The following is a 110,353-nucleotide window of genomic DNA, read 5'->3' as shown; positions in this document are numbered from 1 at the left end:
CCGCGTCAACCGAATCGTTCTGGCCATGAACCCTCCTTGTTGAGGAGAGCATAGCAGATATGGAGAATATGTTAAAGTACATTAGTGGGCATATTTAGCAGAATGCGTAAGGGAGGGTCTTCAGACCCTCCGGACAAGAGGGAGCATCTGAAGATGCCCCCCTACGAATCGGCATTCTGTTGGAAGCTCTTGGGTCCTTTCCTTGGGATCACAAGAAGGGGGACGGCCATCGCCCGAATCGGTATAATCCGACACCATGCTGAATGAATGTTTGAAGGAAACATCGAATGACCGGACGCGGGGTGCGAGCTGGCTCGCCGCGGCCGCTCTGTGCTCGGTCTTCACAGCGTGCGAGGGGTCGAGCGCCTCCAAGCCGTTCGCCTACCCGGGGCCGTTTGATACGTGCCAAACGCTCGCGATGGAGTCGGCCCGAAGTCCCCTGCTCAACGCCATCCCATCCGGGTTCGAGGCCGAGGATTCCGAAGGGAACAGGTGGGACTTCTGGGGCCGGGCCAAGGGCGGGGGAGTGACCACCGATGCGGACTCCGCCAACGACATCCTCGTTCCCTACGACAAGGGCGTCGTTTCATCCTGGTTCGCCTGGAATACGGTGTGGCCAACCGCGGGTGTGTGGTCGCGTGAGGCTCCGGAGCAGCAAGCGCTTCGAAGCGAGGATTATTTCAACGCGGACTACACCGAATCGGAACACGGGACAGGGCTCCAGTTCTTCGTGGGCAAGGACAACCGGCGCGTGAAGAAGGATCTCTTCGATCCGAATTCTCCCGACCAGAACCCGATTACGCGGGCCTGCTTCGACGAGAAGGACTGCATCCCATCCCTCGTCACCGGAGATACCGAAGGCAGCCTGTGGACGCAGTGCACCGAGCGCCCAGGGTTGGATGAGCAGGGGAGGCCGCAGGAGCCGGATCGGTATCCCTGCAATCGAGCTCAGGATGAGGTCGAAGAAAAAGGTGAGAAGAAGAAGAGATATTTCTGCTGTGGGTGGGACGAAACGAGCCCTCCTTACTGTTGCGATGCCGTGGATTTGCCGCGGTACAGCATGGAGATGACCAAGCTCACGCCGGAACAAATCCGGAATCAAGTCCAGGCTGAGGACAACGATCACCTCCGCGTGAAGAAGTGGTACATGAGGGAAACGGACCTCGTCTTCGGACTCCTGGTCGGCGACCAGCCGCGGGCGTATCCCCTGAAAATTATTTGGTGGCATGAGGTGATCAACGATTCCTTCGAGGGAGGCGATCCCTACCGCAAGATCCGATTCAGCTTGGCCTACAGTACGCTTACCGATTCCGTTGAAATATTCGATACGACCGATTGGGGCGATCCGGAACAGGAGAAGGGCAGCAGGGCGCTCTCCCTCGGGATCACCGGGTTTGCCCTGAACATCAATCACATTCTCTATGACCGGCTCACGGAGAGTTGGTGGAGCCCCATCCGCTTCCAGACTCTCCGGGGTCTTCTTCGATCGGAAGAGCCGGGGAATGTGAAGGGGTGTCCTCTCCCATACGTCGAGACCACATGGAAGAAGTGGAAGGAATGGTTTCGCGACACCTACGTCTTGTCCGCCGAAACGGGATTCAGGCGTAACTACACATTGTATCCGTATCGCAAATCGGGCACCGAGATTCTGACGGACTACCGGCGCGACGATGGAAACACTTTTCGTGTGACGAACCCTCGGCCCGAGCACTTCGAGCCGGCGACGCGGGCGGACAATTCCAATAATCCGAATCATGTCAAGAATAAGGAACGGGTTTTCGGCATTGTCACCCCCTCGGCGCGGAACGGGCGGAGGGGCTACCTCTTTCGGGATATTCATTCGATGGCGGATGATCGGAGACGCAAGACGAAGGAACTGGATGCGGAGGGTAAAGAAAGAGACAAGTTTGAAGCAGGCTCGTCCGTGATCGGCGACGGACTCTTCAGCACGGCCAAAGACGCGAACTTCGCCGTCATCAACGATCGCGTGGGAGATCTGGACCTGGTCATTTTCTGGGAGGCCGCATCGGAGTCTCTAGCCCCGGACGATGTTCGTATCTTCGATACTCCGCCCGATCGCGTTCGTGTCTATCGGAGACCCAAAGGTTCGGACGGCAAACCGCTCGATTTCTTCGTTCCCGGCTCCAAGTAGGGGCGAGGTATGCCTCGCCCCTACCGAAACATGCCGAGGCACCGGCTGCGATTCTGGCACGGGGATTGCCCTCTTCACTCCCGATGGCAGACATGTCTCCCCTGGACATCCTGTTGGGAAAGGTCGACGTCGCACCGGCTCAACCGGTCGAGGCGCCGTCACAAAATCCCAGTGGTTCCCAACCGTTCGGCAAAATTTTCGCTCAACTTTTCAACTCCATTCAACTCAATCCTCAAGATCTTTCAAAGCTGACCAACCCGGTTCTAGGCCCGGAAAATCTTGCCGCACCGGGAGCAGAAAATGCCGTGTCCGATTTTCTCCAAGCCCTCTTCCAGGCCCTCGATGGGGGCCAGGGGCTTACGGACGAGGTCGAAAATCTCCTGGCGAAACTGGGCATCCAGATTTCCGATCAGGGCTTGGAGCTGGCGCAGGGCGCGAATCCGGACCAACTTTCGGAACTTCTCAACTACCTCGGTCTCGGGCTCCAGGAGCAGAACGGGACGTGGGTGATTGTTAAGGATGGACAATCTGTCAGTGCCGAGCAGTTCCTCGGGATCCTCGACGAAAAGCGCCAGTCGATGGCCGTTCAGCAGGAGGCCAGCCGCCAGGCGTCCTATGAGAACGCCACGATGGATCTCAAAGCGCCGACGCTTCCCACCGAGACACCCGCCGAGTCTGCGGCCAAGGGCGCAGGAGCGACACAAAACCCGGCCGCCCAGCCCGGTCAGACGCAGCAAACGCTGAAGGACGCTGCGATCCCCCTGCCGGAACAAGACGCGGCCGCCGACCAGAAGAATCCACAGACCCAGGCGGACCCGCAGAGCGCGGCTGTCGTTCTGAGCGGGGAAGACGAAACCTCGGAATCGGCCGACGAGCTCGAAGCCATCAAGAACGAGGCTCTCAAGATTGCCGCGCAGGCCAAAAATGCGAAAGGCGGGCCTGTGGCTGTGCCGGAGGCGCCTAAGTCCCAGCCCGCCAACGCCACTGCGCCTGGGATAGAAGCCAAGCCGCCCCTCATCGACTTGAGTTCGAAAGCCGCGCCGGAGGGTAAAGGCGCGGAGGGCACGAGCGGGGTCAGCATGGCGGAGGGGGACGAACGGGCGTTCGCGGCGGCCGGAACCTCGCCCAAGGCTGCTACCGCAAAAGTTGATCCGGCGATCAAGGGTTTGGATTGGAATCCCGTTCTCGATGCATCGGCAGCCAAAGGTTCCTCCGAGGCCCGCTCCGACGTTGGCGGCAATTTCCTGAACCAGGGGAACGGGTGGAGCGGCATGCATCAGGCCGTGCTGACGCAGCAGGGGGCGACGGCCGAGGCCGGCAGGTCGGGAGACCAGACCTTCACGCCCTCGACGGACCTGGGCCGGGATATCCTCCACCAGATCGTGGACAAGGCCCGCGTACAGATCGGTCGCAAGGAAACGCGAATCGAGATTCAGCTCAAGCCGGAATTTCTGGGAAAGCTCCGTATCGAGGTGGGATCGAAACAAGGCGAGCTGTCCGTGGCGATCTTTACGGAGAACTCGGCCGTGAAGAACGTGCTGGAAAGCAACCTCCAGGCCCTGAAGGACACCTTTGCGCAGCAGGGATTGCGCCTGGAGAATCTTCAGGTGACGGTGGATCAGCAGGATCTTGCACAGACGGCATCCAATCCCAACGGCATGGCCGGAGAGATGACCGGCGGGCACGATTCCGGCGACGAGAGGGAAGGCGGCCGGAGGAATTATCACGAGACCCTGGACATGCCGGGCGCGCCCGATGCGGGGTTCAACCGGGTCCTGCTGGATCTGGGGCGCGTGGATCTTTTCGCGTGAACAACATTGTGAATAACGTTCCACTATCGAGGCTTAGCCTCGATAGGCGAGGATGCGTTGGAGGGAATCAAAGGAGGGCGTCATGGCATTGAGAATTCCTGAGGGCATACCGCAGGTCCAGGAACAGAACATCGTTCCGGTCAGGGACAAAAAGAGCCAGGCAGCGGACCAGAAGGATCAGTTTCTCAAGCTCCTGCTCGCGCAGCTCCAGAATCAGGATCCCCTGAACCCCCTATCGGACGTGGAAATGACCCAACAGCTTTCTCAATTCAGCCAGCTCGAGCAGCTTTTCACTCTGAACAACAATTTCGACCAACTCGGGAAAGTGTTCATTTCGCTCAACACCCTCCAGGCGGCTTCCCTGCTCGGGAGGAACGTCAAGGCTACGGGCGAAACCGTGGACATCAAGCAGGGTCTTCCGGAGACGATCAGTTTCAGTCTCCCGGAACCGGTGCAATCGTTGGACATCACCATCGAGTCGGAAACGGGTGAGACGGTGAAGCAGATCAGCGTCAAGGATTCCGGGCGTCTCACCGAGGGTGAGCATGAGCTGATTTGGGATGGAATCACGGAGACCGGAAAGCCGGCGGTGGATGGAACCTACACGGTGCGCTACGAGGCCAAACGGGTAGATGGCTCTCTGGTGCCTGTTCATCAATACCTCGACGGCAAAGTAACTTCGGTTGCCGTTGAGAACGGCACGGTGGTGCTGAGCGTCGGTGACAAGCGACTGAATCTGGAGGACATTGTGGAGATTCGCGAGTCAACTTAAAGAATTATGTGAATTCATCCGATAACCTAAAACATGACGAATGGAGTAGGGGTGGTATCTGGGGGTTTTAGGAGGTGACATTAAATGACTGGTATTCCTGCGTTTTTCATAGGGACGACGGCCCTATCCACATACAGCCGGGCCCTCTCGGTGGTCTCGAACAACATCGCGAACGTCAACACCGCGGGATTCAAGAGATCCCAGGTTCAATTCGAAGACCTGCTCGCCGATTTCCGGTTCGACAATATTTTCGGCACGGGCCGCGGGGTGAACATTGCCAAAGTGGTCAATGAGTTCAGCCAGGGAAGTTTTGAAAACACCCAGACCGATACCGATCTGGCGATCGCCGGGAACGGATTCTTCATGGTAAAGAAAACGACCGGCGGCGACGGGACCTTCTACACGCGCGCGGGTCAGTTCCGTTTTGACAAGAGCGGATACCTGCTCGATACGAACGGATACCGTCTTCAGGGGTACGGCGTGAACGCCACGACCAACAAGTCGACCGGTGTGGCGAAGGACATCCAGATTGACAAGTGGCAACTCGCGCCCAAGGCGACCACGGAAGTAAAGGCCGGGGTGAACCTCGATTCGACCGCCGAAGTGAAGGGCTTCAACGTGGTCTCCGGTGAAAATGATCGCGTCCAGTTGATGGTGGGTTATCCGTCCGATGTCTACAAGACCTTGACGGCCACGATCAATCCGGGCGTCTACACGGGAGCCACGCTTGCCACCACGCTCGAGGCCGCTCTCGAATCGGCGGGCCAATCTTCAGGGATTGTTCACGATTTCTCCGTCACCTACGACAATGAACTCGGCCGTTTCAGTGTGAAGCTGAACTCCACGGACGCGAACTTGTACTCTTTCTCCGTTACTCCCGGTATCAACAACATGGTGAGCATCGGCATCGGTTCCACGACGACGGGAGCGATCACGAGCAGCGTGACCCTCTCGCTCAATCCGGGCGGATCGACCAGCAGCTACACCGCCAGCTCCCTGGCCACCCACATCGAGCAACGATTAGAAGCGCAGGTTGGAGGCGCGTGGTCGGTGACGTTCAGCGGCAGCACCGGAAAGTTCTCTTTGAAGTTGGATAGCTACGGGGCGGGGACAACCTTCGTCAGGATGGGCTTCACCGCCCCGCGGACGACCGCCGAAAATATCCTGGGCTTCAGCTCCAACGCGAGCTTCAATGTGGGGACGACCAACTCCAGCAGCACGGCCCCTTTCAACGGCATCGATATCCAGACCTACCGGACGAGAATTGAATCGTCTCTAAACAGCGGTCTCGTGCTCCGGCAGGGGACGACGAACACGCGCGTCAACATCGCTGCCGGCACCTACACGCCGAACGAACTGGCCGCGGCGCTCCAGACCGCCATTCGCGGCTCGGGGTTGACGGGCGCGAATCAGTTCCAAGTGACCTACGATGAGGGCGCGCGGGATTTCGTGTTCAGAAACGCGAACGGAAGCGGCGGAAGCATCGTTCTGGATTGGAACTACAACACCACCGCGGGCGCCGGGTCAATCCTCAAGACCGACGAAATGGTGCCTGCGCTCTTCGGTTTCACGAGGACTTCGGCCGATCTGTCGATGGCCGCGGGGTCCGTGGCGCGAAGTTCCACGAACGGCACTCTGGCTGTCGGGCGCGCGTTCGAATTCGCCCGGATGATCGGCTTTGTGACCGACACGGCGGGAGGTCCCCGGCCGATGTCTCTGGCGGCCGGTTCGACGGTGAACCAGATCGCCGACGATCTGGATCCCGGCGAGGTGCGGGTGAGCGATGAAGTGGCCGGGCGGTTTGACCCCCGGGACGCCGCCAATACCGCGAACTTCTCTACGTCGTTCGTGGCCTACGACAGCTTGGGCAACAACCGCGTGGTGGAGCTGCATTTCCGGAAAGACTCCAAAGAAGTAGTGACGGACAGCTACACCGGCCGGACCTTGGAGGTGCGACGGTGGGAATGGTTTGCCGGGGTGGATCAGAGCGACGTGTCGAGATTCACCGTGAATGACACCAACAACACACTCCTCTTTTCGATCGAAGGGGCCGACTCCGGCGAGTCTTTTGCCTCCGGTGATACCTTCCAGAAGGTCGATTTGACCACGGGTGTGTACACGGGGTCCGAGCTGGCGGCCCACCTCCAGTCGAAGCTGACGGAAGCCAACAGCGCGGCCAGCGTGACCGTAACCTACAGCTCGACCACCGGGAAATTCACCCTCACCAACACCAGCACCACCCGGCCGATCGCTTTCGACTTCGACGGGGTGAACGCCGATTCGACTGGGAATCGCACGGACGCCGGCTTTGCCGATCTGTTCGGATTCGACACGACGGATTCGAATGACAACAACGGCCTCGGGAATGCATCGGTGTTGCTCGCGGCGCCCACTTCCGGGGTTACGCCCAACGCCTCCAACTCCCTGATCAGCCGATACGCGGTGGGAACGGGACTCGAAATCGAAGCGGCGGGAATCCTCAAGTTCTCGGACGAAGGGAAGCTGTTTGATGCGACGAATCCCGAGAACCCCGAAACCACCAGCGTCGGAGAGAGCAAGTACGGTTTCCTGGACGGCCTCTTCTCCGACTACACCGATTTCGATTTCGATTCGGGATCCAAGCCGGACCAGAGCATCAAGTTCTCGTTCGGCACGACCACACAGTCGGGTGGTTCGGGCGTCGACCTCTCCAGCCAATACAACGCCGAGGCCATCGTGAATTCGATGGCCCAGGACGGCTACGCCCCCGGCACGCTTCTTCGCGTGGCCGTCGCTCGGGATGGAACGGTGAACGGTCTCTACACTAACGGCCAGACGTTCGGAATCGCGCGGGTGGCCATCGCCAACTTCGTGAACATGACCGGGCTCGGAACGCTGGGAAACAACCTCTGGGCCGAGACCTTCGAGTCCGGGCCCCCGGTGGTGAACGATCCGGGCACCGGCGTCGCGGGCACAATCCAGTCAAGGGCACTGGAACTGGCCAACGTGGATCTGGCCACGGAATTCGTGCAGCTCCTGAGAAACCAAAGAGGCTTCCAAGCCAACACAAGAGTCATTACGACGACGGACGGCCTGCTCCAGGATGTCCTCTCGCTCGTAAGATAGCCGAGATGACAGCGTGACAAGGTAGTCGCGTGACCACGTAAAGGAATACACCCGATGACACCCTCCCCCCCCATTGCGGGGGAGGGTGAGGGTGGGGGGTATGAAGGAGGTAGAAATGCAATCAAGGGGAAAAAGGCAGTGAATGTCCGAATACCGGAAATCCCCGAGTACGTCGGGGAAGTGAAGGGAGACCGCCTCTACAACGCGATTTCCATCGACCACATCAATTTCGTCTGCCGCGATTGGCGGTACTCCGAAGTTTCACATCAAATTCATCCGCCGACGGCCTGGCGATCGGCCTACCTGGATCGGCGCAGGGACAACGTGCGAAAGAACCAGACCATGCGGCAGAGCCTTCGAGATCTGAAGGGAAAATACAAAGGTCGCAGTCTTTACGTCGTTCTCACGGGGCCGTCGGTCTTCAAGAATCTCCGCGAAAATCCACCCAGGCCCGATGACATCATCGTCGGGATCAATCGCGGCGCGGTCTGGTGCCCGTACCCCCTCGATTTCGTCCTGATTGCGGACGGCGTGGTGGATGCTCCACGGCTTGCCGGATGGCGTGAGGAGGCCCGGACCCTCCCTATTCCCGCTCCGGAATGGACGGATCCGAATCGACAGACACGACTGTTGATGGCCCAATGGGCCGACCCGGGACTCAGGGCTCTGTACGGCGAGGAAAACGTCTACTATTTCCGCCCTTCCGGTCTGGGACATGAAGCCTCCTATACCGGGCTGGATTTGGGCCTGCCGGAACTCGAATACGCATTCAATACCGGGAGCATGACCCTTCACCTCGGAGACCTGCTCGGCTGCCATGAAATCGTACTGATTGGAGCGGACATGGCTCTCACCGGAGGCATGTTCTATGTCAACCAGCGGGCCAAGGTCCAACCCAAGACGACCTACATTGTTCTCGCGGATATCAACGGGAACCTGACCGTTGCCTCGAACGAGATGATGGTGGTCTGCAAGAAACTGGAGACCTGGGCGTGGCTCCTGAAGAAGTACGGCGTGACCTGTGTGAACCTAACGAATGAAGGCATCATCAACCGATGGTTTGAGCGCAAGCGCGTGAGCCTGCCATTGGAGCTGCCCGTCGCCGAAACCCCTGTGCTGGAACCCTCCGTGCCCATGGAACGCTCCGTACCGGCCCTCGTCGCCGCCTAACTGACTATCGAGGCTAAGCCTCTATAGTACGGCAGCGGATCTACTATAGAGGCTTAGCCTCGATAGCCGGCGGCACCATGGAATTGGGATTTCCATCTCCGTCGTCTTCCCACGGCCTCGGCTGGGTCGATCTACCCGACACCGATCTGAAGCGCGTCTACCCGCCACTTGCCCGGATTCCCCGGTCGGGATCTCGGAAGCGCCTCCAGATCGCCGATCTGAACGGGTACATCTACAACAGCCAGCTTCCGGGCTACTTCGACCGGAAGCGCATGACGTTCACTCGCGGCGGCCTCGCCGATCTCCTCCATGAATTCGAGCGCAGCCACACGAGGAAATACCGGGTTCAAATCCGAATGGGAAACGTTTTTCAATGGGCGCAAGACTGCGATTCGGAGTTCCGGGCGGGGAGAGTTTCCTGGTTGTATGAGAATATCCCGGCCAATTTCCCGTGCCTCTCCGAACGCTTCGTCGACCTGAGGTCGTCACTGGAACAACGGGGTGCGGGGCACTCGGCGGCCTGGTCCGGATCTTTCAGGCCGGAAGCTCTCCGCTCGATGGGATTCGGCGGTGGAAGGCCCATCCTTCGGATCCCTATCGACTATTCCTGCCCGGCCCTCAATTACAATATCGATCTGCTGGAAGCCTTGGGCGTACCGCTCCCCATCCGTACGTGGGCCGATCTCGAACGTTGCCTCGAACGCTGTGCCGACGCGGACTACGTCTGGCCGATCGCCCTGTTCAACGCCCCCGGGGCGGACGGCATCCGGTATTTCACACGGGCCATCCAGAGCATGGTCATGCGATGTCTGATCTCTCGCCTCGATTTCGACAGGGACGGAATCGTAGACCGCCGGGACTGGAGGCGGGTTCTGGAAAGGCGCCGTTTCCACGAGAAGGTGGAGCCCTACGTCGAATCCCTGCGTCTACTCAAACGCCTCAGCCGATACTTCGTCTGGTATGCCAACCGATACGACAGCCTTCACGTCAAACCCCTGTACTTCAGCCGCCGCCCCCAGTGCCTCTTCCGGGCCGGGGACTTCAGGCGGGTTCGGGCGGATATGGAACTCTACGAAACGATCCAGGGAGGGCGTCGGCTGTTTCCATTCCGGGAGGGAGCGATGCACCTTCCGGAGATCACGCGGGAGACCTCCCCGTTCGCCTCGGGTCCGGCTCCCATGCCTCATTCACCGTCGCTTTGGCTCAGCGTCACCCGGCAGGGGCAATCCCGAAGCGAGATCGATGCGGGCATTCGGTTCCTGCAATTCTTCACTTCGAAGCGGAGCCAGACATTTTTCACACGGTGGTCCTACACCGTTTCGGCAACGCGTGACGTTCCCCTGCCGCCCGTGTATGGAGAGTCGGACGTGGTGTTTCGGAGTCGGGAGCTGAACTACATGGGCCTGACGCCGGCGGGTCAGGCCATCTGGAAGGACGCCATCCGTCGGTTCATCGAGCCGGAAGGGGATCTCAAAACAATGTTGTCGGAAACCCGCCGCGCCTTGGACACGGATTTGAAGAGCTTGCGTGAAGAGGAGCGGGAAACCGGACCGCGCTAGGACTGATACGCCCCGCGTAGAACGTTCGCCACTTCCGGACGCGTGAATTCCCGCGGGAGGGATTGGCCCGCGCGAAGAAGCTCCCTCACCTTCGTGCCGCTCAGGGCGAGCCGGTGGGAAACGTCGTGGGGACACGTCTTCTCGGAGGCGAAGTTCTCGCACTCGTAGCAGTAGAAGGTGTTGTCGAAGTAGAGGGGCTGGATGCCGAGTGCTTCAACGGGGATGGTCTTGAGCAGATTCTGGGCATCGAATGTCCCATAGTAGTTTCCCACCCCGGCGTGATCGCGCCCGACGATGAAATGCGTGCACCCGAAATTCTTCCGGAGCAGGGCATGGAAAACCGCTTCCCGTGGCCCGCCATAGCGCATGTAGGAGGGATTGACGCCGAGCAAGACACGGCCGGCCGGGTAGTATTTTTCGAGCAGCACTTCATAACAACGCATCCTGACATCCGCAGGGATGTCGTCCGATTTGGTCTCGCCGACGAGGGGATGAAGAAACAATCCGTCCACCACTTCCATGGCGCACTTCTGGAGATACTCATGGGCGCGATGCACGGGGTTTCGTGTCTGGAATCCCACCACGGAGTTCCACTTCCGTTCCTGAAAAATCCGGCGCGTTTCCGCTGGAGGGAGGCGGTAGGCACTGAAGTCATCATGCGGCAGCGCCTCGAACAGGGTCACGGGCCCGGCGAGAACGTGCTCGCTGGAATCAAGAACCGCTTTCACCCCGGGATGCGCAGCGTCCCCCGTGCCGAAGGCCGTTTCAGCTTCCTCCGGAAGTTTCCGGACGAACTTCTCCTGAACGGCCATGAGGCCCACCGGGCGCGCTCCCTCCGGCGCCGCCAGCGCGATGGGCGAGTTTAGTTTGGTCTTATCGAAAAACGCCTGCGGCACATCCAGCACAATCGGAAGGCTCCAGACCCTCCCGTTCGCCAGAGTCATGTTCTTGAGGACCGACTGGTAGTCGTCCTCTCCCATGAAGCCGGTCAGCGGACTGAACCCGCCGTTGGCGATGAGTTCCAGATCGGAGGTCTGTCGCCGGTTCAGGAGGAGGAGAGGCAGTTTCTCAGAATGCCGGCGGACGGAATCGGCCTCCTTCCCCTGGACGATTCGAGAGATGAGCGTGCCTCCGTGAGGAAGCCCCAGCGAGAATCCAGGGGATGTTCGAGCTTTCTTTCGGGTGGGTTTCATGGGCGCGGGGAATCCGGGCGGAAGGGCGAATTCTACTCGACGACGCTCTGTTCGATCGGATCGACCTTGACGCCGATCCCTTGGAGGTACTCGATGGCGCGGTCGATCTCGTCGTCCACGCCTTCCAACTCCAACGCCACAACTCCTATTCCACTGGAGACTGTGGCCGACCGAACGTTCGTCACCACGCGGAATTTCTGGCCGAGCCGGTAGAGCACGGGCTCCTGAACGAGCTGCGGGGGGAAGGTCAGGTAATAACGCCTCCGATCGTCGTCGCCTCCCGCGATGGCGGGAAGAATGGAGACCTCGTCGGAGTCCTTAACCGGCGTTTTCAAATTCTGGAGGAACCGGACATCCTCATCATTGAGGAAGATGTTGATAAAACGCCGGACCTCCCCCGTGTCGTCGAACAGGCGCTCTTTCAATCCCGGATGGGCCTTTTCCAAGGCTTCAAGAATCTCAGCCAGGGTTGCACCCTGCACGATGACCTCTTCCTTCCCCGCGGTGAGCTTTCGGAGAGGCGTGGGGATGCGTACGGTGGCCATCAGTGGTCTCGACGATCAGGATGCGGCGGGATGGGCTGCCATGGGTTTCGGGGCGGAGGGTTCGCCCTTGAGCAGCGCCTCAAATTCGCGGAGCGAGGGTTTGATGACGACGGGCTTGGGCACCGCCGGGGCGACGGCCTCCTGAGTCTTGAGACCGTTTCCCGTCACGGAGATAACGACGAGATCGTCCCGCCCGATTTTCCCCGTTTCGATGAGTTTGCGCGTGCCCGCCACGGTCACCCCGGCCGCTGTCTCTCCAAAAATTCCTTCGGTCTGAGCCAGATCCTGGATGGCCCGTACGATCTCAGGGTCGGTCGCGCTCTCGGCCCCCCCCCCGGACTCACGCATGGTCTTCAAGGCATAGAATCCATCCGCCGGGTTCCCGATGGCAAGGGACTTGGCGATGGTATCGGGCTTCTTCACGGGCTTGAAGAAGGTGGCGCCCTCTTTGAACGCCGTGACGATGGGGGAACAGCCCACAGGCTGTGTGCCGTGAATGCGGACGGCCTGTTTTTTGACGAGGCCGAGCTCAACGAGTTCCTTGAAAGACTTCCCGATCTTGGTGATGAGCGATCCTCCCGCCATGGGCACGATCACATGGTCCGGCAGGCGCCATCCGAGTTGCTCCGCAATTTCCAGCCCAAACGTCTTTGATCCTTCCGCATAATAGGGTCGAATGTTGATGTTGACGAAGGCCCAACCGTACCGCCCGGCTATTTCGCTGCACAGCTTGTTGACGTCGTCATACGCGCCGAGGATGCCGATGACGCGGGCGCCGAAGATGCCCGTTCCGAGGACCTTCCCCTGTTCCAGGTCGGCCGGGATGAAGACGTAGCATTCGAGCTTGGCGGCGGCCGCGTTCGCGGCGACGGAATTGGCCAAGTTGCCGGTGGAGGCGCAGGCGACCACTTTGAACCCGAATTCGATCGCTTTCGAGTGCGCCACAGACACCACCCGGTCCTTGAACGAAAGGCTGGGAGCGCACACGGTGTCATTCTTGACGTAAAGGTTGGATAGGCCGAGGAGGTCTCCCAGATTCCGGGCCCGCACCAGCGGGGTAAAGCCCGTGAACGTGCCGACGCGGGGGTCTCCCTGGAGGGGGAGGAGCTCCTGATACCGCCACATCGAATGGGGGCGGTGTTCTATCGTCTTCCGATTGAACGTGCGGGCGATGACGTTATAGTCGTACTTCACTTCGAGCGGGCCGAGGCAGAACTCGCAAACGTGGACGGGCGCCTCGCCGTACGACTTTCCGCACTCACGGCAAATCAATCCCAGGATGCGATTTGCGCTCTTGTTATTCACGAAGAGCCATTACACCCCGATGGCGGTCCAAAGTCAATCGCGGGGTTGACTCTGTCCTGCCATCGGGCCTACAATCGCAGGCGGCCAAATGGAAAAGCTGGTTCTCTTCGCGGGAAACTCGTGCCGGGCACTGGCCGAGCGGATCGCGCGTTACCTGAGTGTGCCGCTCGGGGACAGCGAGGTCACGCGGTTTCCTGACGGCGAGGTCCAGGCCGAAATCCGGGAAAGCGTTCGCGGCGCGGACGTCTATATCATCCAGTCCACCTCCACCCCCGTCAATGAGAACCTGATGGAGCTGATGGTCATGGCCGATGCCCTCAAGCGGGCCAGCGCGGGACGCATCACCGCGGTGCTCCCGTATTTCGGGTATGCCCGACAGGACCGGATCGTCGCCCCACGCGCCCCGATCTCCGCACGTTTGGTGGCGAATCTCATGACGGCCTCCGGCATCGATCACGTGCTTGCCTTGGATCTGCATTCAGGCCAGATCCAGGGGTTTTTCGACATTCCGTGCGACAATCTTTTTGCCACTCCCGTCTTGCTCGACTACATCCGGCGGAGTTTTGAGACGAGGGATCTCGTAATCGTATCGCCCGACGCGGGCGGCGCTCAGAGGGCTCGCGTATATGCGAAACACCTCCAAGTGCCTTTGGCGATCGTGGACAAGCGGCGCGAGAGGCCCGGCGAGGCCCAGGTGATGCACGTGATCGGGGACGTGGCGGAGCGCACGGCCATCATGCTCGATGACATGGTGGACACGGCCGGGACCCTCGCCCAGGGCGCAGAGGCGATGATGACCAACGGAGCCAAGGCCGTGTACGCGTGCGCCACCCATCCGGTCCTCTCCTACCCGGCGGTGGATCGGATCGAGAAGTCTCCCCTGAAGGAATTGATCGTGACGGACTCGGTCCCTCTGCGGGAATCCGGCGCCGTTTCGAAGAAGATCAAGGTGCTCAGCGTGGCGCCGCTCCTCGGAGCGGCCATCAAGCGGATTCACCTCAACGAATCCCTCAGCGACCTGTACAACTAAGCCAATCCGTGCTACATAAGGCGCCCTGACGATGGAATCGAATGTCCCCCTCGCGTTAAAGGCCAAGCCCCGCGCTCAGGCCGGAAAGGGCGCCCTGCGCAAGGTGCGCCGGGAGGGATTCGTCCCGGCCATTCTCTACGGTCCCGAGACGAAACCCTCGACGATCTCGGTGTCCAACCACGAGATGAAAATGTTGCTCCAAAGAGGGGTGTCCACGCACAATCCCATCGAGCTCCGGATCGAGAACGGCGCGGTCTCCTCGCGACGAGTGCTGATTCGGGACATCAACTACGACCCCGTTTGGGGGGACCTCGTCCACATCGATTTCTACGAAATTCCAAAGAATCGGCCCATTGAGGTGCTGATTCCGATCCAGACGAAGGGAGTGCCCGTGGGGGTTGCGGACGGTGGCGTGATGCAATGGCCGATCCGAAAACTTTTGGTGGAATGCCGGCCGGACGCCATACCGGGTGTCATTGAGATCGACGTGACCCCTTTGGCGAAAGGGGACTCGCTCCATGCGTCCGATCTCCCGCTTCCGGCGGGCGTCAGGTTGGCGGAGCGGAAGAACCCCACCATTGTCACCGTGCTGATGCCGAAGGAAGAGGAGGCCCTCAAGAAGCCCGAAGAGGTCGCGGCGGTGGCCGCGGAGGGAGCGCCCGCGGTGGGAGGAGCACCGGCTGCCGCGGCTCCAACGGCGGGTGCGGAAGCGCCGGCCAAGGGTGGGGAGAAGGCGGCGGCGGGGAAAGCCGCACCGGCGAAGGCACCGGCTGCCGGAAAGGCCGCCACGGCGGGCAAGCCCGCGGCGGCAGGGAAGGCCGCAGGCGAGAAGCCGGCCAAGGGGAAATAGGAAAGCCCTCAGCTCTCAGTCCGTCTCAGGCGGATCCGTTTTCAGCGCGAGGTTCTTTCCGGGGAGATCAGGCCCTCAGCAGGCCGACAATCCACAGCGCGTAGCAAAGGACGAATGCTCCGCTCCAGCCGAGGGCGCGCCGACGTCGGAGCTTTCCGGATTCCTCCATGGCGAACCAGATGAACCCGAACACGCATCCGATCCAGCCGAAGAACCCACTCACCGCCACAATCGACCAGAAAACGTCCGGCGCATAGTCTTTCTTCAGGAGTTTGTAGTGCTCTTCTTTCCGCTGTTCGAAACTCTTGCGTTTGTCATCTTCTGAGTAGGGCGGTTCCATGGCCATGAGGGTTGAAATTTTTCCATCGCATCTCTCAATCCATTCCGGATACGGAGTGTAGGTGCTTCGGACGGCGTAGAGAGCGGAGCGGAGTTTCTCGTAGGACTTGCGGGCGTACAACCGCTCGCCCGCCGCCTCCATTCGCTCTCCGATTTCCCAAAGTTTCTCCAGAGAACGCGGCACGTAGCCCACGCGCGGGACGTACCACTTGATGGCCCGCTCGTAGTGATCCATCGCGTCGTCCCACGCGAGCTCCCATTCGGCTCGCTGCTCCTCGGTGGTTCCCATTTCCACCTTTTGGGCCTTGGCGTAGGCCTCGCCGGCTTTCCTGAACTCGATTCGCCCTTCCACGTACACCTTGACGGCAAAGGCGCCGATGGTGAACGCGATGAGGAACAGGATTTGGAGAATTCTACGACGCATGAGTGGGTGATGGAGTGGATGTCGCCGGTGGTGCGGTGGTGGCCGGTGCGGGGGGCGCGACGGGCGCCGGGGGCTTGGGAGCCGGTTTCGCGGCGGCTGCTTTGGCCGCGCGTTCCCGAGTTTCCCGGACCTGTCGGTCGCTCACGAATTTGAAAAGGAGGCCGTTGATCTCCGGGACGGGCAGTTCGAATTCCTTTGTGAAGAATATCGATCCTGTGGGACAGGGCTCCACGCACAAACCGCAGAACATGCACTTGCCGATGTCGATATCGAACCGGACCGGATCGCGCAGCTTGGTGGTGTCCTCCCCATCCATGGCCTTCACGACGCGCTTTTCCGTTTTCACGTCGTCGATGACGATACAACTGATGGGACAGGCCGTTTCACAGATCCGGCAGGAGATACAGCTCGGGATGTCGACGGTCAGGAAGCCGCGGTACCGCGCGGCCATCGGTGAAAGGAACTGAGTGTAGTCTTTCTCCAGGCGGCCGAGAACCTCGGAAAAATAGTCGCGCGCCCACTGGGAGGCGGAAGATCCTTTGATGTCGGCGTCGGGGTATTCGATCGTCACGGGTGTCCGCACAAAGTTTCTCCACGTGATCGCCATGCCCTTGAGGGTGGAGGACACGGCATCGTAGATGTTCTGGACATATTCACGCATCAAAGAAGCCCTCCCAAGAGGCCAAGGACTCCCCGGCCTCCGAAGGCCGCGGTCCACGCCGCGGAGCCGATCACGCAGACGAACGATATCGGCACCAGATATTTCCAGCAGACGCTCATGAGCTGGTCCACGCGCAGGCGGGGCAAGGTCCACCGAAGCCAGATGGTGAGGAAGACGACGGCCCCGGCCTTCACCATTACCCAGAAAGGACCCGGAAGGATGTCCCTACCGAACGCGTGGAGTGCGGTCCAGCCGCCCAGGAAAAGGGTGGCGGAGACGACGCCGGTCAAAACGACGTTGGCCCACTCCGAAAGGAAGAACGTGGCGAACCGGAAACCGCTGTACTCCGTGTTGTAACCGGCCACCAGCTCGGTTTCCGCCTCGGGGATGTCGAAGGGGGTGCGGTTTATTTCCGCCAGTGAGGCGATGTAGAAAACGAAGAAACTGACAAAGAGAAACGGGTCGTGAAAGATGTACCAGTTCGTGACGCCAAGCCATCCTCCCGATTGCTCGGTGACGATGGACTGCATGCTGAGCGAACCGGCCGAGATGACCACGGCCAGCACGGCGAGTCCGCGGGGAACTTCATAGCTCACGAGTTGCGCCGCGGAACGGAAGCACCCGTACACGGACCACTTGTTGTTGGAGGACCAGCCGGCCATGACGATTCCGATGACGACGATGGAAGAAATGGCCAGGAGGTAGAAAATGCCGAGATTCAAGTCATAAATGATGAGGGACCGGCCGAAGGGGAGAACGGCGACCGTGAGAAACATCGCGCAGAAAATAATGTACGGCGCGAGGCGGAAGAGGAGGCCATCCGCTGCCGGCGGAATGAAATCCTCCTTCAGGATGAGCTTGATGCCATCTGCCAGCCATTGGAGGAAGCCGGCGGGGCCGACCCGGTTCGGTCCGATGCGGGCCTGCATTCGTCCGGCGATCCTGCGCTCGGCCCAACTCAGGACCCCACCGGCGACGGCGACAAGCGTGACAGCAATGGCGCCAAGAACGCCGAGGTAGGCAATCACCCAGAGCGTGCGGCTCACGCCGGTCTGTGCCGTCAGGGCATCCAGCCACGGATGGTGCGGTACCCCGCCGGTCAGGCCGACCACGATGGGAGGCAGCACAAGGCGGGGTGCGAGCCAGACCACTAGCGGTCGACCTCCGGGGCCACTACGTCCAGGCTGGCGATGATCGCCACGAGGTCGGCCACCATCCATCCTTTGGCGATGAAAGGGATGGCGTTCATGGCCGAGAAAGAGCCGGTGCGGATCTTGCACCGGTAGGCTTTTTCCGTGCCGTCACTCATGAGGAAGTATCCCATTTCTCCCCTCGGGGCCTCCGTGCGCACGTACACCTCGCCCGGCGGCGGCTTCAGTTTCTTTTTCGTCTTGGCCCGGAACTCGCCCGGCTCGATCCGGTCGAGGCACTGGCGGATGATCCGGATGCTCTCGATCATCTCGCGGATGCGGACGATGTACCGGTCGAAGCAGTCGCCCACGGTTCCGGCCTCGCCCCGTCCCACGGGAACGTCGAACTCCAGCTCGGGGTAGACCGAGTACGGCTCGTCTTTGCGGAGATCAAAATTCACTCCGCAGGCCCGGAGATTGGGTCCGACCAGGCCGAAGTTGATCGCGTCATCAGCCGTAATTGCACCCACGTTGGCCAGGCGCTCCACGTAGATCTTGTTCCCGGTGAGGAGCTGGTTGAACTCCTGGAACTTCGGGGCGATATAGTCGAGGAACTCCCGGGTCCGGTCCAGAAAGGCCTGCGGGGCGTCCAGGGATACGCCGCCGATCCAGATATAACTGTACGTCAATCTCGCGCCGCACAGCATTTCGAAAAGGTCGTTGATTCTTTCCCGATCGCGCACGGCGTGAAGGAACGGCGTGGTGGCGCCCACGTCCATCCCCATGGCGCCGACGGCGATGAGGTGGCTGGAAATTCGGTTGAGTTCGCAGGCGATGACTCTCAAGAGTTCTGCGCGCCGCGGGATTTCCAGTCCGGCGAGGCGTTCGACCGCCAGGCAGTAGGCCCAGTTCGAATTCATTCCGGAGATGTAGTCTACCCGGTCCGTGTACGGCACGAATTCGAGGTAGGGCACTTTCTCGCAGATTTTTTCGATGGAGCGATGGAGGTAACCGACGTCGGGGATGACTTCTTCGATGATTTCACCGTCCGCCTTGAGCACGAAGCGGAGGACCCCGTGCGTGCTCGGATGGTGCGGCCCCATGTTGAGGACGACTTCTTCAGTGCGGAGCGCCATCTTCAGGCCACCTTTTTCGGCTCCTCCGCAGGGGCCGCTGTAGGATACTTCCGGGGCGTGTCCATCCCCAGATATCGCTCGGGTTCCTGGTAGTCCTTTCGCAGAGGATGGCCGACCCAATCCTCCGGCATCATGAGCCGGCGAAGATCGGGGTGGCCGTCGAATACGATTCCGAGAAGGTCAAACGCCTCGCGTTCGAACCAATCCGCTCCCCTCCAGAGGCCGGACACGGTTGGAACGTGAGCATCGGTCTTGGGGACGAACGTCTTGACCACGATGGCATGGCGATGCTTGTAGGAGAAGAGGTGATACACACCGGCGAGTTCGTTCGGGTAGTCCACGCCGCTCAGGCACATCAGCGCATCGAAAGACAACTCCGGATTGTCGTGAAGAGTGCGGGCGACCTCGGCCAGATCCTGGGGACGGATCTTGATCCAGGGCTGCTTCGCGTCCGTCTGCACTTCCAGCACGGCATCGGGAAACTTGGCCTTCAATCGCTCAGCGATGTCCGGTGCCTTCATCCCACCACCTGGAACCGCCTCGGGACGAGGCGCTGACGCGCCTGCTTCAGGTGGTGGGGCCATAACCTTTGTCGTCAAAGAACTTCCGTTCAAAGGCTTTCCTGGCCTTTGCCGGGCCTTCGCCGGGCGCGATCGACTTCAGCCAGTTCAGATCTCCGCACCGCCAGAGATAGATGAGCCCCACGAAGAGAATGCCGAGAAAGACGGCCAACTCGGTGAAGACGAGCCATCCGCGACCGTCGGCCTGCCACTGCCGGAAGATCACACCGACCGGAAATGTCACCGCCATCTCCACGTCGAAGATGAGAAAAATCAGGGCAAAAATATAGAACCGGATATTGAAGCCGATCCACCCCGTGCCCACGGGAATTTCTCCGCATTCGTAGGCCAGGGCCTTACCACGGGAAAGCTTGCGCGGTTGGACGAGTCGCCCCACCAGGATGTTGACGAAGACAAAGGCCACCCCCACAAGGAGGAGGGCCAGGACATGCGCGTAACCAAGTTGAATGTTCATGGACGTCCGTTTCGATTGTAGAAGGTCTCCAGGGCGCATGCAACGAAGCCCCTCGTGGTTTCCGCGGTCAACTGCAGGGCGGCGCGAGTTTCACGATCGAAATCCTCTGCGCCCTTTCTGGTTTTCCCGACGAGGCCAAGAAACTCTGATTCGGTCATACGGCGCTTCTGGCCCGTCTTGAATGCCGGGCCCAGGAAGGGGACGGAGAGTTGCATGAGCCGGCGGCCGCGGGGGGCGTTGTCCGACGCGATGTCTTGGACGAGGCGATCGGCTTTGCACTCTTTCCGGGAGGATGCCCCTCGGAGGGCGGAGGTGTAGCGGAGCACGCCTCCTTGGATTTCGGCGATCAGTTGGTTGGCCACAAACGTCTCATAAGCGAGGTGATAGTTTGTCGTGGCCTCGATCGTGCCGGCGAGGATGTCTCCCTTGACCAGGAAATCGAGTGAGGTTTGGCCGGTGTGATACGGCTGCCCCACATCCTGGATATAGTGGAGTGCCCGCGCCATGTTTCTCCAGAACCAGTACGCGTCGCCGCGCGCCAGCGCCCGGTGGGCTTGCTCGACGAAGTGTTTCGCGCGCTTCGGTGGCTCGCCTTGATTGAGGAATGCGTAGGGGACATGAAACGTCCCGGCTGGATACAAGATGTGCCGGTAGCCCTGGCTTCCGCCTTGGAGCTTTTGAGCGAAGTCCAATTTGAGGCCCTTGTCCATTCCCCAATCGGGTTCGGAGGAAAACTCGATGAGAATGCGTCGAGGGGTGATTGTGCCTCCGAGCGGCTCGCCGATCAGTCCCACCGGGCTTGTATCGGTCACGTCGGCCGGCTGGAATCCCTCGGGCTTGGGGACGGCTTGGTACGGTGGGACGTAGACGGGACTCAGGGACGGGTCCGACTCTGAGAGCGGGGTGACGGTGGCGGTTGGGAGGTCTGTCAGTTCCCGGACGGATTCGAGTGAGAGGCGAGTGATGTGGTCATGGCGGCTCCACGCGAAAACGGAGGATGCGTACGCGGTGAGGAAGAGGCAGAGAAACAGGGGCGCCCGGGTCAACAATCTCACCGCACCCCCTATGCGCGGAAGGGGGCGGCGAGGCTGGGACGGGCCACCGTCAGGTGCGTTTTCGCGCGACGAGATAAGCCGCGAGCAGGACTCCGACCGCTCCGGAGACCAAGTAGAGAAGAAGCGACGGAATCTCGGAAGACGTCAAATGCGACGTGGTGGCCAGTTGAACGATTCGAAAGATACTCATGATCAACTCCTCTTAATGGCCCGACCTAATCACAGGCCCCGGCAAAAGGCAAGCGGGAGAAATACCTGTCGTACGCGCAGAGGTCCATCGTTGACGACGAGAAGGGGTCGGCGCATACTTTCCATATGGGAAGAAGACGGAACGGGCGGAGAAAAGCAGCGACCGCGCAAAACACAAGGCCACTCGATTCACTCACAAGGGCCCTGACCTACGAGAACAAGTGGGTTGTCGCCCATTTCGGCGATCTCGTCAAACAATATCCCCACAAGATCGTTGCCGTGGTGGATCATGCCGTCGCTGGCGTCGGAGCGACGGCTGACGAAGCCATTTCAACTGCCGAGAAAAAACATCCTTCTGCCATTCCCCTCCTGGTCTCGGTTCCGTCTGAAGAGGATATCAAGTGCTTCGTATTGCTTTCCCGTACGCCAAGCTTGGCTCCGATTCGCATCCGGTAGTCCCCATCGGCATCCACCTCGCTGGGAAGTGGCGGACCGCCCATGTCTACGTGGACTCTGGCGCAGCCTACACCGTCCTGTCGGCGAATCTTGCCCCGGCGGAATTCGACTATCGGAGAGGGAGGGTGCGTCACTCGCGCTCCGCGACTGGCCATGAACTCCTGCTCTTTGTCCACGATCTTGAAATCCAACTGGGTCCAGACCGATTTGCCGCGCCCATCGCTATTTCTCCGGATCTTCATGCCGGATTCAACCTCCTTGGCCGGAAGGGGTTTTTCAACCGGTACAAGGTCGAGTTCGACGACCGGAAAGGGATCGTGTCGTTCGGATGAGCGGAATGCGCCCACCCTTCGGCCCTTTGCCGCCCGCCGTTCCTTGCTCTCTTGGTGGAATAGGTATTGCCTTGCAAATGGCTTGGTCAAAAGACCGTAGGTAGCCCATCAGGATGGAAGTGGCAGTTTTCAGGAATCGGCTCATCGGTTTTTTTGACATCTTGGGATTTGGTCAGAGCCTGTGTAATGAGTCGCTTCCGAATCTCCACGCCCGGTTCGGCAAATTCGTTGACTTCGCTAATGCCCACGTGTTCAGTTCACAAACCTCTTCCCGGGATGGCACGGGGAAGGACGTGCGGTCGAATTTCGAGAAGACCCTCATCGCTTTCGACTCGATTCTTCTTGTTTCGCAACACGTAGAAGACGTCAAGAACATTGGGAATTTCATATTTGCCTGTTTACTTCTGTTGGAACGAGCTTTTCAAGATCGATTTCCTCTGCGTGGTTGCATCGGACTTGGCGATTTTCTCGATGACCCTGATCGAAGGGTGTTCCTTTCTTCAGCGCTTCCCGGGCTACTCTCAGGCGAGAAGCGGCAAAAGTGGACGGGCGCATACCTAACGGCTGAAGCGAGCGCTTTGGCGCTACCCGGATTGTTTGGAAAAACTGAGGCGAGAACCCGCAATAGCCCGCTCGTTGCGTACGCCATACCGGTTGAGAACTCGGGTGATGAAGAACGGTGGTGTTTGAATTGGCCCTGTTTCGTTGATGAATCCATTCTCCAGGAAAACCTTCAGTTCTTGGAAGCTGAGAAGCTTGCGAACACCAAAGCTTTTCTTGACCACATAGGAGGCTTGCCCGATGATACTCGCCCCTTGGATGGATCGATGGCGCCGGCGGTACGGGCAAAGGTCATGGCCATCCGAAGCGGATTCCGAATAAAGTTCCTTGATGCGGCCGGCCGTGGAGTAGACCCGCCCGGGGGGTTCTCATTTGTCGCTGTCGGGACTCCCTAACCGACGTTGTTGTATTCGCGGGCGCGGAAGCGGACGCCGAGTTCGTCCTCTACGATCCGCCGGCAGGCTTCGACATTGACACCCGGCACGGTCACGACGGTGGCTTGGACATCGGGAATCCATACCTTGGCTTCTCGAATGAATTCCTTGACGGCAGGGTAGGCGATTCCCTCGTACTTTGAAGGGCAGAGCCGGGCATACTCTTCCGGATTCGAGGCATTCAGGCTGATGGACACACTGTCAATCAATCCTTTCAGTTCGGGGAGAATGTTTCGCCCGTGGACGAGATTGCCGAGGCCGTCGGTGTCCAACCGGACTTTCACGCCTTTCGCCTTGAGTGCTCTCGCCGTGTCTTTGAGCGCATCCATCCGCAGCGTGGATTCGCCAAATCCGCAGAAAACGACTTCCTGAACGCCCGCGAGGTCGCCGATCTCGGAGAGGATGGTGGACGCGTCCGGCTCGCGTGAGAGCTTGAGATAGTGCCCCTTGACCATGAAATCGTCGAACTTGGGGCAGAACACGCACGAGATCGTGCACTTGTTGGTGATATTCAAGTAGACCGAGTCCCGGATCCGGTAGGCGATTTTCGGGTGGAGATCGATTTGCTTTGGCCACGCCTTGGACCGACCATCGGCTGTGCGGACCGCGTCCTCGGCGATCCGGAACACGCGGCGGGTGTTGACGCAGGTGATCCGGGCGACGTCATGAATCGCCAGCGATTTCAGATCGGCTAGAACCTGCGCGGTGTGCGGGAGAAAGGCCGGCTCATTTTCCTTTCCTCTGTGGGGCACCGGTGCAAGATACGGGGCATCGGTTTCGATGAGGATTCGTTCGATCGGGATCTTCCGGGCGGCTTCCCTCAGCGAGTCCGCCTTGGGGAAGGTTAAGATTCCTGAGAATGAAATGCAGAAGCCCAGATCGAGGAAGCTTTTGGCATCGTTGTAGGTTCCCGTGAAACAGTGGATGACGCCGCCGACTTCGTCAGCGTGCCCGACTTGCATCAGTTCCCGTGCTTCGCCGAATGCTTCGCGGATGTGGACGACGATGGGCTTGCGGACCTTCCGGGCGAGCGCAAGTTGCCTTTCGAAGCAGGCCTGTTGAACATCCCTGGGTGAGAGGTTGTAGTGGAAATCGAGCCCGATTTCTCCGATCGCCGCCACTTTGCCGTCCCCGGCCCACTCGGTCAGGCGGTCCTCCAGATCGGCGGGGGCGTCCTTCGCCTCATGCGGGTGAACTCCAACCGTGGCGAAAACATCCGGCTCCCCCCGGGCGAATTCGACGGCCTCGGCGCTGTCGGCAAGTGTGGTCCCAGGCACCACCATGAGATGAACGTTCTGTGCGCGGGCGCGGGCCAGAATGCCGGCCCGATCTTCGGGCTTGAACATCACGAGGTGGGTGTGGGAGTCGGCCAGAGCGGAATCGTGGCTCGTGGCTCGTGGCTCGTGGCTCGTGGCTACTTGACCTTCCACCCCGGCTTCACCTCCCGGTCGAAGCTGACCAGCGTGAGGGCGTCGCCTTCGCTGGCCGCAAGCACCATCCCTTGCGATTCCACGCCCATGATTTTCGCCGGTTTGAGATTGGTGACGACCACGACTTTCTTGCCGACCACGTCCGCCGCCGTGTAAACGTGCTTGATGCCCGCCACCACCTGCCGCTGTTCGTTTCCAAGATCAACCTGGAGCTTGATGAGTCTTTTCGAATTAGGCACTTCTTCGGCGCTCAGGATGACACCGGAGCGGAGTTCGATCTTTTGAAATTCCTCGATGCCGAGGAGGTTGTCGGTTGCTTCCACTTTGTTCTCCTTTGGCTTTTCGGGGAGCAGGTCGATCCGCTCGACGAGGTGCTTCCCCTTTTCAATCTTACATCCGTTTTCGAGAGGATACTTGCTCTCCAGATTCGAGAAGGCCGAATCGGCGGGCCGACTGGCGGCGTCGAAGAAATCCCGGCCCGCGATTTGTTGACCGATGGCCTGCGATGTGTGCGGCATGAACGGCTGGATGAAGATCGCCACGTGGCGCAGGGTCTCCAACAGTTCAATAAGGACGGGCGTGCCGCTCTCCTTGCCTTTCAATTCCCAGGGCCGAGTCCGGTCGACGTAACCGTTGGCCTCCCGGAGCAGCTCCCACGTCGCTTCCAGCGCGCCCTGGAGGTTCAAAGTTTGGAGCGCCTCCTGCCATTTCTTCCGCATTCTCTCCCGCTTGACGAGAAGTTGCGTACCCAATTCTCCCAGGGCGGCCGGATTGTGGTTGAGCGGCCCACGGATGGTTCCCGCCGGGAAATGCTGCACGGCCACACTCACCACCCGACTCAAAAGATTTCCGAGGTCGTTCGCCAGATCGCCATTGAGACGGGCTTCCAGGAGCCGGTTGGAGTAGTTGCCGTCCTGTCCGAAAGGCACTTCCCTGAAGAGGAAATATCGGAAGGGGTCCACGCCGTATTTCGCCGTGACCTCGAAAGGGTCGATCACGTTGCCCAGCGACTTGCTCATCTTCTGACCGTCGATCGTCCACCAGCCGTGAGCGAACACCGACTGCGGCGGCGGGAATCCGGCCGATTTCAGAAACGCGAACCAGTAGACCGTGTGGAAGCGGAGGATGTCCTTTCCGACGAGATGGACACTTGCGGGCCAAGACGATTCACGGCCCGGCGTGTAGTGACTGGCGGTAAGGTAATTGATGAGGGCGTCGAACCAGACATAAATGACGTGCTTCGGATCGCCGGGGACGGGGATGCCCCAGGAAAAATCCGTGCGGCTGATGCTCAAGTCCTTCAGTTCCTCGGATTGGAGGAATCCCAGGACCTCGTTGCGTCGTGACTCAGGAAGGATCGAGCCGGGGTTGTTCTTGAAATAGTCGAGCAGCCAACTTCGGTACTTCCCCAACTTGAAGAAGTAGCTTGGCTGTTTGAGCTTCTCGGTCCGGCGTTTGCAAGTTGGACACAACAGGATCGGTTCCTGAGGCTCAGCGATCATCGCGCCCGTCGTCGGGCTAATCCCCCCGCTCTGAAGAGTTCCAGCGAGGACAAGCTCCTTCTCCGTCCAGAACGTTTCGCACGGCGTGCAATACCACCCCTCGTAGTCGCCGAGGAAGATGTCGCCGTTCTTTCTTGCGCGATCCCAGAATTCCGCCACGGCATGGTAGTGCTCCATGTCCGTGGTCCGGATGAAATGGTCGTTGGAGATGTTGAGCGTCTTCCAAAGTTCCTTGAAACGAACGTGGACGTCATCCGCAAGGTGCCGGGCGTTCTTTCCCTGCTTCGCGGCAGCGTGTTCCACTTTTTTCCCGTGCTCGTCCGTTCCGGTGAGGAAGAAGACATCATCCCCAATCATCCGGTGATAGCGGGCGAGGATATCTGCGGCGACGGTGGTGTAGGCGTGTCCGATGTGTGGCACGTCGTTGACGTAATAGATCGGCGTAGTGACGAAGAACTTGGCCACGGTTTGGAGAAGTGTTTAGGAGACCGTTTTCCGGGGAGGGTTGCGATCGCGTTTGGGTCCATTGCCCCCCCCGCTTCGATCTGGGGGTGACGAGAGGGGGGGTGGAGCGGACTTTGCATTGCTACGGACCCAGGGCCGGGACCGGAGCTCGTTCTCGATCTCGTCGAGCGGAATTTCATAGCGTTTGTCTTCGTCGTCCACCACCATCACCGTTCCCCGAACGGGATTGTGCCCGATCACGGTCGCCCGACCGTTTGAGCACCGCCCGCTGCACACGCCTTGACCGCATCGGGGCGCCCGCGCGTCGAATTCCCGATAGGTGTCGATCTCGTAGAGCAGGCAGCATTTGAGCCGGCCGCAGTGGCCGTGGAGTTTGGAAAGATTGTGAGTGAGGTTCTGTTCTTTCACGGCATCGAGGGTGATGGAATGGAAGTCCTGCCGCCATTGGCTGCAACACGTGGGCCGCCCGCAGGTTCCGAGGGCGGGCCAATGAGCGGAGGCCTGGCGTGCCCCCACCTGCTTGAGCTCCACCCGCGATCGGAGGCGCTCCGCCAGATCGCGGACGAGGCCTCGGAAATCCACGCGATCGTCGGAAATAAAGAAGATGAGGACCTTGTGCCGGTCAATCCGCACATGAGCCCGGATGGGACGCATGGGGAGCCCCCGCTGGAGCATTTCCTCCCGCGAGACTTCGATGGCCTCATCCTCCAGTTCCCGGTTTTCCTGGAGCGTCCGCAGATCGAAGTCGGTCAGCCTCCGCACCACCCGGCCGATCGGCTCGCGGTCGAAGAGGAGAGGGAGGGGACCGCGGACGATCTTGCCCACGTCCATCCCTCCGTCATGCTCGAAGACCACCCTCTGCTGCACCCTGACATCCAATCGGCCGCAGGAGAAGAGGCCGGACCCTTCCATGTGGCGGAGCTCAACGGCGCACGGCCCTGTCCAATTCCCATCGCTCGATTCCGTGTGTTCCGCGGAGCATCCTGTAGGGGAGCAGCCTTGGCTGCTCCCTCCTGTGGGAGGACCTGAAGGTCCTCCCCTACGGAGAATCTCAGGCGTTGGTAGGGGAGCAACTCCCGGATGGGGTGAGGGGTTCATCGGTTCAATTCCACCTGGAGCGCCTGGTCGGCCATGAGCCGGCGGACGACCGAGTAGACTCGTCGGCCCAATTCGCGAGGGGAGGCGTCCGTCCCCTTGTTCAGGTAGGCGGACGGGCGGCACTTGTCCAGTACGGCCTTGAATTTTTCGTCGATTACCTTGGCGGTGAAGAAGAGAATGGGGGTCGGGCGCTGCGCGGCGAACTTTTTCTCGATTTCACGAACGGTGAGCGCGGCCTGGATGCCGCTGAGAACCGGCATCTGGACATCGAGGATGGCCAGGTCAACCCGTTTCTTGTCCCGAAGGAGTTCCGTCATTTTGCTGATGAATTCCATGCCATTCTCGCACGCGACCGTAGCCTCCGCAATTTTCGTCCCGGAGAGAACCGTTTCAATGACACGCCGCACGCCGGGGGAGTCTTCGGCGAAGATGACGCACGTCATCGGGTGGATGCCCTCTTCCGCTCCTTCGACGGTATTGGGGAGGGTCAGGCCGCAATTTCCGCAACGCGGTGTTTCCGAACCGCGCCACAGGATGGTCATGACGGGCACGTTGCCGCCGCAACTCGGGCAGTAGGCCGTCTGGGAGGGGAGCGGCATTGAGGTGATACTAGACCGAAGCCGGGATGCTGTAAACCCAGGATGCGGATCCTTGTCCATCCGGATGCACGGAGCTCCTTGCGCCGGGATGGGGGATAACGTAGCGTAGGCTTTCCCGTGGCCCCGCACCGAATTGCCTCCGCAACGATTCTTCTGGTCTCGTTCTTGGTTTCTCTGATGGCCGGTTTGAACGTATTGGGGTTGGAATCCGGGGGCTCCTTCCGCTGGCGCTTTGTGGTGGCCGGCCACCCGCTGGACACGGGGTCGTACGGGATGAAAGCCTATGAGACGGATACGGCGGCCGACCGTGCATCCGCCCGGCCGACCATGATTCACGAGCCGCTGTATCCGATATTGTTGAGTCTTGTTCTCAATTCGACCGGGTCCGACTACCGGGCAGTTGTAGTCGTCCACGCACTGCTGCACACGTTGACCACTCTCCTGGTGTTCCTGGCTGCCCGACGGCTCGGATCGGTGCGCCTGGCGCATGCTGCAGCCGCGCTCGCGGCCTTGGATCCGACTTTGATAACTTCCGTCGGCCGTCCAGCGGAGGAGAATCTCTCCGCACTCATCTTTTCAGCCGTGGCCTGGTTCATGGTGCGGTTTTACCCCGTGGGCCGGGGGTGGCAAGCGGTTGCGCTGGGAGGAGGGATGGCATTGCTTTCCCTATCCCGCGTTCAAGGAGTCGGACTCACGATTATCGTGGCCGTCTTTGCGGCCCTATTCCTCTGGCGTGAACGAGGGGCGAAAGTGATGATCCGGCAAACGGCCCTGTTCGCCGGCATATGGGTCGTCGTGATTTCTCCATGGGTGTACAGGAACTGGAAGGTGTTCGGCGGAGTTCGGGTGGGCCCCTCGCGAGTGATGTGGACTCTGTGTGAGAAGACCGCCGTCCTGCGCGACCCCTTTGCCTACAAGGATCTTCTTCCGTACGCGGTCAGCCTGTATTCAACGAGGCTTTCGGGAAAGCTTTTCCCGCGCGCGGACTCGTTCCGGGATCAAAAATCGGTCCGATACTGTTCGGAGGCGAGAGGTCGAGCGATGTTGGCGCGAACGGATGAGCTCTATGCGGAGCGTGTGCTGCGAGAGATGACGGTGGAATGGATCACCAATAATCCCCTCAAGTATTTCTTGATAACCCTGGTCACGCCGGTGTCGTTCTTGGATCTTGAGCTTGAGGCACTTTCATTGGACCATGCGGCGCTGGACCGGGCAGTCAGGCCATGGGTCCGGACGATCATGGACGCCTTCCTGAGGTTCTACTCTGCTGTTATTTGGCTGATGGTCGTTGTGGGGGCCGTACGATTGACCCGGCGACCCTCACGCGAGGGAATTGCTCTGGTCGTCCTCGTGGCGGGCTATCTCATCCCTCACGTGTTCACCCGGGTCCATGGCCATTTTTTCGTCACGGTGTTGCCTTCGCTTCTTCTTCTTGGCGTGCATGCCCTTCCGGGATGGGTTCGCCGATGATCTGACATGACCTGAAGCCACGAACAAGCCTGCCATCCGATCGCGTCCGGATCGATCCTTCCGCCGTTTCGGGATCTTCATCGGCGAGTTCGACATCATTCTCGACGATCTGGACAAGGTGGGTGGAAGCTCCCCGCCGGTCGTATGCACGTTCATGGCGAACGCTCTCTTCCTGGTACGGGGAACCGTGGTATGGAACGATGAGGTCGACTATTCGAGCGTGGGCCGAGAACCGGCTTCCGGAGGTGTGTTGCGGACGTTTTATTGGGGGGGATTGCCGGGTGGAGACGCGCATTGCTCTTTCAGCGCCCCGCTCTTCCGATTTTCCTGTCCGGCGTTGATCGTTCTTTTGAATTCGGAATCGTTCAGACTCGGCTTGTGCCGCTCATCTTTGCGGCGCTGTCGGTTGGCCTGCATTACGCGCTGGCGGCCCGATGATTTGAGAGCAGGACCCATGCCTTGTGGGCGGCGCTGTTCCTCATTTGTCATCCGCTCTTCATCTGGTCTGCTCGAAGCGGACGTCCGGATGCCCTCTTGTCCTTCCTCGGCCTGGCGCTTCTGGGCTGCGTTGCGAAGACTCGGGAGAGCGCAAGCGAGCGAAGCCTGAAGAAGTGGGCGTGGCTGGCGGGAATCATGGGTGGGCTGGCTTTCCTGGCGTATCCGACGGGCATTTCCTTCCAGGCCGTCACTACGGCGTACCTTTTCGGGGCTTCTTTCCGGAAGGGAAGTCCGTGAGGACACCGTCCCCGCGCTTCGAGGACTGGCACGTGGGCGGAAGAGGATTTGAACCTCCACGGGTTTCCCCATACGGTCCTGAGCCGTACGCGTCTGCCATTCCGCCATCCGCCCGTGGCCGCTGAGTATAGACGGCATCCTATCCCTTGGAAAGCCGTCGGTCGGCCTCGGAGATTTCCTCACGCCGCCGGACGAGTTTCAGCCATCCAGCCCATTCACCCCATCGGTGACCCGCGCTCTGCACGAGGTTGGCCCAGAAGAACGGAATCAGGTCTCTCCACCCTCGATGGATTTGTTGAGGACGGCCCACGTAGCTGAGGAAGAAACGGGGGAATGTTGCCAGGTCGATGAGGGAACCCAGCACCAGCTTTCCCCCAAAGCGGATGGCCAGGCCCGCCGGCGCACGGCCCTCTACAAAGAAATGCGTGAACGCCGCGCCCCGGCCCCGGCTCACCCTCTGAGCCCAAAAGGCCGATAAGGTTGCAGGGGCGACATGGGGCACAACGATGGATTTGTCGATGACCTTCTTGAATCTTGCACAAAGAGCCCTCCCGAAGACCGCATCCTCGCCGCCGCAACCCGGGATTCGTTCGGGGAAAAGCCCGACCTCGATAGCCGCCGGCTTCCGGCATGAGAAGCCTTCCGACCACACGATGGTCGGGTCGTGATCGTAGTTGTAATGATGTTGGGCCTCGAGAAAACGTGGGTAAACCCTGGATTGGTTGGAGACCTCGGATTCCACGAGGACCAGATCGGCGCCGGCCCCGTAGTGCGTGGAAATCCGGCGGAGGAAATCCGGGGGCGGGGAGACATCGGCGTTGAGGATGACGACCACGTCGCCCGAAGACGCCCTGATCCCCGTGTTCCGGGCCGAGGCCACGCCTCGATTCGAAGAATGCGCCAGCACCACGAGATTTCGGTTCCTGCGGCCGTAATCCTTCAGCATCTGTGCCGTGCCGTCCGTCGAGGCGTCATCGACGACCAGGACTTCCGTCATCGGCCAGTCCTGTCCCAGCGCGGCATCGAGCGAGAGCCGGACATCCTCCCCTTCATTGTAGCAAGGGATCACGATCGAAAACTTCAGCGCAGACATGTTGGAGAAGGATTATCAAAATCGGCGCTCGAAGTCGCCCCCACCCCGAATGAGCGGCGATGGTCAGGGCACCTCCATTCCTGCTATACATCATCCACCATGTCTGTACGGAGGCGAGTCGATGGGGGGCGAGGGTGAAAGCGGACGAATCAGCCCGGCGGCCCCGGATCACCGTTTCCACGCTGGGGAAGTTCATTCTCTTGTACCTCGCCCAGGAATTGGAACGGAAAGGGCACCTTCACCGGCTGGTTACGAATCTCTACTCGGGGAGGCAACGATGGCTGAAGGCGTTTCGCAACGATCCCGAGAAGATCACGGCCGGCAGGTGCCGTGTGGCCCCTTGGGTTGAGGCCGCGCGATTGGGGCGCGCCTTGGGAAACCGGACCCTCTCTGAACGGATGACCCGGCTGTCCTGCGATCTTTTCGACCGGTGGGCGTCAAAGCAACTGGAAGGGACGGATGTCCTGCTGGTGCGCTCCCTCGCGGCGATGCGAAGCATGGTCCGCGCAACGGAAATGGGGGCGCGGACCGTGCTGTTCAGGGGCTCGGCGCACATTGAAACACAATACGCGCTCCTCAAGGAAGAGTACGAAAGGTGGGCTGTTCCCTTCGCCTTCGATCGGTACTGGGTTGAGAAGGAGACGGAAGAATATGATCGGGCCGATGCCGTCTTCGTTCTCTCGACGTTCTCGAAAAAGACCTTTCGAAAGCGCGGATTTCCCGATCGACGGCTGATCATCTCCAATCCCGGCGTGGATACCGATCTGTTTTCTCCCTCGGGAGGACCGGTGGGTGGGCGGGTGCTGTTTGCCGGAGGGATCGGTCTGGAGAAAGGAATTCCCTACCTGGCGGAGGCTGCGCTCAAGCTGGGGTTGAAGAGCGAGGATCTGCTGCTGGTTGGGGCGATGGATCCGGCGTGCGGAGAATTGGTTCGGAAGATGGGTGTCTCGTTCACGCATTTCCCGCCGGTTCCGCAGGAGAAGTTGCGTGACCTTTACCGGAGCAGTGCCGTCCTCGTGCTGCCCTCCGTCCAGGATGGATTCGGCATGGTCATCCTCGAAGCCATGGCTTGCGGATGCCCGGTGATTGCCTCGACACATACGGGCGGCCCGGATGTGATTCGCGACGGAGAGAACGGATATGTCGTTCCACCGAGAGATGCCGAGGCGCTGGCCGATCGGATCGAGAGGGTGCTTGGCTCGAAGGGAAATCGTTCCCGAATGAGCCGTGGGGCCCTCAAGACGGCCTTGATGTTCAGTTGGGCGGGTTCAGCCGAGAGGCTGCTGTCGGGGTGCAAGAAGCTTGCCGGGGATCGAGGATGAGGGGGGGACTATCCGGGCTTGGTCAGGATCAGCGTGTCCGTAAGACCATCGGAAGTCCATTCGGGGCTCCAATTTTCCACTTGGTGAAATACGGTTTTCCACATGGGGGATTCGTAGCCCTCACGCCGGGAGCCCGGACAACGACTTTCATTCGGGACGAACCAATGGATGTCGTCGATGATGAGGGTGCCGCCGCCCTTCAGTTTTCGAAGGGCTGCTGCCGCGCAGTGGTCCCGGAACACACCGTCGACAAGAACGAAATCCAGCGATCCGTCCTCCAGTTCGTCGAGTACTCGGGTGTAGTCTGTTGATGTTCTCAATCGCAAATCGACGTTTTCCATTCCGCTCTTCCTGATCCGATCTCCGACTCTTCCGTACCATAGGGGGTCGTGTTCGACGCTGGTCAGGGAACCCACCCGGCGGCCAAACCAGAGGGTGCTTCCGCCCGCCCCGAATTCCAGCCCCCGATCCCGGGGCGCGAGTCGGCTTTCCAGAATTCGAACCGCGTGTCTCGTCAGCCACGGTGATCCCGGATGAAGGAGCCGGTAGAAGCCTGCCAGCGACCGGTCCCAGATGTACCTCGGCGTCCAATGATTCACGTTCTTTCCGAGGAGTGACTGGAGAAGGCCGGTCCGTTCAGCCCTCATGGGTGCGTGCCCTACCGTTTGAAGAACCTTTTGACCGTCGCCGGCGTTGGAAAAGGCACGGGGAACCGACCGTAATGAATTCTTTTCAGCGGTATGTAGATCATCGCTCCGAGAAATTGACGAAAACGTGAGATGCCCCTTTCTCGGAGGTAGTCCTTGAGAGGGTGGTCCGCGTACTGAAGTCCGATTCGAACGCCGTTTGCGTCCCGTTCCTGAGTCTTGCGGCCTGGATGTTCGGTAAACCAGGCCAGATACTCGTCCAGGTGGCGCGGCTTCTTGATTTTCTCCGTGACTCGATAGAACCAGTCCGTATCCAGACTGTATCGATTCTCCTTGAACCAGCCGATGGACTGCCGAATCTCCCGGCTCCAAAAACAGGCCTCCGGGAAGAGAGAACCGGAAGCATAAAGAACATACCGGCGTGGATGGATGTTCGGCAGCCGGTTCCTGCGGACGACGCGCCCATCCACGTTCTTCTCGACCTGATTGCCATAGATGAAATCGCAGCCCTGAAGCCGGCTCTCCGCCACCCGCCTGAACGCCCCCGGAAGGTAACCGTCATCGGAGTTCTGGTAGCCTTCGATGTCCCCCGTCGAACGCCGCAATCCCTTGTTGATGGCATCGGCCTGACCTTGGTCCGTTTCACTGACCCAACCGCTGAGGAACGGTTCATATTTCCGTATGATCTCGACGGTCGCGTCCGTGGATCCGCCATCCATGATGAAATACTCGGTATTTGGATATCGCTGCAAAAGAACCGAGCGGATGGTGGCCTCGATGAAACGCCCCTGGTTCAGCGATGGAGTGACCACGGTGATTCTGGGCCAGCGGCCACCGAGGGTTGGAGTCTCCGGGACGGCGTCGGACTCCTCCGTCCAAGGCCAGCCGGTCTTGCCTGCCGGAGGCGCAGGGAGATCCGCGAGGGAAAGAGCCCGCATGAGCACCGGACAACCATATCAACCCTTCCCAGGTGCCTCAACCCGGTGCGAGTGGCGCTACCGAAGGACGGTGGGTTGAGTGAGGGCATTGAATGGGCAACCGGTTCCCTTCCATATATGCTCATGCCCATGAAATGGATGCGCTTCGGCCGATTTCATTACCCATTTTCGGGGCGGGTCGCCCGGATACGGCTTTTCCGGAGGTAGTTGAGGCGGAGGATGGCGGTGATGGATTCCCTTCTGCATGTGGCACTGGCCACGAGTCTCATCGTCGCTCTCGCTGCAAGTGTACGGCCCGTTGTTTGCCGCCTTCATCTGGGAGATTCGATCTTGGAAGAAGGCGTGATTTCAGCGGGAGCGGCTCTTGCGATTCTTTCCTGGATCGCGAGCGTGGCATGTCTGCTCGGTCTCTTTCGGCCGGCATTCGCCTGGGGAGTGTGGGGCGTTTCGCTCTTGGCGGCGGCCCGGCGTTGGCGAGAGCTAAAGACCGGGGGGAGCCGCGCGTGGACGGCCATCCGGCTGAAGTGGAGCGAAGCCGATGCGTGGGCGAGAAGTCTGGTGATTCTATGCGCGCTGTTGGCCATGGTCGCGCTCGTGATGGCGCTCGCACCGCCGGACAGCTCGGATGCGGGACAATATCACCTCGGTTTGGCCAAGCTTTACAGCGTGGTGGGGGGTTACGAACACCATCCGACCTGGTTGCGGTCCGGTTTCTCACTCAATGCGACGATGTTGTACGGGTTCGAAATATTGCTTCACCCTCGGGACAGCGTGGCCATGAGTTGGGCCCTATGGGCGCTGGAAGGTCTGGCTCTCATCGCCTACGGCAACCGCTGGTTTGGGAGGGGGGCCGGCTACTGGACCGTTCCGTTCTGGATGGCCGTTGCCGTAACCTATTCTCCGGCGTCCGGATACGCGGAGGGGTTTCTGACATTTCAGTGGATTCTGGCCGTGCACACGTTCGGCCTGTGGTTGGTGTCCGGGAATAAGTGTGGACTGCTTTTGTCAGCCCTCTTCATAGGCACCGCAGCGGGGACGAAACCCGCAGGTTTGGCGGCCCTGGGCTTGTGGCTGGCGCTTCTACCCCTTGCCTCTCGGGTGTGGCCGAAGGTTCGGCCGGCGCCCGCCTCGGCCGGACGTTCACTGGCCGCTGCCGCTGCCGTGGCCCTCATTGTGGCCTCCCCATGGTACGTGCGAAACTGGGTTTTCGAGCACAATCCCGTATTCCCCTCGCTTGCGTCCGTATTCGGCTCGGCTCGATTGAATGAGGTGGGGAACATGCCATGGGAACTCTGGAAAGGTATCGAACGAAGCTTCTTGGGGTTCATCCTTGCGCCCGTGAAGGCGGCCTGCGATCCCCCGGGGTGGCAAGGCAACACAACCGCATGGATGGAGTGGACGTATGGTCCATGGGCCGTCGCCTGCCTCCCGGCGTTCATCATCCTCCAGAGGCATGGGCGTGTGCTTTGGTTCTTGATCCTTTGGAGTCTGGCCCAAGTGTATCTCTGGTACCTTCCGAGTGGCGGGCATGGCAGACACCTGTACCCGTTCATTCAGACGGTCGCCCCCGCGGCCGGCGCTGTGGTGGTGTATCTTCGAGCGCGTTCGCCCCGGCTTCTCGCGGTTGCAAGTGTGCCCGCTCTGATCGCCGCCCTGCCGGTATGGGGTTTCACCTTGGCGAAAGGTGCCGTCTACGCTCCGGTAGTCCTGGGAATGGAGTCCCGCGAGTCATTTCTGATGGAGCGGATGCCCGATGCCTATCCCGTCATTTCCTACATCAATCGCTCGCTCCGCCCGCCGCAACGGGTCCTGCTCGTCGATGCGGGAATAGCCGGCTCCCTGCTCGATGTGCCGTGGATCTATGGGTTTCCCGGTTACATGCAGGTCAATTTCGATCCGAGGGACTGGAACACGTCCGACGATTTCTTCCGAAAGATGCGGGCATCCGGCATTACACACATCTGGATGAGGCCGGATATTTTCGGAGAGGGACCGCATGATACGAAAGCCGCCTATCAGCGGTTTCTGGATTGCTGCGCGGAAAAACTCTTCGAGACCAAGGCCATCGGGTTGTTTCGCGTGAATTTTCCGGCGGGGGGGGGAGGGTGAGCGCCTCTATGGCGAGAATCGCGCTCCGTATCGGCGCCGGCCTCTGGTTCGGAGCGGTCATGATTCTCTACATCCGGTTCGTGTATATGAACATCTTCACGTTCTTGCGGCACGCACCCGGTGTTGAACGCCTCTTGCCGGTCGTCCGTGTCTGGCTGGGGGGTTGAACGGATGCGCACGGGGAACCGAGTTCATACGAGACGGCCGATGCGGCCAACCTTTCAATCGCGGAGGTATTCCCTCCACCACAACTCGAGAAAAAGGAGGGTCCAGAGCACCGGCCAGTGGTCCTTCCGGCGCGAAACGTGCTCCTGAATGAGGCGTTGCACCGGATCCTTTGCCATCCACTCGCGTGAGACCAGCCGCCCGTTTCCCAAAGTATCTTCGAGGAAACCGCGGAGTTCGTTCCGGAACCATTCGCCTAGAGGCACCCCGAATCCCATTTTGCTCCGATGAAGAATTTCATCGGGTAGGATGTTCTTCAGTGCGCGCTTCAGAAGATACTTGGACGTGAGGCCGTGGAGTTTCAGGTTGGGTGGCACGGACGCCATCGTTTCAACAAGGAGGTGATCGAGGAACGGCGATCGCGCCTCGAGGGAGAAGGCCATCGATGCACGATCCATTTTCACGAGGAGCCCCCCGGGGAGTCCGAGAACCATGTTTAGATAAAGCACGGGGTCCACACCGCCCAACGTCCTGGCGATATCCACGGCGCCTTGGGAGATTTCCTGGGAATAAAGAGGACCGTTCCTGGGCCACGCCCGGCCGAAAAGGGGTTCCATCACCTCCGGCTGCGTCAAACCCATGGAGTACCGTTCCAGCGAATAGTGATGCGCATCCCGAGCCAGCGCGAGCAGGTTCTTCAACCGGGAGATGGCACTGCCTCGGCCTCCATCCGGGATGAATGCGGCCAGTTTCCCGAGCGAGCGTGAGCCGGGCCATGCATGGAGGAGTTTGGCCGCGGCGTACGCCTGGTATCCTCTATAGCCCGCAAACACTTCATCGCCTCCGTCGCCGTTCAGCACCACGGTCACGTGCTGTCGGGCCGTCTGTGAAACATAGAGCGTGGGGATCACGGAGGCATCGGCGATCGGATCCTCGTAGTGCTTCACCACTCGAGGGAGGATTTCCATCGGTTTCGGCTCCACCACGAATTCGTGGTGTTCCGTCGAGAACCGATCGGCCACGAGGCGGGCATATTTCCTCTCATCCCATTGGGCTTGGGGAAAACCGATGGTGTAGGTTTTTACGCGCCCCACGTGCTCGGCGGCAAACGCGGTGACGGCGCTTGAATCGATCCCCCCGCTCAGGAAAACGCCCAACGGAACGTCGCTCCGGAGGCGCATTCGCACGGCTTCCCGCAACCGGTCACGAACGATCTCTTCCCACTCCTGCACAGAGCGATTCGTTTTGTTGGCAAAATCGGGTTTCCAGTAGGTCTCGATGGAATGGCTGCCATTCTGCCGTACGGTCATGACGCATCCGGGGGGCAGTTTCTGGACGTTCTTGAATCCGGTTTTCGGCGGCGGCACAAACCCCAACGTTAAGTAGCATTCGAGTCCCTGCATGTCGGGTTCGGGTGTAAGATGACCGGAGGCGAGGATGGCTTTGGGTTCCGAACCAAAAAGGAGGCGGCCGTCCTTGATCGAGTAGTAAAGGGGTTTCTTGCCGGCCCGATCACGAGCGAGCAGAAGCACACCCTGACGGGCATCAAAGAGCGCGAGGGCAAACATGCCGCGCAGTTTGCTCAGGAAGTCCATCCCCCAGCGGCGGTAGCTCCCGAGGATCACCTCGGTGTCGGATTGGGTTCTGAACGCCTCGCCGCCTCGGGCCAACTCCTCCCTCAGCTCAACATAGTTGTAGATTTCACCGTTGAAGACGATCCACGCCTCGCCGAAACTGTCGGACATGGGTTGGTTGGCCTGTTCCGACAGGTCGATGATGGAGAGCCGTCGGTGGGCGAGGCCGATGCCGAAATGTTCATCGAGGTGGAAGCCCTCGGCATCCGGCCCCCGATGGCGGAGCGAGTCCGCCATCCGCCTCAAGACGTCCGTCGACGGAAGAGTTCGGTTGAAATTCCAGACACCGGCAATCCCGCACATGGTGCTGCTTCAGAAAATCCGGTTTCCCGGTGTCAGGAGATTGGAGGTGAAGGCCCGCGCGGCCGGAGGAGTTGTCCCACCCGCCAATGGGTGTTCAAGAATCCTTGGAATTCCCCTTGGACTCGGAATCGGACTTGCTTTCGGGCAGACCCTTGGGCTCTTCGTCTTTCATGCCTTTCTTGAATTCCTTGATGCCACTTCCGATGGATTTGGCGATCTCGGGTATCTTCCGCCCTCCGAAAATGAGGAGAACGATGAAGAAGATGATGATCAGTTCGGTCATACCCAGATTTCCAAGCATTGATTTTCTCCTTACGGCTGAAGCATACGCCCGCGGAGTCTGGATTTCAATGCGAGGTCCAGGGGGGGCGAATGGGTGTCAGGCCGCGGGAGCGATCGAGTCGTCGGGAGCGTGGAGTTCTGTCGACGAAGGTAGGAGGGATTTCAGCATGCGGCGGAAGGCTTTGGCTCGAGGTGCGTCAGATGAAACTTGGCAGGCCAGATCGGCCATCGCGAGGGCCGTGGCGGCATCGCCTTTCTGCTGTGCGGCTGCCGAAAGGGCGAGGTACGGAAGTCCACTCTCGATATCGCTCTCAAGGAGGTCCAGGAACACACGTTCCGCCGCCTCGATTTCGCCGTGCTGCAGCGCCTGAAGGCCTTGGTAGAGGAGCACTTCCGGAGGCATGCGGCCGTTGTCCATGTAGGAACGGAGGAGGGCGAGGCGGCTTTCGTTCGACCATGACGGCTTGAGATAGCGCAGCAGTTGTCGAAGAGCCGTCCCTCCCCGGTGGCTGGCGCCCATGAAGTGATAGGAGTAGCTGGCCAGGGAGCGGTGGAGCGTCAGCCCGGTTTTGAAGGCTCGGGCCACGAACTCCACGTCGGAACTGAGAGGCGGTCTTTCCGGCTCCTCTTTTCGGTAAAAGAGATCCTCTTTGAAAGCTCCAACCTTCGTGAAATCGTCGCGATGAATCAGGAGGGGTATGAAGTGGCCGCCGGAAATCATTTGGTTTGTGGCGACCTGACGGACAAAGCCCAGGAATCCGGCCTCGTCGAAGTCTTCCGCGCACACGCCGAAATCGGCCTCGAGATTGTCGGGACCGACGAGATACGTGCCCGACTCCACCAGCGTGGATGAGAACATTTTCCCGCGTTGCAGGTGGGGGACGAACGGCGAATCCCAGTCCGGGGCGAAATACTGGTCGTCCGTAAGAAAGCAAATCCATTTGCGCGAGGAGGCTGCTGCCCCCCGGTTCCAGCCGGCATAGGGGCCTATGTTCCGTTCGGCAATGAGCGGAGAAATTCCGAATTCGTTGAGGACGGCGAGGACGGCCTCATCCACGATTCCGGGCCGATCCACATCCACCACCACCGCGTATTCATGATCCAGGCGGCTGTTTTTCCGGAGGCTGCCGAGGCAAAGGCGAAGTTCGGGGGCCGCCCGAAGCGTGGGGATGACAAGGGTGTACCCCGACCTCATGAGATCACTATCGGCAGCGGGTGGGCGAAAGATTAGGCTCTGTTTGCATACCCCATCATTGCCGTGGGGCGCATCTCTTGGTAGCCGCACCCTTTACGGGTACGTCTTCGGACGCAGGCTGAAGCCTGCGCCTACCGGTCCAACGCGTTTTCAAACAGACCTTGGTGCAAGGAGGACAAGGACGGTCCGATGCGGATTGAAATCTTCCCGCTTGCCCCTACAATGCGGAAGGAAGCCACATGACGCACGCCGAGACGTATTTCCGGGACCCGGTCCACAATCTGGTGACCTTCTCCCCAGCGGAAGAAGAGGATGTCCTTTTCCTGGAGCTGATCGACACCCCGGAGTTTCAACGGCTCCGGCGCGTGAAGCAACTGGGCGTGGCCGAGCTCGTTTTCCAGGGCGCCGAGCACAGCCGATTTACGCACTCGGTCGGCGTCCTCCACGTGGCGCGCCGAATCCTCGAACAACTCCGAAAGAGTTGGAGTTTCAGCCGACGCGACCGCCTGGTCGTCGCCTGTACGGCATTGCTCCACGATCTGGGCCACGCGCCCTTCTCGCACGTGACGGAGGCGATTTTCGGCTCGCACCATGAGGAATGGACGGGGCGAATCATCCTCGATCCCGGCACGCAGATTCACAAAGTCCTCCAGGCCTACGCGCGCGAATTGCCTCAGCAGGTGGTGAAATGCATGAGCTACCGCGCGGTGGAAAAATTCTACTCACAGATTGTCAGCAGCCAGTTGGATGCCGACCGATTCGACTATCTCCTGCGTGACAGTCTGATGACCGGTGTCAAGTACGGAGTTTTCGACCTGGAGCGTGTCATCCTCGGCCTTGAGGTGGCGCGCGTCTCGGGTCGGAATGAGATTGTGGTGAGTGAAAAAGGATTTTACGCCGTGGAAGAGTACCTTCTCTCCCGCTACCACATGTACCGGCAGGTCTACTACCACAAGACGGTTTCAGCCGCAGGTGCGATGCTAAAGGCACTTTTCCGGCGTGCCAAGTCCTTGCTGGCGAAAAAGAGCGCCATCCACGCGCCGGAAGGTCATCCTTTCACGAAGCTTCTGCGTGGGCAGAAGATGGATGTCAGCGAATACACATCTCTCGACGATGCCGACATGGTGGTGTTTCTGAAGGAATGGAGCCGGAGTGAAGATCCCGTCTTGAGGATGCTGGCACGCGGACTGATTGACCGCCGGCTGTTCAAATCGATCGAATTGCCGGGACCGGTTTCGGCGCCGAAACTCCGGAAGAAACTTCGCGAACGCCTGCGGGCCGCCTATGGCCGGGACGGTGATGGGCTGCTTCTCCATGAACAGACGGGCGACACGCCCTACAAGATCTATCGGCCCGGCGAAGGAGAAAGTTCGATCTACGTGAAGAAGAGGGACGGGCGCATCGCCGAGGTCTCGGAACTCTCGCCCTCCGTGAAAGCCCTGGCCCGGAAGTACGACATCCAATACCTCTGCTTTCCCACGGACATCGACGTTTCAGGCTGATTAGGACAGCACCCGGTCAAGTTCGGCAAATATCTTGCGATTTGCGGATGGGAAGGGGAATCGTCGGAGATCCGTGAGCGGCACCCACCGGGCACGTTGCGGAAGCGGTCTCCGGCTCCTCCCACGGGGCCTGCACAGGAAAGGGTGTAGTGTAACGGAAAAATGGGAGTAGGCGTGTTCGACCTTCGGCAATTTGGAGAGAGGATCAACCCGCAGGTTCAATTCCTCCCATAGCTCGCGGCGGACCGCAGTCTCGGGAGTTTCACCCGCCTCGATTTTGCCGCCGGGAAATTCCCATAGCCCGCCCAACAACCCACTCGAAGGCCGCTTCTGAATGACGACCCGCCCGTGGATGTGGATGATACCGACAGCGACGTTGTAATGCGGCACTGGGGGGCGCTTCTTTGGAGCGGGGAAGAGCGCTTGTTTCCCCTGGATCCGGGCGAGACAGCAGCGGGAGATCGGGCACCGGTCGCAATGCGGTGATTTCGGAGTACAAACGGTCTGACCGAGTTCCATCAGCGCTTGGTTGAGCGATCCGGGGGACGCCGTTCTCGCGATCCATGTTTCCAGCACCTCGCGGATCCGTGATTGTTTTCTCAAGTTTTGCGGCGTCGCAGCCTGCGCCGTCAGTCGCGCCAGGACTCGGCGGACGTTGCCATCGTAGACAGGGAGATGTTGATTGAACGCGATACTCAGAATGGCGCTTGCCGTGTATTCGCCGATTCCGGGGATTCTCAGGAGGTCGGTTCGCTCAGATGGTATTTCCCCTCCGTGTTTCCTACAGATCACCTGCGCTCCCTGCCGAAGATTCCTTGCCCTCGAGTAGTAGCCGAGTCCCTCCCAGACTTTCAGAACCCTCTGCTCCGGGGCCTTGGCCAGATGCCTTACGGTTGGGAACGATCGCATGAACCGTTCGTAGTACGGAATCACGGTTGAAACTTGCGTTTGTTGGAGCATCACTTCGGAAACCCAGATCGGGTATGGGTCGCGGGTTCGTCGCCAGGGCAAATCGCGGTGGTGGCGACGGTACCACCGGAGCAGGAGCAGAGGAAGGGACTTCAGGCGTCCTGAAAGATCTCGATCGGTTTTCCCAGTCCCTTTTGCAGGCATCGGTCGTACAGATGCTTTGCCACAGCCAGGTCCTGAACGGCAAGCCCGGTTGAATCGAATACCGTGATGTCCTCGGGCTTCTCCCGTCCGGGTTTTACACCGCGCAAGACCTCCCCAATAGTGGCCCGAAGATCCGATTGCGAGATTCGCCCCTGGCTGAGCGCCACATTGACCTCTCCGCTGTGTGGGGTCTGACCCCAGTCGTCGATGATGATCTTGGCCGCCTTTAGGATATGGGGATCCAACTCCTGTTTCCCCTTGGCGTCCGCCCCCATCGCGTTGATGTGCGTGCCCGGCTTGATGTCCGGCATCCAGACCACCGGGGCCCTCGATGGGGTTGTCGTGGTGATGACGTCGGCCGTGCGTGTGCAATCGCCCGGGCTCTTGCAGGTGACGATCGGCGGTCCATCCTTGTCGGCCGCCTCTCCGAAAGCCCGCGAACTTGAAGCATTCGGATCGAAGAGACGGACCTCTTTGATGGGGAACACTTCACGGAGGGCCTTGAGGGCATACCGCGCCTGACGTCCGCCACCGATGAATCCAAACACCGTGGATTCCTTCCGTGCCAGCGCCCGGGTTGCCGCTCCGACGGCCGCCCCGGTGCGGAGGTTGGTGAGAAACGTTCCGTCCATGATGGCAAGGGGGCAGCCGTCGCTCGCTCGACTAAGGACGTAAATTCCAATCACGGAAGGGAGCTGAATGTTTTTTGCGTAGGAGGTGACCCATTTCAGGCCGGCGGCGTTGAGGGTCCGGTTGTAGGCGGGCATCGCGCGGAAGTCGCCGGAGTGCTCCGATACCTCCACGTAGATCTTGGGGGGCATTTGCGCATCGCCCCGGGCCAGGGCCCGGAACGCATCGGATACGACATCGATGGCCTCGGACATCCGGGCCACTTGCTCCAGATCACGGCTGGAAAGGACCAAAGGGCTGATCTTCATATCGGCATTTTATCCCCGTGGGGGGACATCTCAACTGATCTTCGTCAGGGATTGATGCGGTTTCCGCCGGGCTTGAAGAGGCTGTGGGCGGGTGTTATAGGACTCTGGAGCACGGAATGAGAAGAGTTACGGGTGCGGCGGCGGCAGTCTCCCGAACCACTCACTCCTCACACTTCACCCTTCACGAATTTGGGGCTGTAGCTCAGTTGGGAGAGCGCGTCGTTCGCAACGACGAGGCCAGGGGTTCAACTCCCCTCAGCTCCACCAGCCATGGATGGTGCGGCCCCTGCCGAATCAAGCCGAGCGTGAGGCGAGGCGTCTATACCGGCAGGGGTTCGGGATGTATCGCCCTTGAAGCTTCCGGGAGGGCCAGGCCATGTTCAATGCCGCGCCGTCCTAGGCGCGGCGACATCTCATGGCCCCGTGCCTTCCTGGCGACGGGGACGGCCCGGAAGTCCGCGGAGAGTGCCATGCTGATTCGCCGGTGGCACAGGCGTTGACAGGGATAGCGATGTTGATTACTATAACTATAGTCATAGCTATGAATGGAGCGGACGGGCGATGAAGACGGTGCAGATGACGCTGGATGACGACTTGGTTTCCCAGGTGGATCGGGTGGCCGGCCGCTTGGGGACGACGCGCTCGGCCTTTGCGCGTAGGGCCCTGCGCGAAGCGTTGGAGAAACTTCGAATCCTTGAGCAGGAGCGGAAGCACCGCGACGGATACGCCCGGAAGGCCGTCCAGCGCGGAGAGTTCTCGGTGTGGGAATCGGAACAGGCCTGGGGCGACGAGTGAGGCGGGGAGAAGTCCGCTGGTACCGATTCCAGCGACCCGACAAAACGCGTCCCGTTGTGATCCTCACGAGGGATTCGATCCTCGAGTACCTGGGTGAGGTTACCGTGGCCCCGATCACGAGCACGATTCGGGGGATCCCGTCGGAAGTGCTGCTGGCGTCTTCCGACGGCATGCCCAGGGAGTGCGCAGTGAACCTGGATCACCTTCAGACGGTCTCTAAAGGAAGACTGGGGGCGCTGGTCACCACGCTAAGCGCCCGCAAGATGCTGGAGATTCGGTCTGCTTTCCTGTTCGCCCTGGGGTACTGATCACGAACGGATCCCGTTTGGTCGATGTGGCCGTGCCCATCGCGGTGCGGCACCTGTTCACCTACCGGTTGGGGGATGGATTATCCGTGTCCCCGCAGCGAGGCCAGCGCGTCCTCGTCCCATTCAAGAAAAGTTTTGTCGTGGGCTACCTCGCGGGCGTTCATGCAACGCCGTTCGAAGGCGAAGTCAAGGACGTCAAGGAAATCGTCGATTCCGAGCCGCTCATCGGCGAGGAGGCATGGCAACTTGCCGAATGGATGGCCTCCTACTACGGGCGATCCCTTGGCGAAACGCTCGATCTGTTCTTTCCCACCCTCCTGCGAGGCGGGTGGAAACGCAACGTTCATCGGGAGCGGAAGCGCAAGTCGAAAGTCCCATCCGAATTTCTTCTCAAACCCACGGAACTCCCTTCGCAGTACACCGTGGAACAGACGGCCGCCTTGAACATCATGCTCCCGGCCGCGCGTGAGCGCCGTTTCGCTCCGTTTCTCGTGCACGGCATCACCGGGAGCGGCAAAACAATCCTCTACGTGGAGATGGCCCGGGCCGCCGTGCAGCAGGGTCGGGGCGTCGTCGTCCTCGTGCCGGAAATCGGGCTGACCTCCCATGTGGCGCGGCATTTCGTGTCCGCATTTCCCGACCGCGTGGCCCTCCTGCACAGCAAGCTGACCTCGCGCCGTCGGTGGGATGAGTGGGATCGGATCCGATCCGGCCAGGCGGACGTGGTCGTGGGCGCGCGATCCGCGCTCTTCGCCCCACTGAAGGATGTCGGCCTGATCGTGGCCGATGAAGAGCATGACCATGCCTACAAGCAGGAAGACGGCGTAACGTACCATGCCCGCGACGTGGCCCTCGTCATGGGGCAGCGCTGGAAGGCCCCCGTGGTGCTGGGATCGGCGACACCTTCGTTGGAGTCCCACGCCAACGCATCGAGGGGAAAATACCGCTTGATACGTCTGGCGCGGCGCGTATCCGATCGCCCGCTCCCGGATGTGGATGTGGTGGACATGCGGTTCAAGCGGAATCCGGACAAGCGACTATCCTGGCTATCGCCGCAACTCCACAAGGCGATGGTGGATACGCTTGAACGCCGCGGACAAGTCGTTTTGTTTCTCAATCGGCGTGGATTCGCTCCCGTCCTTCGCTGCATGGACTGCGGCGAAGGAGTGAAATGCCCCCATTGCGATATCACGCTCACGTACCACAAGGCCGATCGGCATATGCGATGCCACTACTGCGATCATCGGCAGGACCTCCCGGAAGTCTGCTCGGAGTGCAAAAGCACATCCGTGGCGATGGCGGGAGCCGGCACCCAGAAGATCGAAGAGGATATTCGTGCCCTCTTCCCGCAAACCGGGATCGCCCGATTGGACATGGATACCGCGCAGAGCAAGAAGCGACGGTTCGAAATCATGGAAGGCATGGAGAGCGGGGCCATCCAGATCGCCGTCGGCACACAGATGATCACGAAGGGGTACCACTACCCGCAGATTACGCTCGTGGGCGTTGTGGATGCGGATTTGGGACTCTTCCTCCCCGATTTTCGATCGGCGGAACGCACCTACCAGCAAATCCTCCAGGCGGCGGGGCGGGCGGGACGAGGTGAACAAAAGGGTCGCGTCTTCATCCAGACGATGTCGCCCGACCATCATGCCATCGACTCCGCGAAGCACTACGACGAATCCCGATTCTACGAAACGGAACTTCGGCTGCGCCGGCAGTGGGGCTATCCCCCTTACAAGCGATTGGCGATGATTCGAATTCGGGCGCGTCATGAGGTCGTTGGAGGAGAAGGCGCGCTGGCCGTTCTCCAAGCGACCAAACAGATGGCGGGCGGAAAGGGAGTTGAGGTTCTCGGGCCGGCTCCGGCTCCTCTGTATCGACTCCGGGGCCACTACCGATGGCAAATTCTGCTCAAAGCCGACACGTCGAAAGGCCTGCATGAGGTGATGGAAGGGCTTCTCGATGCGAAAGGCCCACGTCGAGCCGGCTACGAAGTTCGTCTGGACGTTGATCCGGTCAACATGTTATAGCCCCGCACCTTTCCCGGATCGCGATGCATTACGTCTACATACTCTGTGGCGCCAGCGAAAGTTGGATGTACATTGGATACACAAACGACCTGCGGCATAGATTGGCCATGCATCGCGGAGGCAAAGTTGAGTCCACAAAAGAACACTTGCCCGTTCGATTGGTGTACTATGAGGCCTATGCTTCCGCGGAGGACGCAAAGAATCGTGAGAAGAGACTCAAGTACTTTGGGAAGGCGTACGGCCAGTTGAAGCGACGCATGGAACAAAGTCTGCGTCCTCCATCCGGAAAAGGTGCGGGGTGACGTTCCGATGCTGATCAGCATGACGGGATTCGGCCGCGCGGCCCAGCGTGAAAAGGGGTGTGAGGCCGAGTGGGTCATCAAGGGAGTCAACCATCGCTTTTTCGAGCTGAACGTCCGGATGCCCGACGGCCTGGATGATCTGGAGCAGGAGATTCAGGACAAGATCCGAAAGGCCTGCAAGCGGGGCCGTGTGGATGTGACGCTTCGCGTTTCCGGAGGGGCTCCCGCGCCCCATCTGGAGGTGGACGAAGCAGCCGTCCGCCGCTACCGCGACACGTTCGTCAAGCTCGGGCGGAAGCTCAAGATCGAAGGATCCGTTCGCTTGGAATATCTCCTCACCCTGCCCGGCGCCGTCCGGACCACCACGGAGAACCATGCCCGCCTCGAAGGGATGAAGCCGGCGCTTCGTAAATCGTTCCAAAAGGCGCTCGATGAATTCCTTTCGCTCCGGAAACGTGAAGGAGAAACGCTCGGCCGTGAGTTCACCCATCACCTCAGCGAGATGCGCGGCGCCCTGGCGCAGCTGGAAGCGGGCCTGGAAGAAGAAAAAGGCTTGAGGGCCGCTCGGCTGAAGTCGCGCTTGGCCGACCTCCTGGGAGAGGAGGCGGACTCCAAGCGGTTCCAGACGGAAATGGCCTATGTGATGGAACGGAGCGATGTGACGGAGGAGTTGGCGCGCATGAAAAGCCACCTCTCCCAGTTCGAGTCGATTCTTGGCAAGGAAACAGAGGCCGGCCGCAAGCTGGATTTTCTCTTGCAAGAGATGCACCGCGAGATCTCGACGATGGCCGCCAAGTGTGAGGCACAGGCGTGGGTCCCCGTGGTCCTCTCGTTGAAGGCAACGACCGAGAAAATGCGCCAACAGGCCCAGAACATCGAGTAGCACCGGTGAGCCGCAACGGCGAAGGTGGGTCGGTCCGCGAGACGGTCGAAGCCTTGAAAAACTATTTCGGCTATCTCCACCGATCCGGCGTTTTGTTTCCGAGACCGGATTCGGCATCCGCAGCCACGTCTTCGGTTCCGGAATCAGTGACTCTTCCGCATTCTTCCACGCCGGAGATGCAGGAAGAAGGCGCCCGCGAAACGCTCGATGAGGTTCGCTCCGATCTCGGCGAATGCACCCGCTGCAAACTTCACAAAGGGCGAAAGAAGATCGTATTCGGCGTGGGGAATCCCCGTTCGAAGATCGTTTTCGTCGGGGAGGGTCCCGGAGCGGACGAAGACGAGCAGGGGTTTCCGTTCGTGGGGCGCGCCGGTCAGTTGCTCACCCGCATGCTGAAGGCCTTGGGCGTGCGGCGGGAAGACGTCTATATCTGCAATGTTGTGAAGTGCCGGCCGCCGAACAACCGTGCGCCGGAACCGGATGAAGTGACCGCTTGCTCTCCCTTTCTACTGCGCCAGATCCATTCCATCAGGCCCGCCGTGGTTTGTGCACTCGGAAGCGCGGCCATGCAGACGCTTCTCAAGTCCACGGGATCGATCACCAAGCTGCGCGGACAGGTTTTCGAGTGGGAAGGCACGAAACTCATCCCGACGTTTCACCCGGCCTACCTCCTGCGCAATCCCCGGAGCGAGTGGGAGGCCCGCGCGGATCTCAAGAAAGCCCTCGACCTTGCCGGCGTCACTCCTCTGGGTCGATAAGCGGTGATTCCCTCGTGGCTTGCGCTCCCGCGTCTCCGAAGCTGACCCCTGAGAGCTGACGGCTGATCGCTTTCCGCGTCAGTCCGAGGCGGCGACGAACTCGTCGACCTGGTGGCCGACCATCTTCATGTGACGCTCTTCAAGCATCTCCTGGCCGGCGAGAACGCGGGTGCGATAAATCAGGCCGCGCTTGATGCGGAGGAGAAGCGTGCGAAGAATAATTTCCAACTCCTGTACATCGTAGAGAGCATGGAAGTGGCCGATTTTCTTGAGGAGAATGTTGTGGGCGTCCTCGTAGGGAAGCCGGGCGTAACTGGGTGGCCACACGAGCGGATCGACGTAATTGTAAATGGAGGTAAACACCACCGAAGGAGGCAACGGCCGGTGATTCATTTCACTCAGCAAACGACTTCCCGGCACCATCTGGAGCCCGCTCTCGCCTTCGATTCGCGGGATGAGGCCCATGCGTTCAAGGAGCATCGTAGCGATGCCGTGTCCCACCCCGCCCGGAAGCGCCGCATACGTGCCGAGATGAGGCGTGGCGAGCGTGATGCAATGGCTTACGAAGGTGTGGCCGTCCAACACTTGAATGATATAGCGGGCGATGAGACCGCCCTGGCTGTGCCCGATCAGGTAAACGCGCCGCGCCTCCACGTGCTTGAGAACCCGATCGATGGTCTTTCTCGCCTTCTCGGCGGACTTTCGCATATCCTGTGAATAGGGCTGATAACTGAGCACCACCGGGAAAACCCCAAACAGCTCCGACTCCATGATGCGTTCCATTCTCTGAAACGCGGCCGTGCCCTGGAGATAGCCGGGAAGCAGGAAAGCCACGCGCCGTTGCCCGCGATACGCTTTCAGCCGCTCATCAATGTACCTCTTGCCGAAGGCGAGGCGCTCGGTGAGTGATATCGAGTGATCCAGAACGTTCTTGGCGATGTTGGAAGCCTCGGTCACCGCGCTGACGCCCATTTTCAAATTGGTGAGGAATGATCGGCCCACGATGGAGGGCCACTCCCTCTCCGGTTTGGATCGTGCGTGTGCTTCATCCGGATCGGCTGGATGGGCTGCCCGATCTGGACCGGGGCCCGCTTCCGCCGTTTCTTCCTCCAGCCCCGAGGGAGCGGCCCCAGGCTCGTAAATCTGGGCCTTGGCTTCCTCTTCAGATGCCCTGGGGCGAGTGGTTCTCCGTTTGCCGGGTACGGGTGGGATCATACGGGCCATGAATGGATGCATATGATATCGAGAATAACGCTTTGCGTCAACTCGATTCGCTTCGCAGAGTGGAAAAAACCGTCAGGAGAAGATAAATTCTTCATCATGGCCATGAAAAGAGAGATGGTGCGCGCCCTTTTGGTCTTGGCCTCGGGAGCAATCATTTCGACGTGCAGTGTTCGCGTGCTTCATCGCGGCGAGGTGGCCGAAGAGGGGCTCTACTTCGGCAAAATGTCCAACGGCCTGTCCGTGTTGATCAAGGAGGACCATTCCGCTGCCGTCGCCGCGATCAACATCTACGTCAAGGCGGGATCGCGGAACGAGCCCCCGGAATGGGGAGGGATCAGCCATCTCATTGAGCATATGATTTTCAAAGGGACGGACCGCAGGCCGGTGGGGCAGGTGGCCCGCGAAATTGAGGAACGGGGCGGGGAGCTGAACGCCTACACCAGCAACGATGAAACCGTCTATTGGGCCATCGTGCCGAGCGCGGAGGTGGCGACGGGACTGGACGTCCTTCTCGATGGAGTCTTTCATCCCAAGTTTGATCCCACCGAGCTGGAGAAAGAGCGGGAGGTGGTTCTGGAAGAGCTTCGCCGTTCGCTCGATTCTCCCGAGAGACGGTTGTACGACGTGCTTTCCCGGTCCGCCTACGAAAAGCATCCCTACGCGAGGCCCGTCCTGGGCACGGAATTAACGCTTCGGGCGATCACGCGCGGCAACGTTGCCGACTATCACCAGCGCTGGTACTCCGCGAGCAACATGATCGCCGTCGTCGTGGGCGATGTCCGCATCCCGGACATCCGGGGCCGAATAGAAACCTTCGTCAAAGGCGTGAAGAAACGTGCGCCCGCCCAGGCGCTCGTGGAATTGGATGCCTCGGATCGGCCCGGGAAGGTCTCGGTGGTTCTGGACAAGACCGAGACGTGCCAAGTGGCCATCGCGTTTCCCATCGTCAACGCGGTCCACGAGGACGCACAGGCGTTGGATGTCCTGGCCTCCGTTCTCGGGGGGGGGGAGAGCGCGCTTCTGACCCGGCGGCTCAAATACCGCGACGCGCTGGTCCCCGGCATCTACGCCTACGCCGATACACCGGCGGACCCCGGCCTGTTCGTCATCGGCGCGGAAGCGGATCCGGACAAACTGGGGGATGCGACGAAGGTGATCCTGGACATCGTCAACCAGGTGAAGAAATCCGTCGACCCCAAGGACGTGGCGCGTGGAAAGTTCACGCTCGAAAGATCGATCATCGAAAGGAGGGAAACCATGCAGGGGAAGGCGCGGGCCATGGCGACCGCCGCCGCCCTGTACAACGATCCTCGCTACGAGGACCGGTACCTCGATTCCTTGAAAGGGATCTCGGAACAGCGCGTGAAGGAAGCGGCGCGAAAGTATCTTCAAATACCCCGGGCCACGGTGGCTGTCGTCTATCCCGAATCGGCGGGAAAGAGCCGCGAAGCGGTGGAAGAAATGCTCCGGCACGTCGTCCAGCTCTCCGGGCTGGAGGCCACGGCCCTGCGCAAGCTGACCCTCAAGAACGGGATCCGTCTCATCCTCTGGGAAACCACCTCCGCGCCGACCGTGGCGATGACGGGTATCTTCCGCGGCGGAGTGCGGGCGGAATCGTCGTCGACGAACGGCGTGAGTTCTCTCCTGTCGGAAACATGGACGCGCGGAACCGGAAAAAGGGACGGGGATGCGATGGCTCAACGGCTGGAGGAGATCGGCTCCTCCATCGAAGGATTCTCGGGAATGAACAGTTTCGGCCTGAAGGCGCAGGCCCTCTCGACGGGGTTCAGGGAAACCGCGGACCTTTACTGGGAAACGCTGTTTGAGGCCGATTTCCCAGATGAAGAAGTGAAGAAGGCCGTGGATCGCCAGATCTCCATGCTCCAATCGAACCAGCGGGATCTTGCCCGCCTGACCTTTCAAAGATTTCGGGAAAATCTTTTTCCGGATCATCCCTACCGCCTGGACTCGATGGGCCGGCCGGAGTCCGTGAAGAAGCTTACGCGATCGGATCTCCTGTCCTACTATGACCGCTGGGCGACGCCCCCAAACCTGGTTCTGTCGGTGGTGGGTGATTTTGATTCCGATCATTTTCTCAAGACGGTCAAACCCCGGCTGGAGGCATGGAAAACCTCGGCGCCAGGACGGCTGGCCGTACCCGGAGCGCCAGGGACGGCTGCGCAGGGTGCGGCCCCCAAGGAAGTTACGTTGCCTGCCGCCGCTCCCCCCACGCCGGCTGCGGTGACCGACAAGACCTACTCCTTGGAGAGCAATCAGACTCACTTGATTGTGGGGTATCCGGGGCCGGCCGTGAATTCGCCCGACCGGGCCGTATTGGACGTCCTGGATGCCGGCTTGTCGAACCAAAGCGGCCGGCTGTTCATCAACCTGCGGGACAAAGAAGCATTGGCCTACACGGTGTATTTTCAGGTTTTCTACGGGATTGACACGGGGTATGTGGCGCTCTATCTCGCGTGCGATCCCGCGAAAAGCGCGCAGGCCAAACAGGGCATGCTGCGTGAAATGCAGGTGCTCTTGGACAAGGGGATCACGGCCGAAGAACTCAACGCAGCCAGGCGGTATCTCGTCGGCTCGTATCAGATCCATCTTCAGAAGAACATGGACAAAAGCTTCACCACAGCCATCGATGAGGCCTTGGGACTGGGCTACGACCGCTTCCGGAATTATGAGACTGAGATCAACAAGGTGACGATGAAAGAGGTCGAGCGCATTATCCGGAAATACATCCAGCCGACGCACCACGTCCTTATTTCGCTCGGCGGAGGGGCATGACCCCCGCACTCACACCCGCGGACGTTCGAACGGGGCTTGAGGAGGTCAAAGACTGGAAATACAGGTCGAACGAGATCACGAAGAGCTACAAACTTTCAACCTTCCGGAAATCCATTGAGTTTGTGAATCGAATCGCCGACCACTCGGAAAGCGTCGACCATCACCCGGATGTCACCATTCGGTACACGACCGTCGTGATTTCCATTACGACGCACAGCGAGAACGGCGTGACGCAAAAAGATCTGGAGTGGGCGAAAGCCGCCGACGCGATCTACCGGGAAGTCCTCAGAATACGGTAGGCGCAGCCTTTAGGCGGCGATGGCCTGAACCCGGTAGCCGCAGCTTTCAAGCTGCGTTTCTTTCGCGGGCATTAAGCCCGCGGCTACCCGGATCCCGCAGGGCTTTGCTCTACTTCTTTACGTACGCCTTCTTGATCTCGACGGTCTCGACCGGCACGTCCCCCATTCCGTTTTTCGAGCCGGTCTTCACCGCTCGGATCTTGTCCACCGCATCCATGCCGGACGTCACTTTCCCAAACACCGCATAGCCAAAGCCGCGCGGCGACTCGTCCGCGTGATCGAGGAAGCCGTTGTCCACCACATTGATAAAGAATTGCGCCGTGGCCGAATCCACCACGCCGGTCCGAGCCATGGCGAGAGTCCCCCGAAGATTCTTGAGCCCATTCCCGGCCTCGTTCTTGATCGACGCCTCGGTGGGCTTTTGAGACATCTCCTTGGTGAATCCACCACCCTGGATCATGAAGTCCTTGATGACCCGATGGAAGATTGTTCCGTTGTAGTGCCCGGAATTCACGTAGCTGAGAAAATTCTTGGTGGAGATCGGGGCCTTCACTTCATCCAGTTCAACTTCGATGTTTCCAAGTGATGTTTCAAGTACGACCACGGGATGCCCTCCTTTGGCTTTCGCCACCTTTTCGGCCTTCTTTCCTTCCTGCGCCTGCGCCGAAGTTACGGCGAGCGCGAAGAACAGAATCAATCCGCGAAGGAAAAATCTCTTTTTCATCGCCGGATGATAATGAGGATTGTCGGCCACCGCAACTCGAATCGATGACCTGTTTGGTCTGGAAATGCGATCCGACATCGGGTATGGGAAAGGAATGCGTGCATGGCAGGTGAGCGAGTGGTGCGAGCCGGAGGACATGAAGCTCGTGGATCTTCCCGAGCCGAAGCCGGATTATGGGTGGACGCGCGTGCGCGTGGAAGCCTCGGCGCTCAATTTCTACGACATCCTGATGATCCAGGGAAAGTACCAGATGAAACCGCCGCTGCCGTTTACGCCCGGAAACGAGATCTCCGGCGTGGTGGAGGAGGCCGGACCGGGATCGAGGTTCAAACCCGGTGACCGAATCATGTCGCTGCTCCTTACCGGCGGCTACGCGGAACAGGCCCTCGCGCCGGACCTGACGACCTACAAACTTCCGGACGAGATGTCCTTCGAGCATGCGGCGGCGTTTCAGGCGGTCTACCAGACCTCGTACTTCGGCCTGGTCCATCGCGCGCAATTGATGAAGGGAGAATGGCTCCTCGTTTCAGCCGCGGCGGGCGGAGTGGGCCTCGCGGCTGTCCAAATCGGGAGAGCGTTGGGCGCCAAGGTCATCGCGGCAGTAGGCAGCGAGGAGAAATTTTCAGTCTGCCTGGAGAACGGCGCGCATCATGCCATTTCCTATCGGGATGGCGACTGGGTGCAAAAGGTGAAGGACATCACCGGCGATCATGGCGCGGATGTCATCTGCGACGCCGTCGGCGGCGATTTCCTCGATCTCAGTCTCAAGTGCATCGCCTGGGAAGGACGCGCGGTGATCGTCGGCTTTACGTCGGGCCGAATTCCCCAAGTCGCCGCCAATCGCATCCTCCTCAAAAACATTGCCGTTATGGGCATCCATTGGGGTGAGTATCGCCGTCATGACAACGCCCTCGTCGATCGAACGCAGGACGAACTCTATCGAATGTATGCCGCGGGCCAGATCCGCCCCGTGATCTACAAGACCTATCCGCTCTCCGACGCCCGCCAAGCCCTCGCCGAACTCGCCGACCGCAGGACCCACGGCAAGATCATCCTCCAGCCCTGATCGACTAGGCTCTGTTTGAAAACGCGTTGGACCGGTAGCCGCAGGCTTTAGCCTGCGTCCGAAGGCGCACCCGTAATGGGTGCGTCTACTCCACGTAGGATCGCTCGATGCAAAGATCCCGTGATTCTTCTACTCATCGTCCCCGGAGCGAAGCGGGGGCGACGGTGTGAATGGAATAGTGGTGCAGACGGAGCACCCGTCGTGCTTCATCGAGGAGTTTGGGCTTTTGAGTTCTGGTTGAGTCGGGCATATAGTCACCTTCGTGCGGGTGCTCTGGGAACGCGGGCCTGATTCATAATGGGCATATGGCAAAACTGCTTGGAAGAAATCACATTATCAGGGCACAATAGCAAGTTAATCAATGGTTAGGCCCATTCTGAAAACATGAGCGACCTAAAGTTCATCCCCACAAGATACCGAGCGAGTGGCCTCCTTCCGCTCCGGAAGCGCGCGATCCAGACTGTCCCGAACCAGGCTGGCGTGTACGTTCTGGTGACAGCAGGTAGTACCAAGTTCCAGTATCCAAGGGGACGTTCAGCGGTTTTCTACATTGGCCAAGCTTCCGGTCTCCGCAAGCGACTCGTCCAACATCTCAAGTACATGCGAGAGGCCCGGGGGTCGCGACCCTTGTCCCGATATTGGCCCCGCTACGAATACGCGGCCGCCTTCGGTGCTCGATTTGCCATTGTGCCGTGCTCACGACGCCGGTCACCACGGTCGCTCGAAAGTTTGATAATCAGAGTCTTTGCCGCCAGATTCCGGGCCCAGCCTGTAGCGAACTCACAGGGGTCCTGGGGAAGGGAACGCTGAAGTTCATGGATGCCAAGTCAGCAGCGGGCTTAACATCCGGCTGAAGCTGACGGCGCGCGGGAGGTCGGTGGCGGAATCGAGGTTGCGCAAGCGCGCCGCAGCTTACCGGATCGTTAGCCGGTAACCGCATGTTCGGAGACTTCGATTTCAGCGCTCTTGACGAGCCTGCTTTCAAGGAAGACGCGGTCCGGGAAGAGCTGGTCGCTCCATTGCTTAAGCGGCTTGGCTACTCACCGACCGGGCGTTTCAAGGTCGTGCGCAGCAAAGCCCTGGTCCACCCGTTTGTGATGATCGGTTCTAAGCGGTATCCCGTTAATATCGTTCCGGACTACACCTTGCTCGTCGACGACGAGCCCTTGCTCGTTCTGGACGCCAAGCGGCCCGGTGAGTCCATCGTAAAGTCTCATCACGTCGAGCAGGCGTTCAGCTACGCGATTCACCCTGAGGTCCGCTGCAACACGTATGGTCTTTGCAATGGCCAGGACCTTGTTCTGTACGATGTGCGGCGCACTGGGCCCATATTCAAGATCGCCCTTGCCGACACGGACAAGAGATGGGGCGAGGTCGTCCGTGCATTCGATCCAAGGGCACTGAGAATCCCAGAGATTCGCCATTTCAAGTTCGACTTCGGTCTGTACGTTCTGAAACTCGTGCAATTAGGGTCAACTCTAGACTCTGTACACAAGGTACTCCTATTCCGTAGGACTATCCCAGCTGTCGGTTCTGTCACGTGTATAGAGTTGACCCGTGCGCCCTCTCGCCCGTGCGCCCTCTCGACCGCGCCCGCGAAGCCCTCCGCGACCTCGCCGGCCGGAAAACCCACGGCAAGATCATTCTGAAGCCGTAGCTGGGCCGGGACCTTCTGGTTTCAGAGTCCCAGGATAGGTTTTGGCGGGGGGGCGACGTACACCGCACTGGCTCGACCCGTATATACTCTCCGCATGCGAAAGCGAAGGAGATACTGGACGGCCAGCCGAATTCTCACAGACGCCAGGCGGTTTCATTCGAGGAGTGAATGGAAAGAGAACTCCGCCTATGCGTACCGAATCGCCATCCAGAGCGGGATACATGAGCGCGCAACTTCCCATATGCCGAAACCAAAGATGGGCCCGCTTATTTGGACGCGTGAGAAAGTTCTGGGAGATGCCGGTAGGTACAAGACGTTGGAGGGTTGGCGAAAGGGTTCAAACGTTGCGTATCAGAGTAGCTTCCGACTTGGCATCCATCAAGATGCCACTCAGCACATGCGTCGTGGGCTCCATTCCCGCTACTCCAAGAGAGAGATCCACGAGGGGGCGCTCAAGTACCGATCGAGAAAAGAATTCCGGGAGAGGGCTCCCAGCCTCTATGATGCGGCACACTATCGAGGAATTCTGGATGATGTTTGCAGGCATATGCGACGGCCACATTGGATACCAAACACGGCAAAACCCCGGTCTGTGTATGCGCTCGAATTCATTGACGGAAGCGCCTACGTCGGAATTTCGTTGAACCCCCGGTTTCGGATTGCAGATCATTTCAGGGCCAATAGGCGGCATCGAACCGTACGTGATCGAATCGACTCGCTTGGAGGCGTGTTGCCGACCATCCGGATTCGAGCACGTGGACTCACGCCAAAGCAATCCCAAGTCGCAGAGGAACGAGCAATCCGCTGGTATGCGCAGGCAGGATGGACGATTCTGAATCGAACGCGCGCCGGTTCGCTGGGCTCAGCTAGACCCTACACAGACCGAGAACTCCGATTGATCGCACGGAAATACGAGTCGAAATATGCATGGCAGATGGATCATGCGGCGTCCTATCAGGCTGCACGCCGCCGGGGCATGCTCGCGAGGTGTTGCAGCCACATGGAACCGCGATACCGCAAGTGGTCGCTGCAGGCAGCCGTGGATCAGCTAAAGACATATCCGAACCGCGATCGTGCTCAGAGGAAATCCAGCCGGGCATTTCAGATTGTTAGACAGGCAGGGTTATTGGACGAGGTCCTGCCAAAGCGGAGGCCCCTGAGTCTTGAGAAAGCGATCTCCATCGGAAGAATTCAGCAGAGCCTTACTGAATGGGCACGCAGTCATCCTGGTTCATATGATCTCGTCCGCCGAGCGGGCCTTCTTCGAACGGTTCTCCGTCCAAGGGACACGCGAAAATGGACGCTTGAGCGTGCGCTTGGAGAGGGGGAGAAATACAAAAACCGCCAGGAGTGGAAAGTGGCGCAGTTCACAAGCTACAACTTGGTTCGGGAGGCAGGTCGACTGGATGAAGTAGTCCCACGGACCCGAAATCGGTGGACGATTGAATCGGCAATGCACGAGGGTAAGCGTTTCGCATCTCGAAAGCATTGGCAGGTTGGGAATGGCACGACCTACAATATTGTCCGGAAAGCAGGTCGACTTGACGAAGTCATGCCCAGTTGGAGGAAAACTGCCCGATTGCAGTCGAGGGCGAATGTTGAGGGGTAGCGACGGGCTAGTGGGGGCTAGTGGGGTCAACTCTATACACTGGACATTTCGCGGCGGTCGGGATCGGGCCTGGGGGGTGGCGCTTTTGGATGGAGCTTGCGCGGAATCTTGAGGTTGAAGGCGGAGCCGGAGGGGGGGGTTCCGACGACGTCAGTTGGCCAGCGGGCGGACGCACAGGAGTTTCGTTCGTGGCCAGCGGCTGAGTCAACCTCTGGTCTGGAGTCGGCCGGAAACAAACTTGTGCAGCACACTCGCAACGAGCGTCTGGTAGGGAATCCCCTCCTCCGCAGCTCTTCGCTTCAGAAGCTTCAGGTCCGGCCCCGATAGGCGGATATTGATCCGCTCATCCTTCCTGAGGTAGGCCCCCGCCGCTTCCCGGGCGACTTGAATCTCTCTTGCGGCGTCCTTGGAACGCGCCAGTTTCCCCCGGTCTAGGGCCTTGAGAGCCTCGATTTCTTCGTCCTGGTTCATTCTCTTCACGGCTGTTCCTCCTTTGCCCGGTATTCTTTCGTCGCCTTTCGGCTCGGATAGACGGTCTTGAGAGTGACTCTGTTGCCTTCCCTCACAAAGGGGACGAGGTAGACATATCCGCCCACGTCAACGACGTACATCTGCTGGTCTGGGTAACGGGCCTTGTTCGGATGCTCGACGACATCGAGCAGATGTCCTTCATCGATGAGCAGGATGATCTCTTCAAAACTGATTCCCCTTCCCCGCATGAGGGCCTTGTTCTTGTTCGGATCGAACTCAAACTCATATCCTCCAGCCATGCCCAATACTATGACAATGTGTGCTTTATGTCAACATCACGGCGGGCAAACCAGGTGTGACCAATCAAGTAGTTGGGCAACTAGCAACTAGGGTCAACTCTATACTCTGTACACAAGGTGTTCCCATTCCGTAGGACTATCCCAGCTTTCGGTTCTGTCAGGTGTATGGAGTTGACCGCTAGAGCCTATGGCGCGGAAGGCGGTCTTATCGCGCTGTTAACCGCGACGGATCTTCGATGTCGGAAGAAGTGCATTCCGGCGGGGCGGAGACGGGATTGCAGCGGGAGGGCGAGCCGCCGGGAATCTCCACGGAATAGTTGGCGATCATGCCGGGGGCGGGGTAGTCCGTGCTGAGGAAATGGGCGCCGCTCCGAAGGGCGGCTTCAAGCCGGCGAGTGTCCCCCACCCGCGGCTCGTCCAGCGCGTCCGCCCGCGTACGGACAAGATAGCCCGCTGCGACCTGCTCCCGAATCCGCGCTTCCTGCGCAATCGGATCATCGATCGCTCGAACTACCGCATACGGAAACCGCTCGTCCGCCATCATGAACGCGGCGCGGCCCTTCAGCGTCCGGTCGCCGTCCGTGTAGTACGTCCTGTGCGGCTCGTCATCCAGGATCATGAAGAAAGCTTTGCCCCGGCTTTCCCCCAGCGTGGGCCATCCACGGGTCAGCACTGCGGTTTCCAAGTCCGGTGAAGATCCCTGCACCAAATCGGGCGTGATCAGCCGATCCTCCGGCCAAACGGATCGAATCTCCGCGTCGAATTCATCGTAGTGCCCGGTGATCCGGGCCGTGTCCACCTCATCCTTGAACTCAATCATCGTGAAGATGGGGTGATGCCCGAGGTGAGCATCCGACCACGTCCTCATCACCTGGAGGCAGTCGGTGAACCAGTAACAGGTGACGCCTTCATCCACCACCGGAATGTGATACACGCGAAACTTCCCCGTGGAGGCGTCTCGATGGACGTCGAGCTCAAACTGCCTCACGCCTTGATCGCCGAGTTGAACGTCCAGCGGACCCTGCGAGTAGTCCAAATCGGCGAGCAGAAAGGGACTCGGCGCGATGTGATAGCTGTTGTGCGTCCCCTTGGCCTGGAGGTGATTGAGCCGGAGGACGCCGTCGAGAGAATAGCCGAATGGACTGGCCGCATCCGACCCCGAACAGGCAGGGAGTAGGACCACGGCCGCGAGAGCGGCGAGACGCTTCACAATTCTTTTCGCGCGCCGTTCGGTCGGCCCAGTTCCCGGCGGACCGTTTCCCAACTCTTGGGTTCGATCAGGTAGCTGTAGTGTGTGAAAGGAGTCATGTCGATTTTCTTCGTGCCTTGGAGAGTGGCCGACTCCGGGGGGAGAACAAACAGATCATTCTTGCTCCACAAAGTTACGCCTCGAACGCGTCGGGGCCACGGCTGGCGCCGAAGTCCGCGCATAAGCGGGCTGTCGGGCCGGAGATCCTTCGTGATCTTCGTATTGGCAAACCGGGCCGGGTAGGTTCCTCCGTGAGGCGCACCCAACGTAATCAACGTATGAACGCGCTTGGCCGTCTTTTCTCTGGAAACGGCCAGTCGGGCGACGACCCCGCCAAGGCTGTGGGCCACCACGTCCACCTGGGACTCGTGATTGGCGTCGGCCACTTTTTCGATGAATTTGCCCAACGCGGTTGCCCGTTGCCGGATGGTCTGCTCGGGATTGAACGCGACGCGATAGATCCGTTTCCGCCCGTAGATCCGGAGGTACCACGACATCAGGAGGAAATTGCCCCGGTTTCCCCCGAGGCCGTAGACGAGGATCAGGGGGGGATGTCCGTCCGGTTCGCCCGGCTCGACCTCTTCCTGTCGCGAGGAGAACAGCGAGTAACTGAGGAGCGGAACTTGAAGGAGATGGCGCGAGACGTCGGGATCGACCTTTCCATACCACTCGGCAATCTTGTGGCCGACGAACTGCCCCCCCGTAGCGATCGTCCGTCCCGACGCGGCGATGATTTTCGCCAAAGGGATCGGACGCCCTTTCTTCTTTCGCTTGCCGGAAGGTTTGGCCATGAGTGGATGGATATCGTGTAAACGTTCCAGGCGGCGTCGTCAAGCGCGGCCGGGCCGGGCTGGAACGAGAAACCCCCGAGGCCCTGCCTTGCGGGGCGATCGGGGGTTCTTGCGAAGGGGGAATTCCTGCGCCGGCGAAGAGTCAACTCTTGTCGGCTACACCTTCAATCTTGAGCCGGATGGTGACTTCTTCGCCCACCACCACGCCACCTGCATCGAGGGCCTTGTTCCATTTCAGACCGAAGTCGGTACGATTGATCTTGGTGCTTGCATCGAAGACGGCCCTCTCGTTTCCCCAAGGATCTTTGATCTTGCCCTTGAGTTTCACATCGAATACGACTTCCTTCGATACGTCGCGGATCGTGAGCGTGCCGAAAATCTGGCCTGACTTTCCATCGGTGGAAGGCACCACCTTGGAGCTCTTGAACGTCATTTCAGGAAACTTCTTCGCGTCGAAGAAATCACCCGAGCGAAGATGCTCGTCGCGCTTCTTCTCATTCGTGTTGATGCTCTCGGTATACGCTTTGGCTTCAAGCGACGATTTCGAGGGGTTCTTTTCGTCGTAGGCAAACGTCGCCTCGAACCGGTCGAAGCGCCCCTCGACTTCGGCGATCACCAGGTGCGCGATGGTGAAACCGACGCTGGAATGGGAGGGATCGACTTTGTAATTCGCGGCGAACGCGAGTTGTGGCGCGAGCAGAAGGGCCGGCACCGCGGCCCGGAGAGTCTTTTTCAGGTCCATGATGGCCTCCTTTTGGAGAGTGGGTGTATCATGGCGACCAAATGTTACAATCTCGCCGCCTGGTACACTAACAATAGTATGGAAATAATGAATCCACTGTTAATTACTAATAGTAAGTATATGGCGCCATGAAAGCTCATCGCTCAGACTGCCCGTATGAATCGACCCTGCGGGTCATTGGAGGTCGCTGGAAGATATTGATTCTGCGGGAACTCTTCCCCGGCGTCCGGCGCTTCGGCCAATTGGCCAAAGGCATCCGCGGAATCTCCCAGCGCATGTTGACTCAGGAGCTCCGCGAGTTGGAGGAGGATGGCATCGTTAGGCGCAAGGTCTTCGCCCAAATCCCCCCGCGGGTGGACTACTCCCTGACTCCGCTCGGTCGCAGCCTGAAGCCGATTCTGGAAGCTATGGAACGGTGGGGACTTCGGCAGATCGCTTCCCGCTGACAGGTATCTGCTGAGCCGGGTCTTGCCGGCTGGGAACAAGATCAAGCGGGCCACCTGCACAATCCGCTCATAATCTAGTATGATGATAGTATGTGCAGTAGTATGAATAAGAAGGGAAGGGGGTTCTGACATGGCGAGAGCGGTCCGCACGGCTATCAGTTTGCCCGCGGAGGATTTTGAAGCCTTGGAGAGGACGCGGAAACGATTGAAGAAGCCCCGCAGCGAGATCATTCGTGAGGCCCTACGGTCGTGGCATAGGAGCCGGGAGATCGCGGAGTTGGAGAGGAGGTATGTGGAAGGTTACCGGAAGGTCCCGGAGGACCTCAAGGAAATCGAGAGCCTCGCGAAAGCGGCCACCAAATCCCTGCCGCGAGAGAAGTGGTGATGCAGCGGGGTGAAATCTGGTGGGCGAACCTGCCTCCCCCATCGGGGAGGCGTCCGGTCGTCCTCGTTTCAAGAGAAAGAGCCATTCAGACTCGTCGTTCGATCGTTGTCGCCGTGGTCACGGGAGCGATCCGGCAACTCCCGGTTGAGGTTCGGCTGGGGCCGGAGGACGGCCTCTCGAAGGAATGTGTGGTAAACGTCGACGTTCTGCACACCGTTCCAAAGGCGTGGCTCATGAACCGGATAACAACGCTCGGCTCGGAGAAGATGGAAGCGGTCAACACCGCCCTCCGCTTCGCCCTGGGACTGGACTGAAGGCCCTATTCCCGGAGGAAATCTAGAATCCGGCGAGTCGTTTCTTCAGGTTTTTCCAGGTGTAGAAAGTGCCCCGCACCGGGGAGGCGATGGATTGTCAGTCCGGCGGGGAAGAATCTGGGATCCATGTAGTCGAACAGTTTCGTCGTCACGCAGCCGTCCGTTGCACCCGTGAGGGCCAACGTCTGGACGGGGACAGGTGAGAAACCGAGCTTCCGCGTACTTCGGCCCTCGGGCGAGGCAACATCCCTCAGCGCGCGGTAGTACTCAATCGCCGCTTCGACGACACCAGGATTCCGGAAGGTGTCTTTCAGCGCCTCCATGTCTTCCTTGGGCCAACTCCAGCCGGGCGACCAGTGTGTCCAGAACCATTCGATCAACCGGAAATTGTTGGCGCGGAGGGCACGTTCCGGAAAGAACGGCAGTTGGAAAAAAATCATGTACCACGAGCGACGGAATTGTCCGGGCTGTTTGCGAAATCCAACGGGAACCGCCCGCAGATGCGGCACCGCCATGGTGGTGATGGAATGAAGCTTCTCGGGAAACAGGACTGCGGAAACATAGGCGATCCCCGCACCCCAATCGTGACCGACCAAATGAACCTTTTTCTCCCCCAAGGTGTCGATGAGCCTTCCGATGTGTTCCGAGATGCAGCTCAGGTGGTAGTCGTTTCCCGTCGAAGGAGAGGTTGGCGCGTAGCCCGGCAGGTTCGGCGCAATGGCCCGGAACCCGGCCTTGGCCAGGGCCGGAATCTGGTGTTTGAACGTCCGGCTGTGGTCGGGAAATCCGTGAAGCAGAAGAACGATCGGCCCTTTGCCGGCTTCGAGGCAGTGGAAGGAAATCGGTCCGGCTTGGATCGCCCGCTCGATCACGGGAGGGGGAGTTCGAGATGGGAATCCGCTCCGAGGCCGCGTTCCGACGCAAACCCGGCGGGACCCTCCAGCGCATATCTGTAGGTTCCACCCGCCGACCACAATCTCTGCGGATCTGGATCCATCCGCTGGAGGCTCACGACCTTCCCGGCGGAGTCGAGAAAGAAGATGTCCAGGGAAGCGAGCACGTTTCGCATGTGAAAGGGCGACGTGTGATCGCCGGCGAAAACGAAAAGGATAAACGTCTTTTGAATGATTGCGGCCGGGACATTCTGGTATCCCGCCGCTTGCTGGACCGCGCTGGCCGCGAACCGTGCGTCCAGGGTAATTTCCTCGCCCCGCTCCGTGATGAAATTGATCGACTTCGTCTCCATGCTCTCAAATACTTCCGGGAGTTCCGGTGGTGGGGGGGGGGGCGTCTTGTCGATGGAGGCGCTGGAGCAACCTGGAAATGCGGCGATGAGAAGAACCCAAAGTATCAACCACTGCCGATCCGATTCCCGACCCCTGACCACTGATCCCTGCCTAAAGCGTCACCAGATTGTCCCGGTGTACGACTTCGTCAGAGATCTTGTACCCGAGGATGGATTCGATGGACGACGACTTCACGCCTCGGATCCGCGACAGTTCCTTGGAGCTGTAGTTAGTCAATCCACGCGCGATCTCCTGGCCGGCGATCGTGGCCAGCGAGACTGCATCGCCCCGATCGAAGTCGCCTTCGACGTGACTGATGCCGGAAGGCAACAGGCTTTTCCGTTGTTCCTGGACGGCCCGGCATGCCCCTTCATCAAGAATCAGTTTTCCCTTCGGTTTCACCGAGAACGCGATCCACTGCTTGCGGCTCTTGAGGGCTTTGGGGCTGGGCAGAAACAGCGTGCCCAAATCTTCCCCTTTCAGCAGGCGGGGAAGGACCCCGGCGTTCCGTCCGTCCGCCACCACTGTGGGAATCCCCGACAACGCAGCCTTCTTCGCCGCCTCGACTTTGGTGAGCATTCCGCCCACGGTATAGGGGCTTGCCGTGCCTCCGGCCTTCCGCGCCGTGGTTTCGTCCACATCCACGATAAGGGGGATGCGCTGGGCGTCCTTCGATCGATTCGGGTCCTGGTCGTGCAGGCCATTCGTGTTGGTGAGAAGGATGAGCACATCCGCCTCGATCATGGAAGCCACGAGCGCGGAGAGATTGTCATTGTCGCCGATCGAAATCTCCTCCGTGGCCACGGTATCGTTCTCATTGACGATCGGCAGAATGCGGCGCTCAAGAAGAATGTTCAGCGTGCTGCGGGCATTCAGGAATCGACGGCGGTTCGCAAAGTCATCGTGCGTGAGGAGCACCTGCGCCACGGTGCCCCGCAGCCGTGAGAAGGCCTTGCGGTACGCCTCCATCAAGAGGCTTTGCCCGACGGCGGCGGCCGCCTGTTTGTCTTCCAGCGAAATGGAATTGCTTGAATACCCCAGCACCGGCCTGCCTGAGGCCACGGCCCCGGAGCTGACGAGCACGACCTGAATCTTCCGTCCGGAAAGGCCGGCAATCTGCCGTGCCAGCGTGGAAAAGACCGCCGCCTTCGGTTTTCCATCCGGAGCGAGCACGCTCGCGCCCACTTTCACCACCACGCGCCGGGCGTGATGCAGAACTTCCTTGCGGTCGAGATTCATGTGGGAAAACCGGTCTATTGGATGTTTTCTGCCGAGGCTGGATCCTGGTCTTGGCGCACCCGGTCGATCTTGTGTCCCAGGTTGTAAATGAGTTCCTTGAGCCCCTGTCCCTTGAGCGCGGAGATGAACATTACCGAGACGCCTTCTCGTTCAAACCTCGCGCGCTGCGTTTCACCGGCCTGTTTGTCCTGAATCATGTCCGTCTTGTTGAGGGCCACAATGGCCTCGCGTTCAAGGAGTTCCGGATTGTGCTTCTCAATTTCCGTCCGCAGGATTTGGTAAGCGGAGTAGGCATCGGGCCAGGACGTGCCGGACGCATCGAGCAGGAACAAAAGCACGCGCGTCCTTTCTATGTGACGGAGGAACTGATGTCCTAGCCCCGCACCCTGGCTGGCGCCTTCGATCAGTCCCGGCAGGTCCGCCATCACAAAGCTTTCATAGTCGCCGTAGGCAACCACGCCCAGGTTAGGGACGAGCGTCGTGAAGGGGTAGGCGGCGACTTTCGGGCGCGCCCGCGAGATTTTGCGGAGGAGGGTGGACTTCCCAGCATTGGGGAGGCCGACCAATCCGACATCGGCCATCAACTTCAGTTCCAAGCGGAGTCGGCGTTTGTCACCTTTTCCTCCGTGTTCGAATTCTCTCGGCGCCTGATGCGTGGCGGTGGCGAAATGCGCATTGCCTCGTCCGCCCTTTCCCCCCTTCGCGGCGACCAGCACCTGCCCGTGTTGGATGATGTCGCCGAGGATTACTCCCGTGTCGTCGTTGTAAATCACCGTGCCAAGGGGCAATCGGATCGTCCGCTCCTCGCCCTTCTTGCCGTAGAGATTTTTCCCCATCCCATGCTGCCCGCGTTCGGCTTTGTACGATTTCTGAACTTTCATTTCGAGGAGGGTCCGCATGTTCTTGTCGCCGACGAAGACCACGCTGCCGCCGTCCCCTCCATCGCCTCCGTTCGGTCCACCGCGCGGAACAAACTTCTCGCGCCGGAAACTGACGCACCCGTTGCCGCCGTCACCGGCAACAACGTCTATGGTGACTTCATCGATGAATTTCACGTCGAAGATCCCCGGACTTGCAGTGTGTTTCCCATGCCCCCTGATCGACATTATTCTAGGGTATTTGGACCCTCTTGACAAGTTCGGTGGGGTGGTGCAGACTCGTCCCATAGCCCGATGTACATGCGGGCCATCGAAGCCTGCGGGGGGACGTATCCTTTGCGCGGGCCGCGGTTCTTTGAAAATCGAATAGCGTAAGAAGGGACCCTAATTGTCCCGTTCGCCAATGGGTGAGCGGGATTTGTTTTTGGTTCAACCGGATTAAGCCCGCCTCCGCCAGGTGGTGGAGGAACGAAGTGATTCGGAAGAATTACCTCGGAGAGCTTGATCCTGGCTCAGGACTAACGCTGGCGGCGTGCATAACACATGCAAGTCGAGGGAGAAATTCGTAGCAATACGGAGAGTAAACCGGCAAACGGGTGAGTAACACGTAGGTGATCTACCCGGAAGACGGGGATAACCCGCCGAAAGGCGGACTAATACCCGGTAACGTCGACGATTCATTTTGTCGTCCAAAGGCAAGCCTCTGATTTCACGCTTGCGCTTCCGGATGAGCCTGCGGCCTATCAGCTAGTTGGTGGGGTAACGGCCTACCAAGGCTATGACGGGTAGGGGGCGTGAGAGCGCAACCCCCCACACTGGCACTGCGATACGGGCCAGACTCCTACGGGAGGCAGCAGTGGGGAATTTTGGGCAATGGGCGAAAGCCTGACCCAGCCACGCCGCGTGGGTGAAGAAGGCCTTCGGGTCGTAAAACCCTGTTGAGGGGGACGAAGGTTCGTGCGTCGAACAGACGCACGGATTGACGGTACTCCTCGAGAAAGGACTGGCCAACTCCGTGCCAGCAGCCGCGGTAAAACGGAGAGTCCAAGCGTTGTCCGGAATCACTGGGCGTAAAGGATGCGTAGGCGGCTTTGCGTGTCGGCGGTGAAATCCCTCTGCTTAACAGGGGAATGGCCACCGAAACTGCAAGGCTAGAGGACGGTAGAGGAAGGCGGAATTCCCGGTGTAGCGGTGAAATGCTAAGAGATCGGGAGGAACACCTAAGGCGAAAGCAGCCTTCTAGCACGTCCCTGACGCTGAGGCATGAAAGCGTGGGGAGCAAACAGGATTAGATACCCTGGTAGTCCACGCCGTAAACGTTGCACACTGGACGACGGAGCTCGATTTTAGAGCATCGTTGTCGTAGCTAACGCGTTAAGTGTGCCGCCTGGGGAGTACGGCCGCAAGGTTGAAACTCAAAGGAATTGACGGGGGCCCGCACAAGCGGTGGAGCATGTGGTTCAATTCGACGGTACGCGAAGAACCTTACCTGGGCTTGACATGTTAGATAGTACTTGGGTCGAAAGATCCGGGGAGCCGCAAGGCAGTCTAGCACAGGTGCTGCATGGCTGTCGTCAGCTCGTGTCGTGAGATGTATGGTTAAGTCCCACAACGAGCGCAACCCTTACCCCTCGTTGCCAACCCGCAAGGGCGCACTCAAGGGGGACTGCCCTCATTAGAGGGAGGAAGGTGGGGATGACGTCAAGTCCTCATGGCCTTTATGCCCAGGGCCACACACGTGCTACAATGGCCGGTATAGTGGGTTGCCAACCCGCGAGGGGGAGCTAATCCTCAAAACCGGTCTCAGTTCGGATCGGAGTCTGCAATTCGACTCCGTGAAGCTGGAATCGCTAGTAATCGCGGATCAGCCACGCCGCGGTGAATACGTTCCCGGGCCTTGTACACACCGCCCGTCACACCACGAAAGCCTGCTGAACCAGAAGACTCGCGTATGCGGGGACAAGGTTTGGCCGGTGATTGGGGTGAAGTCGTAACAAGGTAACCGTAGGGGAACCTGCGGTTGGATCACCTCCTTTCAAGGAGTACGGTCCTTTGGCTTCGGCCAAAGACCATACGGTGTCTTTTCAACCTCTGCAGCGTCTTAGCGCTTTCCGCTTCGGCGGCGAGCGCGGGGTGATGCAAGAGTAACCCGAACCTGAAACGCGGGGGCCCTTCGCCCCATCGCCCGCAAGGGCGGTGGGGACACGCTATTCGATTTTGAAGGAATCCTTTCCTTCCTCGTGAGCCGTGAGCAGCAAGCAATGAGGGAAGCGACGAGCCTGACGAAGCAAGGCGCGGCTATCGTATGTTTCCTGATCAATCTTGCCCTTCTCATTACCTGTTCCGTAGAAGACGCTGAAGATTTGGACGCTCGACGGGAAATCACTATTGAGAACGGCCAAGACGATGACGCGGGATCACCAGGGCAGGGTTTGGATGCTCGGCAGGAAATCACCCTGGAGAATTCGGGCGATAAGGCGGCGGTTCAAGCGGTCGAGGATGTGAGCGGCTGCTATGAGGTTGAGAAGATAATGAGAGGTCCATCCCAAGTCACTGCCTCCGCTGTTTCCGATTCTTTCACGCTGTGTTTCCATGGTGCTGAAAAGTACGCTATTCAGCCACCCTTTACGGTGGGGTGCACCCGCTGGAAAGGGAAGTACATCGCAGATGGGGGCACCTTCACCGCTTCGTGCTCTGGTGGGTATGACACTTTCTTCGAGGGGTGGGTGAATACGAGCGTTTCCGCGGCCGGAAAAATTGGTGGCGGCGCGATGGAGTTTTCGTACTGTACATCCAGTTCAGGCTATCGTCAAAACAGCTCCAACTGTGGCGAGGGGGAGGCGCGGAATACGGTTTTTGGAAAACGGGTCCCAGCGGAGCGTTGCCAAGTTGTTACTGAATACCCGTATTACGTTGAGGACTGCTCGGACCTGACTGGCTCAAAATAGTGAATTGTGGGGCTGTCGGATTTTGGGACTCCCCTGACGTAGCTCTCTCACCTTGCGCTCTCAATCTATGAGCGGAGAGGGAGGCGTCGGCGGGTGCCGAAGAAGAGAGTCGGAAGGAAGAGCAGCGCGGCATAGCCGATTGGAGGCGCGGAAGTCGTCGGCAAGGTGGTACATCCGCCAGAAGCCGGGGCACTTTCAAATCGAAGCTTGGATCATGGCGGCTTGGCTCCTGATCCCTTTCGCAGTCATGATCTGTACCGTCATAGGCGTGGCGATCTTCCGACACTGTGGCACAATACCCCCATGACCCCGCACCTATCCTTTCACGAAAATGCTCAACGGGACTTGCGTAGGTCGACTTGGAAGCGGCTTGGCCTTAAGGCTGCCTATCTTGGGGCCGATCTTCTCGCATTTTCGGAAACGGCGGCGCAGAGCCAACCTTTTGGAGAAAGCACAGTCGTTGACGACGCGCATAGGTTGAACCCTGAAAATGCGACTGAAAGGAGAAGTGCGGGGTGACGCCGGATCAACTCCACCGCGAGAGAAGGAAGCACCTGGCGGCGCTTCGCGCTGAAGTCCGCCGGTTGACCTCGGAGTTGAAGAAGAAAGGAGCCCGGAAAATCTGGCTCATCGGCTCCCTCGCCAACGGCACCGCGAATCTCTTCAGCGATGCGGACATGGTTGCCGTGATGCCGTCGAAACTCCCGTTCGTTGAACGATTAAGGCGGCTGTACATGCGCCTGGGTCCGGCGAATGTTGATCTTCTTGTCTACACCCCCGAAGAGTACGAGGGCATGCGTGCCAGACCCTTTCTCAAGCACGCTTTGAAAACAGCGAAGTTGCTCCATGCAAAACGACCCTGATAAAGAGGCCGTTTCCTGGCTTCGCCAAGCGGCGGATGACCTGAAATATGCCCGGATTCTTCTCCGAGAGGGCGGATTTGCATTGACGTGTTTCGTGAGCCAGCAGGTGGCGGAAAAGTCTCTCAAAGGTTTTCTGTATTCAAGGGGTGAAGAACTCATCAAGACCCATTCGGTCATAGAGTTGGGCCGCTGGTGCGCGAAATACGAGAAGAAATTCGATCCGCTCACTGAAAAAGCGAAGATTCTGGATGGGTACTACATCCCAACACGCTACCCCAACGGACTGCCGGGCGGCGCTCCTTATGAGGCCTTCACAAGAGGGCAGGCCGCCGGGGCCGTCCAACTCGCGGCCCAGGTTCTCCGTGCCTGCCGGAGCGGGAGGTAGCGTGGAACAGGCGCACCCCCGTGCCGAGGACGGTATGGGGGCATGGGAAGTCGCCGTCCTGCGGACGGCACGGCATGGATCATGGCCTTCATGGGTGCGTCTACGGACGCGGGCTGAAGGCTGCGACTACGAGCGAACGGAAGAGCGCCGGCGGAGGAAGTAGGCGGCGGGGAAGAGGAGCAGTCCCAGGCCGCCGAAGGAAACTGGCGAAGCGAAATCCACCATGCTGCAGCCGCCGGCGCCGGCGGGGGGAGTGGAGGGGGTCGTGCCCGTGTTGCCGCCATTCTTTCCGCTGCTCGGCTTCGGGAATGTGAACTGCTCCGGGGCGACGTAGCTGAACGTGGCGGCGATGCGTTGGCCGAGGCTGAACATCAACTCCTGGGTGGCCTTCGTGTCGCTCGTCCACTTTCCGCCCTTGATGCGGTCGAGGTAGGGACGGCTGATTCGCGCCATTTCGATAACGAGGTTGGCGGGATCGGTGATCTTAATCTCAGACGAAAACTGCGTGCCATCCCTCACCCATGAAGCAAGCTGTAGCGCGTCCCACTGACCATCGGCCCAGCTCTCATACGCCGAATGGCCATGAAGGAAATCGAGGTTTTCCCAAAGCACCACGTGGTAGGGCATCCCGATGTCCTCAAGGTAGTGAATGCCGCGGCCGAGAAGCAGAAATCCCTTCTCCTTGTCGCCCGACTCGAAAGCTTTCTTCGCGTTTCCAATGAAGAGGGCGAAGTCCATCTGCGCTACTCCCTGCGGCTGAAGCCCGTGATCGAGGTTGAAAATGTCGAGCCAGTGGTCGGGATCGGCGCCGCCGAGGCGAAGGTCCGGCGGGGGATTGATCTCCTCATCGATTCCCAAGGTGCCCTTGAAATCCTCGGGCTCTTTCCCGTCCGCCCACACGGCGAGGTCGCCGAGAAGCGGGGCGTACAGACCGCGATCGAGTCCCTGCAGGCCGGCCTCGGCGACGGTCTCGGTCATGTGCGAATGAGCAGTTCCCCACGAGAAGGCTTTGGATGGAATTACAGCCAACGCAGCCAGCGCGGCGGCGACGATTTGGAATCGGACTCGGTTGTTCAACATACAGTCTCGTAGCGCAATCTGGACGCCACCTCCCACGAGGGGCGCGTGAAACTGCCCATCGAAGCGGAGCGTTGCGCAGCCGTTTCCACTCCACGATTCCAACGGCAGAGCTTTGGTCGGTTTCAGCCACTTCCGCCGGACCCCTGAACGGATTTGGACAGGGGATACGTCGGGTTTTCTCGAATCAATTCCGTTGGGGAGCCGACTGTGCCTGTGGTAGAGTCACGTTGTGCGAAGGCAAGAAGGATACGGTGGGCTGCCTCCGTCAAGGAGAGGGCAGAGTCGGTGATGACCCTCTCGGGACCTCTTCCTCCCATCGACGATGTTCTCAAAGGGGAGTTCGGCTTCGAATCGTTCCTGCCGGGTCAAAGGGATCTGATCCAGGCTGTGCTCGCCGGCCGCGATGCCTTGGGAGTCCTGCCGACGGGCGGGGGAAAATCCCTTACGTATCAACTTCCGGCCTCCGTCCTGAATGGGCTGACCGTGGTCGCATCCCCTCTCATTGCGCTCATGAAAGATCAGGTGGATGCGTTCAATCGCAGGCATCGCGCGCAGGCCGTGGCCCTCCATTCGAATCTTTCCTCCGTCGAGGTCTCGGCGGCGCTCGCCCAAGTGAGCCGTGGTGTGGCACTCCTGTACGTCGCTCCAGAGCGTCTGGAGTTGTCCGGCTACCGGGAACGGATCTTCGGCCTTGCCCCGAAACTTTTCGTCGTAGACGAAGCGCACTGTGTCAGCCGGTGGGGCTACGACTTCCGGCCGTCCTACCTCTCCCTTCGTGGGACGATTGCCGGCTTGCGGCCATGTCCGGTGCTGGCCCTCACCGCCACCGCCACGCCCGACACGCGCGTCGATATCGCGCACCGCCTCGGACTGGTGGAACCGCTGACGATGGTCGCACCCTTCGACCGCCCGAATCTTCGTTTCGAAGTGCAGACGTGCGGGCCGGGGGACAAGATGCGCCGCTTGTACGGACTACTCGGCGAGCCGACGGACGGGGGATCGCCCCCGCGTTCGCGGGAATCCGGGATCATCTACGTGGGGCGCCGGAGGGATGCGGACGAGATTGCGGAGGACTTGCGCCGGAATGGATTCAAGGCCGTTGCATACCATGCGGGGATGAGGGCCGAAGATCGCAAGGCCGCGCAAGAGGCATGGTTGTCCGGCGAAAAGCCGATCGCGGTGGCCACCGTGGCCTTCGGCATGGGCATCGACAACCCGGACGTTCGGGCGGTGATCCACTATCAGCATCCCGCCTCTCTCGAAGCCTATTATCAGGAGGCCGGTCGCGCGGGACGCGACGGCGCGCCGGCCCGCTGTGTCATGCTCTTCAGCCGGAAAGATGTGTCCCTCGCCCACTATTTTATCCGAAACCGCTACCCGAACCGGGAACAGGTGTTGGCCGTCCTGGAGGCCGTCTCGGCTGCGGGCACCCCCGCGGAGGAGTTGCGGGCCGGCGCCGGCGGGATGACCGACGAGCAGTTCAATGTCGCCTTGCTCGTGCTCCTGGAGCAGGGGCTGATCCGGAGGGAGGAGGGAGATCGCCTCACGAGGGAGAAGGACGGAGCCGCCGGGTCGCGCCTCAACCTCGACACGATGTATGCCCGAAAAGTGGCCGACTACGCGAGGCTCAAGTCCGTGATTTCCTATGCGGAGGACCGCCTCTGCCACCGCGCCGGCCTCCTTCGCTACTTCGGGGAGAAGCTTCCCCCCGGCTACCGCTGCGGGAACTGCTCCGCCTGCGCAGGCGGCAAGGCGCCGATTCATCGAACGGATACCCCGACGGAGACGTCGCGTATTCTCGAACGCCATCGCGAGGTGTTGGAATCGAAGGGGCGACTCGGCGCGACAATGTTCGCGCGGTTCCTCGGCGGCAGTTCCTCGAAGAGGATCCCACCCGCCTGGCGGAATCTCGCCGGTTTCGGCGCCCTCTCGCATTTTCCGATCAAGGTCCTGCGATCGCTGTCGGCGAAAGTCCTCGGTGAGAATGCTCATCGCCGATCGCGGGTGGGAGCGGGAAAGGTCGCACGAATCGTGAGGCCCGCCGAGAAGCGCGGAGGGGCGGGCGCCACGGCACGCGCCACCGTCCATGCCGTCGACTTGGAAAAAAGGACGGTCCCCCGAAAGATCGGTGTCTCCATCCTCCGCCTTGTCGAAACCGTGAGCGGATCGTTGGCGCCGTCGGGAATCGCGGGTGTCCTGCAGGGTTCCCGCACCTGCGACGCGGTGCATGCCCATCCGGATCTCCTCCGTTCCGAACTCTTTGGTGTCCTGAAGGGCACGACGTACGAGGAGGTGATGGCCGATGTCCTTTCCATGCGCGCCAAGGGGTACCTCTGCGATGCGCCCGGAAGTGGCAGGAAGCTGATGCTGACGCCCAAGGGGACGGAAGTCCTGGAGGAGCGCCGGGAGGCGGTCAATATCCCGCGGCGGCGTCATTTGGTGGAAAACGGCGGCTGAATGCCGTCCGATCGTCCTTGGCCGGCGGAGAGTTGGCTGAGGGTGCGCGTCCATGATAGTTCCCCTGCATGATTCTGATTGCAGGTGCAACCACTGAGGTCGGACGGAGGGTGGTCCGCCGACTCATCGAGGAGAGGCGGTGCGTCAGGGTCATGGTGCGTTCCGATTCAGCAGCGCATGAGTTCCATGAACTCGGGGCCGAGGCCGTCAAAGGGGACGTGTGCTCGCCGGAGACGCTTCCCCTGGCTTGCAAAGGGTCGGAGACGGTCATCTCGCTCGTCGGTCGGCATTACGCCCGAACGAAAGAAATACTGTTTGCCACGGACGCGGAGGGCAATAGGAATCTGATCCGTGCCGCGAAAGACGCCGGTGTTCAGCATTTCGTGCTGATGTCGTTGCTCTGGGCCGACCGCGACTACGCCCCCGTGATCCTGCCGGCGAAGCGGGAAGCGGAGAAGGCGCTGCGCGAGATTGGATTGGGCTACTCGATTCTGCGTCCGTCCACCTTCATGACTGGCCCGAACAGTCTGGTCGGCATGTTGGGTCCGCCAATCGAGCGATGGGGCTTGGTCGTCATTCCCGCGCCGGACTCGGGTCCGATCTCATTCATTTCGACGGCGGACCTGGCCGAGGCCATCGTGAAGATCGCCGGTCAGCCTCCCCGCAATCGTTTCTACGAACTGGGCGGGAGTGAGGGGCTCACCCTTCGACAGGGAGCGGCTAAGATAGGCTCAATCTTGAATAGAACCGTGCGGGTGGCGGCCATCCCGCGCGGAATGTTGAGGACGCTCGGCACTCTTCTCAGGCCGGTGTCCTTCAATGCCTACGAGTCATACTTGTTCCTGGAGATGATGGCGGAGCACGGGTATCACTGTGCGCCGGATACGCTCCGGCAAGTCCTGGGCCGCGATCCGCAGACGGTGGATGACAGTCTCCGCGTCTACTATTCGAAGGTCAGGCGGACCGCTTGGAGCGATTCGATCTACGCTTCGATCGTTGCGAGGGCGCGCTAAGACTTTCAGTGAAGCGGATCGCGCGGTCGAGCCATTTCCTCAAGAGAGCTGCCGTATCGCAGCCACCGGGGTTAATGTAAAGGTAGCCCTTCATCGGGCGACCCGTGAAGTCCATCGGTCGTGCGCCGCGCTCCTTGAGCATCGCGTCCTGATTGGTCGGGTCAACGCGGACGACAAGATCATCTTTCAGCACCCCGCAACACATCTTTCCGTTCAGCATGAAGGCGATCCCGCCGAACATCCGTTTTTCGACGATCCCATTGCGGGAATGCAATACTTTTCGGACTCTCTCGGCCAATCCCTCGCTGAACGGCATGAATCAGATCAAGATTGAATGGGGGTCAGGGCGAAGGCGCCCAACTCCTGTTCGACTTTCTGCGATGTATTGCAATGTGTGGTGAGGTCGCCGGTCCGGATCGAATTTGGAAGATCGAGAATGTCTCCGCACACGGCACAACTGGCGGTGGGGATCGGCTGTAGAGAAAAAGAAGACCCGTTTCGGAGAACGCGCAGCCGCGATCCGGCGCATCGGGGGCAGGAGAAAGTATTGCCTTCCGTGGCTCCCGCGGGCAGCGGAAGGAATTGGCCGCAGAAGGGACAGACGATTTCCGCGGCCATCAGAGGTTCAACAAGCGGCGGATGCGGCCGAGATCGAATCCGCGCACAACCTGATCGCCGATCACGATGATTGGAGTACCCGTGGCGTTGTAGACGTCGCGCAGCTCACGGAAGGCCTGCTCGTCGTGACTCACATTCCTAGTCTCGAACGCGACTCCCTTTTGCGAAAGATACACCTTCGCCGCCTCGCAGCTCTGTCACCCGTCCGCCGTGTACAAAATGACTCTCGATTCCATCATCTACGTCTGTGGTCTGAACGTGTGCGCCGTTACGGCGTGAGGTTTGACTTTTATGTCTCCACGCTACAGAAATGATCTGAAGAGGAGGTGATGGGTATGATTGTTCGATTTCTGGCACCAAAGACTGAAGCCGCATACGCGACCCTTCGCATCGTGAGCGGACTCATGTTTGCTTTCCACGGCATGCAGAAGATCTTCGGCGTCCTGTCCGATTTCCAGCCGGAGTTCGGAACGCAGCTCTGGTTTGGTGGCATCATCGAGCTGGTGACGGGTCTCGCCATGGCCCTGGGTTTGTTCACCACTTGGGCGGCCTTCCTTGCGAGCGGAACCATGGCCGTCGCCTACATCCAATTCCACTGGAAATTCCAATTGGACTCCAACTTTTTCCCCGCCGTCAACAAGGGCGAACCGGCCGCGCTCTACTCCTTCGTCTTTCTCTTCATCGCCTGTTACGGCCCGGGCACATGGAGCCTGGATCGGCTCAGGGGATCCGTTTCAGGCCCGCCGAAATAGCAAATCATCCCCTTGTTGGAAGTTGTGCTGAAGAAATGAGATTGCTCGGGGAGACGAACGGCAGGCGAAGGGTTTTGGATACGTCCTCGCTGGCGGCCTCTCAATTTCAGAGCAGAATCCGGCGATTTGAGAAGAAATACCGTTGCGTCGCCAATCTTCCTCATTTGGCGAAAAGAAGACCAGGGATGAGCATGGGAAACGGTGTCGGATGAATCCGCTGAATCGGACGAAGGGACAGTCTTCCGTGAAGTTCCTTCGTTCGACGCCCCCTTTCTCCGTGCAAAGCTCCAAGGAGGTCGGCGAGGCCATACGGAGGGTTCTGCGGGCGATGGACTACGTATCGGAGAAGTGGCTGCGAGGGAAACCATTTCAAGACGGTCGCCGGGCGGATCTTTTCTACAATATCTATCAGGAGCTCGGGACGGCCTGGCATTACTACGGGCTTCAGTGCCGCCATCCGAAGGGATACCGACGCATCGGCGGCGGTCAACATGCCTGCCGCACCTGCGGTCAAATCAAGGGAACGTCTAACCCCGAATATCTCTTGCCCGCAAAGGGCAGGAAGCGGATCGGTCGATTCATCCCGTCGCCCCGTAGCAGTGGAGCCGTGCGGAAGCACCGCACGGAGGCGACGCTGCTTGATGACGAGATCGGGTTTCACGGGACGAAACTGGCCGTCCGCGTGAATCATGCATACGAATCCCGATGGGCCGGGGGAAAGATCAACATTGCATCGGACCGTTCCATTCGATTGCGCGAAGGCGAGATCGAGGCTTTTGTGGACGATCACTTGGCTGGCATTCGGTTCCTTCGACGCTCCCGGGGCGACTCTCGGCGGAAGAGGGCGGGGAGGACGCCCGTCTACGGCGGCTTTGCCTACGAGCTTCCAAGAAGACTCCTTCGAAAGTTCCCGGTCATCTTCTCCTACGACCCGGAGGGCCGGCTGTTGGAGATCGAAGTTTTCCGATCGGAGCCACACGGCAGGGCGGCCAAGAGATGAGCGGGCGGTAATTGAGAGCATGTACAAGGTGCCCTCCTCCTTGCCCACCGTCCCCCCGTCGCAAGGGGTGGTTTTACCTCGCTGAGGATGGTGTGGTCCTGCGCAACAGAGCGGTCCAGGACGGGTCGCGCAGAACGCGGGAGAGCGTCCGCCTGATACAGGGCCAAGGAGGGCGCAGTACTGCGCTTCAGGCCCGGCTACGACGGCCGGGCAACGAATCGCAGTGAGCCGCTCACGCCTTTCTCGCCGTAGTTTGCCGCTCTTTGCAGCTCTTCGATAACCTCGCGTCCCTACGAGCGAAAACCGCCCTACTCGTGCCCCTTCACTTTGCCGTCCTTTGCCCAGTTTTGCCCTGCATCTCACAATCCACTGCGATCACTACTGCAACCATACTTGTGTATGGTTTTCACGGTTGGATCATGATGAAGCCTGGATTTTTAGAATGTGCTCGCCAAGGCTTTTGGCGAGAGCAACTGGGACCGCGTTCCCAATTTGCTTGGCAATATGCTGATCGGTACCGGAAAACACGTATCGATCCGGAAACGATTGGAGGGCAGCAGCCTCCCGAAGGCTGATCGCTCTGTCTTGAGTTGGATGGCCATATCTGCCATTGGAAAGGCTGTTGCATCTCCCCGTAAGGGTTGGGGCAGGAGCGTCCCACCTCATCCTTCCGTACACGTCTGTGTGTCCCTGATGGTTTTCATTGTGACACTCCAGCCGCAGATAAGGGGGCCATGAACGCCGATCTCCTCCGTCTTTAGGGGTGTGCTTTATTCGTTCCAGGTTGGTGGGGCTGAGCGAGGCCGCCGTATGATTCGGCACTGTGAGATGGCTTTCGCCGGCTTCGATCGGGGGAAAGTGCCCGATTGCCTGCCGGACTGTCCTGTAAGGTCGGAGTCCGGCACTAGAGATTGGTTTCGGCAATGTCGGCTTTCTTCCGCGCATGGCAATCAATATCAGACGCCTTCGGGTTTGAGGGACTCCCAGTTTCTTTGCGTCCAGCACGCCGACATCGACGAGATAGCCGTTACTCTCCAGGCAACGAAGGAATCGCTTGAACGTGCTGTTCCCCCGCACTCTCGCAATTCCAGGCACATTCTCCATCAGAACAGTTCTGGGAGTTGCCATCTCAATCAATCGTCCAAACGCGCCCAGGAGTGTCTCGACGGGTGCGGAATTGCCGTTCTTGACCTGCTTGGTGAAGGGCTGACATGGTGCACAGCCAACAAACAACATCTCTGACATGATTGCTCCCTTGGAACTGTTCCGAAGGTCTTTCATCGCCAAAGTCCGAATATCCGCTTCTACGTACCTTGATGGGGAGTTGTTTCGTTCATAGGTCTCAGCGCAGCTTCCATCAGCATCGAAACCGGCGAGAACCGTGATCCCGGCATCCAATAGACCGCGTGTAAGACCACCTGCGCCACAAAAAAAATCAAATGCAGCGAGTTCCATTTTCTGGTAGAGCGAAATTCACTCGCTGGCTATCTGACTGGCCCACCCATCAAAATCTCGTACAGGCAGGCCGGGCCGGCACGCAACGCTTAGATACGCCCAGGCTACGAGCTCCCGGAATGGGCTGTCAATTGAAGCGATCCGCAAATATGTCTTCTCCTCCGTCACATCGTCTCGTTGCAAAAGCTCCAATTGTTTTAGATCCGCCATCATTGAGGGAAAGTGTCCTTTCAGACCCGGAAGCGGCAGGATTCCGTCTCGATGGCCCACTGTAATCAGATTTCCCTTTATTTTCTCCTGTTTTGCACCATCCATTCCAAGAGCCTTGAGCCCGATCTTATTGGAGATGCAGCTGGCTACCAGTATTTGCTCGGTTCTGTTGCTTTGTCCCGCTGCCATGTCGCACGAAGGTGTGAGAACGAGTCGAAATGCCTGCACATCATCGGTTTTACCATCTTTTTTTCTGATAATATCTCCGAGTTTTGGGTCCTTGCTGACAGGAGGGAAGATGTATTGTTCCCAACTTCTCAGGGCTCCCAGACTCATTTGGTCCATCAGTGCTGCAAGTCGTCGTCGGGCATGTCTGGTGACGGCATCGTCGTATTCCTTCTTATTTGAGGAGACTGAAGAGGCATAAGGCGCGACCTCGCGCATGGCCACGGCGAATTGGGTCCTGATATGTCGCTCGACTCCCTCGATGGTTTGCGCGTGTGCAACCATCGCTGTCACCGCCTCCTTGAACTTTCCAAGGTCCTGATCCTTCTTGACGTGTTTCACGAACGGATGTCTCTCGCGATCATCCGTCACTTCATCGGGAAACGCCGAGTAAATCACAACGGGGCAAAAACGCCGGAGCCAAATCATGTCGAAGACCTTGCTGCCCTCATCACTGCCACTTACAGGCGTGCCTTGGAATCGGTCTATGATGATAATATGGGGTTGGCGAACCTCGATCTCGGTCTCAAAAGTATCAAACGGTATGCAGTCGCAGTCGTGAGACTCTTTGACCCACTTCATCGCAGGACCGATACTCACTTCGATATCGTCGACGAAGAGTACTCTCAGCTTCCGCACGACTTCAGTCCTTCCTGGCTGGGAGGTCGAAACCGAAGGACGCACCTCCCAGCTTGCCTGATGAAATCTGCATCTGCCCACCATATTCGCGCACCAGCTCGCTCGCAACAGTTAACCCCATGCCGATACCCCCCGGTTTTCTTGTGAATCCAGGATCGAAAATCTTCGGAGCGTCCTCCTTGGCGACGCCAGGGCCGTTGTCGTGCGCCCAAACACGAACGCGAGATCCACGATCTATTTTCTCAAGCTGGAACAGGAGTTTTCCATGTTTGTCATTGACGCTTCCAAGCCAGTATAGTGAGTTGGTCATGAGATTCAGAACAACGGCGTCGAGTTCACCTGGGTCCATTGCCACCCGTGTTTTTCCCTCTGGAAAAGTACAATCCACCTTCTTCTTCCTAAAATCACCCCGGAGGAGTTCAAAGCAGGCGCGAATGCGTTCCTCCACGACGGAATCTCTAATGCGCCGCCTGAAGCTTCGGCTCGCCAAGGGAGCGAACGTATCGGCAAGATTCTCCAGTGAATGAATTGCCTCCTCAGCCCACGTTGCTGCCTCGGCAACATCAGGATCCTTCAGCGGACCAAGCCTGTCTCTTACCATGCGGACGAAATGACCAAATGATGTCGTTCGATTTCGTATCTCATGCACGAGGATTTGGGCGATGGTGCCGACCGTAGCCATCTGGCTGTAGAAAGTGAAGCGCTGCTGAAGCTCCTTGGCCGTTGTCTTCAGTTCATCGTTGAACTGCTTTAGAAGGGGCAGGACGTCAGAGGCCGGGCCTTCGCTTTGGACAATCTCTTCGGTCTCAGAAACGACACTGTCCGCATGCAGACGCGAGAATAGTTCGACAAGTGGCTGCGAGGGTGGTTTTTGAGATCTGTCGCCATCACGTTCGTTTTCGAGAAGCTGGACCACAGTGATGAGAATTTCTTCGAACTGCGCGACCGCGAGATTATCCACGAGCCTCTCGCGGTCACTGGTGTCCTCGATATCGGGGTTGTTTGCTGCCGTAAGGGCAACGTATCCGACGATCTGATTCGTGCTCAGGCGGCCACCAACCCGGCTTACGCGCCTTAAGTCCAAACCAAGCCAGTCCCGCGATGTCTCCGATTTGGGGAGTATCAGAATCCCATCCCGGTAGACCGAGATACCCTTGTGCGCTCGGATTGCCCTACGAACCTTGCTTTTTTGGTAGTCGAAGCGATCCTGGATCTCCTTGGTCCCTTCGGGGTCAATGTCCCATGCTCGGATTTCGAATGAGAACTGCCCGCACTTTGGCCCTTTTTCATCAAATAGGAATCTCTTCCTCCCAAGAGATTGCCAGCGCTCCTTCATGGAATCGTAGGCCTGTTGCCACGTGAGGGAAACCCGCTTGGTTCTTCCTTTTCCATCCCGAATCGGGTCGAATCTGTATTCCGCGATCACCTTACCGCCTGAGTCTGCCTCACCGAGGATCACGTACTTGGGAGCGTTCAGGAATTCTGGCGGTTGAATGCTTAGCGGTGCAGCACCGGATGAGTCTGGCCCCACTAGGAAGATGTTGAACGTACCGACAGCGGCAAAGGGAGATATGAGCCGCGTAAGGTTGTCCTCCAAGTCGGCAACTTTCGAAGCGTCCCACGGGAGTGTGAGCCCGAATATCCGGAGCCTTGTGCCCGACACGTTGAACGGAGATTCCTTGGGGTACCTTCGAAGCTGGGCAATACAGGATGATAGCGCTGTATGGCCAGCGAGATCGCTCCAGCTGACTTTGACTTCCCAGCATGCTTGTCCCGTGGGTTGAGTTAGCACCTGGAGACTCTCGCCCAGGCGACCGGCCGATAGCCTCCCAAGTCCTTTCTTGCCGGCTACACGCCGCCGCTTGCCACCACTCCGGGCGTAGGGATTTTTCTCCTTGTGCGGCGTTGCCACCACACACCACACGTCCTCGATGATCTCTTTTGACATTCCTTGGCCATCATCCTCAATTTCGATGAAGGGGCCTTCTTCCAGATCTGTTTTGAAGCGAATCCAAACATTTGAGGCAAAGGCATCATATGAGTTCTTAACCAACTCGATGACCGCAACGACGTCATTTGTGACCAGGTCTGCTCCGAGCGCCGCGAAAACGCGTGGATGTATCCGAAAGGGAATGGGATCGAAGTCGCTCGCGAGAGGGTCCGTGACCATCGTTCAGACGAAATCGCTACATTCCCAGGTCACATGGACTGGAGGACCGATGATGAAACACGTTGTCTACCACCACATCGAGGGCACTCTATCAGCGCCCCTATCAAAGTGCAATTGTCGTTGAGTTGACAAGAACAGTCAACCTTGATAGATTGGGCTCATCACATGGAAGCGGCGAAAGAGCTTGGACAACGGATCAGGTCTCTCCGAAAACTGCGGAAGGTCAGTCTCAAGAATCTTGCAAAACTCCTCAAGGTCGATCCGGCACATGTTAGCCGGATTGAATCAGGGAAGGTCCCTCCCTCAGCCAAGCTTCTCGACAGGATCGCCAAGGTTCTCCATACACGGCGAGAGGAATTGCATGTTCTAGCGGGGAGTCTCCCGAAGGATGTGGCGCGGATTTTCGCAGAACACCCGAAAGAGGCGGTGGCAGTGGTCCGGAAGTCGTTCAAGGTCTACCGAATCCCGGAACCACACGGACCGCTCACTCCATCGGACGAAACCGAGCAAGGCTCATACCGCGCCTTCCGCCTGATCGATCTTTTTGCCGGCGCAGGTGGTTTCAGCCTTGGATTCGCTAGGTCCGGGATATTCCGCTCGGTATTCGCCAATGATTTCGATCCGTGGTCGGTAAAGACCTACAACGCGAACTTCGGTGAGCATTGCGTGGCGGGCGACATCAATGAATTGCTGGCGAGGAAGGATTTCGTCATCCCCGCTGGCGATGTGGTGATTGGCGGTCCACCGTGCCAAGGGTTCAGCCTCCTGAACAAGCAGCGGGCTACGGACTCCCGGAAGCAGCTATGGGTAGCGTTCATGGAGGTGGTCAAGCGCGTCCGCCCGTTAGCCTACGTGATGGAAAATGTATCGGAGCTTCTTGCCTCGTTCGAATTCCAACAGATTCGTAAGATGTCCGAGAACCTCGGGTACAAGGTCGTGGCGGACGTCTTGAATGCGGCCGACTACGGTGTTCCGGAGAGACGCAAGCGGGCCATTGTTGTCGCGTCGCGGGTAGGTGTGCCCCAATTGCCCAAGCCGACACATGCCGATCCAGCGAAGAAAGGAAGCCTGTTCGCAAGCGGATTACTCCCCTGGGAGTCCGTGCGCCGCGGCATCGGTGACCTTCCCGTACCGGAAGGCACCGAAATCCGCGTGGGAAAGGCAGACCCGCCGATGGACCTCCATTTCGGACGGACACCGACGAAAGAAAGTCTGATCCGATACAAGTGCATCCCCGAGGGCGGAAATCGGTTCGATCTGCAAAGAAAACGGCCCGACTTGACGCCGGGCTGCTGGATTCGAAAGAAGAGCGGGGGGACGGACCTGTTCGGTCGTCTCTGGTGGGACCGGCCGGCTTTCACGATACGAACGGAGTTCTTCAAGCCGGAAAAGGGCCGATACCTGCATCCGGCACAACACCGGCCAATCACCCATCGGGAAGCCGCCCGTCTACAGAGCTTCCCGGATGATTTCATTTTCCACGGGACGAAGATCGCCGTCGCCATGCAGATCGGCAATGCCGTCCCGCCGATACTGGCTCAACGAATTGCCGAATCTCTTGCCGCCACGCTCGATTCCGGATTGGCTGTTGAATCTCAAGTCTTTGCGGCTGCCTCGTAAATGTGGCGGATGTTTTCACCCGCGAGAAACGCTCTGAGATAATGTCCCGAATCCGGGGACGGGATACGTCCCCGGAAAAATCACTCGCAAGAATCCTCCGACGCCTCGGACTGAAATTCCGACGTCATGTTCGTACTCTCCCCGGTAATCCCGATTTCATCCTTCCCGACCGGAAAGTCGCCATCTTCGTCAACGGCTGTTTCTGGCACGGTCACCGAGGATGCAAGAAGGCGACTATCCCGACTTCCAATCGAACTTTCTGGTGTAGGAAATTGACGGGAAATGCCGCACGAGACAGGAAAAATGGGATTGCGTTGAGGAAACGGGGATGGAGACGTATAGTCGTTTGGCAATGTCAGTTGAAGGACGAAGCAAATGTGAGTGGGAAAGTCCGAAGGGTACTGGAGGCCACCCGTGAAACGTAGTGCGCTGGCCGAACTGAGGATTGATTATCAACGAAAACTCTGTGGGGAGGTCCTGTCGGAAAGGGGCGAGGAGGGAACCTACTCTATCGCCGACAGCGGTAGCAAGACGAGCATTGATCTTGCCAGTCGGCTCGTGCGGATCCTCGGTCATCCGCTTCGTTCTGCCCCCCTGAAGGAGCAGGAGGCCGGATCTTTATTCACCTCCGTGACTGCGCAGTTCCTGCGGGACGCATTCCGTCTTCTGGTCCATTTACGACCTGGAAAGTGGGTCTTCTCGACTTCTCCCAGCGAAACCCGGATAGGCGGATTTGATCAGTACGAGCATCTGCGTACCCTTCAGGAAGTTCTCAAGAAATATCCCCAACTTTCTGCGACGCTGGGGGGCGATTATCTGATAACGCCTGACATTATTGTCGCCCGGGCGTCGGCAACCGACGAGGAAATTAACGTTGAAGGCCTGATCGTCTCGGAACGTGAACCTGTAGCAAAGGCGACGCCGTTACGGAAGTCGAACTTCCCTGAACGCAAGGCGATCCTGCATGCAAGTGTTTCATGCAAGTGGACGATCAGGAGCGACAGAAGTCAGAACATCCGAACGGAAGCATTGAATCTGATTCGGAATCGCAAGGGCCAGACGCCCCATATCGTGGCCGTCACGATGGAACCAATGCCATCAAGGATCGCGTCGATTGCCAGGGGGACTGGGGACATCGACTGCACCTATCACGCTGCGCTGCACGAATTGGTCGTTGCCCTAAGAGAGTCGGGACGTGACGACCAAGAGGAACAGCTCTCCACGCTGATCGAGGGCCATCGGCTCCGCGACATCAGCGACCTACCCTTCGACTTGGCGATCTGAACCGTCATCTGGCGGAAGGAGGAGAGATGGCACTGATTCCATTTGGAAGAAACATGGGATCCCTACTCGTGAGCTACGTGAAACTTGCTGTCTCACGTAGATCCAGTAGAAGGCGTCATTTGGCCGAGATGCCGAATTGGGCGCTGGGCCTCATTGGCGGCTATTCCTTGGTCGCTGCTTGGTACTGGAGTATTGGCGTGGCGGAAGTGGGGCCGGGCTATGTCAAGGCCATCAACGTAGCCGCTCATTTGAGTCCGATGGCCATTGCTACCGGGGTCATGCTTTTCCTTTGCGGGTTCCAGGTCTGGTTTTACGGAACCATCGCGGCTCGTTGTAGCAAACTTTTGACTGATCGTACTTTCAAGTAGGAGGGCCCCTCCGGGCTGGCCTCTGCGTAATTCTCCTGTTGAGAAGTGCGTTCATCAGGGCGGCGGCTTTGGAAGACGCGCCGTTCGGCGCGGACCGGGGGCGCGTGACAATCCGGTTACGCCCCCAATCCGTTCCGGCGGGGATGATGATCGGAGCGGCCATCCGGATCTTGCATCGGAACATTTCGAGGCCTCTCCGCCTTTGGCGGAAACCATGTCATGGCGGGCGGTGCGGATGCCTTGCACCGCGCCCCAGTTGGGGGCGTGATCTTAAATCGCGGAGGTTTAGATACCGTTGACCCGACAGGGGTCTGCGATTATGCTTGATTTCGTGGCTACCGAACTACGTGAGGCAAGGTTGCTGGCCAGAGCTCTGAGAAACCTTGGACCGGAAGCGCTTCGAGAATTCTGGTCGGAGCTCGGGAAGCAACGCAAGGATTTCCTTGAGGACTTGTCGGACGTTCTGGTGTCCATTTCTCGAAATCGTGAGCCGCGTCGCAGCTACAGGGATTTCTGGGAGAAGCTGAAGAAGGCAAGAGCCTGAAGTACCGAGTCGAAATCCCCCGAAGCGTTGAAAAAGAAGTCAGCGCTCTTCCCAACGCTACCCAGATCAGGGTGCACGAGAAGATTCTTGGTCTTGAGGAAGATCCGAGACCGGCAGGATGCAAGCAGCTCATTGGGAGCGGGTATTGGCGTATTCGCGTAGGGGACTACCGTATCGTTTACGCCATCGATGACGCGGCGCGGTTGGTCGTGCTCACGCGAGTGAGGCATCGCAAGGAAGTTTACAGGGGTCTTTCTTGAGCGTAGACTCTGGCCCCGGCACTGCGAACCGCACTGGGACCAGACTCTGAAAGGCCCCGTGAACCAGGCAACGTATTGAAATATCGGGCCCGTAGCTCAGGTGGTTTTAGAGCGTCCGCCTGATAAGCGGGAGGTCGGTGGTTCAAGTCCACCCGGGCCCATTCCAAAGTGCTGAGTGCCGAGCGCTGAGTAATGAGTACGAAAGAAGTGTGGGAGGGGAATTCGTCGTCAGGACCCAGGACTCATTGCTCAGGACTCAGGACTGTATGATTGGGGGCGTAGCTCAGCTGGGAGAGCACCCGGTTTGCAACCGGGAGGCCACCGGTTCGATCCCGGTCGCCTCCACACTAAGAAATGCTGAGGACTAAGCGATGAGGACTGAGTAAGGGAGTCGGATCTTTGCATGGTCGTTCAGAATATTTGGAAATGGGGTCTTGGAATATCGGCCTGGGTCGTCTCGGGCCGCCTCGCCTTCGCGCAGCCGTGCTTCGATCCGGGGACGGCGAAGGAACCGATCAAGATCATCGCGGGGCATCAGGAGAGCACGGCATCAATCGCCTTTTTTCCCGATGGGAAGCGCATGGTGACGTCGGGTCGGGATCGAAAAGTCAAAGTGTGGGATACGGCGACGTGGAAGCTGGTCCAGGAATTCGAAGGACACACGAACGTGGTGGATGCTGCCGCGGTCTTGCCGGATCCCGGCCGGATCGCCTCGGCGAGCCGGGATGGAACCGTTCGAGTGTGGTCGATGAGTGGCGGCCCGCCTCTGATTCTCAAGGGGCACCGCGAGTTTGTGTTCGCGGTGGTCGGCCTTTCGCCGAACGACATTCTCTCGGGTGGATGGGATGGAACGATTCGAGTCTGGACGCTTCCGGATGGGAAGGAATCGCTCAAGATTCAAGCCCATGAAGGCGCCGTCTATTCCATTGCCGTGTCGCCGGACGGAAAGAGCATCGCCACGGCAGGCGCGGACGATACGATCCGGATGTGGCCGGTTCCCGTTCAGCGGCCGGCGCGTGATCTGGAAGGACACAAAGGCTCGGTGTACGTGGCACGATTCAGCGCAGACGGCTCGAAGCTCGTTTCGGGAAGCTCGGATTTCACGGTCAAGCTGTGGGACGTCGTCACGGGCAGCGTGCTCAAGACGATGTATGGACACAAGGCGGCGGTGGCCACGGTTTCGATGTCTCCGAACGGGAAATGGATCGTATCCGGGGGGGGGGACGAGATGGTGATCATCTGGTCGGTACCGGAGGGCAAACGGCTGGCGGAATTGAAGGGCCACACGGGGGGCACTTTTGCCTCTGCGTTCTCCCCCGATGGGTGCCGGTTGGTGACGGGCGGCAAGGGCGGGGCGCTGCACGTCTGGTGATGCGCATGAAAGAGCCCCCTCACCCCCACCCTCTCCCGCCAGGGGAGAGGGGAAAAATATCGGGCGGGCCTCGCAGCCAGGATTGTGTAGGAACTGGTCTGGACGATATACATCGGAGGGATTTCTTGAAGTGGATGGCGGCATCGGGAGCTGTCGTTTCCCTTCGAGGGTGGTCGTGCGCGGCTCCGCAGAGCGCGGGATTCAGATTCACCCCGGAAGAACGGGATACACTTGCGGCGCTTCTTGATTCGTTGATCCCGGCAGGCGGGTCCCCCGGGGTTGTAGACCTGGGAGGAGTGGAGTACATCGAAACGCTCCTGAACGCTCTTGGGTTCGATCCTCCGCGGATCTTTGCGGGCGGGCCGTTCAGCGGACGGAGCGGGGGGGCCGATCTCTTCAGCCATTTTGTCCCGCTCTCCAGAGCCGAAGAACTGATCTGGCGGACGAGGATTGAGGGATCGAAGGGGATTCCCGAGAGGGAATTCAACGGGACGGTGATCGGCTATCAGGAAGCCTACGTCAAGGGGTTGGCCGAGGCGCGCGAGGTGGCCCGCTCAGTCTTTGGGAAAGCGGTGGCGGACCTCAGCCAGAACACGCGACTGGAACTCGTCCAATCCCTTTCGGAAGAATTCGCCAAAGTGCTCTATGAGCATGCGGTCGAAGCGATGTATGGCGACCCGGTCTACGGGGGAAATCGTGATGCGCGGGGCTGGGAGGGTATTGGGTTCGAGGGGGATCGGCAACCAATCGGTTACTCATCCAAGGAAGTGGGAGAGTTCGACTTGTGAAATCGCTGGAGGCTGTGGATGCGGTGATCGTGGGAAGCGGCGCGGCCGGTTCGATGGTCGCGAAAGTTCTGGCCGAGGCCGGGCAGCAGGTCGTGGTGCTGGAAAAAGGGCGCAACCGGATCGTCGGATTGGGAGGGCCCACGCGGAATCTCACCACGCTATGCAGCAACGACGAGCTGAAAAGCCTGCGCGGATTTCATGGGAATGATCCGCTCGGTGAGCCCCGGTCCTTCCGCGATCGGGAAGACGTGGACCGCACCTATGTGGGTCCCGTTCAGGCCATCCCCAACACGGTGGGCGGAGGGACGATCCACTATGATGCGGACAGTCCCCGTTGCCAGCCGGACGATTTCAGAATGCGGAGTTTGTATGGAGCCGTGGAGGGCGCCGACGTGCAGGATTGGCCGCTTTCGTACGACGAACTGGAACCCTTCTACACGGCGGTGGAATACATTATCGGCGTACAAGGGGAACAGGGAGCGAATCCGTTCGAGGGGCGGCGTTCGGCGCCGTTTCCGATGCCGCCGGGACCCCCCAAGCTGGACGGCCTCATCGTGGCGGAAGGAGCAAGGAAACTCGGCCTGCACCCTTTTCCCTTTCCGATGGCCATCAACTCGAGAGTGTACCGCGATCGGCCGATGTGCAACGACTGCGGCTTTTGCAGCACGGGCTGCCCGATCCAGGCGATGGGAAACTCGGCGATCACGGCGCTTCAGGAGGCCATGCTGACGGGGCGATGCGAACTGCGTCCCGATTCGATGGCCTATCGGATCGAGCTGGACGATGCCGGGAGGCGTGTGACCTCGGTGCACTATTTCGACGCCGAGGGTGAGCGACGGGTCCAGCCCGCGGATCGAGTGATTCTCGCAGGCAACCCGATCGGAACGACGCGGCTGCTGCTCATGTCCAGCCACTCAACATTCCCAAACGGCATCGGCAATTCCAGCGGATGGCTCGGACGCCACCTGACGTTTCACGTCATTTCCGTGACCGTGGGTATTTTTGAGAAGGAGACCCATCCCTATCGCGGTCGAACCATTACCCACGCGCTGGCGGACTTTACCGTGAATTCGCGGAATGAGAGCGATTACGTTCGGGGCGGGATCGTGGAATTGGGCGGTTCGATCCTGCCGATTTCCGTTGGGAAGACCCTCCCGCGGGGTCCGCTCCATTCCCTGCTGATGCGGCAGGGAGACTTCTGGAAGAAGATTGCCACGGCTTCGATGATTGCGGAGGATGTGCCGGTGCCCTCGAATCGAATCGACTTGGATCCTTCGGTCCGCGATGTGTACGGACTCCCGGTGCCGCGACTGACCTACCGTTCGCATCCGCGGGATCTCGCCTTGATGGAGCGATACAATTCCCGGTTGGAGCAGATCGTGACGGCCGCGGGGGCCCAATCCGTTTTCACCGCATCGCGCGAATTTCTGAGCGGCGGAATTCCTCAGACGTTTCACATGCACGGAACGGCCCGGATGGGAACGGACCCGGAGAAATCGGTCACGGACCCGTTCGGGAAATTCCACGATCTGGAAAACCTCTGGTGTGCCGATGCGAGCACGTTTGTCACTTCGACGGCGTACAACCCCACACTGACGATCCAGGCGCTCGCGCTCCGATGTGCGGCTTCCATCGTTGCGCCTGCCGATCCGAGTGGTATCCTGCAGAGGCTGCCTCCCCTTGGGGATGGGGGGGCTGAAAGGGGGAATTCATGATTCGAGTCCGGCAATTGTTCCTCATCGCCGGGATCCTCTCGGCGATGTCCTCTTGCCAAGGGGACTCGGCATCCCAGGGGAATTCGCTTGGCGAGGGTCCGAAGAATCTTCTGCCGTCTCTCCAGGTGAATCCGGCTCCCCTTCGGAAGGCCGAATCGTGCGACGAGATTCGGGAATCGCTGAGGCGGTATCTTCAATCCATCGTGGACGAGGCCAATGCGCAGTACGCGAAGTGCGTGAGCGAAGCGCAACAGGGTGACAGTCTTTTCTCGAAGTCCTGGTCCTGCTTGGAAGGCTCATACGGCTATGCTGCCGGGGGAATCCCTGAGGGGGGCATCAGCGTACTGGACACTTCAGTCGTTTCCTCCGACGTGGGTTCCGGGAGCGGCAAGAGCGGTGGGGAGCAGCCCCTCACGGCCGGCGTAGACTACAGCACCACGAACGTTCAGGAGGCGGGGGTGGACGAAGCCGACTTCGTCAAGACCGACGGAAACTTTATCTACCTCCTTTCAAACGGCCATCTGGTGATCCTCGCTTCCCGTCCCGCGGAAAGCACCCGCCTTCTTTCCCGTACGGCGATCGAGGGCAGCGCCCGTGACATGTATTTGAAGGGGAATCGCGTCGTGGTGTTCTCCACGGGTCACCGGATCGTGGCGCGTAGGAAGGAGGAATCCACCCCGAAGTCCATGGCATATTTCAATCCATACGGTGCTTCCTATCTCTATCGGCCGCTGACCAAGCTGACCATGCTGGACGTATCCGATCGTACGCAGCCCAAGGTGGTGCGGGAGACTTACCTTGAAGGCGGTTACTCGACGTCCAGAATGATCGGAAGCCGTGCCGTGCTGGTTCTCTCCCTTGCCAACTTCAATCCCTCGGAAATGATCGGCTACGATCCATCGCGGGACGATCCCTATTTCATCGGCGCGTACGCCCTTGAGCTGGAGCGATACATCCCGAAGGTGAGGGTCAAGATCCTGATCGGCACCGCACCCTCCGCCGCCGTCCCTGGCGCTCCAGGCACGGCAAGCCCTCCTGGCGCCGAAACGGTTGTGAAAGACTACACGGAGACCGATTGCAGCCGGTTCTTCCTCCCTTCGACCGACGACGCCGGCCAGGGCTTCATCAGCGTCTACTCCTATCCCATGGAAGATTCGCAAGGGGACTTGGGGCATACCTCCATCATCGGGTATCCGGGCATCGCGTATGCCTCTACGAACAGCCTCTACATCACGCAATCATATTTTCCCCCTTATTTCTGGTACACCAACGGCGCCGCACGGGAGCCCGGCGAGGAAAGCACGAGTATCCACAAGTTCGATCTGGCTTCGGATCCCGTGAATCCGGCCTACGTGGCCAGCGGATCGGTGCCGGGTCATCTCCTAAATCAGTTCAGCATGGGCGAATTTCGGAACTTGCTCCGCGCGGCGACGACCGAGGGACGCACCTGGGGAACTGGTGAATGGGCGCCGAAGAACAACGTCTTTGTCTTGCAGCAGCAGGGGGGTGCATTGGCCATCGTCGGCGAGGCCAGGGGCTTTGCCGCCAACGAATCGCTCTATGCGGCGCGATTCATCGGGGACGCCGGCTACGTCGTCACGTTCCGGCAGACGGATCCGCTTTTTGTCATCGATTTGAAAGATCCCACCGCTCCCAAACTCGCCGGCAAATTGGAACTGCCGGGGTATTCGACCTACCTGCACCCCATGGATGATACGCATCTGCTATCCATCGGGTACGACGGGGACGCCGACGGTCGAATCCTGGGCTTGGCGCTCTCGATGTTCGACGTGGGAGACCTGAATAATCCCCTGCGGATCCACAAGCTCAGCATTCCGACAGGGTATTCGAAAGCGACCTATGATCACCTGGCCTTCAACTATTTCGCGCCGAAAAACTTGCTGGCTCTTCCCTTGGAATGGAGCGAGTGGAGCTATGAAAAAGGGAAGGGTTCCTACCGGACGTCAGGCTTTTCGGGGCACCAAGTTTACAACGTGACGACTGCATCGGGCTTCCAACTTCTCGGCCAGGTGGACCATTGGGAGTTTTGCACGGAACCGACGCCGAAGCAGTATTCCTACTGCTACGTCAATCCCACTCGAAGCATCGTGATTCAAGACGATGTGGTCACGCTTTCCAATCGGGGCGTAAAGGTAAACCCGATTTCCGATTTCGGCCGGACGACTGCGTCTGTCCCTCTTCCCCCGGAAAATCGGTAGAATTCGGCTACTTCCCCGGGCGGCGGAGTGTTTTCTTTTCCTGCTCCACCCAGGAGAGCTGGTCGGCGGCCTTTTTCTCCTTGAGGATGGGCACCATCGTGTCAAGCGTCTGCAGGGCCGAGTCATTCTGGCCGCTGGCCTTCTGGACGTCGTACGCCCGCGCGAGGTGTTCGAGCGATCGTTCCGGTTGTTTCTGCGATTGATAGGCTTGGGCCAACTTCACCAGGGTTCGGCCGATTTTCACGGACGTTGCGGAGTTCTTGTAACTTTGCAGGGCCGCATCGTATAGAGATACCGATTCGCCTGCCCGCCCCTGTATCACTGCAATGTCGCCCGCCGCTTCGTAGACTCGTCCGCGATCCAGCGGTTTCAAGACCCTGTCCGCCCTTTTCACCGCGAGTTGAATTTCGGAGCCGGCGGAATCGAGTTGGCCCTGGCCGGCGAGGGTGAGCGCGCGCACCCAGCGAAACCGAAGAGCGGCGGGGCTGTCTTTCTGCTTCTCGGCGAAAGGTTCAGCGCGCCGGAGCGCGGTCGATGCCTCGGCGAAGTCGCTCCGGTTCACGTTCCACTCGGCCCATCGGATCGCCGCCTCTGCGGCTTGAGGAGAGAGCGTCATCGAAGCCGATCGCGCATACGCTTCCTTCAATGGCTTCTCCGCTTCATTCTCGCGGTCGATCTGCTGATACACGCTCCCGAGCAGCGTGAGCCCTCGAAGAATGCCCTCCTGGTCATCGATGCTTCTTGCCGTTTCGAGTGCCCGGGCCAATTTGGCCAGCGCCGTATCGAATTTCTCCTCCGAGATTGCGATCTCGGTGTCGGCGAGCAGTCTTTTCACCGTCTGAAGCTTCGGTCCGCCCTTGTCGCCTTCCTCCTTGGAGATGGATTTGACCAGCCACCCTTCGCGGAGGTCCCGGCTCAGGTTGGTCACTTCCCGCAGGGCGCGTTCGGCGGTATCCACCGTTTCCGGAAGGGTGGAGGCGACGCGGCCGACGTCGCCGATCATTTTCTGCGCGTCCTGTGCCGCGAGGGTAATCTTCGAGGCGGTTTCCTTCACCAGCACCATCACTTCATCGAGTCGCTCGGCGATCTGCGTCATTTTCTCGACGGTTTCCTGCGTGGAAGCGATCAGCGCATTGGCCTTTTCGGTGGCATCCGCGACATTCTTGGAAATTTTCGGCACATCCGGCGACGCCTTGTGGATGTCGGCCATCATCAGTTCCACGTCCCCCGCGATGTGCTCGGCATGGACGAGGGTTTTCTTTACGTCGCCGCCGGGGTCGTCGATGTACTCCACCACCTTGTTCAACCTTCCGATGAGTTGGCTGACATTTTCGGCGATATCCTCCAACCCGCCCACCGCGCGGACATCGATCGTTCCCATCACGGGAAGGGCGGGAGCCTCGGGAGTCCCCTTTGTCATTTCCAGGTAGGCCCCGCCGATAAAGCCGGACTTCAGAATTTGAAGTTCGGAGTCCGCTCGAACCCATCGCTCAAACGCGGAATCGACTTCGACCACGCCTGAAATCTTGGCTTCCGGCGTCATGCGGAGCTCTTTGAGCGTGCCGATCTTGACGCCCAGGAGCTTGACGTCCATCCCGACGAACAAATCATTTCCTGTTTTCGCTCGGATTCGATACTCCCGTGTTTGAGTGAAGAGTCCTTTTTCGCGCGCGATGAACACACCCGCTACAATCAGAGTACCCGACACCAACAAGCCCAGGAGGCCCGCGCGGCGTTTCATCCGTTTGTAGGCGGGAGTCTGGAGCGTCGCGTCGGCCATCAATTTGCCCCTTTGAACCGGCCGTGCTCGATGGCCAGGATCCGATTCAGTCCGAGGTGTTCCAATGAAAGGTGGTTGAGAGAGGTGACGAACCAGCACAGGTCCGGGAAAACCCGTCCCGACCATTCGATCAGGGAGGCCAGGATTTTGAGATCCGCCGCCTGGAGGCCGAAAGTGATGTCGTCGCCGAACATGAACTTAGGGCGCCCCACCAGCGCGCGAACCGCGGAGAGGATGCGGCGCTGCCCCTGCGAGATGGCGCCCGGCATCTGGTGGAGAATTCCCCGCATGCCGATGATATCAATAGCGGCCAGCGCCCGTTCCAACGCCTCCGCTTCCGCGCAGAGGGCGTGATACAAGGCGGGAAACACCAGATTTTCAAGGATCGGCAGATTGTTGATCAGGGCGTCGTCTCTGGGTATGTAGCCGACGTTCTTTCGCAACCTGAAAAGTTCAGGCCTCGGAAGTGAAAAGAGTGATAGTCCGTCCAGCTTGATCTCTCCCCGGGTCGGTCTGGCCTCGCCCATGAGAAGTTGGATCAGGAGAGTCTTCCCAGTGCCGTGGTGACCGTGCACGCCGACGCGCACCCCCTTATCCAGACGCAGTTCCGCGTGATCGAAGACGGGATGGCCGTCCTTGTTTGTGACTTGGAGATCCAGGATATCGATCACCCCACGACCTCGTGGTCCGGTGATTTCAGATTTGAGATTTGAGATCGCAGATCCATCAGGCGAAGAAGAGATAGAAAACGGCGGACACAAGGCCGCTGACGGCGAAAGCGGCGGTGAGGCTTTCCACCACGGCCCGCGCCGTCTCCCGCGGAATTTCAGTCGGGCTCTGTTGGACTTGCAGGCCCCGGTAGCAGCAAATCGCGGCCACGAGGAGTCCGGAGAGGAAGGACTTGAGGAAACTGAAGAAAATGCCGGACAGCTTCATCGTGCCGAGGACGTCGCCCACGAGGTTTCCCCACGATGCATCCATGAGGGCCCACGCCATGGTGATACCGCCCAGGATCGCGATGAGCGAAAAGGAGAAATTGAGGCAGACCATGGAAAGCGACGCGGCCAGGAGGCGCGGCACGACAAGATAGTGAACGGGATCAATTCCCATGAATTCCAATTCCTGAATTTCGCCGCCCAGTTTCATCGTGGCCATTTCGGAACTAATCGCCGTTCCGCTCCGCGCAATGACGAGCAGCATGGTGAGGAGCGGCGCGAGTTCCCGGAACACGATCCACACCATGAGATTCCCCAGAAGTCCTTGAGCGGCGGCATCGCGCGCCAGGCTCATGACTTCCACTACGAGGACGATGCCGATGACGAGGCTGACCACGCCCACGATGCCGAACGCCTGGACGCCCGTGAAATAGAATTGACGGGTGAAGACCCGCCAGAGCGTGCGCCGGCCCGTTCCGCCCATTCGAATGGCTTTCCAGAGGGATTCACGGAGAAGGGAGGATACACCGCGGAACTGCTCCATCCGCTCGAGAAGCCCACCGCCCAAGTTCTCGATCCATTGGCCGGAGACGGCGGTGAGGCTGGAGGCTCTCATGTCGCGCCTATTCTATCTCCGATGGGGAGGGATTTGAAGATCGTGCGGAAGCGCGCTACTATTGTTTCTTGTGCGGAGCATCCCATTGGGCTTCGAAATCACTGGGTTGTTCGTAGGGGCTGTGGCGGCCTTCCGGTTCATGGCGCCCGGCCCGGGGGGCTTTCTTGACTATGTCCTTCTATCCATCGGCTCGGCCATCTTCGGCGTGGGCTGGTTCCTCGGTTCCAGGACCTCGGATTGATCCAGCCTCGGCTGCGAGACCGATTTCCGGGGGATCGATCAATCAATACGCACAGGGCGGAAGCCCGTCCTGGCGACCGTCGATGAGGTTTTTGCCGATTCAGGAGAGCGGTGGGATACACCCCGCCGGGCGAGGACACGTTTGACCCCAAGGAGTGCATCGCGATAGGCCCGCTTGTGCTCGTCCATCGGGGGGGTGATGGCATCCAGCTCGGCGTCGAGCACCTCGATCAGTTCCTGAAGGGCGTTTCCCTGGCGGATATCCGGCCCCCCCTTCGCGTAGGTCTCTGTGAGATGCGCGATTTCATTGAGGATCGTCCGGAGCGAATCCGTCCATGAATCCGGGCGCTCCGTGCTTATGTCCATCCGGGCGAGCCAGCCTTCTCCAAAAGTCCGGAGGGCCAGGAGGAATTCCATCCCCGCGCGGTAGAAATGGTCGCGCGATTCCTCGATGAATTCCGAGCCGGCCGGCGGAAGGGGACGACGGGAGCTTCGGCGGGTGCGGGGGGTGGTCGATTTGGAAACGCTCATGGGTGCAGTTTCCGGATGACGTTGGGCTTGAAATCCACGCGGAGGATTCCGCCCTCAAGTCGCGCTCCATCCGCCTGGTACTCCGAGAACGAGTCGGGCAGGGGGACGATCCGTCGGACGTTCCGTGCTTCCAGAACGAGATGCCGATTGTGAGTGTGGAGTTTCAGTTCGCTCTTGCGCAGTCCGGGCATGCGGACAAACAGCTTGATTCCGCCGCCGTCTATCTCATATTCGATGGGATTGGTACGCGACATGACCCTGAGCGGATCCGCCTGTCGGTAGACTTCGCGGGCGAACCCAAGGAGAACTTGTCGATCGGTGGGATCTCGGCGGGCGTGTTCCAGTCGGAGGATCTTGAGATCGGGGAACGTTTCGCGAATCTTTTCAGAAACGGATTCGCCCGGACTCCCGTTCCGGCGGGGCAACGCGCCTCGGTCTTTGTTCACAATCACGCAATCGGTCTGAAATCCGTGGAGGGACAAGTAAGCGTATACGCGCATGCTTTCCTGGAGAACGAGTTGCTCGGGGGTGAGCACGAGCCGGAAGGAGGTTGTTTTTCGGTCTTTCAGGATGTCCTTGATGTCCACGAGATCGCCGTAGAGGCTTTCGAGCGCGTCGTAGACGGGCGCATCGGGGAGTGCGGAGGCCGTGATTCGATCTGCCAGCGGCTTGAGGAGAAGGAGGAGTTTCTTCTCTCCCGGGTAGATCTTGTTCATGTACCAGTGAGCAGCTTCGGGGAGGACGAAGAGCTTGAGCGCGCCTCCGGAGGGAGCGGTATCGACCACGATAGCCTCCCAACGCCCGTCGGCGTGAAGCTCCTTGAGCCGCATGAGGGAAACGATTTCGTCGACTCCCGGAAAGGTGAGGAGTTCCTGGATCATCATGTCGTGGTAGCCCCGGCCGGCCATAAGGTGGCGGAGATATCGGAGGATCTCCTTGGATCGCCGCTCAATCTCACGATATGGATTGATCTCCAACGCCTCCAGGTTCGGGGCTAGGCGGGTGATCTCGCCGAGGACAGGCCGGCCGAGAAGATCTCCAAGCGTATGGGCGGGGTCGGTGCTGACAACGAGTGTCATTACGCCTCGCTTCGCGAGATGCAGTCCCGTCGCCGCCGACATCGTGGTCTTCCCCACGCCGCCCTTTCCAACATAAACAAGGATTCGAGTCCGGGGACGCGACATGTCAGGAGAGTCCGATGAAGGAGAGCTGGCGGCCGGTACGGGGACCGTCGCGACGGTTGGAGAAGAACTGGTCGGGGGTGCAGGAGGTGCAGAAGCTGATGGCCTCGATGGATTTCGGCTCCACCCCAGCCGATACGAGTTGGCTTCGATTCCAGGCCCAGAGGTCGACCGAGACGAAGCCGCGGGCTTCATAGAGAAACGGTTTTCCGGCCGTTCCAATCGTGTCGAGCAAATCCTTTCCCACGTGGTAGCAGCAGGGGCCGATGGCCGGACCCAGGGCGAAGTGGAGATCGGATGGCCGGCATCCGAAATCCCTGCCGAATCGGTTCACGAGTTCTCCGGCGATGCCGGCGTGCGTGCCTCTCCAGCCCGCGTGGGCCGCGCCCACGATGCCCCGTTGCGCATCCCACGCGAGGATGGGGAGACAGTCCGCCGTTCGGATGCCGATGAAGAGTCCGGGTTGATCCGTTATCCATCCATCGGCTTCCGGCTCGGCGGTTCCGTTCTCGCTTTTCGCCATTCCCGCGACCAGGATTCGATTTCCGTGCACCTGGTGGAGCACCTTCAGGTGGCCGGGGCGGATGCCGAAGGCTGTATCCACGAGTTCGAAGTTCCGTTGAACGTTGGACTCCTCGTCGCCCACCCGGTTGCCGAGATTCAGATCGTTGTAGGGGACCGGGCTGGTTCCTCCGCGACGGGTCAGGAATTCCACGGCCAGCCCGTTGGGTTTTCGAGCCGTGGGCCGTAGGCTTGGGATGTTCATGACTCGTGACCCCGTGATCCCGTGAGCGGCGATGCTTGCGGTCAGTCCTGAATCTTGCCGGTATTGACGGGTCGAATTCCCTTCACCCATGCACATTCACGCAGTCGAAACGGCTTGGAAGTGGGGCAGGAGCTGTCGGTAGGTATCGGAAAGAGATTGCGTGATGACTTTCGTCTCACCGAGAATCGGCATGAAGTTGGTGTCCCCCAGCCATCGGGGAACGACGTGGAAATGGAGATGGCCGTCGTAGCCCGCGCCGGCTGCCCGGCCCAGGTTTGCGCCGATATTAAGTCCGTCGGCCTTGTAGGCCGTTTGAAGGATGCGAATGGCGTGCCCGACGAGAGTCATGAGGGATCCGCGCGCCTCTTCGCTCACGCCCAGGAGATCCGAAGTATGCTCATACGGCGCAACCATCACGTGCGCGTTGCTATAGGGGTAGCGGTTCATGATCACGAATCCGTGCCGGGCCCGCGCGAGGATGAGGTTTTCTTCGTCCCGCTTGGCGGCCGGGAGCGTGCAGAAGATGCATCCGCCGGAATTGCCCCGTTGAATGTATTCCATCCGCCAGGGAGCCCACAGCCGCGGGAGCCGGGGCGCTCCGTGATGGGTGATGGGTGATGGGTGACGAGAGGCGGAGGATCTGGATTTCTTCTTCCTGGATTTCACTTCACTCTTCACTCATCACACTTCACTTCAGTTGCGCCAGCGCCGCTTCAATTCGATCCATGCCTTTCTTGATCTCGTCCAGTGAAATAGCGTAGGAGAGCCGCACGCACCGGTCGTCCCCGAATTCCACGCCGGGCACCACGGCCACCTTGGCTTCTTCCAGGAGATAGCGGGTCAGCTCCGTGGAGTTGTTGACGGCGAATCCGTTCTTTTTCTTCCCATAGTAGAAGGAGAAGTTGGGGAAGAGGTAAAAGGCTCCCTTCGATTCGTAGCAACGAACGCTTTCCATGCGGACCAGCCGCTCGTGCATGTACCTACGGCGCTCGTCGAAGGCCCGGACCATTTCGCCCACGGCTTTCTGTTCGCCCTTGAGGGCCTCGGCGGCGGCTTTTTGCGCGATCGAGGTCGGGTTGGATGTCATTTGCCCCTGGAGAGCGGCAACGCTTTTCATCACGTCCGCGCGCCCGGCCGCATAGCCGATCCGCCACCCCGTCATCGCGTACGTCTTGCTCACGCCATTCACAAGAAGGGTTCGTTCGTACGCGTCCGGCGACAAAGTGGGGAAGGACGTGTGCACGGCGCCGCCGTAGATGAGTTTGTCATATATCTCATCCGAGATGACCCACAGGTCGTGTTCGGAGCAGACCCGGGCGATCTCCTCGAGATCCGATTTGGCGTAGGTGGCCCCGGTGGGATTGCACGGGCTGTTGAGGATGAGCATCTTCGTGTGTTTGGAGGCGGCGCGCGCCACGGCATCCGCGGAGACCTTGAAACCGGCCGACTCTTCGGCCATGACCCGAACGGGCTTGGCGCCGGTGAGGGCCACCATTTCCGGGTAGGACACCCAGTATGGGCCGGGGATGATGACTTCATCGCCGGAATTGAGGAGGACCCAGAAGAGGTTCATCAGGGAGTGCTTGGCTCCGCAGGAGACGACGATCTGTTCCGGCTTGTACGTGAGGGTGTAGTCTTTCTGGAAACGGTCGCGGATGGCCGCTTTGAGGTCGTCGATCCCTCCCACGGCCGTGTACTTGGTGAAGCCGGCGCGGAGAGCGGCGGAGGCGGCGTCCTTCACGTTCTGCGGGGTGTCGAAATCCGGTTCTCCGGCGCCGAAACTCACCACGTCGTGGCCTTGTGCGCGCAGCTCACGGGCCTTGGCCGTGATGGCGAGCGTGGGCGAGGGCTTCAGTTCTTTGACGCGGTCGGCGAGCGGACCCCTCATCGGCATTCTCCCCATTTGAGATTTGAGATTTCAGATTTCAGATCAAACAAAAGAAAGCGGGGAATCATCGCTTCCCTCCTTTTTTCAATCTGGCCTTGAGCATCCGATGAACGATGGGCGGCACCATTTTTTCCACGGAGCCGCCCAACCCGGCGATTTCCTTCACGAGCATGGAGCTCAGGTGGGAATAGGATTCGTTGGCCATCATGAAAAACGTTTCGACCTGGGCTTCCATTTTCCGGTTGGTGAGCGCCATCTGGAATTCGTATTCGAAATCGGATACGGCTCGGAGCCCACGGATGATGACCCGCGCTCCCCGCGCCCGGCAGAAATCCACCAGGAGGCCGTCGAAGGATTCGACCCGGATTCTCGATTCGCCCGAGAAGACCTGACGGATCATTTTCATTCGTTCGGGAGCGGTGAAGAGAGGCTCCTTCCGCACGTTGCGCGCCACGGCGATAATCAGGCGGTCGAAGATTTTCAGGCCGCGACGGACGATGTCGACATGGCCCAGCGTCATGGGATCGAAGGATCCCGGGTAGACGGCGAGGCCGCCCCGCCTTCGGCGGCTCCCCTCCGGGGAGTTGGTCCTCCTGCCGCCCGCGGCACCGCGACTGTCCTGTCGCAGACTTCTACGCACGGGTCGTCCCTTCCGGGTTGCTCCACAGACGGCCATCGGTGTCACACTCCGGCCAATCCGCCGCCGCCTTCAGGGCCGTGGTGAGGGCGGATCGAACCTGGGCCGGGACAGGAGCGAGAAAACGCACTCGGGTCTGGCCGAATTTCTTGTCGCGTGCGAGGACCCAGCCCTCGGGTAGGACCACTTCTTCGCGCGAGCCGCTTTCCAAGACGACCCAAGGCTCCTCTCCGAACTGGATCCGCGCCAGGAGGTCCATGCAGATGTCCGTGAGCCCGCGTTCGTAGGGAGGATCCATGAAGACCGCGTCGTAGGGGCGGTCTTTGAGCCAGGCCGGCGTGCGGACGCGGCGTAGGTCGGCTGTGATCACTCGTGCGCGACTTTCCAGCCCGAGCCTGGCGAGATTTCCGGCGAGCAGGCGCGTGAGCGAACGATCCCTCTCGACGAAGGTGCAGTGGGCGGCGCCCCGGCTCAGTGCTTCGATCCCCAGACTTCCGCTGCCGGCGAAAAGGTCCAGAACGGCAGCGCCCTCCACGGATGCGCCGAGGATATTGAAAAGAGTCTCGCGGACACTGTCCAGGGTCACGCGCACGCGCCGCCCTGGGTGACTCAGGGTCAATCCTCCCTTTTCGCCGCCGATGATCCGCATGGGGTCAACTCCTCTCGGAAACTATCACAGGGTTCCTGCGCGAACAAGACGGTCCACGTCGAATCCCTTCCGGGCTTGCGTAGCGGTCACGTCCGTGCCGATTCCGCCGCGAACATTGAAACGACCGGTCACTCGCATCCAGCGGGGCCGGCTCAAAACCGTGAGATGCTTGAGAATCCGGTTGACCGCGTCTTCATAGAAGATCCCCTTGTTGCGGAAGGACCAGAGGTAGAGCTTGAGCGACTTCAACTCGATGCACCGGCGGTCCGGCACGTATTCGATGATCAGCCGTCCGAAATCCGGTTGGCCGGTTTTGGGGCAGAGGCTGGTGAATTCGGGGCAGTCCATCCGGACGACATAGTCCCGATCCGGATGGGCGTTGGGGAAAACTTCGATCGACTCCTGAGGTTTGCCCGGCATCGCGCCCCCTTATCTTTGATTTTTCGAGCGAAGTCAATGCGATACGAACCTAAAGTAAGCTCTTTGTTCGGCCGATGAATGATAGTGGACCCGCGGCGTGTGAGACGACGGAAGCCGCCCTCTTCTCTCCGCTTCGACCCCCTCCGGGGACGGTGATCGGAAGGGCATGGGGATTGGCACCGGGACGACGAGAGGATTTGCCATAGGGGCTTCGCGTCGCGGGCATCGACAGTGGGGACCCGAGAAGTCCGTCTCCCCATGCGTGGAACGGCATGGGACCACGAGAGGATGCGGCCCGGAACGGGCCGGATCTGGCGTGGCCAGGCGGATTAAAGATCTGGAGGAAGGTGTCGATGACTCTATTTGGAGAACCAGACATCCAAGGAGGGATGAAGATGGCACAAAGAATCGAAGCAGCAAAAGCCGCGATCGGACCGGCCATTCAGCCGCGGCCCGCCGTCAACTTGGGGGGCGACACGGTTGCATTGGATCCGGCACAGGCGGTCCAGTCCAATATGGGGGAGAGCGGGTCTCACGGCGAGTTGGCGCAGGATCAGCGACCGAATATTGAGCCGGTCGAGAAGGGGGAAGAGGACGACGCCGCCCTCAACGACGCCCGGCGCACGCTGGGGTTGGTGGGTCGCGACGTGAGATTCTCCGTCGACCGGGATACGGGCGCGTTGGTCGTGCAGATCCGGGATCCGGAAAGCGGAAAGGTTGAACGGCAGATTCCGCAGGATCAGATCCTCAAGATGCACGAGCAGATCCAGAAGATCGCCGGGCTCCTTTTCCACCAGGCCGCGTAGACCAACTGTCTACCCCACCGCTCTTCCCCATACAAAGGGGAGGACGAAGATCCCCCTTCTTTGTGAGGAGGGGGAAGGGGACGTAGAGGGACTGCCCTAGAAGAACTCCCCGATCGCGAAGCCGATCTGAAACGGGCTTTCCATCCCCTCCACCTGCTTGAACGCACCCGCGCCCGCCTCCTGTTCGGCGGCCGACGTCGTTTTCACTTCGACCAACTCCTTGGGCTGCAGATTGAAGGCCACGTAGCCGGAGATCGGTCCGATCGGCGTGATGATCCGGAGGGCGAACCCCGCGTCGGTCCTCACTTCGAAGCCGTTGTTCGCGTCTCCTTGACCTGGGGTGCGCCAGACATTCCCGGCGTCGGCGAACAAAACGCCGCCCATCTTGAAGGGCAGAATCGTGGGAATGGGGAATCGGAATTCCTGGCTGGCGTGCGCGGCGATGCTTCCGCCCAGAGTTCGAGTTTCAACGAGATCGGCATCGTCCGCGGAAGGTTCGACATGAGGGATGCCCACTTTGCTCTGTCCGAATCCACGGAGAGAGTCTCTTCCCCCGAGGCGGAGGAGTTCTTCGTCTGCTTCTCTTGAAACGGTGCCGAGGCCCGTGAGGGGGATGAGGGTGGAGGCGCGTAACCCTGAAGCCAGCACGATTTGCCCCCACGGGTTGAAGTAGCGGGAGGCCCGCGCCGTCGGCCGGATGAATTCGACCTCTGATCCGAGGAACATGGGGGCGAAATCCACGGTGCTCGAAAGGAGATAGCCGGTTCGGGGGTTGAAGAAGTCGTCCCGCCGGTCGTAGATCATTCCCGGAGTGAGGAAGGATTTGAGCGTCTTGTCGTCCACTTCACCCTGACGAACCTTTTCGCCGGTTCTGAAGGTTCGGGCCACGCGCTGCTGCAGGGTGACCGTCAGGTTGTCGAACCGCTTTTCCGTACCTACGGTCAACGCGTATTCCGACCGGTCGAATCCCACGCGACCCCCTCCGGCCGTATCGACGTCTTTTTCGTACGAGGCCGTTGAGCGAAGCGTCAGATCGAAGTCGAAAATCCACGGTTCGCTGTACGTGGCGCGGTAGAAGCGGTCCTTCTGGGTGAATTGCCCCCTCGCGCTCAATGCGCGTCCCGTTCCGAAAAGATTCCGGAGGCCTCCCTCCACGAAACCGCCGAATTCGTTGTCCGTGTCGTAGCCCGGGCCAAAAGCGATCTCCTTGGATTTCCTTTCTTCGATGGCGATCACGATATCCCTCAGGCTGCGGCCTTCGGCGTCCATGTAAGCCATTGAAGAGGGGCGAACCTGCACTTCGCGGAAGAATCCCAGCCGGAACACCCGGAGCTGGCCTTCGGCCACTTTCTGCTGATCGACGAGTTGCCCCGTTGCCAGCTTGATCTCGCGGAGCACGACCCGGTCGTGTGTCTTTGAATGCTCACCGATCCTCTGGAGGACGATGCGGCCGACATAACTGGGCTCTCCGGCCATGACCCTCATTCGGATCCTGGCCCGGGGGGGCTCTCCCTCGATGGCGAAGGAGCTGTTCACGATGGCATCCAGATAGCCGTGGGCCGTCATGAACGTGAGGACCTTCAGTTCATCTTCTTTCAGTTCCACCGGGTTGAAGGGCGCCTCTGTCTTGAGCTGGATTTCCCGGGCGACGCCCGACTGAAGGTGATCCGGTACGCCATCGAACTCCACCCTGCCCACGCGGGCCTGGCGGCCTTCCTGCAGGACGAAGGTGACATCCAGATAGGGTTGGCGCAGATCCTTTTCGACCACGTGGCGAAGGACGCGGGCGTCGAGAAACCCCCGTGCCTTGTAGAAATCGACGATGCGTTGGTGGTCGCGCTTGAGGTCGCTTTCGACCAGCGTGCCCTTGGCGAGGAGCGGGAAGCGGCTTGCCTTTCGTGTCTGGAGGAGCTGCGTGATTCTCCGTGACTTGAAGGAGACATTCCCTTCCAACTGGACGGAGCGGATGGCCACTTTGTCGCCGGTGTCCACCTGGAAAACGAGATATCGCACCTCCGGGCTGTCTTGTTCGCGGAGGGTGACTTTGGCGAAGGCGTACCCTCGTTTCTGAAGTCCGTCCTTCACGGAGGCGGCCCACCCTTCGAGCGTACCGGCGTCATATCGATCCATTTTTTCCAACTGAAGGAAGCCGAGCAGGTCCCGGTCTCGCGAGCGTGGATCGCCCTGAAAGACCAACTCGAACGGCTTCCCGGAGTGGATCACCAGGGTCAGGTCGACGTCCCCCGCTTCGTTGATCTCCTTCCGCGGTTCCACCGTGGCGCCGAATCGCTTCTTCCGGAAATAGGCGCGGCGAATTTCTCGGACCCCGCGGTAGACCGCATCTTCCGAATAAGGATCCCGGCGCCGGAGACGGCTGGCTCCCCGGATCCAAGCCTGGGAGTACGGTTGCAGTTCACCTTCGCAGGTCAGGCTGTTGAGGACGGCCCGTCGGTTCTCCTCGATATCGAAGTGGACGATCACTCCGTTCTGGGTCTTTTCAGTCCGGGTGCTGATTTCCGCGTGATAAAACCCATAGCTGGCATAGACCTGCCGGAGGGCCTCCTCGGCCCCTCCCAATTTCTCCGGCGAAAACAGTTCCCCCTTTTTCAGGCGCAGGGCCGACTGAAGTTCGCCGGAGCGGATCGCCCGGTGCCCGTGGAAAACCATGTCGATGATGACGTCGTACCGGGCGGCGTGGATCCGGATGAAGGCGCCCCGGGGGCCCGGTACTCGTTCGATGTAGGTGAAGCGGAGGTCGGGGAATCGCTCTTCGAGGTGTTTTTGCAGACGTTGCAGCGACTCCGGGTCTGCCTGATCGAGTCCTTCCTCCCGGATGGCGGTCTCAATCTGGGCGCGCAGGAGGGGATCCTCCGGCACGACCTCGAATTCCGAAAGGGGCTGGGCGAAAACCGATGAGGTTTGGAGCAGGAGGAGGAGCGAAAGGATGCGGACGAGCGCCGCGCTTCCCGGTCCGGGCGGCTTACCAGAACTCAAAGCGGACTTTCATCTCTGCCCCCGCTTGGAATGGCTTGTTCCCCTGCACTCCCGAGCTCTGGCCGAACAGGTCGACCGAGAGATTCGGGAACAGCCGGCAGTCGAGCTCGATCCGGCTTCCATTCTGGTACTCCTTCACATTCAAGACACCGCGCCACTTCAAATCCTGCGAACAGAACTCGCGACCGCGATCCACCGGTTTGGTCACCACGAGCGACAGGAACTGCTCTCCCGATCGTGACTGGGCGGGGTCGAATTCGATGGATTCCAGACCCAGAAATTGACGCAGGGGGCCCTGGGCGATCTCACGAGTAATCTGATTGAGAATGATGGTGTAAATTTCAAGACTCGCGGCGCCGGCGGATTTGAAGGCGTCTCCGAAGCACTGGTTGAAATAGATCAGGCTGTAGAGGTCGTTGTCGGCTACGCATCGATCCGCATAGAACTGGAGGCGAAAGGCCCCCTCCTCCTCGTAGAGCGGCCGTCCGCGCGCCGTGAACGAGACGTTCAGGTCCACCTTCTCCTGGGCCCGGCCCTGGTCGGCCACATTCTCCACGCCGCCGCTGAATTCGCACAGGCAGCGCTGGGGCACGTCCTCCACAACGGTGCTCCCGTACAGCTCCACCTCAGGGTCGATCCGGACCGGATTGTTGAAGAAGACGACCGCCCGGTCGGCCCGGAATTCATGGCCCTTGAAATCGAAGGTTCCCCGCGTGCCCTTCACCTCGCCGAACAGGTTGATGTACTGGTTGATGCCGACCACGCGCACGTCCGTGAGGAAGTCGCCCCGGGCGATATTGTTGCGCACGTTGATGCCGCCATAGACATGGACGTCATGACGGATGCCATGGTCCGGGATCCGATCGATGGTCTCCACGCTGGAGCCGCGGCGCCGGAAGTCCACCAGGCCCACCAGCTCCTGTCTCCAGTCCAGATTTTCCACCACTTGCGCGGTGAGGAGCTTGACCTCGCCGGTGAGCAGCGGGGAGCGAACGGGACCGGCTAGAACGAGGTCCGAGTCGGCCGTCGAGGAAATCCACGAGGGGAAACGAAGTTGGGCGCGTCGAGTGGAGGCGGAGAGATACATCTCGCCCAGGTAGAAGTGGTCCATATCGATGCGGCCCTGGCCCTTGACGAGGCCGCCGCCCATGAGTCCCTCCATGCGTTCGAACGTGAATCCGTTTTGGGTGATCTCCACCTTTGCGTGGAGGGCCTCGACGGGGTGCGGGTATTCCCGAAAACTGATCCGGCCCTGAGTGACGTCCGCATCGAGCACGAGGAGGAGTCCTTTGAGATCGAGCGGGCCGTGGAGCTTCGCGCGCATTTCGACGAGGCCGTCCGCCTGGGCGATGATCGTGGGAAAGATGGATTCCAGGATGCTGAGCCCGACGCGGCCGGAGGCTTCGAGATCCACGCGGTCGGGCAACTGAATCTCGCCGTGGGCGGTGATCTGGCCGACGGAGGTTTCGATCACGTAGGGATCGAGGTGGGCGAACCCGTTCTCGAGGTTAAGAACGAGGGGCGCGGTGACGGTGCCTAGGAGTCCATGATCGACGAATTCAATGTGGCGGAGATCCACGCGACCTGTCCAAGTGTTCATTTGGAGGAGATGTCCCGCGAGATCGACGTGGCCGTCCACGTAGCCCTTGAATTCCGTCATCGGTCCGAAGACGTTGATGAGATGCTGGACGCGGAAATTGGCGAGGTCCACCCGGGCCTTGAAGACGTTGTCACGCTTCGGATCGATGAAGCCGTCCAGTTTCACTTCGTCGCCCATGAGGCTGGCGAGGATTCGGACCCCCTCGGGCGTCCGTTCGAGCCACAGAACGGAGTCGGCCACGTTCTCTCCGTCCAGAATGAAATTCCGAGTCTCGAACTGGCCGCTGAAATACGGTTCGAATACGGTCCCGCCGAACGATCCACGGCCTTCCAGCCGGCCCCGCAATTCGTACTCCGCGTATTCGGGCGGCCAGAAGCGGTCCATCGGGAAAGAGGTGACGATCCACTCGCCGTCCATTTTGCCGTCCGGCTGAATCCGACCTTTCAGCTCGATCGTTCCTTCCTTGTGCCGTACCTGGGCTTTCATGTCGATGTCCGCATCCGTCACCCGGGTCGGGTCGCGCTCCGCCCCGGCCGGGGTGGGGGGGGGTGGCATCGCGGATTCTCCCGTCGGATGGGGCGAACTGGACCACTGGATCCCGGCGGCCTCGAAGCTCTCGCCGGCGATGACCGGATCCTCCACGATGATCTTGCCGTTGCTCACGATGCGAACGGACGGCTTGAACTGGCCGGAAATGACGACCTGCCCGTAGCTCCGGCCTGAGAACTTTTCCAGCATTTCCGGGCTGACTCCCGCAAGCATCGCCACGTCCCGGAATTCGCCATCCTGCACGTCGAGCGTGGCACGGAAACGCGTGTCCAAAACGTCCATTTCGCCGACGGCCTGGAGAGTGGTTTTCGGCATCTTGATCACAAGGCGCTCGGCGGTCCATTTGCCGCCCTCCAGCCGCACGTCGCCCTCGACCGACTGGAACTCCCGCTTGTTCACCGTCAGGCCGCCGGCGTGGACGGCTCCGGTGAACCGCACGTCCGACTCCTGTTTCGTCAGAACGCCTCCCACTTGGACCTTGCCGGTGACCGGCAGGCCCATGATGGGAGAAAGCTTCGCGAGATCGGCCTCGACTGAACTGAACTCCACGCGGGCGGCCGTTTTGTCAAGGTGGGCGTTTCCGCGAAGGTCCAGCCCCGCGGCTTGAAGGTGGGCGGAAGGCAGCCGCACTTCGGATTCGCTGAAAATGACCGACGAGCCGAGACGAATTTCCCGCAAATGCGAGATCTCCTCGCCATTTCGCGCGAGATCGACGAAGGGCATCCGCCCCTCGACGGAACCTTTCCACTCCCAAGGTTCGCCTGCTTTCGGGCGGGGCCCGCTGAGATCGAGGTGCGCGGTGAGCGGTCCGTGGCGCCGGATGTCCGTCAGCAAGGGGATCCACCGCTGGAGCGGCGCCGAAGTCAGATTCTCTCCCTCGATGTCGGCCACCGCCTCAAACATTCCGTCCGATTTGCGCTTGACCGTTCCCTTGATCACGGCCTTCGCGGGCGGCGCCCCGCCATTTTGCGCGATGAGTGTGAGGGGGTTCAGGGTGAGGGAGTCCTTTTCCCATTGGAACTTGCCTTCGGCCCGGGGCACGTGGGCCAGGCCCCAGCGGAACTCCTCAAGCCGCATGTCCGCATCCACGATCAAGGCGCCGGCATCCAGCTTGGGGAGGCGCAACTTCAGATCGGCTTCCAGGCGCCCTTGAAGGGGTTCTCCCTCCTTTGCGAAGGCGACCTCCGCGATGGGGGGATAAAAGCGAGCCCATTCGGAAAGGTCGGAACGGATTCGGGCCTCCAACGTGGCGTCCTGGTCCGGAACCATCTCACCGGAAAAATGCAGCGTCTGTTCCCCGCTGACCCACTCGACGTCTTCGATCCGGTATCGACCTTTCTCGATCGATGCCTTTCCCCGTCCGCGCATGGAGCCTATTTGCACGGATTCATGCGCGCTCATCGCCGCGGAATCGACGCTCCATTCGACGTGTTGGGATGGGGATTCTTCGTACTTGAGGTTCAGGCCGGAAAGGCTCGCCCCATACCCTTCGGTTGCATGATGAAAGGACAGCTCGCCGCGGGTGAGGACGAATCGACCGACGGACAACTTCGGTTTCGACGTGGCGCCGACGGGTTTGGTTGAGGGGGAACCCTTGGAGAGGACGACCTCCGCGTGGGGGGAGTCGATTTCCAGTTCGTCCAGGCGCAGTTCGCGGCGAGCCAGTCCGAGGAGAGAGGGGCGTGCGAGCGCGGTCGGAATCTTGAGGCGCACATCGAGGGACGATTTCGCCGTGAATTGCAGGGAGAGATCCCGGACCCTCAGTTCGAGCGGCAGGGGTTTTACTTCGAGGCTTCCGATGGTGCCGTCGATGCCGGCATCGGCGAGTGCGGAGTGAATTCGACGCTTGAGCCACTCCTGGGCGAATTGGGTCCGGACGAGGAGGAGCGGCGCGACGGCGACGATGGCCAAAGAGACGACAAGGATGATGATGCGGCGGACCATGGATCAGGACTTTCGGGGATCGTTGGCCGGGAGGCGCGATCCCGATTCGGCATCCGCATCTTGATCATGCCGAACGGCGTACTCTTCATGGAGCCATCGTCCGAGATCCACGTTCCGGCAGTGGTCGGAGCAGAAGGGTCGGCTGACGTTCCCCTCCCAAACGATCTCCTTTTTGCAGGTCGGACACCGGAGTGCCATAGGGCGGGAAATTCTAACACACCGGGGGGGGGAATTCGATCAGATTGAGGGTGCGTCCGGCATGGATGGAAAACTCAGCGTAGCCGGGCCCCGTACCACGGAGGGTACGGCATCGACCATGGCCTTCAGGCGCTCTTTCGGTGCTGAAGTCGTCCTTAGCTCGACTTTTGCCATTCTTTGAAAGGCTTATGTTGGTCATCATGCGTAGGGGAGGGTCTTCAGACCCTCCCGACAAGAGGGAGCAAGTAGGGGAGGGTCTTCAGACCCTCCCGACAAGAGGGAGCATCTGAAGATGCTCC

General features: G+C 59.8%; 100 protein-coding genes, 4 tRNA genes, 1 rRNA gene and 1 pseudogene. 49 read left to right on the top strand and 57 right to left on the bottom strand.

What is annotated here, in order from left to right:
* Positions 1-256: 256 nt before the first annotated feature.
* From HYT87_07765 to HYT87_07740, 6 genes are all read left to right on the top strand, one after another.
* Positions 257-2,152: a DUF3179 domain-containing protein gene (locus HYT87_07765; GenBank protein MBI2059650.1), complete on the top strand. Its 1,896-nt coding sequence runs from the start codon at positions 257-259 to the stop codon at positions 2,150-2,152.
* An 83-nt stretch (positions 2,153-2,235) separates the two neighbouring features.
* On the top strand, positions 2,236-3,963 hold the full coding sequence (locus tag HYT87_07760) for a flagellar hook-length control protein FliK (protein MBI2059649.1): 1,728 nt from the start codon (positions 2,236-2,238) through the stop codon (positions 3,961-3,963).
* 82 nt (positions 3,964-4,045) lie between these two features.
* Positions 4,046-4,735, top strand: a complete 690-nt coding sequence (locus HYT87_07755; protein ID MBI2059648.1) for a hypothetical protein — start codon at positions 4,046-4,048, stop codon at positions 4,733-4,735.
* An 84-nt stretch (positions 4,736-4,819) separates the two neighbouring features.
* On the top strand, positions 4,820-7,840 hold the full coding sequence (locus HYT87_07750; protein MBI2059647.1) for a flagellar hook-basal body complex protein: 3,021 nt from the start codon (positions 4,820-4,822) through the stop codon (positions 7,838-7,840).
* 138 nt (positions 7,841-7,978) lie between these two features.
* The gene (locus HYT87_07745) at positions 7,979-9,010 is read left to right on the top strand and encodes a hypothetical protein (protein ID MBI2059646.1); all 1,032 of its coding nucleotides are present in this window, start codon (positions 7,979-7,981) and stop codon (positions 9,008-9,010) included.
* Between the two features lie 77 nt (positions 9,011-9,087).
* On the top strand, positions 9,088-10,569 hold the full coding sequence (locus HYT87_07740) for a hypothetical protein (protein MBI2059645.1): 1,482 nt from the start codon (positions 9,088-9,090) through the stop codon (positions 10,567-10,569).
* Here the strand turns inward: HYT87_07740 and sat are convergent.
* From sat to HYT87_07725, 3 genes and pseudogenes are all read right to left on the bottom strand, one after another.
* On the bottom strand, positions 10,566-11,762 hold the full coding sequence (sat, locus tag HYT87_07735) for a sulfate adenylyltransferase (GenBank protein ID MBI2059644.1): 1,197 nt from the start codon (positions 11,760-11,762) through the stop codon (positions 10,566-10,568). The two genes, HYT87_07740 and sat, sit on opposite strands and share 4 nt — an antisense overlap.
* Positions 11,763-12,037: 275 nt before the next feature.
* A pseudogene (locus HYT87_07730) lies at positions 12,038-12,310 on the bottom strand (MoaD/ThiS family protein).
* A 12-nt stretch (positions 12,311-12,322) separates the two neighbouring features.
* Entirely contained in the window at positions 12,323-13,588 is a 1,266-nt protein-coding gene (locus HYT87_07725) for a threonine synthase (protein MBI2059643.1), read from the bottom strand.
* 112 nt (positions 13,589-13,700) lie between these two features.
* Here HYT87_07725 and HYT87_07720 point away from each other — a divergent pair, with 112 nt between their 5' ends.
* Together HYT87_07720 and HYT87_07715 are read left to right on the top strand one after the other, a co-directional pair.
* Entirely contained in the window at positions 13,701-14,642 is a 942-nt protein-coding gene (locus HYT87_07720) for a ribose-phosphate pyrophosphokinase (GenBank protein MBI2059642.1), read from the top strand.
* Positions 14,643-14,673: 31 nt separating this feature from the next.
* Complete coding sequence (locus HYT87_07715) at positions 14,674-15,492, top strand: 50S ribosomal protein L25 (protein MBI2059641.1); 819 nt, start codon at positions 14,674-14,676, stop codon at positions 15,490-15,492.
* A gap of 67 nt (positions 15,493-15,559) precedes the next feature.
* Here HYT87_07715 and HYT87_07710 read toward each other — a convergent pair whose 3' ends face one another.
* From HYT87_07710 to HYT87_07675, 8 genes are read right to left on the bottom strand one after another with little or no spacing between them, the layout of a single operon-like run.
* Positions 15,560-16,255, bottom strand: coding sequence for a hypothetical protein (locus HYT87_07710; GenBank protein MBI2059640.1), 696 nt, complete (start codon positions 16,253-16,255; stop codon positions 15,560-15,562).
* A complete protein-coding gene (locus HYT87_07705; protein MBI2059639.1) occupies positions 16,245-16,916 on the bottom strand; it encodes a 4Fe-4S dicluster domain-containing protein in 672 nt (223 codons plus the stop codon). Before HYT87_07705 ends, HYT87_07710 begins: the two co-directional genes overlap by 11 nt.
* Positions 16,916-18,067, bottom strand: a complete 1,152-nt coding sequence (gene nuoH, locus HYT87_07700) for an NADH-quinone oxidoreductase subunit NuoH (protein MBI2059638.1) — start codon at positions 18,065-18,067, stop codon at positions 16,916-16,918. Before nuoH ends, HYT87_07705 begins: the two co-directional genes overlap by 1 nt.
* Complete coding sequence (locus tag HYT87_07695) at positions 18,067-19,182, bottom strand: NADH-quinone oxidoreductase subunit D (GenBank protein MBI2059637.1); 1,116 nt, start codon at positions 19,180-19,182, stop codon at positions 18,067-18,069. Before HYT87_07695 ends, nuoH begins: the two co-directional genes overlap by 1 nt.
* Before the next feature lie 2 nt (positions 19,183-19,184).
* Positions 19,185-19,703, bottom strand: coding sequence for an NADH-quinone oxidoreductase subunit C (locus tag HYT87_07690; GenBank protein MBI2059636.1), 519 nt, complete (start codon positions 19,701-19,703; stop codon positions 19,185-19,187).
* Positions 19,704-19,749: 46 nt separating this feature from the next.
* Complete coding sequence (locus HYT87_07685; GenBank protein ID MBI2059635.1) at positions 19,750-20,217, bottom strand: NADH-quinone oxidoreductase subunit A; 468 nt, start codon at positions 20,215-20,217, stop codon at positions 19,750-19,752.
* A complete protein-coding gene (locus HYT87_07680) occupies positions 20,214-21,272 on the bottom strand; it encodes a hypothetical protein (protein ID MBI2059634.1) in 1,059 nt (352 codons plus the stop codon). Before HYT87_07680 ends, HYT87_07685 begins: the two co-directional genes overlap by 4 nt.
* Before the next feature lie 49 nt (positions 21,273-21,321).
* Positions 21,322-21,462, bottom strand: a complete 141-nt coding sequence (locus HYT87_07675) for a hypothetical protein (protein ID MBI2059633.1) — start codon at positions 21,460-21,462, stop codon at positions 21,322-21,324.
* Positions 21,463-21,862: 400 nt separating this feature from the next.
* Here HYT87_07675 and HYT87_07670 point away from each other — a divergent pair, with 400 nt between their 5' ends.
* Positions 21,863-22,249 carry a hypothetical protein gene (locus tag HYT87_07670; protein ID MBI2059632.1) on the top strand — a complete coding sequence of 129 codons (387 nt, stop codon included), beginning with the start codon at positions 21,863-21,865 and terminating at the stop codon, positions 22,247-22,249.
* An 86-nt stretch (positions 22,250-22,335) separates the two neighbouring features.
* On the opposite strand, the gene HYT87_07665 is transcribed toward HYT87_07670, so the two are convergent.
* From HYT87_07665 to HYT87_07645, 5 genes are all read right to left on the bottom strand, one after another.
* Positions 22,336-22,497 (bottom strand): hypothetical protein, encoded by a 162-nt coding sequence (locus HYT87_07665; protein ID MBI2059631.1) that lies wholly within the window; start codon positions 22,495-22,497, stop codon positions 22,336-22,338.
* Positions 22,498-23,201: 704 nt separating this feature from the next.
* Positions 23,202-24,674 carry a YchF/TatD family DNA exonuclease gene (locus tag HYT87_07660; protein MBI2059630.1) on the bottom strand — a complete coding sequence of 491 codons (1,473 nt, stop codon included), beginning with the start codon at positions 24,672-24,674 and terminating at the stop codon, positions 23,202-23,204.
* Positions 24,659-26,641 carry a methionine--tRNA ligase gene (gene metG, locus HYT87_07655; protein ID MBI2059629.1) on the bottom strand — a complete coding sequence of 661 codons (1,983 nt, stop codon included), beginning with the start codon at positions 26,639-26,641 and terminating at the stop codon, positions 24,659-24,661. Before metG ends, HYT87_07660 begins: the two co-directional genes overlap by 16 nt.
* Positions 26,642-26,656: 15 nt before the next feature.
* Positions 26,657-27,553 (bottom strand): hypothetical protein, encoded by an 897-nt coding sequence (locus HYT87_07650; GenBank protein ID MBI2059628.1) that lies wholly within the window; start codon positions 27,551-27,553, stop codon positions 26,657-26,659.
* Between the two features lie 182 nt (positions 27,554-27,735).
* Positions 27,736-28,338: a response regulator gene (locus HYT87_07645; protein MBI2059627.1), complete on the bottom strand. Its 603-nt coding sequence runs from the start codon at positions 28,336-28,338 to the stop codon at positions 27,736-27,738.
* 117 nt (positions 28,339-28,455) lie between these two features.
* On the opposite strand from HYT87_07645, the gene HYT87_07640 reads away from it, so the two are divergent.
* Both HYT87_07640 and HYT87_07635 read left to right on the top strand, forming a co-directional pair.
* On the top strand, positions 28,456-29,808 hold the full coding sequence (locus tag HYT87_07640) for a glycosyltransferase family 39 protein (GenBank protein ID MBI2059626.1): 1,353 nt from the start codon (positions 28,456-28,458) through the stop codon (positions 29,806-29,808).
* A gap of 459 nt (positions 29,809-30,267) precedes the next feature.
* Positions 30,268-30,543, top strand: a complete 276-nt coding sequence (locus HYT87_07635) for a glycosyltransferase family 39 protein (protein ID MBI2059625.1) — start codon at positions 30,268-30,270, stop codon at positions 30,541-30,543.
* A 33-nt stretch (positions 30,544-30,576) separates the two neighbouring features.
* Here HYT87_07635 and HYT87_07630 read toward each other — a convergent pair.
* Together HYT87_07630 and HYT87_07625 are read right to left on the bottom strand one after the other, a co-directional pair.
* Positions 30,577-30,657 (bottom strand) — tRNA-Leu (locus tag HYT87_07630).
* Positions 30,658-30,682: 25 nt separating this feature from the next.
* Positions 30,683-31,636: a glycosyltransferase family 2 protein gene (locus HYT87_07625; protein MBI2059624.1), complete on the bottom strand. Its 954-nt coding sequence runs from the start codon at positions 31,634-31,636 to the stop codon at positions 30,683-30,685.
* Positions 31,637-31,695: 59 nt separating this feature from the next.
* Between HYT87_07625 and HYT87_07620 the strand changes: the two genes are divergently transcribed.
* On the top strand, positions 31,696-32,958 hold the full coding sequence (locus tag HYT87_07620) for a glycosyltransferase family 4 protein (GenBank protein ID MBI2059623.1): 1,263 nt from the start codon (positions 31,696-31,698) through the stop codon (positions 32,956-32,958).
* 8 nt (positions 32,959-32,966) lie between these two features.
* Here the strand turns inward: HYT87_07620 and HYT87_07615 are convergent, their stop codons facing one another.
* Entirely contained in the window at positions 32,967-33,605 is a 639-nt protein-coding gene (locus tag HYT87_07615; protein ID MBI2059622.1) for a class I SAM-dependent methyltransferase, read from the bottom strand.
* Positions 33,606-33,616: 11 nt separating this feature from the next.
* Positions 33,617-34,543, bottom strand: a complete 927-nt coding sequence (locus HYT87_07610) for a glycosyltransferase (protein MBI2059621.1) — start codon at positions 34,541-34,543, stop codon at positions 33,617-33,619.
* A 228-nt stretch (positions 34,544-34,771) separates the two neighbouring features.
* On the opposite strand from HYT87_07610, the gene HYT87_07605 reads away from it, so the two are divergent.
* Positions 34,772-36,652, top strand: coding sequence for a hypothetical protein (locus tag HYT87_07605; protein MBI2059620.1), 1,881 nt, complete (start codon positions 34,772-34,774; stop codon positions 36,650-36,652).
* Between the two features lie 8 nt (positions 36,653-36,660).
* Entirely contained in the window at positions 36,661-36,819 is a 159-nt protein-coding gene (locus tag HYT87_07600) for a hypothetical protein (protein MBI2059619.1), read from the top strand.
* 54 nt (positions 36,820-36,873) lie between these two features.
* Here HYT87_07600 and asnB read toward each other — a convergent pair whose 3' ends face one another.
* The 3 genes from asnB to HYT87_07585 form a co-directional block, all read right to left on the bottom strand.
* Positions 36,874-38,754 (bottom strand): asparagine synthase (glutamine-hydrolyzing), encoded by a 1,881-nt coding sequence (gene asnB / locus HYT87_07595; protein ID MBI2059618.1) that lies wholly within the window; start codon positions 38,752-38,754, stop codon positions 36,874-36,876.
* A 94-nt stretch (positions 38,755-38,848) separates the two neighbouring features.
* Positions 38,849-39,055 (bottom strand): twin-arginine translocase TatA/TatE family subunit, encoded by a 207-nt coding sequence (tatA, locus tag HYT87_07590; GenBank protein ID MBI2059617.1) that lies wholly within the window; start codon positions 39,053-39,055, stop codon positions 38,849-38,851.
* A 78-nt stretch (positions 39,056-39,133) separates the two neighbouring features.
* Entirely contained in the window at positions 39,134-40,231 is a 1,098-nt protein-coding gene (locus tag HYT87_07585) for a glycosyltransferase (GenBank protein MBI2059616.1), read from the bottom strand.
* A 239-nt stretch (positions 40,232-40,470) separates the two neighbouring features.
* Here HYT87_07585 and HYT87_07580 point away from each other — a divergent pair, with 239 nt between their 5' ends.
* Positions 40,471-41,733: an HD domain-containing protein gene (locus HYT87_07580; protein ID MBI2059615.1), complete on the top strand. Its 1,263-nt coding sequence runs from the start codon at positions 40,471-40,473 to the stop codon at positions 41,731-41,733.
* On the opposite strand, the gene mutY is transcribed toward HYT87_07580, so the two are convergent.
* Together mutY and HYT87_07570 are read right to left on the bottom strand one after the other, a co-directional pair.
* Complete coding sequence (mutY, locus tag HYT87_07575; protein ID MBI2059614.1) at positions 41,734-42,846, bottom strand: A/G-specific adenine glycosylase; 1,113 nt, start codon at positions 42,844-42,846, stop codon at positions 41,734-41,736.
* Positions 42,795-43,778 carry an ornithine cyclodeaminase family protein gene (locus HYT87_07570; GenBank protein ID MBI2059613.1) on the bottom strand — a complete coding sequence of 328 codons (984 nt, stop codon included), beginning with the start codon at positions 43,776-43,778 and terminating at the stop codon, positions 42,795-42,797. Before HYT87_07570 ends, mutY begins: the two co-directional genes overlap by 52 nt.
* 197 nt (positions 43,779-43,975) lie before the next feature.
* Here HYT87_07570 and HYT87_07565 point away from each other — a divergent pair.
* The 7 genes from HYT87_07565 to HYT87_07535 all read left to right on the top strand — a co-directional run bounded on the left by HYT87_07565 (position 43,976) and on the right by HYT87_07535 (position 48,863).
* Positions 43,976-44,051 (top strand) — tRNA-Ala (locus HYT87_07565).
* Between the two features lie 294 nt (positions 44,052-44,345).
* Positions 44,346-44,579, top strand: a complete 234-nt coding sequence (locus HYT87_07560; GenBank protein ID MBI2059612.1) for a ribbon-helix-helix protein, CopG family — start codon at positions 44,346-44,348, stop codon at positions 44,577-44,579.
* A complete protein-coding gene (locus HYT87_07555; GenBank protein MBI2059611.1) occupies positions 44,576-44,887 on the top strand; it encodes a type II toxin-antitoxin system PemK/MazF family toxin in 312 nt (103 codons plus the stop codon). Before HYT87_07560 ends, HYT87_07555 begins: the two co-directional genes overlap by 4 nt.
* Positions 44,888-44,913: 26 nt before the next feature.
* Complete coding sequence (gene priA, locus HYT87_07550; GenBank protein ID MBI2059610.1) at positions 44,914-46,920, top strand: primosomal protein N'; 2,007 nt, start codon at positions 44,914-44,916, stop codon at positions 46,918-46,920.
* Positions 46,921-46,943: 23 nt separating this feature from the next.
* Entirely contained in the window at positions 46,944-47,222 is a 279-nt protein-coding gene (locus HYT87_07545; protein MBI2059609.1) for a GIY-YIG nuclease family protein, read from the top strand.
* Positions 47,212-48,105: a YicC family protein gene (locus HYT87_07540; protein ID MBI2059608.1), complete on the top strand. Its 894-nt coding sequence runs from the start codon at positions 47,212-47,214 to the stop codon at positions 48,103-48,105. The genes HYT87_07545 and HYT87_07540 overlap by 11 nt, the downstream gene beginning before the upstream one ends.
* Positions 48,106-48,281: 176 nt before the next feature.
* Complete coding sequence (locus HYT87_07535) at positions 48,282-48,863, top strand: uracil-DNA glycosylase (GenBank protein ID MBI2059607.1); 582 nt, start codon at positions 48,282-48,284, stop codon at positions 48,861-48,863.
* A 78-nt stretch (positions 48,864-48,941) separates the two neighbouring features.
* Here the strand turns inward: HYT87_07535 and HYT87_07530 are convergent, their stop codons facing one another.
* Entirely contained in the window at positions 48,942-50,087 is a 1,146-nt protein-coding gene (locus tag HYT87_07530; GenBank protein MBI2059606.1) for an alpha/beta fold hydrolase, read from the bottom strand.
* Positions 50,088-50,183: 96 nt separating this feature from the next.
* Here HYT87_07530 and HYT87_07525 point away from each other — a divergent pair, with 96 nt between their 5' ends.
* Entirely contained in the window at positions 50,184-52,880 is a 2,697-nt protein-coding gene (locus HYT87_07525; GenBank protein ID MBI2059605.1) for an insulinase family protein, read from the top strand.
* On the top strand, positions 52,877-53,179 hold the full coding sequence (locus HYT87_07520) for a 4a-hydroxytetrahydrobiopterin dehydratase (protein ID MBI2059604.1): 303 nt from the start codon (positions 52,877-52,879) through the stop codon (positions 53,177-53,179). The genes HYT87_07525 and HYT87_07520 overlap by 4 nt, the downstream gene beginning before the upstream one ends.
* 109 nt (positions 53,180-53,288) lie before the next feature.
* On the opposite strand, the gene HYT87_07515 is transcribed toward HYT87_07520, so the two are convergent.
* Positions 53,289-53,903, bottom strand: coding sequence for a peptidyl-prolyl cis-trans isomerase (locus tag HYT87_07515; protein ID MBI2059603.1), 615 nt, complete (start codon positions 53,901-53,903; stop codon positions 53,289-53,291).
* 94 nt (positions 53,904-53,997) lie between these two features.
* Here HYT87_07515 and HYT87_07510 point away from each other — a divergent pair, with 94 nt between their 5' ends.
* Complete coding sequence (locus HYT87_07510) at positions 53,998-54,969, top strand: NADPH:quinone oxidoreductase family protein (GenBank protein ID MBI2059602.1); 972 nt, start codon at positions 53,998-54,000, stop codon at positions 54,967-54,969.
* A 938-nt stretch (positions 54,970-55,907) separates the two neighbouring features.
* Positions 55,908-56,618 carry a type I restriction enzyme HsdR N-terminal domain-containing protein gene (locus HYT87_07505; protein ID MBI2059601.1) on the top strand — a complete coding sequence of 237 codons (711 nt, stop codon included), beginning with the start codon at positions 55,908-55,910 and terminating at the stop codon, positions 56,616-56,618.
* A gap of 1,821 nt (positions 56,619-58,439) precedes the next feature.
* Here HYT87_07505 and HYT87_07500 read toward each other — a convergent pair.
* The 5 genes from HYT87_07500 to HYT87_07480 form a co-directional block, all read right to left on the bottom strand.
* Complete coding sequence (locus HYT87_07500; GenBank protein MBI2059600.1) at positions 58,440-58,715, bottom strand: antitoxin; 276 nt, start codon at positions 58,713-58,715, stop codon at positions 58,440-58,442.
* Entirely contained in the window at positions 58,712-59,005 is a 294-nt protein-coding gene (locus HYT87_07495) for a toxin (GenBank protein ID MBI2059599.1), read from the bottom strand. Before HYT87_07495 ends, HYT87_07500 begins: the two co-directional genes overlap by 4 nt.
* 205 nt (positions 59,006-59,210) lie before the next feature.
* Positions 59,211-60,215, bottom strand: a complete 1,005-nt coding sequence (locus tag HYT87_07490) for a hypothetical protein (GenBank protein MBI2059598.1) — start codon at positions 60,213-60,215, stop codon at positions 59,211-59,213.
* Complete coding sequence (locus tag HYT87_07485; protein ID MBI2059597.1) at positions 60,212-61,045, bottom strand: hypothetical protein; 834 nt, start codon at positions 61,043-61,045, stop codon at positions 60,212-60,214. The genes HYT87_07490 and HYT87_07485 overlap by 4 nt, the downstream gene beginning before the upstream one ends.
* A gap of 142 nt (positions 61,046-61,187) precedes the next feature.
* A complete protein-coding gene (locus HYT87_07480; protein ID MBI2059596.1) occupies positions 61,188-61,787 on the bottom strand; it encodes a polyisoprenoid-binding protein in 600 nt (199 codons plus the stop codon).
* A gap of 128 nt (positions 61,788-61,915) precedes the next feature.
* Between HYT87_07480 and HYT87_07475 the strand changes: the two genes are divergently transcribed.
* The 3 genes from HYT87_07475 (at position 61,916) to HYT87_07465 (ending at position 62,932) form a co-directional block, all read left to right on the top strand.
* Entirely contained in the window at positions 61,916-62,233 is a 318-nt protein-coding gene (locus tag HYT87_07475; protein MBI2059595.1) for a helix-turn-helix transcriptional regulator, read from the top strand.
* A gap of 130 nt (positions 62,234-62,363) precedes the next feature.
* Positions 62,364-62,618 carry a ribbon-helix-helix protein, CopG family gene (locus tag HYT87_07470; GenBank protein MBI2059594.1) on the top strand — a complete coding sequence of 85 codons (255 nt, stop codon included), beginning with the start codon at positions 62,364-62,366 and terminating at the stop codon, positions 62,616-62,618.
* Positions 62,618-62,932: a type II toxin-antitoxin system PemK/MazF family toxin gene (locus HYT87_07465; protein ID MBI2059593.1), complete on the top strand. Its 315-nt coding sequence runs from the start codon at positions 62,618-62,620 to the stop codon at positions 62,930-62,932. The genes HYT87_07470 and HYT87_07465 overlap by 1 nt, the downstream gene beginning before the upstream one ends.
* Positions 62,933-62,937: 5 nt before the next feature.
* On the opposite strand, the gene HYT87_07460 is transcribed toward HYT87_07465, so the two are convergent.
* Genes HYT87_07460 through obgE form a run of 4 tightly spaced genes read right to left on the bottom strand, consistent with a single transcriptional unit; the run spans position 62,938 to position 66,563 of the window.
* On the bottom strand, positions 62,938-63,804 hold the full coding sequence (locus tag HYT87_07460; protein MBI2059592.1) for an alpha/beta hydrolase: 867 nt from the start codon (positions 63,802-63,804) through the stop codon (positions 62,938-62,940).
* A complete protein-coding gene (locus HYT87_07455; protein ID MBI2059591.1) occupies positions 63,801-64,286 on the bottom strand; it encodes a DUF192 domain-containing protein in 486 nt (161 codons plus the stop codon). The genes HYT87_07460 and HYT87_07455 overlap by 4 nt, the downstream gene beginning before the upstream one ends.
* A 43-nt stretch (positions 64,287-64,329) precedes the next feature.
* Complete coding sequence (gene proB, locus HYT87_07450; protein ID MBI2059590.1) at positions 64,330-65,457, bottom strand: glutamate 5-kinase; 1,128 nt, start codon at positions 65,455-65,457, stop codon at positions 64,330-64,332.
* Positions 65,458-65,471: 14 nt separating this feature from the next.
* Entirely contained in the window at positions 65,472-66,563 is a 1,092-nt protein-coding gene (gene obgE, locus HYT87_07445) for a GTPase ObgE (protein ID MBI2059589.1), read from the bottom strand.
* A gap of 265 nt (positions 66,564-66,828) precedes the next feature.
* Here obgE and HYT87_07440 point away from each other — a divergent pair.
* The 4 genes from HYT87_07440 to HYT87_07425 all read left to right on the top strand — a co-directional run bounded on the left by HYT87_07440 (position 66,829) and on the right by HYT87_07425 (position 70,531).
* Positions 66,829-68,371: ribosomal RNA gene (locus HYT87_07440) — 16S ribosomal RNA — on the top strand.
* Between the two features lie 204 nt (positions 68,372-68,575).
* Complete coding sequence (locus HYT87_07435) at positions 68,576-69,283, top strand: hypothetical protein (GenBank protein ID MBI2059588.1); 708 nt, start codon at positions 68,576-68,578, stop codon at positions 69,281-69,283.
* Positions 69,284-69,798: 515 nt separating this feature from the next.
* The gene (locus HYT87_07430) at positions 69,799-70,146 is read left to right on the top strand and encodes a nucleotidyltransferase domain-containing protein (protein ID MBI2059587.1); all 348 of its coding nucleotides are present in this window, start codon (positions 69,799-69,801) and stop codon (positions 70,144-70,146) included.
* Positions 70,130-70,531: a HEPN domain-containing protein gene (locus tag HYT87_07425; GenBank protein MBI2059586.1), complete on the top strand. Its 402-nt coding sequence runs from the start codon at positions 70,130-70,132 to the stop codon at positions 70,529-70,531. The genes HYT87_07430 and HYT87_07425 overlap by 17 nt, the downstream gene beginning before the upstream one ends.
* A gap of 126 nt (positions 70,532-70,657) precedes the next feature.
* Here the strand turns inward: HYT87_07425 and HYT87_07420 are convergent, their stop codons facing one another.
* Positions 70,658-71,611, bottom strand: a complete 954-nt coding sequence (locus HYT87_07420) for a hypothetical protein (GenBank protein MBI2059585.1) — start codon at positions 71,609-71,611, stop codon at positions 70,658-70,660.
* Positions 71,612-71,896: 285 nt separating this feature from the next.
* Here HYT87_07420 and HYT87_07415 point away from each other — a divergent pair, with 285 nt between their 5' ends.
* Positions 71,897-74,068, top strand: a complete 2,172-nt coding sequence (locus HYT87_07415; protein MBI2059584.1) for a RecQ family ATP-dependent DNA helicase — start codon at positions 71,897-71,899, stop codon at positions 74,066-74,068.
* Between the two features lie 68 nt (positions 74,069-74,136).
* Positions 74,137-75,081, top strand: a complete 945-nt coding sequence (locus HYT87_07410; GenBank protein ID MBI2059583.1) for an SDR family oxidoreductase — start codon at positions 74,137-74,139, stop codon at positions 75,079-75,081.
* On the opposite strand, the gene HYT87_07405 is transcribed toward HYT87_07410, so the two are convergent.
* Genes HYT87_07405 through HYT87_07395 form a run of 3 tightly spaced genes read right to left on the bottom strand, consistent with a single transcriptional unit; the run spans position 75,023 to position 75,875 of the window.
* Positions 75,023-75,397 (bottom strand): TfoX/Sxy family protein, encoded by a 375-nt coding sequence (locus HYT87_07405; GenBank protein MBI2059582.1) that lies wholly within the window; start codon positions 75,395-75,397, stop codon positions 75,023-75,025. The two genes, HYT87_07410 and HYT87_07405, sit on opposite strands and share 59 nt — an antisense overlap.
* A gap of 8 nt (positions 75,398-75,405) precedes the next feature.
* Positions 75,406-75,699, bottom strand: coding sequence for a hypothetical protein (locus HYT87_07400; protein ID MBI2059581.1), 294 nt, complete (start codon positions 75,697-75,699; stop codon positions 75,406-75,408).
* Entirely contained in the window at positions 75,699-75,875 is a 177-nt protein-coding gene (locus tag HYT87_07395; protein ID MBI2059580.1) for a glutaredoxin family protein, read from the bottom strand. The genes HYT87_07400 and HYT87_07395 overlap by 1 nt, the downstream gene beginning before the upstream one ends.
* A gap of 159 nt (positions 75,876-76,034) precedes the next feature.
* On the opposite strand from HYT87_07395, the gene HYT87_07390 reads away from it, so the two are divergent.
* Positions 76,035-76,451, top strand: coding sequence for a DoxX family protein (locus HYT87_07390; GenBank protein ID MBI2059579.1), 417 nt, complete (start codon positions 76,035-76,037; stop codon positions 76,449-76,451).
* A 208-nt stretch (positions 76,452-76,659) separates the two neighbouring features.
* Complete coding sequence (locus tag HYT87_07385) at positions 76,660-77,451, top strand: hypothetical protein (protein MBI2059578.1); 792 nt, start codon at positions 76,660-76,662, stop codon at positions 77,449-77,451.
* 417 nt (positions 77,452-77,868) lie between these two features.
* Here HYT87_07385 and HYT87_07380 read toward each other — a convergent pair whose 3' ends face one another.
* Genes HYT87_07380 through HYT87_07370 form a run of 3 tightly spaced genes read right to left on the bottom strand, consistent with a single transcriptional unit; the run spans position 77,869 to position 82,150 of the window.
* Entirely contained in the window at positions 77,869-78,906 is a 1,038-nt protein-coding gene (locus HYT87_07380) for a DNA cytosine methyltransferase (GenBank protein ID MBI2059577.1), read from the bottom strand.
* Positions 78,907-78,924: 18 nt separating this feature from the next.
* Positions 78,925-79,980, bottom strand: a complete 1,056-nt coding sequence (locus HYT87_07375; GenBank protein MBI2059576.1) for a hypothetical protein — start codon at positions 79,978-79,980, stop codon at positions 78,925-78,927.
* A 4-nt stretch (positions 79,981-79,984) separates the two neighbouring features.
* The gene (locus tag HYT87_07370) at positions 79,985-82,150 is read right to left on the bottom strand and encodes a sensor histidine kinase (GenBank protein ID MBI2059575.1); all 2,166 of its coding nucleotides are present in this window, start codon (positions 82,148-82,150) and stop codon (positions 79,985-79,987) included.
* A gap of 165 nt (positions 82,151-82,315) precedes the next feature.
* Here HYT87_07370 and dcm point away from each other — a divergent pair, with 165 nt between their 5' ends.
* The 11 genes from dcm (at position 82,316) to HYT87_07315 (ending at position 92,320) form a co-directional block, all read left to right on the top strand.
* The gene (gene dcm / locus HYT87_07365; protein ID MBI2059574.1) at positions 82,316-83,770 is read left to right on the top strand and encodes a DNA (cytosine-5-)-methyltransferase; all 1,455 of its coding nucleotides are present in this window, start codon (positions 82,316-82,318) and stop codon (positions 83,768-83,770) included.
* Positions 83,771-83,772: 2 nt separating this feature from the next.
* On the top strand, positions 83,773-84,195 hold the full coding sequence (gene vsr / locus HYT87_07360; GenBank protein ID MBI2059573.1) for a DNA mismatch endonuclease Vsr: 423 nt from the start codon (positions 83,773-83,775) through the stop codon (positions 84,193-84,195).
* Positions 84,185-85,054 carry a restriction endonuclease gene (locus HYT87_07355; GenBank protein ID MBI2059572.1) on the top strand — a complete coding sequence of 290 codons (870 nt, stop codon included), beginning with the start codon at positions 84,185-84,187 and terminating at the stop codon, positions 85,052-85,054. Before vsr ends, HYT87_07355 begins: the two co-directional genes overlap by 11 nt.
* Positions 85,055-85,173: 119 nt before the next feature.
* The gene (locus HYT87_07350) at positions 85,174-85,422 is read left to right on the top strand and encodes a hypothetical protein (GenBank protein ID MBI2059571.1); all 249 of its coding nucleotides are present in this window, start codon (positions 85,174-85,176) and stop codon (positions 85,420-85,422) included.
* 540 nt (positions 85,423-85,962) lie between these two features.
* A complete protein-coding gene (locus tag HYT87_07345; GenBank protein ID MBI2059570.1) occupies positions 85,963-86,226 on the top strand; it encodes a type II toxin-antitoxin system RelE/ParE family toxin in 264 nt (87 codons plus the stop codon).
* A gap of 85 nt (positions 86,227-86,311) precedes the next feature.
* Positions 86,312-86,387: transfer RNA gene (locus HYT87_07340), tRNA-Ile, on the top strand.
* Between the two features lie 111 nt (positions 86,388-86,498).
* Positions 86,499-86,571: transfer RNA gene (locus tag HYT87_07335), tRNA-Ala, on the top strand.
* 58 nt (positions 86,572-86,629) lie between these two features.
* Entirely contained in the window at positions 86,630-87,598 is a 969-nt protein-coding gene (locus tag HYT87_07330; protein MBI2059569.1) for a WD40 repeat domain-containing protein, read from the top strand.
* Positions 87,599-87,723: 125 nt separating this feature from the next.
* Positions 87,724-88,386, top strand: coding sequence for a gluconate 2-dehydrogenase subunit 3 family protein (locus tag HYT87_07325; protein MBI2059568.1), 663 nt, complete (start codon positions 87,724-87,726; stop codon positions 88,384-88,386).
* The gene (locus HYT87_07320) at positions 88,383-90,101 is read left to right on the top strand and encodes a GMC family oxidoreductase (protein ID MBI2059567.1); all 1,719 of its coding nucleotides are present in this window, start codon (positions 88,383-88,385) and stop codon (positions 90,099-90,101) included. Before HYT87_07325 ends, HYT87_07320 begins: the two co-directional genes overlap by 4 nt.
* On the top strand, positions 90,098-92,320 hold the full coding sequence (locus tag HYT87_07315; GenBank protein MBI2059566.1) for a beta-propeller domain-containing protein: 2,223 nt from the start codon (positions 90,098-90,100) through the stop codon (positions 92,318-92,320). The genes HYT87_07320 and HYT87_07315 overlap by 4 nt, the downstream gene beginning before the upstream one ends.
* Before the next feature lie 7 nt (positions 92,321-92,327).
* Here the strand turns inward: HYT87_07315 and HYT87_07310 are convergent, their stop codons facing one another.
* From HYT87_07310 to queF, 11 genes are all read right to left on the bottom strand, one after another.
* On the bottom strand, positions 92,328-94,100 hold the full coding sequence (locus tag HYT87_07310; GenBank protein ID MBI2059565.1) for a tetratricopeptide repeat protein: 1,773 nt from the start codon (positions 94,098-94,100) through the stop codon (positions 92,328-92,330).
* Entirely contained in the window at positions 94,100-94,771 is a 672-nt protein-coding gene (locus HYT87_07305; protein ID MBI2059564.1) for an ATP-binding cassette domain-containing protein, read from the bottom strand. Before HYT87_07305 ends, HYT87_07310 begins: the two co-directional genes overlap by 1 nt.
* A gap of 55 nt (positions 94,772-94,826) precedes the next feature.
* Positions 94,827-95,651, bottom strand: coding sequence for an ABC transporter permease (locus HYT87_07300; protein ID MBI2059563.1), 825 nt, complete (start codon positions 95,649-95,651; stop codon positions 94,827-94,829).
* A 279-nt stretch (positions 95,652-95,930) separates the two neighbouring features.
* Positions 95,931-96,422: a hypothetical protein gene (locus HYT87_07295; protein MBI2059562.1), complete on the bottom strand. Its 492-nt coding sequence runs from the start codon at positions 96,420-96,422 to the stop codon at positions 95,931-95,933.
* The gene (locus HYT87_07290) at positions 96,419-97,606 is read right to left on the bottom strand and encodes an ArsA family ATPase (GenBank protein ID MBI2059561.1); all 1,188 of its coding nucleotides are present in this window, start codon (positions 97,604-97,606) and stop codon (positions 96,419-96,421) included. Before HYT87_07290 ends, HYT87_07295 begins: the two co-directional genes overlap by 4 nt.
* A gap of 1 nt (position 97,607) precedes the next feature.
* On the bottom strand, positions 97,608-98,369 hold the full coding sequence (pgeF, locus tag HYT87_07285; protein ID MBI2059560.1) for a peptidoglycan editing factor PgeF: 762 nt from the start codon (positions 98,367-98,369) through the stop codon (positions 97,608-97,610).
* A gap of 96 nt (positions 98,370-98,465) precedes the next feature.
* Positions 98,466-98,930 carry an HIT domain-containing protein gene (locus HYT87_07280; GenBank protein MBI2059559.1) on the bottom strand — a complete coding sequence of 155 codons (465 nt, stop codon included), beginning with the start codon at positions 98,928-98,930 and terminating at the stop codon, positions 98,466-98,468.
* Positions 98,931-99,057: 127 nt separating this feature from the next.
* Positions 99,058-100,257, bottom strand: coding sequence for a pyridoxal phosphate-dependent aminotransferase (locus HYT87_07275; GenBank protein ID MBI2059558.1), 1,200 nt, complete (start codon positions 100,255-100,257; stop codon positions 99,058-99,060).
* 64 nt (positions 100,258-100,321) lie between these two features.
* Positions 100,322-100,933 (bottom strand): pantetheine-phosphate adenylyltransferase, encoded by a 612-nt coding sequence (gene coaD / locus HYT87_07270; GenBank protein ID MBI2059557.1) that lies wholly within the window; start codon positions 100,931-100,933, stop codon positions 100,322-100,324.
* Positions 100,890-101,543: a 16S rRNA (guanine(966)-N(2))-methyltransferase RsmD gene (gene rsmD, locus HYT87_07265; GenBank protein MBI2059556.1), complete on the bottom strand. Its 654-nt coding sequence runs from the start codon at positions 101,541-101,543 to the stop codon at positions 100,890-100,892. The genes coaD and rsmD overlap by 44 nt, the downstream gene beginning before the upstream one ends.
* Before the next feature lie 24 nt (positions 101,544-101,567).
* Positions 101,568-101,963 (bottom strand): NADPH-dependent 7-cyano-7-deazaguanine reductase QueF, encoded by a 396-nt coding sequence (queF, locus tag HYT87_07260; protein ID MBI2059555.1) that lies wholly within the window; start codon positions 101,961-101,963, stop codon positions 101,568-101,570.
* A 395-nt stretch (positions 101,964-102,358) separates the two neighbouring features.
* Here queF and HYT87_07255 point away from each other — a divergent pair, with 395 nt between their 5' ends.
* The gene (locus tag HYT87_07255; protein ID MBI2059554.1) at positions 102,359-102,769 is read left to right on the top strand and encodes a flagellar protein FlaG; all 411 of its coding nucleotides are present in this window, start codon (positions 102,359-102,361) and stop codon (positions 102,767-102,769) included.
* Between the two features lie 96 nt (positions 102,770-102,865).
* Here the strand turns inward: HYT87_07255 and bamA are convergent, their stop codons facing one another.
* Genes bamA through yacG form a run of 3 tightly spaced genes read right to left on the bottom strand, consistent with a single transcriptional unit; the run spans position 102,866 to position 110,054 of the window.
* Positions 102,866-105,763: an outer membrane protein assembly factor BamA gene (gene bamA, locus HYT87_07250; protein MBI2059553.1), complete on the bottom strand. Its 2,898-nt coding sequence runs from the start codon at positions 105,761-105,763 to the stop codon at positions 102,866-102,868.
* On the bottom strand, positions 105,750-109,856 hold the full coding sequence (locus HYT87_07245) for a translocation/assembly module TamB domain-containing protein (GenBank protein MBI2059552.1): 4,107 nt from the start codon (positions 109,854-109,856) through the stop codon (positions 105,750-105,752). Before HYT87_07245 ends, bamA begins: the two co-directional genes overlap by 14 nt.
* A 3-nt stretch (positions 109,857-109,859) precedes the next feature.
* A complete protein-coding gene (gene yacG, locus HYT87_07240; GenBank protein ID MBI2059551.1) occupies positions 109,860-110,054 on the bottom strand; it encodes a DNA gyrase inhibitor YacG in 195 nt (64 codons plus the stop codon).
* Between the last annotated feature and the right edge of the window lie 299 nt (positions 110,055-110,353).

The sequence above is a fragment of the Nitrospirota bacterium genome, from assembly GCA_016180645.1.
Taxonomy (GTDB): Bacteria; JACPQY01; JACPQY01; order JACPQY01; family JACPQY01; genus JACPAV01.
The sequence above is the reverse complement of the archived record's forward strand: the minus strand, read 5'-3'. Positions and strand labels throughout refer to the sequence as shown.

Excerpts from the sequence above, each read along its gene's own strand:
- HYT87_07765 (MBI2059650.1), top strand. The coding sequence starts at position 257 with ATGCTGAATGAATGTTTGAAGGAAACATCGAATGACCGGACGCGGGGT.
- HYT87_07760 (MBI2059649.1), top strand. The coding sequence starts at position 2,236 with ATGGCAGACATGTCTCCCCTGGACATCCTGTTGGGAAAGGTCGACGTC.
- HYT87_07755 (MBI2059648.1), top strand. The coding sequence starts at position 4,046 with ATGGCATTGAGAATTCCTGAGGGCATACCGCAGGTCCAGGAACAGAAC.
- HYT87_07750 (MBI2059647.1), top strand. The coding sequence starts at position 4,820 with ATGACTGGTATTCCTGCGTTTTTCATAGGGACGACGGCCCTATCCACA.
- HYT87_07740 (MBI2059645.1), top strand. The coding sequence starts at position 9,088 with ATGGAATTGGGATTTCCATCTCCGTCGTCTTCCCACGGCCTCGGCTGG.
- sat (MBI2059644.1), bottom strand. The coding sequence starts at position 11,762 with ATGAAACCCACCCGAAAGAAAGCTCGAACATCCCCTGGATTCTCGCTG.
- HYT87_07720 (MBI2059642.1), top strand. The coding sequence starts at position 13,701 with ATGGAAAAGCTGGTTCTCTTCGCGGGAAACTCGTGCCGGGCACTGGCC.
- HYT87_07715 (MBI2059641.1), top strand. The coding sequence starts at position 14,674 with ATGGAATCGAATGTCCCCCTCGCGTTAAAGGCCAAGCCCCGCGCTCAG.
- HYT87_07710 (MBI2059640.1), bottom strand. The coding sequence starts at position 16,255 with ATGCGTCGTAGAATTCTCCAAATCCTGTTCCTCATCGCGTTCACCATC.
- HYT87_07705 (MBI2059639.1), bottom strand. The coding sequence starts at position 16,916 with ATGCGTGAATATGTCCAGAACATCTACGATGCCGTGTCCTCCACCCTC.
- HYT87_07695 (MBI2059637.1), bottom strand. The coding sequence starts at position 19,182 with ATGGCGCTCCGCACTGAAGAAGTCGTCCTCAACATGGGGCCGCACCAT.
- HYT87_07690 (MBI2059636.1), bottom strand. The coding sequence starts at position 19,703 with ATGAAGGCACCGGACATCGCTGAGCGATTGAAGGCCAAGTTTCCCGAT.
- HYT87_07685 (MBI2059635.1), bottom strand. The coding sequence starts at position 20,217 with ATGAACATTCAACTTGGTTACGCGCATGTCCTGGCCCTCCTCCTTGTG.
- HYT87_07675 (MBI2059633.1), bottom strand. The coding sequence starts at position 21,462 with ATGAGTATCTTTCGAATCGTTCAACTGGCCACCACGTCGCATTTGACG.
- HYT87_07650 (MBI2059628.1), bottom strand. The coding sequence starts at position 27,553 with ATGGAAGGGTCCGGCCTCTTCTCCTGCGGCCGATTGGATGTCAGGGTG.
- HYT87_07645 (MBI2059627.1), bottom strand. The coding sequence starts at position 28,338 with ATGCCGCTCCCCTCCCAGACGGCCTACTGCCCGAGTTGCGGCGGCAAC.
- HYT87_07625 (MBI2059624.1), bottom strand. The coding sequence starts at position 31,636 with ATGTCTGCGCTGAAGTTTTCGATCGTGATCCCTTGCTACAATGAAGGG.
- HYT87_07620 (MBI2059623.1), top strand. The coding sequence starts at position 31,696 with ATGGTCAGGGCACCTCCATTCCTGCTATACATCATCCACCATGTCTGT.
- HYT87_07615 (MBI2059622.1), bottom strand. The coding sequence starts at position 33,605 with ATGAGGGCTGAACGGACCGGCCTTCTCCAGTCACTCCTCGGAAAGAAC.
- HYT87_07610 (MBI2059621.1), bottom strand. The coding sequence starts at position 34,543 with ATGCGGGCTCTTTCCCTCGCGGATCTCCCTGCGCCTCCGGCAGGCAAG.
- HYT87_07605 (MBI2059620.1), top strand. The coding sequence starts at position 34,772 with ATGGATTCCCTTCTGCATGTGGCACTGGCCACGAGTCTCATCGTCGCT.
- HYT87_07600 (MBI2059619.1), top strand. The coding sequence starts at position 36,661 with ATGGCGAGAATCGCGCTCCGTATCGGCGCCGGCCTCTGGTTCGGAGCG.
- asnB (MBI2059618.1), bottom strand. The coding sequence starts at position 38,754 with ATGTGCGGGATTGCCGGTGTCTGGAATTTCAACCGAACTCTTCCGTCG.
- tatA (MBI2059617.1), bottom strand. The coding sequence starts at position 39,055 with ATGCTTGGAAATCTGGGTATGACCGAACTGATCATCATCTTCTTCATC.
- HYT87_07585 (MBI2059616.1), bottom strand. The coding sequence starts at position 40,231 with ATGAGGTCGGGGTACACCCTTGTCATCCCCACGCTTCGGGCGGCCCCC.
- HYT87_07580 (MBI2059615.1), top strand. The coding sequence starts at position 40,471 with ATGACGCACGCCGAGACGTATTTCCGGGACCCGGTCCACAATCTGGTG.
- mutY (MBI2059614.1), bottom strand. The coding sequence starts at position 42,846 with ATGCCTGCAAAAGGGACTGGGAAAACCGATCGAGATCTTTCAGGACGC.
- HYT87_07560 (MBI2059612.1), top strand. The coding sequence starts at position 44,346 with ATGAAGACGGTGCAGATGACGCTGGATGACGACTTGGTTTCCCAGGTG.
- HYT87_07545 (MBI2059609.1), top strand. The coding sequence starts at position 46,944 with ATGCATTACGTCTACATACTCTGTGGCGCCAGCGAAAGTTGGATGTAC.
- HYT87_07535 (MBI2059607.1), top strand. The coding sequence starts at position 48,282 with ATGCAGGAAGAAGGCGCCCGCGAAACGCTCGATGAGGTTCGCTCCGAT.
- HYT87_07530 (MBI2059606.1), bottom strand. The coding sequence starts at position 50,087 with ATGGCCCGTATGATCCCACCCGTACCCGGCAAACGGAGAACCACTCGC.
- HYT87_07525 (MBI2059605.1), top strand. The coding sequence starts at position 50,184 with ATGGCCATGAAAAGAGAGATGGTGCGCGCCCTTTTGGTCTTGGCCTCG.
- HYT87_07520 (MBI2059604.1), top strand. The coding sequence starts at position 52,877 with ATGACCCCCGCACTCACACCCGCGGACGTTCGAACGGGGCTTGAGGAG.
- HYT87_07515 (MBI2059603.1), bottom strand. The coding sequence starts at position 53,903 with ATGAAAAAGAGATTTTTCCTTCGCGGATTGATTCTGTTCTTCGCGCTC.
- HYT87_07510 (MBI2059602.1), top strand. The coding sequence starts at position 53,998 with ATGCGTGCATGGCAGGTGAGCGAGTGGTGCGAGCCGGAGGACATGAAG.
- HYT87_07505 (MBI2059601.1), top strand. The coding sequence starts at position 55,908 with ATGTTCGGAGACTTCGATTTCAGCGCTCTTGACGAGCCTGCTTTCAAG.
- HYT87_07495 (MBI2059599.1), bottom strand. The coding sequence starts at position 59,005 with ATGGCTGGAGGATATGAGTTTGAGTTCGATCCGAACAAGAACAAGGCC.
- HYT87_07485 (MBI2059597.1), bottom strand. The coding sequence starts at position 61,045 with ATGGCCAAACCTTCCGGCAAGCGAAAGAAGAAAGGGCGTCCGATCCCT.
- HYT87_07480 (MBI2059596.1), bottom strand. The coding sequence starts at position 61,787 with ATGGACCTGAAAAAGACTCTCCGGGCCGCGGTGCCGGCCCTTCTGCTC.
- HYT87_07475 (MBI2059595.1), top strand. The coding sequence starts at position 61,916 with ATGAAAGCTCATCGCTCAGACTGCCCGTATGAATCGACCCTGCGGGTC.
- HYT87_07470 (MBI2059594.1), top strand. The coding sequence starts at position 62,364 with ATGGCGAGAGCGGTCCGCACGGCTATCAGTTTGCCCGCGGAGGATTTT.
- HYT87_07465 (MBI2059593.1), top strand. The coding sequence starts at position 62,618 with ATGCAGCGGGGTGAAATCTGGTGGGCGAACCTGCCTCCCCCATCGGGG.
- proB (MBI2059590.1), bottom strand. The coding sequence starts at position 65,457 with ATGAATCTCGACCGCAAGGAAGTTCTGCATCACGCCCGGCGCGTGGTG.
- obgE (MBI2059589.1), bottom strand. The coding sequence starts at position 66,563 with ATGTCGATCAGGGGGCATGGGAAACACACTGCAAGTCCGGGGATCTTC.
- HYT87_07425 (MBI2059586.1), top strand. The coding sequence starts at position 70,130 with ATGCAAAACGACCCTGATAAAGAGGCCGTTTCCTGGCTTCGCCAAGCG.
- HYT87_07420 (MBI2059585.1), bottom strand. The coding sequence starts at position 71,611 with ATGTTGAACAACCGAGTCCGATTCCAAATCGTCGCCGCCGCGCTGGCT.
- HYT87_07410 (MBI2059583.1), top strand. The coding sequence starts at position 74,137 with ATGATTCTGATTGCAGGTGCAACCACTGAGGTCGGACGGAGGGTGGTC.
- HYT87_07405 (MBI2059582.1), bottom strand. The coding sequence starts at position 75,397 with ATGCCGTTCAGCGAGGGATTGGCCGAGAGAGTCCGAAAAGTATTGCAT.
- HYT87_07400 (MBI2059581.1), bottom strand. The coding sequence starts at position 75,699 with ATGGCCGCGGAAATCGTCTGTCCCTTCTGCGGCCAATTCCTTCCGCTG.
- HYT87_07390 (MBI2059579.1), top strand. The coding sequence starts at position 76,035 with ATGATTGTTCGATTTCTGGCACCAAAGACTGAAGCCGCATACGCGACC.
- HYT87_07385 (MBI2059578.1), top strand. The coding sequence starts at position 76,660 with ATGAATCCGCTGAATCGGACGAAGGGACAGTCTTCCGTGAAGTTCCTT.
- HYT87_07380 (MBI2059577.1), bottom strand. The coding sequence starts at position 78,906 with ATGGAACTCGCTGCATTTGATTTTTTTTGTGGCGCAGGTGGTCTTACA.
- HYT87_07370 (MBI2059575.1), bottom strand. The coding sequence starts at position 82,150 with ATGGTCACGGACCCTCTCGCGAGCGACTTCGATCCCATTCCCTTTCGG.
- dcm (MBI2059574.1), top strand. The coding sequence starts at position 82,316 with ATGGAAGCGGCGAAAGAGCTTGGACAACGGATCAGGTCTCTCCGAAAA.
- HYT87_07330 (MBI2059569.1), top strand. The coding sequence starts at position 86,630 with ATGGTCGTTCAGAATATTTGGAAATGGGGTCTTGGAATATCGGCCTGG.
- HYT87_07315 (MBI2059566.1), top strand. The coding sequence starts at position 90,098 with ATGATTCGAGTCCGGCAATTGTTCCTCATCGCCGGGATCCTCTCGGCG.
- HYT87_07310 (MBI2059565.1), bottom strand. The coding sequence starts at position 94,100 with ATGGCCGACGCGACGCTCCAGACTCCCGCCTACAAACGGATGAAACGC.
- HYT87_07300 (MBI2059563.1), bottom strand. The coding sequence starts at position 95,651 with ATGAGAGCCTCCAGCCTCACCGCCGTCTCCGGCCAATGGATCGAGAAC.
- HYT87_07295 (MBI2059562.1), bottom strand. The coding sequence starts at position 96,422 with ATGAGCGTTTCCAAATCGACCACCCCCCGCACCCGCCGAAGCTCCCGT.
- HYT87_07290 (MBI2059561.1), bottom strand. The coding sequence starts at position 97,606 with ATGTCGCGTCCCCGGACTCGAATCCTTGTTTATGTTGGAAAGGGCGGC.
- pgeF (MBI2059560.1), bottom strand. The coding sequence starts at position 98,369 with ATGAACATCCCAAGCCTACGGCCCACGGCTCGAAAACCCAACGGGCTG.
- HYT87_07280 (MBI2059559.1), bottom strand. The coding sequence starts at position 98,930 with ATGGAATACATTCAACGGGGCAATTCCGGCGGATGCATCTTCTGCACG.
- HYT87_07275 (MBI2059558.1), bottom strand. The coding sequence starts at position 100,257 with ATGAGGGGTCCGCTCGCCGACCGCGTCAAAGAACTGAAGCCCTCGCCC.
- coaD (MBI2059557.1), bottom strand. The coding sequence starts at position 100,933 with ATGGCCGTCTGTGGAGCAACCCGGAAGGGACGACCCGTGCGTAGAAGT.
- rsmD (MBI2059556.1), bottom strand. The coding sequence starts at position 101,543 with ATGCGGATCATCGGCGGCGAAAAGGGAGGATTGACCCTGAGTCACCCA.
- queF (MBI2059555.1), bottom strand. The coding sequence starts at position 101,963 with ATGCCGGGCAAACCTCAGGAGTCGATCGAAGTTTTCCCCAACGCCCAT.
- HYT87_07255 (MBI2059554.1), top strand. The coding sequence starts at position 102,359 with ATGGCACAAAGAATCGAAGCAGCAAAAGCCGCGATCGGACCGGCCATT.
- HYT87_07245 (MBI2059552.1), bottom strand. The coding sequence starts at position 109,856 with ATGGTCCGCCGCATCATCATCCTTGTCGTCTCTTTGGCCATCGTCGCC.
- yacG (MBI2059551.1), bottom strand. The coding sequence starts at position 110,054 with ATGGCACTCCGGTGTCCGACCTGCAAAAAGGAGATCGTTTGGGAGGGG.